The organism is Micrococcus lylae (assembly GCF_900163825.1).
GTDB classification, from domain to species: domain Bacteria; phylum Actinomycetota; class Actinomycetes; order Actinomycetales; family Micrococcaceae; genus Micrococcus; species Micrococcus lylae.
In genome coordinates, this window is sequence record NZ_FUKP01000012.1 from 1 (window position 1) to 97,590 (window position 97,590).

General features: G+C 72.2%; 74 protein-coding genes, 5 tRNA genes, 1 pseudogene and 1 riboswitch. Of the genes and pseudogenes, 18 read left to right on the plus strand and 62 right to left on the minus strand.

Annotated elements, in window-relative coordinates; translation table 11 throughout:
• Nucleotides 1-21: 21 nt before the first annotated feature.
• Nucleotides 22-1,515, plus strand: coding sequence for an alpha/beta fold hydrolase (locus tag FM125_RS12055; RefSeq protein WP_219337010.1), 1,494 nt, complete (start codon nt 22-24; stop codon nt 1,513-1,515).
• 89 nt (nt 1,516-1,604) lie between these two features.
• On the opposite strand, the gene FM125_RS01570 is transcribed toward FM125_RS12055, so the two are convergent.
• The 8 genes from FM125_RS01570 to coaE (FM125_RS01605) form a co-directional block, all read right to left on the minus strand.
• The gene (locus FM125_RS01570; protein WP_087133430.1) at nt 1,605-2,858 is read right to left on the minus strand and encodes a TerC family protein; all 1,254 of its coding nucleotides are present in this window, start codon (nt 2,856-2,858) and stop codon (nt 1,605-1,607) included.
• Nucleotides 2,859-3,099: 241 nt separating this feature from the next.
• Nucleotides 3,100-3,924: a putative hydro-lyase gene (locus FM125_RS01575; protein WP_087133431.1), complete on the minus strand. Its 825-nt coding sequence runs from the start codon at nt 3,922-3,924 to the stop codon at nt 3,100-3,102.
• The gene (locus FM125_RS01580) at nt 3,921-4,814 is read right to left on the minus strand and encodes a hypothetical protein (RefSeq protein ID WP_087133432.1); all 894 of its coding nucleotides are present in this window, start codon (nt 4,812-4,814) and stop codon (nt 3,921-3,923) included. The genes FM125_RS01575 and FM125_RS01580 overlap by 4 nt, the downstream gene beginning before the upstream one ends.
• Nucleotides 4,811-5,590, minus strand: a complete 780-nt coding sequence (locus tag FM125_RS01585) for a SatD family protein (protein ID WP_087133433.1) — start codon at nt 5,588-5,590, stop codon at nt 4,811-4,813. The genes FM125_RS01580 and FM125_RS01585 overlap by 4 nt, the downstream gene beginning before the upstream one ends.
• Nucleotides 5,587-6,954 (minus strand): MFS transporter, encoded by a 1,368-nt coding sequence (locus FM125_RS01590; RefSeq protein WP_087133434.1) that lies wholly within the window; start codon nt 6,952-6,954, stop codon nt 5,587-5,589. The genes FM125_RS01585 and FM125_RS01590 overlap by 4 nt, the downstream gene beginning before the upstream one ends.
• A gap of 2 nt (nt 6,955-6,956) precedes the next feature.
• A complete protein-coding gene (gene uvrB / locus FM125_RS01595) occupies nt 6,957-9,095 on the minus strand; it encodes an excinuclease ABC subunit UvrB (RefSeq protein ID WP_087133435.1) in 2,139 nt (712 codons plus the stop codon).
• A gap of 61 nt (nt 9,096-9,156) precedes the next feature.
• Entirely contained in the window at nt 9,157-9,903 is a 747-nt protein-coding gene (gene coaE / locus FM125_RS01600; RefSeq protein ID WP_087133436.1) for a dephospho-CoA kinase, read from the minus strand.
• A 187-nt stretch (nt 9,904-10,090) separates the two neighbouring features.
• On the minus strand, nt 10,091-12,469 hold the full coding sequence (coaE, locus tag FM125_RS01605) for a dephospho-CoA kinase (RefSeq protein ID WP_087133437.1): 2,379 nt from the start codon (nt 12,467-12,469) through the stop codon (nt 10,091-10,093).
• 177 nt (nt 12,470-12,646) lie between these two features.
• Here coaE (FM125_RS01605) and FM125_RS01610 point away from each other — a divergent pair, with 177 nt between their 5' ends.
• Nucleotides 12,647-13,396, plus strand: a complete 750-nt coding sequence (locus FM125_RS01610; RefSeq protein WP_087133438.1) for an IMPACT family protein — start codon at nt 12,647-12,649, stop codon at nt 13,394-13,396.
• 62 nt (nt 13,397-13,458) lie between these two features.
• Here FM125_RS01610 and FM125_RS01615 read toward each other — a convergent pair whose 3' ends face one another.
• Nucleotides 13,459-15,225, minus strand: coding sequence for a BCCT family transporter (locus FM125_RS01615; protein WP_087133439.1), 1,767 nt, complete (start codon nt 15,223-15,225; stop codon nt 13,459-13,461).
• A 144-nt stretch (nt 15,226-15,369) separates the two neighbouring features.
• On the opposite strand from FM125_RS01615, the gene FM125_RS01620 reads away from it, so the two are divergent.
• Nucleotides 15,370-16,728 carry a class I SAM-dependent methyltransferase gene (locus FM125_RS01620; RefSeq protein WP_087133440.1) on the plus strand — a complete coding sequence of 453 codons (1,359 nt, stop codon included), beginning with the start codon at nt 15,370-15,372 and terminating at the stop codon, nt 16,726-16,728.
• 106 nt (nt 16,729-16,834) lie between these two features.
• Here FM125_RS01620 and rpsA read toward each other — a convergent pair whose 3' ends face one another.
• From rpsA to polA, 3 genes are all read right to left on the minus strand, one after another.
• Complete coding sequence (rpsA, locus tag FM125_RS01625; protein ID WP_070638248.1) at nt 16,835-18,286, minus strand: 30S ribosomal protein S1; 1,452 nt, start codon at nt 18,284-18,286, stop codon at nt 16,835-16,837.
• A gap of 124 nt (nt 18,287-18,410) precedes the next feature.
• A complete protein-coding gene (locus FM125_RS01630; RefSeq protein WP_087133441.1) occupies nt 18,411-19,838 on the minus strand; it encodes a GNAT family N-acetyltransferase in 1,428 nt (475 codons plus the stop codon).
• Nucleotides 19,822-22,617, minus strand: coding sequence for a DNA polymerase I (gene polA / locus FM125_RS01635; RefSeq protein ID WP_087133442.1), 2,796 nt, complete (start codon nt 22,615-22,617; stop codon nt 19,822-19,824). Before polA ends, FM125_RS01630 begins: the two co-directional genes overlap by 17 nt.
• A 40-nt stretch (nt 22,618-22,657) precedes the next feature.
• On the opposite strand from polA, the gene FM125_RS01640 reads away from it, so the two are divergent.
• Nucleotides 22,658-23,188, plus strand: a complete 531-nt coding sequence (locus tag FM125_RS01640) for a hotdog fold thioesterase (protein WP_087133470.1) — start codon at nt 22,658-22,660, stop codon at nt 23,186-23,188.
• Nucleotides 23,189-23,284: 96 nt separating this feature from the next.
• Here FM125_RS01640 and FM125_RS01645 read toward each other — a convergent pair.
• A tRNA-Leu gene (locus FM125_RS01645) sits at nt 23,285-23,366 on the minus strand.
• Nucleotides 23,367-23,568: 202 nt separating this feature from the next.
• Between FM125_RS01645 and FM125_RS01650 the strand changes: the two genes are divergently transcribed.
• Nucleotides 23,569-24,237 carry an ANTAR domain-containing response regulator gene (locus tag FM125_RS01650; protein ID WP_087133443.1) on the plus strand — a complete coding sequence of 223 codons (669 nt, stop codon included), beginning with the start codon at nt 23,569-23,571 and terminating at the stop codon, nt 24,235-24,237.
• 91 nt (nt 24,238-24,328) lie between these two features.
• Here FM125_RS01650 and pyk read toward each other — a convergent pair whose 3' ends face one another.
• From pyk to hisI, 11 genes are all read right to left on the minus strand, one after another.
• A complete protein-coding gene (gene pyk, locus FM125_RS01655; RefSeq protein WP_067188911.1) occupies nt 24,329-25,813 on the minus strand; it encodes a pyruvate kinase in 1,485 nt (494 codons plus the stop codon).
• 182 nt (nt 25,814-25,995) lie between these two features.
• Nucleotides 25,996-27,456, minus strand: coding sequence for a glutamate synthase subunit beta (locus FM125_RS01660; RefSeq protein WP_087133444.1), 1,461 nt, complete (start codon nt 27,454-27,456; stop codon nt 25,996-25,998).
• Nucleotides 27,449-32,059 carry a glutamate synthase large subunit gene (gltB, locus tag FM125_RS01665; RefSeq protein ID WP_087133445.1) on the minus strand — a complete coding sequence of 1,537 codons (4,611 nt, stop codon included), beginning with the start codon at nt 32,057-32,059 and terminating at the stop codon, nt 27,449-27,451. The genes FM125_RS01660 and gltB overlap by 8 nt, the downstream gene beginning before the upstream one ends.
• A gap of 250 nt (nt 32,060-32,309) precedes the next feature.
• On the minus strand, nt 32,310-33,353 hold the full coding sequence (gene lgt, locus FM125_RS01670; RefSeq protein WP_087133471.1) for a prolipoprotein diacylglyceryl transferase: 1,044 nt from the start codon (nt 33,351-33,353) through the stop codon (nt 32,310-32,312).
• A 5-nt stretch (nt 33,354-33,358) separates the two neighbouring features.
• Nucleotides 33,359-34,219: a tryptophan synthase subunit alpha gene (gene trpA / locus FM125_RS01675; RefSeq protein WP_227718797.1), complete on the minus strand. Its 861-nt coding sequence runs from the start codon at nt 34,217-34,219 to the stop codon at nt 33,359-33,361.
• Nucleotides 34,216-35,535: a tryptophan synthase subunit beta gene (gene trpB / locus FM125_RS01680; RefSeq protein ID WP_087133473.1), complete on the minus strand. Its 1,320-nt coding sequence runs from the start codon at nt 35,533-35,535 to the stop codon at nt 34,216-34,218. The genes trpA and trpB overlap by 4 nt, the downstream gene beginning before the upstream one ends.
• A 148-nt stretch (nt 35,536-35,683) precedes the next feature.
• Nucleotides 35,684-36,490 (minus strand): indole-3-glycerol phosphate synthase TrpC, encoded by an 807-nt coding sequence (gene trpC / locus FM125_RS01685; protein ID WP_070638233.1) that lies wholly within the window; start codon nt 36,488-36,490, stop codon nt 35,684-35,686.
• Between the two features lie 11 nt (nt 36,491-36,501).
• Nucleotides 36,502-36,783: an HGxxPAAW family protein gene (locus FM125_RS01690; protein WP_070638231.1), complete on the minus strand. Its 282-nt coding sequence runs from the start codon at nt 36,781-36,783 to the stop codon at nt 36,502-36,504.
• Between the two features lie 131 nt (nt 36,784-36,914).
• Nucleotides 36,915-37,565, minus strand: a complete 651-nt coding sequence (locus tag FM125_RS01695) for a Trp biosynthesis-associated membrane protein (RefSeq protein WP_227718795.1) — start codon at nt 37,563-37,565, stop codon at nt 36,915-36,917.
• On the minus strand, nt 37,562-39,118 hold the full coding sequence (locus FM125_RS01700; protein WP_180525293.1) for a chorismate-binding protein: 1,557 nt from the start codon (nt 39,116-39,118) through the stop codon (nt 37,562-37,564). The genes FM125_RS01695 and FM125_RS01700 overlap by 4 nt, the downstream gene beginning before the upstream one ends.
• 62 nt (nt 39,119-39,180) lie before the next feature.
• Nucleotides 39,181-39,621: a phosphoribosyl-AMP cyclohydrolase gene (gene hisI / locus FM125_RS01705; protein ID WP_087133446.1), complete on the minus strand. Its 441-nt coding sequence runs from the start codon at nt 39,619-39,621 to the stop codon at nt 39,181-39,183.
• A gap of 65 nt (nt 39,622-39,686) precedes the next feature.
• Between hisI and FM125_RS01710 the strand changes: the two genes are divergently transcribed.
• Nucleotides 39,687-40,517, plus strand: coding sequence for a maleylpyruvate isomerase family mycothiol-dependent enzyme (locus FM125_RS01710; RefSeq protein WP_143745180.1), 831 nt, complete (start codon nt 39,687-39,689; stop codon nt 40,515-40,517).
• Nucleotides 40,518-40,580: 63 nt separating this feature from the next.
• Here the strand turns inward: FM125_RS01710 and hisF are convergent, their stop codons facing one another.
• From hisF to FM125_RS01770, 12 genes and pseudogenes are all read right to left on the minus strand, one after another.
• The gene (gene hisF, locus FM125_RS01715) at nt 40,581-41,351 is read right to left on the minus strand and encodes an imidazole glycerol phosphate synthase subunit HisF (RefSeq protein WP_087133447.1); all 771 of its coding nucleotides are present in this window, start codon (nt 41,349-41,351) and stop codon (nt 40,581-40,583) included.
• A 25-nt stretch (nt 41,352-41,376) separates the two neighbouring features.
• Nucleotides 41,377-42,225, minus strand: coding sequence for an ATP phosphoribosyltransferase (gene hisG / locus FM125_RS01720; RefSeq protein ID WP_087133448.1), 849 nt, complete (start codon nt 42,223-42,225; stop codon nt 41,377-41,379).
• Between the two features lie 20 nt (nt 42,226-42,245).
• Nucleotides 42,246-42,509, minus strand: a complete 264-nt coding sequence (locus tag FM125_RS01725) for a phosphoribosyl-ATP diphosphatase (protein WP_087133477.1) — start codon at nt 42,507-42,509, stop codon at nt 42,246-42,248.
• A gap of 80 nt (nt 42,510-42,589) precedes the next feature.
• Nucleotides 42,590-43,300: a nicotinamide riboside transporter PnuC gene (gene pnuC, locus FM125_RS01730; RefSeq protein WP_087133449.1), complete on the minus strand. Its 711-nt coding sequence runs from the start codon at nt 43,298-43,300 to the stop codon at nt 42,590-42,592.
• A gap of 122 nt (nt 43,301-43,422) precedes the next feature.
• A pseudogene (ribH, locus tag FM125_RS01735) lies at nt 43,423-43,884 on the minus strand (6,7-dimethyl-8-ribityllumazine synthase); the annotation flags it as partial.
• Nucleotides 43,881-45,230 (minus strand): 3,4-dihydroxy-2-butanone-4-phosphate synthase, encoded by a 1,350-nt coding sequence (gene ribB / locus FM125_RS01740; protein WP_083315213.1) that lies wholly within the window; start codon nt 45,228-45,230, stop codon nt 43,881-43,883. The gene ribB and the pseudogene ribH, both read right to left, overlap by 4 nt.
• Entirely contained in the window at nt 45,227-45,946 is a 720-nt protein-coding gene (locus FM125_RS01745) for a riboflavin synthase (RefSeq protein ID WP_067188890.1), read from the minus strand. Before FM125_RS01745 ends, ribB begins: the two co-directional genes overlap by 4 nt.
• Nucleotides 45,947-45,950: 4 nt before the next feature.
• Nucleotides 45,951-47,066 carry a bifunctional diaminohydroxyphosphoribosylaminopyrimidine deaminase/5-amino-6-(5-phosphoribosylamino)uracil reductase RibD gene (gene ribD, locus FM125_RS01750; RefSeq protein WP_087133451.1) on the minus strand — a complete coding sequence of 372 codons (1,116 nt, stop codon included), beginning with the start codon at nt 47,064-47,066 and terminating at the stop codon, nt 45,951-45,953.
• Nucleotides 47,067-47,183: 117 nt separating this feature from the next.
• Nucleotides 47,184-47,333, minus strand: a riboswitch (FMN riboswitch).
• 22 nt (nt 47,334-47,355) lie between these two features.
• Entirely contained in the window at nt 47,356-48,045 is a 690-nt protein-coding gene (gene rpe / locus FM125_RS01755; protein WP_070638222.1) for a ribulose-phosphate 3-epimerase, read from the minus strand.
• 52 nt (nt 48,046-48,097) lie between these two features.
• Complete coding sequence (locus tag FM125_RS01760) at nt 48,098-49,672, minus strand: RsmB/NOP family class I SAM-dependent RNA methyltransferase (protein WP_087133452.1); 1,575 nt, start codon at nt 49,670-49,672, stop codon at nt 48,098-48,100.
• Nucleotides 49,669-50,727 carry a methionyl-tRNA formyltransferase gene (locus tag FM125_RS01765; RefSeq protein WP_070638352.1) on the minus strand — a complete coding sequence of 353 codons (1,059 nt, stop codon included), beginning with the start codon at nt 50,725-50,727 and terminating at the stop codon, nt 49,669-49,671. The genes FM125_RS01760 and FM125_RS01765 overlap by 4 nt, the downstream gene beginning before the upstream one ends.
• Nucleotides 50,728-51,120: 393 nt before the next feature.
• Nucleotides 51,121-52,098, minus strand: a complete 978-nt coding sequence (locus FM125_RS01770) for a cytochrome (RefSeq protein ID WP_070638216.1) — start codon at nt 52,096-52,098, stop codon at nt 51,121-51,123.
• A gap of 191 nt (nt 52,099-52,289) precedes the next feature.
• Here FM125_RS01770 and FM125_RS01775 point away from each other — a divergent pair.
• The 4 genes from FM125_RS01775 to FM125_RS01790 all read left to right on the plus strand — a co-directional run bounded on the left by FM125_RS01775 (nt 52,290) and on the right by FM125_RS01790 (nt 52,688).
• Nucleotides 52,290-52,363 (plus strand) — tRNA-Gly (locus FM125_RS01775).
• Between the two features lie 19 nt (nt 52,364-52,382).
• Nucleotides 52,383-52,453 (plus strand) — tRNA-Cys (locus FM125_RS01780).
• A gap of 54 nt (nt 52,454-52,507) precedes the next feature.
• Nucleotides 52,508-52,579 (plus strand) — tRNA-Val (locus FM125_RS01785).
• A 32-nt stretch (nt 52,580-52,611) separates the two neighbouring features.
• A tRNA-Gly gene (locus FM125_RS01790) sits at nt 52,612-52,688 on the plus strand.
• A gap of 116 nt (nt 52,689-52,804) precedes the next feature.
• On the opposite strand, the gene FM125_RS11910 is transcribed toward FM125_RS01790, so the two are convergent.
• On the minus strand, nt 52,805-53,776 hold the full coding sequence (locus FM125_RS11910) for a hypothetical protein (RefSeq protein ID WP_070638214.1): 972 nt from the start codon (nt 53,774-53,776) through the stop codon (nt 52,805-52,807).
• A gap of 30 nt (nt 53,777-53,806) precedes the next feature.
• Entirely contained in the window at nt 53,807-54,874 is a 1,068-nt protein-coding gene (zapE, locus tag FM125_RS01800) for a cell division protein ZapE (protein WP_087133454.1), read from the minus strand.
• Nucleotides 54,875-55,107: 233 nt separating this feature from the next.
• Here zapE and FM125_RS01805 point away from each other — a divergent pair, with 233 nt between their 5' ends.
• From FM125_RS01805 to ybaK, 3 genes are all read left to right on the plus strand, one after another.
• Nucleotides 55,108-56,001 (plus strand): sulfurtransferase, encoded by an 894-nt coding sequence (locus FM125_RS01805; RefSeq protein ID WP_087133455.1) that lies wholly within the window; start codon nt 55,108-55,110, stop codon nt 55,999-56,001.
• A gap of 223 nt (nt 56,002-56,224) precedes the next feature.
• Nucleotides 56,225-56,686: a SufE family protein gene (locus FM125_RS01810; protein WP_067188875.1), complete on the plus strand. Its 462-nt coding sequence runs from the start codon at nt 56,225-56,227 to the stop codon at nt 56,684-56,686.
• A gap of 2 nt (nt 56,687-56,688) precedes the next feature.
• Nucleotides 56,689-57,207: a Cys-tRNA(Pro) deacylase gene (gene ybaK / locus FM125_RS01815; protein ID WP_087133456.1), complete on the plus strand. Its 519-nt coding sequence runs from the start codon at nt 56,689-56,691 to the stop codon at nt 57,205-57,207.
• 67 nt (nt 57,208-57,274) lie between these two features.
• On the opposite strand, the gene FM125_RS01820 is transcribed toward ybaK, so the two are convergent.
• From FM125_RS01820 to FM125_RS01850, 7 genes are all read right to left on the minus strand, one after another.
• Nucleotides 57,275-59,602 carry an acyltransferase family protein gene (locus FM125_RS01820; RefSeq protein ID WP_143745183.1) on the minus strand — a complete coding sequence of 776 codons (2,328 nt, stop codon included), beginning with the start codon at nt 59,600-59,602 and terminating at the stop codon, nt 57,275-57,277.
• Nucleotides 59,603-60,091: 489 nt separating this feature from the next.
• Complete coding sequence (pgsA, locus tag FM125_RS01825; protein ID WP_067192342.1) at nt 60,092-60,709, minus strand: phosphatidylinositol phosphate synthase; 618 nt, start codon at nt 60,707-60,709, stop codon at nt 60,092-60,094.
• Complete coding sequence (locus tag FM125_RS01830) at nt 60,709-61,254, minus strand: HIT family protein (protein WP_245829722.1); 546 nt, start codon at nt 61,252-61,254, stop codon at nt 60,709-60,711. Before FM125_RS01830 ends, pgsA begins: the two co-directional genes overlap by 1 nt.
• Nucleotides 61,255-61,379: 125 nt before the next feature.
• Nucleotides 61,380-63,401: a threonine--tRNA ligase gene (thrS, locus tag FM125_RS01835; RefSeq protein WP_087133458.1), complete on the minus strand. Its 2,022-nt coding sequence runs from the start codon at nt 63,399-63,401 to the stop codon at nt 61,380-61,382.
• A gap of 180 nt (nt 63,402-63,581) precedes the next feature.
• Entirely contained in the window at nt 63,582-65,291 is a 1,710-nt protein-coding gene (locus tag FM125_RS12060) for an HNH endonuclease signature motif containing protein (protein ID WP_245829716.1), read from the minus strand.
• Between the two features lie 133 nt (nt 65,292-65,424).
• Nucleotides 65,425-69,396: a DNA polymerase III subunit alpha gene (locus FM125_RS01845; RefSeq protein WP_087133460.1), complete on the minus strand. Its 3,972-nt coding sequence runs from the start codon at nt 69,394-69,396 to the stop codon at nt 65,425-65,427.
• A gap of 193 nt (nt 69,397-69,589) precedes the next feature.
• Nucleotides 69,590-69,919 (minus strand): DUF6504 family protein, encoded by a 330-nt coding sequence (locus FM125_RS01850; protein WP_067190157.1) that lies wholly within the window; start codon nt 69,917-69,919, stop codon nt 69,590-69,592.
• Nucleotides 69,920-70,305: 386 nt separating this feature from the next.
• On the opposite strand from FM125_RS01850, the gene FM125_RS01855 reads away from it, so the two are divergent.
• Complete coding sequence (locus FM125_RS01855; protein ID WP_245829718.1) at nt 70,306-72,462, plus strand: calcineurin-like phosphoesterase C-terminal domain-containing protein; 2,157 nt, start codon at nt 70,306-70,308, stop codon at nt 72,460-72,462.
• A 176-nt stretch (nt 72,463-72,638) separates the two neighbouring features.
• Here the strand turns inward: FM125_RS01855 and FM125_RS01860 are convergent, their stop codons facing one another.
• Together FM125_RS01860 and FM125_RS01865 are read right to left on the minus strand one after the other, a co-directional pair.
• Nucleotides 72,639-73,721 carry an arsenic resistance protein gene (locus tag FM125_RS01860; RefSeq protein ID WP_219337011.1) on the minus strand — a complete coding sequence of 361 codons (1,083 nt, stop codon included), beginning with the start codon at nt 73,719-73,721 and terminating at the stop codon, nt 72,639-72,641.
• 106 nt (nt 73,722-73,827) lie between these two features.
• The gene (locus tag FM125_RS01865; protein ID WP_087133461.1) at nt 73,828-74,664 is read right to left on the minus strand and encodes an SOS response-associated peptidase; all 837 of its coding nucleotides are present in this window, start codon (nt 74,662-74,664) and stop codon (nt 73,828-73,830) included.
• A 334-nt stretch (nt 74,665-74,998) separates the two neighbouring features.
• On the opposite strand from FM125_RS01865, the gene FM125_RS01870 reads away from it, so the two are divergent.
• The 3 genes from FM125_RS01870 (at nt 74,999) to FM125_RS01880 (ending at nt 77,674) form a co-directional block, all read left to right on the plus strand.
• Complete coding sequence (locus FM125_RS01870) at nt 74,999-76,093, plus strand: S-(hydroxymethyl)mycothiol dehydrogenase (protein ID WP_067190150.1); 1,095 nt, start codon at nt 74,999-75,001, stop codon at nt 76,091-76,093.
• Nucleotides 76,093-76,749: an MBL fold metallo-hydrolase gene (locus FM125_RS01875; protein WP_070638968.1), complete on the plus strand. Its 657-nt coding sequence runs from the start codon at nt 76,093-76,095 to the stop codon at nt 76,747-76,749. The genes FM125_RS01870 and FM125_RS01875 overlap by 1 nt, the downstream gene beginning before the upstream one ends.
• Nucleotides 76,750-76,912: 163 nt before the next feature.
• The gene (locus tag FM125_RS01880) at nt 76,913-77,674 is read left to right on the plus strand and encodes a uridine kinase family protein (protein WP_245829720.1); all 762 of its coding nucleotides are present in this window, start codon (nt 76,913-76,915) and stop codon (nt 77,672-77,674) included.
• 80 nt (nt 77,675-77,754) lie between these two features.
• Here the strand turns inward: FM125_RS01880 and FM125_RS01885 are convergent, their stop codons facing one another.
• From FM125_RS01885 to FM125_RS01955, 15 genes are all read right to left on the minus strand, one after another.
• Complete coding sequence (locus FM125_RS01885; protein WP_087133462.1) at nt 77,755-78,498, minus strand: lipoate--protein ligase family protein; 744 nt, start codon at nt 78,496-78,498, stop codon at nt 77,755-77,757.
• The gene (locus FM125_RS01890; RefSeq protein WP_087133463.1) at nt 78,495-79,358 is read right to left on the minus strand and encodes a thioesterase family protein; all 864 of its coding nucleotides are present in this window, start codon (nt 79,356-79,358) and stop codon (nt 78,495-78,497) included. The genes FM125_RS01885 and FM125_RS01890 overlap by 4 nt, the downstream gene beginning before the upstream one ends.
• 86 nt (nt 79,359-79,444) lie before the next feature.
• A complete protein-coding gene (locus FM125_RS01895) occupies nt 79,445-80,122 on the minus strand; it encodes a methionine ABC transporter permease (protein ID WP_087133464.1) in 678 nt (225 codons plus the stop codon).
• Complete coding sequence (locus tag FM125_RS01900) at nt 80,119-81,207, minus strand: methionine ABC transporter ATP-binding protein (protein ID WP_087133481.1); 1,089 nt, start codon at nt 81,205-81,207, stop codon at nt 80,119-80,121. Before FM125_RS01900 ends, FM125_RS01895 begins: the two co-directional genes overlap by 4 nt.
• A 5-nt stretch (nt 81,208-81,212) precedes the next feature.
• Nucleotides 81,213-82,121 carry a MetQ/NlpA family ABC transporter substrate-binding protein gene (locus FM125_RS01905; RefSeq protein ID WP_067190142.1) on the minus strand — a complete coding sequence of 303 codons (909 nt, stop codon included), beginning with the start codon at nt 82,119-82,121 and terminating at the stop codon, nt 81,213-81,215.
• Nucleotides 82,122-82,713: 592 nt separating this feature from the next.
• Nucleotides 82,714-83,682, minus strand: a complete 969-nt coding sequence (gene nrdF, locus FM125_RS01910; RefSeq protein WP_067190140.1) for a class 1b ribonucleoside-diphosphate reductase subunit beta — start codon at nt 83,680-83,682, stop codon at nt 82,714-82,716.
• A 297-nt stretch (nt 83,683-83,979) separates the two neighbouring features.
• Entirely contained in the window at nt 83,980-86,148 is a 2,169-nt protein-coding gene (gene nrdE / locus FM125_RS01915) for a class 1b ribonucleoside-diphosphate reductase subunit alpha (protein ID WP_087133465.1), read from the minus strand.
• A complete protein-coding gene (gene nrdI / locus FM125_RS01920; RefSeq protein WP_087133482.1) occupies nt 86,148-86,612 on the minus strand; it encodes a class Ib ribonucleoside-diphosphate reductase assembly flavoprotein NrdI in 465 nt (154 codons plus the stop codon). The genes nrdE and nrdI overlap by 1 nt, the downstream gene beginning before the upstream one ends.
• Before the next feature lie 17 nt (nt 86,613-86,629).
• Nucleotides 86,630-86,875, minus strand: coding sequence for a glutaredoxin-like protein NrdH (gene nrdH, locus FM125_RS01925; protein WP_067190167.1), 246 nt, complete (start codon nt 86,873-86,875; stop codon nt 86,630-86,632).
• Between the two features lie 632 nt (nt 86,876-87,507).
• Entirely contained in the window at nt 87,508-88,677 is a 1,170-nt protein-coding gene (locus FM125_RS01930) for a hypothetical protein (RefSeq protein WP_087133466.1), read from the minus strand.
• A gap of 169 nt (nt 88,678-88,846) precedes the next feature.
• On the minus strand, nt 88,847-90,637 hold the full coding sequence (locus FM125_RS01935) for an amino acid ABC transporter ATP-binding/permease protein (protein WP_087133467.1): 1,791 nt from the start codon (nt 90,635-90,637) through the stop codon (nt 88,847-88,849).
• Nucleotides 90,634-92,361 carry an ABC transporter ATP-binding protein/permease gene (locus FM125_RS01940; protein ID WP_180525290.1) on the minus strand — a complete coding sequence of 576 codons (1,728 nt, stop codon included), beginning with the start codon at nt 92,359-92,361 and terminating at the stop codon, nt 90,634-90,636. The genes FM125_RS01935 and FM125_RS01940 overlap by 4 nt, the downstream gene beginning before the upstream one ends.
• A gap of 117 nt (nt 92,362-92,478) precedes the next feature.
• Nucleotides 92,479-93,471 carry a DUF305 domain-containing protein gene (locus FM125_RS01945; protein ID WP_067190130.1) on the minus strand — a complete coding sequence of 331 codons (993 nt, stop codon included), beginning with the start codon at nt 93,469-93,471 and terminating at the stop codon, nt 92,479-92,481.
• A 137-nt stretch (nt 93,472-93,608) separates the two neighbouring features.
• Nucleotides 93,609-94,565 (minus strand): class F sortase, encoded by a 957-nt coding sequence (locus FM125_RS01950; RefSeq protein ID WP_087133469.1) that lies wholly within the window; start codon nt 94,563-94,565, stop codon nt 93,609-93,611.
• Nucleotides 94,566-94,713: 148 nt separating this feature from the next.
• Entirely contained in the window at nt 94,714-95,622 is a 909-nt protein-coding gene (locus FM125_RS01955) for a LysR family transcriptional regulator (RefSeq protein ID WP_245232072.1), read from the minus strand.
• 194 nt (nt 95,623-95,816) lie between these two features.
• Between FM125_RS01955 and gabT the strand changes: the two genes are divergently transcribed.
• Nucleotides 95,817-97,148: a 4-aminobutyrate--2-oxoglutarate transaminase gene (gabT, locus tag FM125_RS01960; protein WP_067190127.1), complete on the plus strand. Its 1,332-nt coding sequence runs from the start codon at nt 95,817-95,819 to the stop codon at nt 97,146-97,148.
• Nucleotides 97,149-97,590: the final 442 nt, after the last annotated feature.

Here is a 97,590-nt window from a genome sequence, read left to right on the forward strand (position 1 = left end):
CGAGGCGACAGAAGGAGCACCATGACCGAGCAGACCTTCGTCCCCGGCGATCCGCGCGGCTTCGCCGCGCTCGAGCCCGCCGCCCACGAGCAGGGCGACACGATCGCACTGCTGGACGGCACTGTGACCGTGGAGCACCGCTTCACGGTGCCGGTGGACCACTCCCAGACCCTGGCCGAGGCCCGGGAGCACACCGCGGACGGCACGGGCCCGGGCCCCGGCGGCGCCGGAACCCTCACCGTGTTCGCCCGCGAGTTCCGTGCCTCGGACTCGGCCGAGGACGCCGAGAAGCCGTGGCTGCTCTACCTGCAGGGAGGTCCGGGCTCCGGCGGCACCCGTCCGGCACGCCTGGGCGGATGGATGAAGGAGGCGTGCCGCACCCACCGGGTGCTCATGCTGGACCAGCGTGGCACCGGCGCCTCCACCCCGGCCACCGTGGCCTCCCTGTCCGCCCTGTCCCCGCAGGCCCAGGCCGACTACCTGGTCCACCTGCGTGCCCCCGGAATCGTCCGGGATGCGGAGATGATGCGCCTGGCCCTGGGGGTCGAGCGCTGGACCACGCTCGGCCAGTCCTTCGGCGGGTTCTGCACGCTGTCCTACCTGTCCTGGTACCCGGAGTCCCTCGAGCGTTCGCTGGTCACCGGCGGACTCGCCCCCGTGACCGGTCACGCGGACCGGGTCTACCGCGCCACCTACGCCCGGATGCGCGCCCGTGCCGAGGAGTTCTTCGGCCGAGTGCCGCAGGCCGAGGACGGCTGGAAGCGCATCGTGGCCCACCTGCGTTCCCGGGCCGCCGCAGGAGAGCCGGAGATGCTCCCGGACGGCAGCGAGCTGACCGTGGCCCGCGCCCAGATGCTCGGCATGTACCTCGGTGGCAACACCCGCCTGGACACGCTCGTGTACCTGCTCACCGAGGGGCTGGACACCACCGGCGGCACCCCTCGCCTGTCCGAGGCGTTCCGCGCGGCGGTGGCCGGCATAGTCGAGCGCCGCACCCATCCGCTCTACACCGTGCTGCACGAGGCGATCTATGCACAGCCCGACGCCGTCACCGAGGCCACCGGCTCCGCCGCCACGGGCTGGGCCGCCGCGCGCGTGCTCGCCGAGCACCCTGACTTCGACCCCGAGGCCACCGCCGCCGAGAACGCCGCCCCGGTGCCCACCGGCGAGCACGTGTTCGCCTGGCAGGTCGCCGCGGACTCCGACCTCGCCCCACTGGCCGAGGCCACGCAGATCCTCGCCGCCAAGCAGGACTGGGGCCCGCTCTACGACGTCGAAGCCCTGGCGGAGAACACCGTGCCGGTGGCCGCCGCCGTGTACACCGACGACGTGTACGTGGACCGCGACCTCTCCCTGGAGACCGCCGAGGCCGTGCAGGGGCTGAAGGTCAAGGAGTACGGCGAGTTCCACCACGACGGCATCGGCGACGAGGGCGCACGGATCCTCCGTGAGCTCCTCGAACTCGCCGGCGGCAGCCCTGCCCTGAACGACGACCCCACCGACTCGACGACCTGACCCCCGCGACTCACCCGTGACGCAAGCGGCCGCCCACCTCGAACAGGTGGGCGGCCGTCGTCGTGCAGCCGGCGGAGCCGGTGCGGGCCTCAGACGTCCGGGCCGTCCTGGGCCACGATCTTCCGGGACACGCCGCGCGAGTCCGTGGTCGAGGCGTCCTGCAGCCGGGCCTCGTGGGCGGAGCGGATGATCGAGGAGAACGTGTCCTTGTGGTCCAGCAGCTCGTCCTTCCACTTCTGGTCCACGTTCTCGGCCCGCTCGGTCCACTCGTCCATCTTCTCCTCCGCCCTGCGGCGCTCCTCCGCGGGGGCGTCCGCCGGCAGCTTGGAGTACCGGTGCGCGAACTTCTCGGCGTTCTGCAGCGCGATGAGCGCCTTGCCCTTCGGGGAGTACAGGGACACGACCACGGTCAGTGCGAGGACGCCGACGAGGACGAGCAGGGACACGGTGGTCGGGATCTCGGCGACCGGCACGTTCTCGCCGCCGTTGATGAACGGCAGGTTGTTCTCATGCAGGGCATGGAGGATGAGCTTCACGCCGATGAAGCCGAGGATCGCCGACAGGCCGTAGGCGAGGTACACGAGACGGTCCAGCAGGCCGTCGATGAGGAAGTACAGCTGGCGCAGGCCCATGAGAGAGAACGCGGTGGCGCTGAAGACGATGTACGCCTCCTGCGTCACGCCGAAGATCGCCGGGATGGAGTCGAAGGCGAAGAGGATGTCGGTCGCACCGATGGCCACCATGACCAGCAGCATCGGGGTCATGACCTTCTTGCCGTCGACCATGCTGAAGAGCCTGTCGCCGTCGTAGTTCTCGGACGCCGGGAGGAAGCGCTTGGCCAGGCGGACCATGATGTTGTCCGCCTCGTCCTCGGCCTCGTCGCCGGCGAGCTCCCCCTTCAGCTGGGAGCCGGCCACGAGGAGAAGGAAGATGCCGAAGATGTAGAAGACGTCCGACCAGGCGTTGATGATCGCCGCACCGAGCAGGATGAACACCGTGCGCGAGATCAGGGCGAAGGTGATGCCGAACAGGAGCACCTTCTGCTGGTAGTCGCGGGGCACCTTGAAGGACGCCATGATCACCAGGAACACGAAGAGGTTGTCGACGCTGAGCGCCTTCTCCAGGATGTAGCCGGTGTAGTACTCGACCGCGTGCTGTGTGTCGCCGAAGGCGAAGAACACGAGGCCGAACACGAGGGCCGCTCCGATGTAGATGGCGGACCAGACCGCGGCCTCGCGGATGGTGGGGGTGTGCGCCTTGCGCACGTGGGCGAAGTAGTCGAACGCGAGCAGGCCGACGATCAGTGCGATCGTCAGCCCCCACGTCAATCCGTTGATCTCCATGATCGTCGGTGCCTTTCAGCTCCAGGACAGGTGGAAACGACCGCAAGTCTCTCCGCCCGGCGCTCCATGGCGCTCTCAGGCCGCTGCGTCCGGCTCCCGGCGACAGGTGACCGACCATGGTCACGCGTTCCGGTCGCGTGCTGACGTCCGCAGTGTTCGGGATACTCCCCTACGACGCCGACCAGTGTAGCGAAGCGGTCCGCGTGCGGTGGTCAGGTCGGCGCAGGGTCATGGTGACCGCTCAGGCGGGGCGCCGCCCGTCCGGCTGGTCCGTGACGAACATGTGCCCCGGGGCGTGCGTGATCGCCCACGGAGGGCGTGACAGCTCGAGCGCGCGCTGCGGGGTGACGCCGCAGGGCCAGAACACGGGGACGTCACCCGGGTGCATCTCGGTGGGGTCGCCATAGTCCGGGGCATCCAGGTCTGCGATGCCGAGGGCCGCCGGATCGCCGACATGCACCGGCTCACCGTGGGCCAGCGGCACACCGGCGGACACGACGGCCGCCCGCGCCACCAGCCGCGGCGGCACCGGCCTCATGGACACCACCAGCTCCCCCCTCATGCGGCCGGCCGGGCGCAGCGGCACGTCGGTCCGGTACATGGCGACGTTGCGGCCCTGGTCGATGTTGCGCACCGGCACGCCGGCCGCCTGCAACGCCGACTCGAACCCGAAGCTGCAGCCGATGAGGAAGGCCACGGCGTCCCCGGTCCAGTGGGAGGTGGCGTCCGCCACCTCGCCCACGAGCTCGCCGTCCCGCCAGAGCCGGTACAGCGGCAGGTCCGTGCGCAGGTCCGCGCCCGGTGCCCACGGCGTGGTGGGATCGCCCGCGTCGGTGACGTCCAGCAGCGGCATGGGGGCTGGGTTGCGCTGGGCGAACAGGAGCATCTCGTAGGCCCAGTCCGCGGGCAGGACGATCATGTTCGCCTGCGTGAAGCCCGGTGCCAGGCCCGAGGTGGGCCGGACGAGGCCGCCCCGGAAGCGAGCGCGATGGGCGGCGGGAGCCTCGGAGGCGGCCTGCGGCTCCTGTGCGAGGGCGTCGGCGGCGGACGTGTACGGGTCGGTCATGGGGAGGGCACCTCCAGAAGCGGGCCGTGGGCGGCCGCGAAGATCAGCAGTGCGGAGACGAAGGCCAGGCCCCAGCTGGTCAGGGACCCGACGAGGAACTCCTCGGCGCGGGAGCCCTTGCCCGCGTCCGCGGAGATCTCCGGGAAGCGGACGATTCCCTTGGCAGCCATGAGTGCCGCCACCACCTGATAGGCGCCGGCCAGACCCAGACCTGCCAGGAGCAGACGCTCGACCGGGCCGATCCAGCGGCCGCCGCGCAGGCCGGAGTCCGGGGCGCCGGACTCTTCTGTGGTGCCGGTGGACGCGTCGGCCCCGGCTGTGGGAGCGTCCGGGGGCACCTCGACGGCGGCCTCGCCGGTGGTCTTGGATGCGGCGTCATCGCGAGGGTCGTCTGCAGGCACCTGGGCGGGGGCTGGCGGCCCGTCCTGGGTGGACGGACGGCCGGCGAGGACGAGGACGTCACGGGTGATCCGGTTGCCCGGCTCGATGAGGAACGCCAGGGCACCGAGCACCACAGGCCATCCGGACCCCAGCGCCATGTGGAGGCCGCCGTAGGCCACCAGCTCGAGGCCGGCCAGCAGGACGAGCACCGCAACGAGGACGGGCGAGGCCCAGGCGCGTGTCCCGGCGGCTGTCCAGGCCGAGCCCGCCCCCAGGGCCAGGGCGCCGGAGAGGAGGACGGGGGCGGCGTCGAGTCCTCCGGAGCCGCCGTGCCCGCCGAGGGACGCGGTGAGGGCCACGAACACCAGGGTCAGCAGGACGACCACCGCGCCGACGCCGAGACCGATGAGCCGGTGGCGTGCGGTGGGGACCGCCCCCGGCCCGCGACCGGCCAGCAGGGCCACGGTGAACTCGGCGGCGGCCAGGCACAGCAGGACGACGCCGATCATCGGTGCTCCTGCCCCGTCCGGGTCGGCCGTCCGGCGGCCTGCGCCAGCAGATGGTCCACGTCCACGAGCATCCGCCCGCCGGAGCGGGTCAGCGACTGCGACACGGCGGACTGGCTGATGCCCTCGGCCTCGGCCACGTCCTTCTGGTAGACGCCGTCCAAGGTGGCGCGGACGATCCGCCGCTCCCGCGGCTTCATCGCTCCGATGAGGTGCTCCAGCAGGCGGGCCGCCGCCGCCTCCAGTCCGGGCACCGCCTCCCCGTCCTCCGCAGCGTCCCCGGCGGCGGAGCGCACCTCGAGCGTGGCCGCCTTCGCATCCCGTTCGTGCCCGGCCTCGATCGCGGCGCGCGCGGACCACCAGGCGTCGCCGTCCTGGATCGGTCCGCCCTGGCCGTCGGCCAGCGCGGTCACATGTCCGAGCCCGATGCCGAAGCGCAGGCGCACCGGCTCCCGAAGGGCCAGCATCACCCGGAGCAGGGCGCGCAGTGCGGTGGGCAGGTCCGGGTAGACGGCCTGGAACTCGTCGCCGACGGTCGCCCACGGCGGGACCTGCCCCGCGCCCGGGGCCGGGGGCTGGTCCCCGGCTGTACCGGCACTCGTCTCGTCCGTCCCCGCCTGCCCGTCCGCATGCGACGAAGCCGATCCGCAGACCTGCCCATGGGCCTCGGCCCAGGCGTGCAGCACCTGCTCCTGCGCGGATGCACGGTCCGGGAGCAGTCGCGACCCGACCAGATCCGCGATCACCGCCACGGCCGGCACGGCCCCCTGCTCGGTCATGACATCACTTCCTGACTGATACTGACATTAGTATAAGCGTGACGATCATGGCGCAGGGTGGCGAGCACTCCCGCGAGGCCCGCCAGGCAGATCACACCGCCCACCACGGCGAGCCCGTGGAATCCGATGACGGCCATGATCAGCCCGGACAGCGCTGCCGCCACCGCGGCACCGGCACCCATCCCGGCATCCGTGACGCCCTGGACCAGCACCCTGCGCGGGCCGGCCGCATGCTCGGACACGTAGGCGGAGCCTGCCACCGTCACCAGGGACCACCCCAGACCCAGGAGGATGAGCGCGACCGTCACGGCCCCCCGGCTGCCCGGCCAGGCGAAGGCCGTCACGCAGGAGCCCAGCAGCACGCCCTCGCCCAGCGCCATGGTCCTGAGCCGCCCCCAACGGTCGGCGAGCAGGCCCACGAGCGGGGACAGCGCGTACATGCCGGCGATGTGCAGCGAGATGACCAGCCCGATCACCACGAGGGTGTCCGCGTCCGTGTGATGGTGTCCGGCCGCCGCCTGACCGGCATGCCCCGCGTGCTCGGCGGCGGCCAGCTGGGACAGGTGCACCGAGGTCATGGCCATGATGCCGACCATCACGGTGTGCGCGGCGACCACGGAGCCCACGCCGAGCAGGAGCCTGCGGCTCGCCACGGTCACCTTGAGGCCGTCGCGGAGCCGGGGTGCGGCGACCTTCTCGGCGGCCTCCTGGCCCACCTCCACGTCCGGGCGCAGGTGCAGGGGGTCCGGCCGCAGCCCGATCTGCAGGACGGTCACCGCAAGGACCATGCCGACCAGGGAGAACAGGAAGGGTCCGGAGGTCTCCGGCAGCCCGAGCGCCTCGGCGACAGCCGAGCCGGGTCCGATGAGATTCGGCCCGGAGACGGCGCCGACGGTGATGGACCAGACCACGATGCCCAGGTCCCGCCCGCGGGTGCGGTCCTCGGCCAGGTCGGTGGCCGCGAAGCGCGCCTGCAGGTTGCCGGCACCCCCGAGGCCGATGAGCAGCGCCGCGAGCACCAGCACCGGGTAGCCGATCCCCGGCAACGGCCCCTCGAGCATGGGGGCCACGATCATGCCCAGCGCGCCGAACGCCGCGATGCCGTAGGCCGTGGACAGCGTGATGCGCCGCCCCTTGGCCAGGGCCAGCCGGGCCAGCGGCAGCGCCGACAGCGCACCGGCGAGGGACAGCGCCATGGTGGTCGTGCCCGCCAGCGCGTCGCTGCCCGAGAGCTCGGCCGCCATGAGGGAGCCGACGGCCAGGGCGGCGCCGTTGCCGATGCCGGAGAAGACCTGGCTCAGGGACAGGGTGGTGACGACCCTGCGCTGATGACGTGCCCGGGCGACCCCGTGGTCCCGGCCCATGCTCAGCCCTCCCGCTTCATCTGACGCAGCTCCTTCTTCAGCTCTGCGACCTCGTCGCGCAGGCGCGCGGCCAGCTCGAACTGCAGCTCGGCGGCGGCCTGGTGCATCTGCCGGGACATCTGGGTGATGAGGTCCTCGAGGTCCTTCGCCGGCAGCGTGGCGGCGTCCACGGCAGGGCTCGCTCCGTCCTCGCCCTCGCCCTGCTCGGCGGCGTCGGCGCGCGCGGAGGTGATGCCGCGGCGGCCCATGCCGAAGTCGAAGCCGGACTTCACGCCGCCCATGCCGGAGAGGAAGTCCGCGGTGTCCGCGTCCTCGCGGGCCAGCTGGTCCGTGATGTCCGCGATGCGCTTGCGCAGCGGCTGCGGGTCGATCCCGTGCTCCCGGTTGTACGCGATCTGCACGGTCCGGCGGCGCTCGGTCTCGTCGATGGCCCGGCGCATGGAGTCCGTGACGTTGTCCGCGTACATGTGGACTTCGCCGGAGACGTTGCGGGCGGCGCGGCCGATGGTCTGGATGAGCGAGGTGGTGGAGCGCAGGAAGCCCTCCTTGTCCGCGTCGAGGATGGACACCAGGGACACCTCGGGCAGGTCGAGGCCCTCGCGGAGCAGGTTGATGCCCACGAGCACGTCGAAGGTGCCCTTGCGCAGCTCACGCAGCAGCTCCACACGCCGGAGGGTGTCCACGTCCGAGTGCAGGTACTCGACCTTCACGCCGTGCTCGAGCAGGTACTCGGTGAGGTCCTCGGCCATGCGCTTGGTCAGCGTGGTGACGAGGACGCGCTCGTCCTTGGCCGTGCGGATGCGGATCTGCTCGAGCAGGTCGTCGATCTGCCCCTGCACGGGCTTGACCACCACCTTGGGGTCCACCAGGCCGGTGGGGCGGATGATCTGCTCCACGTAGCCGTCGGCCTGCGAGAGCTCGTAGGGTCCGGGGGTCGCGGACAGGTACACGGTCTGGCCGATGCGCTCGAGGTACTCGTCCCACTTCAGCGGCCGGTTGTCCATGGCCGACGGCAGCCGGAACCCGTGCTCCACCAGGGTCCGCTTGCGTGACATGTCCCCCTCGTACATCGCGCCGATCTGCGGGATGGTCACGTGGGACTCGTCGACCACCAGGAGGAAGTCGTCCGGGAAGTAGTCCAGCAGGCAGTGCGGGGCGGAGCCGGCGGGTCGGCCGTCGATGTGCCGGGAGTAGTTCTCGATGCCGTTGCAGTAGCCCATCTGCTGCATCATCTCGAGGTCGTAGGTGGTGCGCATCCGCAGCCGCTGGGCCTCGAGGAGCTTGTCCTGGGACTCCAGCTCCTGCAGGCGCTCGCGCAGCTCGTCCTCGATGGACGTGATGGCCTTCGCCATGCGCTCGTCGCCGGCCACGTAGTGGGAGGCCGGGAAGATGTACATCTCGTCCTCCTCCCGGATCACCTGGCCGGTGAGCGGGTGGAGTGTCTGGATGGACTCGATCTCATCGCCGAAGAACTCGATGCGCACGGCCAGCTCCTCGTACATGGGGATGATCTCGACCACGTCGCCGCGCACGCGGAAGGTGCCGCGGTGGAAGTCGGTGTCGTTGCGGACGTACTGCATGGCCACGAACTGGCGCAGCAGCGCGTCCCGGTCCATCTCCTGCCCCTGCCGGAGGGTGACCATCTGCTCGATGTACTCCTCCGGCGTGCCGAGGCCGTAGATGCAGGAGACGGTGGCGACCACGACCACATCACGGCGGGTCAGCAGCGCGTTGGTGGCCGAGTGGCGCAGACGCTCGACCTCCTCGTTGATGGAGGAGTCCTTCTCGATGAAGGTGTCCGTCTGCGGGACGTACGCCTCCGGCTGGTAGTAGTCGTAGTAGGAGACGAAGTACTCGACCGCGTTGTGCGGCAGCAGCTCGCGGAACTCGTTGGCCAGCTGCGCGGCGAGCGTCTTGTTCTGGACCATCACCAGGGTGGGCCGCTGCAGGGACTCGATCAGCCACGCGGTGGTGGCGGACTTGCCGGTGCCGGTGGCGCCCATGAGGACGACGTCCTTCTCGCCGGCCTGGATCCTCTCGGTCAGCTCGGCGATCGCCGTCGGCTGGTCCCCCGAGGGCTGGTAGGGGCTGACGACCTCGAAGGGTGCGACGACGCGGTTGATCTGCTGGGCCAGGCTCATGCCAGCCAGCCTACGCGGGTCGGCGGACGCGGTGCGGTCCTCGCCCGCCGTCCCGACGACGTCACCGGCCTTGGGCGCGCCCCTCGCCGCGGTCCTCGGCGGGCTCGGCGGCGTCGGCAGCCGGTGCCTCGCCGGCCGGCTCGTCCCGGCCCTGGGTGGAGTCCGGGTCGAAGCCGTCCCCGTCGACGGCGATGAAGCGGTCCCAGACCTTGTTCGCCGCGCGCTTCAGCGCATCCAGGTCGGCGTCGTTGACCAGGAGCACGTCGGCGGCCTTGCGGCGCTCCTCGTCGCTCGCCTGGGCGGCGATGCGGTGCTGGGCGTCCTCCACGGTCATGCCGCGGTCCTCCACCATGCGGCGGATGCGCTCCTGCACCGGCGACTCGACGACGACGACCAGGTCGTAGGCGGAGGCCTGGCCGGACTCGACGAGCAACGGCACGTCCTGGACCACCACGGCGTCCGGGCCGGCCTCCGCCACGAGCCGGCGGCCGAAGGCGCGGATGCGCGGGTGGACGATCCGGTTGAGGCGCTCGCGGGCGGCCGGGTCGGTGAAGACGATCTCGGCCATGGCGGCACGGTCCAGGTCCCCTTCGGCGGTGATGACACGGTCGCCGAACTCGTCCTGGACGGCGGCGAGGCCCTCGGTGCCTCGGGCGAGCACGTCACGGGCGATCTTGTCCGCGTCCACCAGGATGGCGCCGCGCTCGGCGAACACCCGGGCCACCGTCGACTTGCCGGCGGCGATGCCGCCGGTCAGGCCCACGTGCAGACGGGGACGGGAGGGGTGGGGTGCGACGGTCTCGGTCACGGAAGTCTCTCCTCGGTGGGTCGGAAGGCGGAGGCGAGGGGGCCGTCGTCGTCAAGGGCGCCGTCCCCGAGAGGCCGCGCGCGAGGCGGGCCGCTGTGCTCCGGCCCACAGCACGCTACCGGCCGGGGCCGCCCGAGGGCGACACCGGCCGGCGGCGTTTCGTCCCGGTGTCCGGGACGGTGGCGGATCAGGCGTCGGTGGACGCCGCCTTCACCTGGTCCAGCGCGGGCTGGACATGTTCGGCCCAGTAGGCGTCCACCGCCGCGGAGAGCTCCTCACGGGTGCCGGAGTTCTCGATCGTGGTCCAGCCGGGAGCGTCGCTGGGGTCCCCGTCCTGGGCGTCCGCGTCGATCTCGGCCCAGGCCTGCTCGCGGGTGAGGCCGCGTTCAGCCATGAGCCGCTCCACGCGGGACTCCACCGAGGACTCGACCACGATCACGCGGTCGAAGTCGCGGGCCGAGGAGGACTCGTCCAGCAGGGCCAGGTCCACCACGAGGACCGCGTCGTCGCCGATCGCGGCGGCCCGGCGGTTCGCCTCGGCCTTCACGTGTGGGTCGACGACCTCGTAGAGGCGGGTGCGGGCGGCGGTGGACTCCGTGGTGAGGGCGTCCACGGCGGTCCAGTCCACGGAGCCGTCCGCGCGGACCATGTCCTCGCCGAACACGCCGCCGAGTTCCCGGACGGCGGGGTGGCCGGCCACGAGCAGTTCGTGCATGAGGTCGTCGTAGTCCACGACGACGGCACCGTGGCGCGCGAACTCAGAGGCCACGAGGGACTTGCCGGACGCCACGGCACCGGACATGCCGATGGTGACGGCGGCGCGTTCGGCGACCGTCTTCTGCTGGTGCCAGGTGTTCGGGGTGTGCGTGTCGTACTCCGGCTCGGTGCCGACCTCGAACTGCGGGCGGATGGAGTAGTCGGTGATGTCCACGCCGCCCTCCTGGGCACGGCGGTGGTACTCCTCCGCGGGGAGCACGGGCTTCCACTGACGGGTGCGCATCGGCTTGAGGGAGCCGGCGTCCTCGCGCAGGGCGCGCAGCAGCAGGGCGGCCTGCATGAGGGTCAGGACCATCACCGGGAAGCCGATGACGATGATGACCTCCTGCAGGGCGTCCAGGCCGTCCTCGCCGGCGGTGGTGATGATGGCCGTGCAGACCAGGCCGATGGACAGGCCCCAGAACACACGCTGGCGCCGGGTGGTCTCCTCCTCGTGCCCGGAGGCCATGGCGTCCATGACGAGGGCGCCGGAGTCGATGGAGGTGACGAAGAAGATGACGATGATCAGCAGGGCGAACGTGGCGACCGGCAGGTACAGCGGCATGTGCTGCAGGTACTGGAACAGCGCGGCCTGGACGTTGCCGTCCACCACGATGGTCTGGGTCATCTCACCCGGGGCGCCGGGCGCCGACGCGGTGGACCGGTCCAGCTGGTAGGAGGAGAAGCCGTAGACCCCCATCCAGATGATCACGAAGGCGGTCGGGATGCCGATGCCGGCGAAGACGAACTCGCGGATGGTGCGGCCGCGGGAGATCTTCGCGACGAACAGGCCGACGAACGGTGCCCAGGACACGGTCCACGCCCAGTAGAAGACGGTCCAGTCACCGGACCAGGCGCCGCCGCCCAGGGTGTCGCTGAAGGTGGTGAGCATGGGCAGCGCCTGCACGTAGCGGCCGACGGACTCGACCATGCCGCGCAGGACGTTGAGCGAGGACTCCGCCCACATCAGGCAGTAGAGCATGAAGGCCACAGCCATGCAGATGTTGATGTAGGACAGGCGCTTGACGCCCTTGTCCATGCCGGCCAGCACGGAGGTGAGCGCGGCGGCGGTGATCACGGCCATGATCAGCGCCTGGACCCAGCCGGCGATCGGGGTGCCGAACACGTAGTTCATGCCCGCGTTGATCTGCAGGGCGCCCAGGCCGGTGGACACGCCGATGCCGAACACCGTGGAGACGATGGTGACGACGTCGATGGTCTTGCCGATGGGTCCGTGGATGCCGTCGCCGAGGATCGGCTGGAAGGCGGAGGACACGCGCGGGGGAAGCTTGCGCTTGTACGTGAAGTACCCGAAGCACAGGCCCGGCACCAGGAGGATGCCCCACATGTGGATGCCGAAGTGCAGGTTGGCGAAGTTGATCGCCTGCATCAGGGCCTGGTCCGTGTAGGGATCGGTGCCCTCCAGCGGGGGGTTGGCGTAGTGGTTCATCGGCTCGGCGATGCCCCAGAACATGAGCACGGCGCCGACGCCTGCGGCGAAGAGCATGCCGAACCAGGCGATGCCGGAGTGTTCCGGGGTGGCGTCGTCGTCGCCGAGCTTGACGCGGCCGAAGCGGGAGAACGCGAGACCGAAGGCGAAGACCACCAGGCAGGTCGCCGAGGCGGTGTAGAACCAGCCGATGTCATAGCGCAGCCACTGGGCGGCCACGCCGAAGACCTGCTGGACCGGGCCCGGGAACGCTCCCATGGCGACGGTGAAGACGATGATGACCAGGGCCGAGGCGAAGAAGATCGCGGGCGAGGTGCGCAGCCCCAGGCGGTCGTGAAGGCGCGTCAGGAATGAGTTCATTCGAGTGGGGTGGTGTCGTCGAAACCCGGGGCGGCCGGTCCAAAGGGCCCGCGGCCGGGTGCGGTGCCGGAAGAGCACTGCCGACGATCCTAGGCAGAAGCTCGGCACAGGTCGAGACCGGCTGTGTCAGGCCGGGGTGTCACGGGCCTAGAGTGGAGCCGCCCTAGAGTGGAGCCCATGTCCGCCTCAGACCCAGCCGTCTCCCCTGCCGCATCCGACGCCGCCGCCGGCGTGGTGCGCTGCACGGTGCCCGCCGCGCGGACCCGCCCGGAGGACGGGTGGACCCATGTGGAGCTGGAGATCAGGCGTTCCCGGTTCCTGGGCTTCGTGGCCCGCGTGGACTCCGAGGACGACGCACGCGAGATGATCTCCGCCCTGCGCCGGCGCTTCCACGACTCCCGGCACGTGTGCAGCGCGTTCGTGCTCGGGCCGGACCGTCGCCAGGCCCGCTCCAACGACGACGGCGAACCGGCCGGCACCGCCGGTGTCCCCATGCTCGAGTCCCTGATGCAGCGCCAGACCGGTCCGGACGGCGCTCGCGACCTCACCGACGTCTGCGCCGTGGTGGTCCGCTACTTCGGGGGCGTCAAGCTCGGCGCCGGCGGGCTGGTGCGCGCCTACTCGGACACGGTGAGCGCGACCCTCGACGCCGCCCCCCTGGTCACCCGCTCCCGCATGGCCCTGTTCGAGGTGGACGCCCCCCACGCCGAGGCCGGCCGCTGGCAGCACGAGCTGGACTCCGCCGGGCATCACGTCCACGACGTGCGCTACGAGGTGGACGCCGCCGTGCTGTGCGTCGCCGTGCCGGACTCACCCACCCGCATCGAGTCCCTTCAGGCCTCGCTCGCCTCGGTCACCTCCGGCGCCGGCACGGCCGTGCCGGTCGGCCACGACTGGGTGGACGTGGACGGAGCGGACCCGACCTGACACGCCCCGACGGCCCCGCACCGTGACGATGCGGGGCCGTCGTCGTCCGACTGCCGCTGCGCTCAGCCGCTGGTCTTGTCCGCGGCGTCGCTGCCGGTCGGGTGCTCGCTGCGGCCCCGGTCGGCAGGGCCGGCGGTCGGCACGCCTCTGGGCTCCCAGCGGTCGAACTCGGGCTCGGTGCCCTCCTCGTAGGCCGGTCGCATGGAGTAGTCGCTGATGTCGTGCTCGTCCTCCCCGGCACGGCGGTGATACTCCTCGATCGGGATCACCGGCTTCCACTGGCGGGTGCGGATCGGGGCGAGTCCGCCGTAGTCCTCGCGGACCGCGCGCACCAGGCAGAGCGCCTGCAGGAACATCATCATCGTCACGGGCAGGCCGATCACCTTGATGACCTCCTGCAGCGCGGAGAGCGACTCTTCGCCGGTGGTGGTCAGCAGCACGGTGCAGACCAGGCCGATGGAGATGGCCCAGAACACGCGCTGGCGGGTCGGCCCGACGTCGTCGTAGCCGGAGGACATCGAATCGATCACCAGGGCGGCCGAGTCGATGGAGGTGATGAAGAAGACGGTGATGCAGATCAGCGCCACCACCGAGGTGACCTCGAGCAGCGGGAAGTGGCCGAGGAACTGGAACAGGGAGCCGGGGATGTCCCCCTCCTCCACGATGGTCTCCACGAAGTTCGCCTCGCCGGCCAGCTCGAGCTTGAAGGCGTTCACGCCCATGACCCCGAGCCAGATGAAGGTGAAGGCGGTCGGCAGCAGCAGCACGCCGAGCACGAACTGGCGGATGGTGCGGCCGCGGGAGATGCGGGCGATGAACATGCCCACGAACGGCGCCCAGGTGGCGGTCCAGGCGAAGTAGAACACGGCCCAGTCTCCGGTCCAGTCGGACTCGCCCCAGGTGGTGTTGAAGAACGCCAGCGCCGGGATCATCGCCAGGTACTGGCCGATGGACTCCACGGTCCCCTGCACGGCCTGCGTGGTCGCACCGAACATGAGGATGTAGATCAGCAGGGCGATGGCGATGCTGATGTTGATGTAGGACAGGCGCTTGACGCCCTTGTCCAGGCCGGCGATCACGGACATGAGGGCGACGGCGGTGATGATCGCGAGGATCGCCGCCTGCACCCAGCCGGCGATCGGGACGCCGAACATGATGTTGGCGCCGCTGTTGATCTGCAGGGCGCCCTGGCCCACGGACACGGAGATGCCGAAGATGGTGGCGACGACGGCGAGGATGTCGATGGCCTTGCCGATCGGTCCGTGGATCTTCTCGCCGATCAGCGGCTGGAAGGCCGAGGACATGCGCGGCGGGAGCTTGCGCTTGTACGTGAAGTACGCGAAGGCCAGCGCGGGGACGATGAAGATGCCCCACATGTGCAGTCCGAGGTGGAAGTTCGCGATGCCCATGGCCTCGGAGGCGGCCTGGACGGTCTCCGGCTCGGTGCCGTACATGGGCGGGTCGGCGAAGTGGCTGACCGGCTCGGCCACGCCCCAGAACATGAGGGTCGCGCCCATGCCCGCGGCGAAGAGCATGCCGAACCAGGCGAGGCCGGAGTACTCCGGGGTGGCGTCGTCGTCGCCGAGCTTCAGCCGGCCGTAGCGGCTGAAGGCGATGCCGAACGCGAAGAGGATCATGCCGGTGATGGCCAGGACGTAGAACCAGCCGAGATTGCCGGCGATCCACGCGGCGACCGCGCCGAATCCGGCCTGCATGGCGCCGGGGACGAGCACCATGAGCGCGGAGAAGACGACCACGATGGTCGCCGAGACGAAGAAGATCTGCGGGTTGGTCCGCAGTCCGAGGCTGTTGTGCAGTCTCGTGAGCATTCAGCTGCCTTCCAGAAGGTGGAGTTGACGTGCGATTCTGTGAAAACCTCTGCCCCACCGTAGGGGGACGTTGTGACGTCCACACCCCTCGTGGGCCCGTCAGCGGGGCACAGCGCACACCTGCCGGTTCCTAGGATGGAGGACATGCCCGAGACCTCCGCCGCCCCCTCCGGCCCTGCCTCGCACGGCGCCGCGCCCCGCGCCGCCTCCCGCCCCGACGACGGCCGCCTCCGCACCCCGGACGTCGTCCTGGGTGCCCTCCCGGACGCCTTCACCGCGGACTTCGACTTCGGCCGGCTCAGCCGCGAGCCGCTGCACGGCTCCCGCCAGCGGCAGGCCCACGACGCGGCCGACCTGCTTCTGCTGGACACCCTGGCCGGCTGGGAGGCGACCGGCCGGGACTCCGGCCGCATCGTGGTGCTCCACGACCAGCATGGGGCGCTCGCACTGCCGCTGCTCGCCGCCGGCCGTGACGTGCGGCTCGGTGTGGACGAGGCCTCGGCCGCTGCGTCCTCGGCGGGGAACCTGGAGCGTCTGCGCACCGAGGGCTGGGGACGGCTGACGATCGGCGGCGTGGACCGGCAGACCCTGTCCGGCGCCGACACGGTGGTGATGGCACTGCCCCGCTCCCTGGACGCGCTGCGCCTGACGGCGGCGCGGATCTCCCGCTGGGCCGCGGCCGACGTGCTCGTGCTGGCCGGAGGCCGCGACAAGCACATGAGCCCGTCCATGAACGAGGTGCTCGCCGACTGCTTCACCACGGTGGTGCCCGGCCGCGGCCGGTCCAAGTCCCGGGTGCTCACGGCGGCCGGGCCCCGGCGGGAGCTGGCGGTCCCGGGGCCGGCCACCGGCGTCCATCGGGTGAAGGGACTCGGCCCGCTCACGCTCGTCGGCGGGCCGGCCACCTTCGGCGGCGCCGCACTGGACCCGGGCAGCAGGCTGCTCGCCGAGACACTGGCCGAGCGCCGCCCGCCGGTGCCCGAACCGCACAGCCGCGTGGTGAGAACCGACTCCGGCCTGAGCGTGCAGGTGCCGTGGACCGCCTCGGTGGACCGCACCGGTGTTCCGGCACCGGACGTCCTGGACGCGGGCTGCGGCAACGGCGCCCTGGCCGCGGTGGCGGCGCTGCTCTGGCCGGAGGCGACCGTGCTGGCCTCGGACCAGTCGGCCGATGCCGTGGCCTCGACGTCGGCGACGACGGCGGCGAACGGCCTGCAGGACCGCATCAGGGTGGAGCAGGACGACGCCCTGTCCACCGTGCCGGACGCCTCGGTGCGCCTGGTGCTGCTCAATCCCCCGTTCCACGACGGCACGGCGGTCGACCCGACGGTCGCCCACCGGATGATCGCCGCCGCCGGACGCGTGCTGGCACCGGGCGGCCAGCTGTGGTGCGTGTGGAACTCGCACCTGCGCCACCGCCCGGTGCTCGAGTCCACCGTGGGCCCGACGCGGCAGGTGGCCCGCGACCGCACCTTCACGGTCACCGTCTCCACCCGGGCCTGATCGTCTCCGGCGGCACACGACGACGGCGCCCCGTCCCTCACAAGGAGGGACGGGGCGCCGTCTGTCCGGTCAGGACCTCAGCGAGGACCTGTCGAACCGATGCGGATCAGTTGCCGGTGAGCTTCTCGCGCAGGGCGGCGAGGGCCTCGTCGGAGGCCAGGGTGCCGCCGTCGGAGGCCGGAGCCTCGGAGACGTAGGAGGAGGCGCCGGTGTCGTGCGAGGCGCCGGCGTTGGCGTCCTCCTCGAGGGCGCGGCGCACCTGCTCCTTGTGGGCCTCCCAGCGGGCCTGGGCGTCGGCGTACTGCTGCTCCCAGGCGGCACGCTCGGCCTCGTAGCCCTCCATCCACTCGTTGGTCTCGACGTCGAAGCCCTCGGGGTACTTGTAGTTGCCCTCGTCGTCGTACTCGGCGGCCATGCCGTACAGGGCCGGGTCGAACTCGGTGCCGTCCGGGTCCACGCCGTCGTTGGCCTGCTTGAGGGACAGGGAGATGCGGCGACGCTCGAGGTCGATGTCGATGACCTTCACGAACAGCTCGTCGTTGACCGACACGACCTGCTCGGCGGTGTCGATGTGGCGCGAGGCCAGCTCGGAGATGTGCACCAGGCCCTCGATGCCGTCCTCGACGCGCACGAACGCGCCGAACGGGACGAGCTTGGTGACCTTGCCCGGCACGACCTGGCCGAGGGCGTGGGTGCGGGCGAACAGCTGCCACGGGTCCTCCTGGGTCGCCTTCAGCGACAGGGAGACGCGCTCGCGGTCCATGTCCACCTCGAGGACCTCGACGGTGACCTCCTGGCCCACCTCGACGACCTCGGACGGGTGGTCGATGTGCTTCCAGGACAGCTCGGAGACGTGCACGAGCCCGTCCACGCCGCCCAGGTCGACGAAGGCGCCGAAGTTGACGATGGACGACACGGTGCCCTGGCGGACCTGGCCCTTCTCCAGCTTGTGGAGGAAGTTGGAGCGGACCTCGGACTGGGTCTGCTCGAGCCAGGCGCGGCGGGACAGCACCACGTTGTTGCGGTTCTTGTCCAGCTCGATGATCTTGGCCTCGAGCTTCTGGCCGATGTACGGGGCCAGGTCGCGGACGCGGCGCATCTCGACCAGGGAGGCCGGCAGGAAGCCGCGCAGGCCGATGTCCAGGATGAGGCCGCCCTTGACGACCTCGATGACGGTGCCCTCGACGACGCCGTCCTCGTCCTTGATCTTCTCGATGTCGCCCCAGGCGCGCTCGTACTGGGCACGCTTCTTGGACAGGATCAGGCGTCCCTCCTTGTCCTCCTTGGTGAGGACCAGGGCTTCGACGGAGTCACCGACGGCGACGACCTCGTCCGGGTCGACGTCGTGCTTGATGGACAGCTCGCGGGACGGGATGACGCCCTCGGTCTTGTACCCGATGTCGAGCAGGACCTCGTCGCGGTCGACCTTGACGACGGTGCCCTCGACGAGATCGCCATCGTTGAAGTACTTGATGGTCGCGTCGATGGCGGCGAGCAGCTCCTCGGAGGTGCCGATGTCGTTGATGGCGACCTGCGGGGCGTGGGAGGTGGTGGTCATGTAGGAGGGACTCCGATGGGTTGTGGATCATGCCGAGGCGGCTGGACACACAGCGGCGCCTGCGACCCGGCATGGGTTGAAAACGGACAAAACTGTGAGCGCACGAAAGTGCTCGTCCAGCTTATCAGAATCCCGTGAGCAGGTGAACGGGTGCCGCGGACGACAGCAGCGTGTCCAGCAGGACCGCCGCGCCGGGGGTCCGTTCCCGGACCGTGCCGGCGCGGACGCCGGTGACGGCACTGACCCCGCCCAGCCACAGGCCGGACAGCTCCGCGACGTCGAGGGCGAGATCGGCCTGTTCCTGCGCACCGTCGGCCAGGCGCTCCACCCGGCCGCGGCCCTCCGCCACCGTGAGCCGCCACGTGCCGTCGGCGAACCCGTGCCGGTCGGACACGGCCAGGGTGAGACCGCCGGCGACACCGGAGACGTAGGCCCGCCCCTCGAGGCAGGCCGGCACGTCGAGGATGCGCAGGTAGAGGTCGTCCCAGTGCTCGGTGACCGTCACCAGGCGCGCGTTCTCCAGCACGGCCTCCAGGGCCCCGTCGTCCGGAAGGCGGGCGAACTCGACGCGTTCGATCAGGTCGAGGTCCAGCAGGTAGCGGACAAGGCCGCGCCAGGCCTCCGGGTCGGCGGCCATGAACGCCTGCACCCGGACGGTGGCGGGCTCAGTCTCCCAGCCCTTGAACCGGTAGACCACGGCTCCGCGCGCCCGGCCCTCGGCGTCCCGGTACAGGCCGACGAAGGAGCCCTCGCCCTTGCCGTCGTTCTCCGAGGCCAGCGCGTCCTTCCACATCACGCGATGCGTCTGGGGCCGGCGCGGGCTGCCGGGCGTGAGCAGCTGCAGCTCGCGCTGCAGCGCGTCGACCTGATCGATCACCTCGCGCGGGTCCTCACGGGTGACGGTGCCGGTCGCGGCCGGGCCGCGCATCTGCACCTGCCCGGTGGTGCGGACCTGCGCCCGGCGGGCGTGGCAGCAGACGCCGAAGCCGAAGCGGCCGTAGATGGCGGACTCGGAGACCGTCAGCGCGGCCACGGGCATGCCGGCCGCGACGGCGTCGGTCAGGGAGCGCCCCATCATCGCCCTGAGGATCCCGCGGCGGCGGTGTCCTGGCGACACGGTGACGTTGCTGATCAGCCACGCCGGCAGCTCGATGCCCGGGGAGACGGTGAGCGTCGAGGCCCAGTCCACGAAGGTGCCGACCGGCTCGCGGGCGGCCGGGTCGTCTCCGTCCGCGTAGACGCCGAGGCTGCGCTTGGCGTCGTCCGCGTCCATGCCCAGCGACTGGTCCATGGCCCTGCCGTCCGGGACCTTCTCGTAGAAGCCCTTCTCCACGGCGCGGGTGAACAGGGCCTGGGCCGGGACGTCGGCGGCCTTCGGGTCGGACCCGTCGGCCGGACGCACGGGGCTGGGCAGGACCTCCAGCCGCAGCCCGTGGGCGGCGAGGGCCGCCTGGGGCGAGCCCGCGGCCGAGGCTCCGGACGCACCCGGGCGCGCGGCCGTCGTCGTGGTGTCCGCGGTGGCGCCGCCGACCGTGTCAGTGTGCTGCGGCATGCCAGCTCTCCCCCTGTCCGACGTGGACGTCCAGCGGCACGGACAGCTCGGCGGCCCGGCCCATGCGCTCCTTCAGCAGTGCGGTGGCGGCCTCCAGCTCGTCGGCGGGGACCTCCAGGATGAGCTCGTCGTGCACCTGCAGCAGCAGGCGGGATCGCAGCCGCTCCTCGGCCAGGCCGGCGGCGACGTCCAGCATGGCGCGCTTGATGATGTCGGCCGCCGAGCCCTGGATGGGAGCGTTGAGGGCTGCGCGCTCGGCCATGTCCCGCAGCTGGCGGTTGTCCGAGTTCAGGTCCGGCAGGTAGCGCCGGCGGCCCTCGATGGTGGCGGTGAAGCCGTCCCGGCGGGCCTGTGCCACGACGTGGCGGAGGTAGTCGCGGACGCCGCCGAAGCGGTCGAAGTAGCCCTTCATCAGCGTGCGGGCCTCGTCCACGCCGATGTTCAGCTGCTTGGACAGGCCGAACGAGGACAGGCCGTAGGCCAGGCCGTAGCTCATGGCCTTGACCTTGGAGCGCTGCTCGGCGGTCACCTCGGACGGCTCGCAGCCGAACACCTGGGCGCCCACGAAGTCGTGGAGGTCCTCGCCGGTGCGGAACGCCTCGATCAGGCCGGCGTCCTCGGACAGGTGCGCCATGATCCGCATCTCGATCTGCGAGTAGTCCGCCGAGAGCAGCACGTTGCCCTCGCCGGCCACGAAGGTCTCGCGGATGCGGCGGCCCTCCGTGGTGCGGACCGGGATGTTCTGCAGGTTCGGGTGCAGAGAGGACAGCCGGCCGGTGGTGGCCACGGTCTGCGAGTAGGTGGTGTGGATGCGGCCGTCCTCCGCCACGGTCTCCAGCAGGCCGTCCACGGTCTGGCGCAGCTTGGTGGCGTCGCGGTGGGCCATGAGGTTCTCCAGGAACGGGTGGCCGGTCTGCTCCAGCAGCGAGTTCAGGGAGTCCACGTCCGTGGAGTAGCCCGTCTTCGTCTTGCGGGTCTTCGGCATGTCCAGGTGCTCGAACAGCACGGTCTGGAGCTGCTTGGGCGAGCCGAGGTTGACCTGCATTCCGCCGGTCTCCTCCGCCACGGACGCCCAGGCGGACTCCTTGGCGGCGTCGGCGGCCGCGGTGAAGTCGGCGCGCAGCGCCTCGAGGTGCTCGCGGTCCACGGCGATGCCCTCGAGCTCCATGTCCGCCAGCAGTCGGGACAGCGGGATCTCGATCTCGCGCAGCAGCGCCTGGGCGCCGCGGTCCACCAGGCGCGGGGTGTAGTCCTCGGACAGGCGGCGGACGATCCAGGCGGCGCGCACGGCGTTGCGGGCGCGGGCCGCGGCCTCGGCGGCGCCGGCGGCGCCGTCCAGGTCGAGCTCGCCCTGGGCCGGGCCCTCGTCGTCGTCGGCCGGCGCCTCGAGCGGGGTGTGCAGGTCCTCGCCTGCCAGGGAGTCCAGGCCGATGTCCCGGCGGTCCGGCTGGATCAGGTAGGCGCCGAGGAAGACGTCGTCCTCCACGCCGAGCACGTCGCAGGGCTGCCCGCCCACGCCGGCGGTGCGCAGGGCCTTGAGGGCGCGCTTGAGGTCGTGGACGGCCTTGGTGACGGCGGCGTCTTCGAGCAGCTCGCGGACGGCGGCGGCGAGATCCTCGCCGACGGCCGTGAGGTCCACCGCGACGGCGTCGTCGTCGACGGCCAGGCCGAGGGTCACGGGCACGCCGTACTCCCCCGGCTCCGGGACCTTGCGCCTGGGCAGCAACGCGGGACCGTCCACCTGAACGTGGACGCCGAGCAGGGAGCCGGCGTGGCGGGAGACGAACTCCTCGAGCCCGGCCCGGTCCGTGACCACCACGGCCGCGGGGGCCTCCTCGACGTGATCGGCGGGTGCGTCAGCCCCGAGGCGCTCGGAGAACACCTCGAAGACGCGCTCGCGGATGCGGTTGAACTGCAGGGCGTCGAAGAGCTCGGCCACCGATGCGCGGTCCGGCATGGACAGCTGCATGGCCTCGTCGGTCACCGGCAGGTCCAGGTCCCGCACGAGCGCGTTGAGGCGGCGGTTGCGGCGCACGTCGTCCAGGTGCTCCCGCAGGGCCTGGCCCTTCTTGCCGGTGATCTCGTCCGCGTGGGCGATCACGCCGTCCAGGTCCCCGTACTTCTCGAGCCACTTGGCGGCGAAGCCGGCACCCACGCCGGGGACGCCGGGCAGGTTGTCCGCCTTCTCGCCCACCAGCGCCGCGAGGTCCGGGTAGAGCTCCGGCCGCACGCCGTACTTGGCCTCCACGTCCGCGGCCTTCATCGGAGGGATGTCGGAGACGCCCTTCTTCGGGTAGAGCACGGTGGTGGTGTCGGAGATGAGCTGGAACGCGTCCCGGTCGCCGGAGACCACGCAGGTCTGCCAGCCGGCGGCGTCGGCGCGGGCGGCCAGGGTCGCCACGATGTCGTCGGCCTCGTAGCCCTCCATGGTGACGGTGGGGATGCCGAGGGCCTCCATGACCTTGCCGATCAGGTCGATCTGGCCGTGGAACTCCTCCGGAGTCTCCGAGCGGCCGGCCTTGTACTCCGTGTACTCCTCGGAGCGGAACGTCGGGCCGGACAGGTCGAAGGCGACCGCCACGTGGGTGGGCCGCTGCTGGCGGATCATGGTCAGCAGCATCGAGGTGAAGCCGTAGACCGCATTGGTGTGCTGGCCGGTGTCCGTGGCGAAGTTCTCGGCGGGCAGGGCGTAGAAGGCACGGAAGGCCATGGAGTGGCCGTCCAGCACCAGCAGGCGGTGCGGTCCTGCGGCGGGCGCGGCGGTCTCGTCGCTGGGCATGATGCTCCTCTCGAGGGCTGACTGTGCAAGCCTAGTGGCCATGACCGACAACACGCGCGCCACGGCCGACGCCGCCCATCCGCTGTCCGGCTTCTGCTTCCACCCCGGCGTCACCCCCGAGTTCTCCCCCGAGCAGGTCGAGCGCCTCGCCGAGGCCGCCGGCATCCCCGAAGGCATGAGGAAGGCCCTCGGCAGTGCGGGCATCAGCCCGCTGGCCGTGAAGATGGGCATCGTGTTCGATGAGGTCTCGGCCGAGCGGATCGTCGCCACCATGCCCGTGGCCGGCAACGAGCAGCCGGTCGGCCTGCTGCACGGCGGCGCCCACCTGGTCCTCGGCGAGACCCTCGGGTCCGTGGCCGCGAAGGTCCACGCCGGCCCGGACCTGAACGTGGTCGGCATCGAGATCGGTGCCACGCACCACCGTGCCGTGACCTCCGGCACCGTCCGCGCCGTCTGCACCGCGATCTCCCTGGGCCGCACGCTGACCAGCCACGAGATCGTGGTCTCGGACGAGCAGGGGCGGCGCCTGTCCACCGTCCGCATGACCAACATGGTCCTGCAGCCGCGCTGACGCCGGGCTGCGCCCGCCGGTCTCACGACGACGGCCGCCCACCCTGCCGGATGGGCGGCCGCGGCCATGGCTCCCCTTGAGGACGGGGACGGTCCGTGCCCGAAGTGGGACTCGAACCCACACATCTCTCGATACCGCATTTTGAGTGCGGCGTGTCTACCGATTCCACCATTCGGGCGCGGCCACGCGGCGGCGTGGAGGACTCCACAGTACCAGCGCGTGCGCGGCCGCCGGACCGTCGCGAACAGGCGCGGTGGCAGCGCGACTAGAGTGGGACGAAAGACCCCAGCGCACCGTCACGCGTCGGCGTGCCCGCCGCCCGTGTGCGCCGACGCCGTAGGGCGCACCAGGACCGTGCGCCGAGAAGGAGCCGTCACCCGATGACCGCCGCGAACACCGCGAACACCCCGGAATCCGCAGACCGCCCCCAGGACTCCCCCGCCGCCGAGGCCTCCGCCGCGCCGGGTGACGCCGGCCGGCCCGGGGTCCGCGCCGTCGTCGCCGAGGACGAGGCCCTCATCCGCTTGGACATCGTCGAGTCGCTCACCGCCGCCGGCTACGAGGTCGTCGCCGAGGCCGGGGACGGCCGCGCCGCCGTCGACGCCGTCCGCGAGCACCGTCCGGACGTGGTGGTCATGGACGTGAAGATGCCCGTCATGGACGGCCTGTCCGCCGCCGAGGAGATCGCCTCCGAGCGCCTGGCCCCCGTGGTGATGCTGACCGCGTTCTCCCAGCGCGAGCTCGTGGAGCGCGCCCGCACCGCCGGCGCCATGGCCTACGTGGTCAAGCCGTTCACCGAGGCGGACCTGGTGCCTGCCATCGAGCTGGCCGTCGCCCGCTTCGACGAGCTGCGCAGCCTCGAGGAGGAGGTCAAGGACCTGACCGAGCGGTTCGAGACCCGCAAGCTCGTCGAGCGCGCCAAGGCCCTGCTGCAGTCGCACATGGACCTCAGCGAGCCCGAGGCCTTCCGGTGGATCCAGAAGACCTCCATGGACCGCCGGCTGACCATGCGTGAGGTCGCCCAGACCGTGGTGGACCAGCTGGGCTGAGACCTCCGCGCCTACGCGCGAGGAACGCCGTCGCCTGCACGCCAGGGCCCCGACCGGATCGATCCGGTCGGGGCCCGGTGCTGTCAGCCGGTCAGCCCTGAGGGTCCAGCTCCCACTTGCCCACGGGTTCGCGGTCCGAGTCGTCGAGGGTGCCGCCGGCGTCGTGCGGGTCGCCCACCTTGTGCACCTTGAGGGTGTTGGTGGTGCCGGCCTGGCCCGGGGGCGAGCCGGCCGCGATGATGACGAACTGCCCCTCCTTCGCGATGCCCTCGGAGAGCAGGGAGCGGTCCACCTGGCCCGTCATCTCGTCCGTCGTCTCCGCGAACGGCACCATCTTGGGGAACACGCCCCAGGCGAGGCAGAGGATGTTGTGGGTGTGCTCCACGTGCGTGTACGCGTACACCGGCTGCTTCGGACGCAGGCGGGAGATGCGGCGGGCCGAGTCACCGGTGCGGGTGAAGGTCGCCAGGAACGGGATGTCCAGCTGGTGGGCGATGTCCACCGCGGCGCGGGTGATGGCACCGCCGCGGGTGCGCGGCTGGGCGGTCAGCGGGTCGATGCGGTCCAGGCCGTTCGTCTCGGTCGACTCGATGATGCGGGCCATGGTCTGGACCGTCTCCACCGGGTAGGCGCCCACGGAGGTCTCGCCGGAGAGCATGACGGCGTCCGCCCCGTCCAGGACCGCGTTGGCGCAGTCGGAGGCCTCGGCGCGGGTCGGGCGCGGATTCTCGATCATGGACTCGAGGACCTGGGTGGCCACGATGGTCGGCTTGGCCCAGCGGCGGGCCAGCTCGATGGCCCGCTTCTGCACCACGGGCACGTCCTCGAGCGGAAGCTCCACACCGAGGTCTCCGCGGGCGATCATGACGGCATCGAAGGCGTCCACGATCGATTCCAGGTTCTCCACCGCCTGCGGCTTCTCGATCTTCGCGATCACCGGGATGCGGCGGTTCTCCTCGTCCATGATCTCGTGCACGCGCTCGATGTCTGCGGCGTCGCGCACGAAGGACAGGGCGATCATGTCCACCCCCGTGCGCAGCGCCCAACGCAGGTCGGTCTCGTCCTTCTCGGAGAGGGCCGGCACGTTGACGGCCACCCCCGGCAGATTGATGCCCTTGTTGTTGCTGACGGGGCCGGCCACCTCCACCTCGGTGACCACGTCGGTGTCGGTGACCTCGACGGCGCGCAGGCGCACCCTGCCGTCGTCCACGAGCAGCACGTCCCCCGGGTCCACATCGCCGGGCAGGCCCTTGTGGGTGGTGCCGCAGATCTCGGCGGTGCCCTCCACGTCCCGGGTGGTGATGGTGAAGCGGTCCCCCTGCTCGAGCTGGTGCGGCCCGTCGGCGAAGCGGCCGAGGCGGATCTTCGGCCCCTGGAGGTCCGCGAAGATCGCCACCGGGTGCTTCACCTCGACGGAGAGGCGGCGGACCCGCTCGTAGGTCGTCTCGTGCATGGCATGGTCGCCGTGGCTCATGTTCAGTCGGGCGACGTCGATGCCGGACTCGATGAGTCGTCGGGTCACGTCGTCGGAGTCGGTCGCGGGGCCGAAGGTGGCGATGATCTTCGCGTGTCGCATGGGCACCAGCCTATGAGTCGAGGGACGCAGGGGACACCGTCCGCGCGCGGGCGATTTCCGCCGCGGGCGAAGACGGCGACGACGGCCCCGCGCCGGGGGTGCGCGGCCGTCGTCGGGACGGGGCCGGCCTGCGGGCGGACCGGGACGGAAGGGCCCAGGTCAGCCCGACGGCCGGGCTCGGCTCAGCCGAGGACGAGGCCGCGGTCGCGCGGCTTCACGGGGGCCGGCAGGTCCGAGGGCTCGCCGGTGAGGAACTCGTCCACGGCTGTGGCGGTGGCACGGCCCTCGGCGATGGCCCAGACCACCAGCGAGGCACCGCGGCCGGCGTCGCCGCAGACGAAGACGCCCGGCTCCGCGGTCTGGAAGGCGTCGTCGCGGCCGAGCACGCCGCGCATGACCTGCACCCCGGTCTGCTCCGTGATGGCCTCCTGCTCCACGCCGGTGAAGCCGAGGGCGAGCAGGACCAGGTCCGCCGGGATCTCGTGCTCGGTGCCGACCTTCGGGGAGCGGGAGCCGTCCGACAGGTACTCGGTCTCGGCGACCTTCAGTGCGCGCACGCGGCCCCGCTCGTCCCCGAGGAACCCGACGGTGCTGGCCAGGTAGGTCCGCTCGCCGCCCTCGGCGTGGGCCGAGGCGACCTCGAACAGGGTCGGGACGGTCGGCCACGGCTGGTGGGACGGGCGCTGCGACGGCGGCTGCCTGCCGATCGCCAGGGTGGTGACCGAGGCGGCGCCCTGGCGGTGGGCGGTGCCGATGCAGTCGGCGCCGGTGTCGCCGCCGCCGAGGATGACGACGTTCCGGCCCTCGGCGCTGATCTGCTCCTGCTCGCCGCCGGCCACCCGCCGGTTGACGGGGACCAGGTAGTCCATGGCCAGGTGGATGCCCTCGAGGCCCCGGCCCGGGATGGGCAGGTCGCGGCCGACCGGGGCGCCGGTGGCCACCACGACGGCGTCGAAGGAGTCCTTCAGCTCGTCCCAGGCGATGTCCGTGCCGATCTCCACACCGGTGCGGAAGCGGGTGCCCTCGGCCTCCATCTGGGCGATGCGGCGGTCGATGACGTCCTTCTCCAGCTTGAAGTCCGGGATGCCGTAGCGCAGCAGGCCGCCGAGGCGGTCGTCGCGCTCGTACACGGCGACCGTGTAGCCGGCGCGGGTGAGCTGCTGGGCGGCGGCCAGGCCGGCCGGGCCCGAGCCGACGACGGCCACCGTGTGCCCGTTCTGGCGGTGCGGCCGGTGCGGGGGCAGCCAGTCGTTCTCGAAGATCTGCTCGGCGATGGAGAGCTCGACCTGCTTGATGGTCACGGCCGGCTGATTGATGCCGAGCACGCACGAGGACTCGCAGGGCGCCGGGCAGATGCGCCCGGTGATCTCCGGGAAGTTGTTCGTCGCATGCAGGCGCGCGGCCGCCTCCTCCCAGCGGCCGCGGCGCACCAGGTCGTTCCAGTCCGGGATGAGGTTGCCCAGGGGGCAGCCGGCGTGGCAGAACGGGACGCCGCAGTCCATGCAGCGTGTGGCCTGCGTGCGCACGATCGCCTCGTCCTGGCGGACGTAGACGTCCTTGTAGTCCATGATGCGCACCGGCACCGGCCGGGTCGGGCGCTCCTGGCGCTCGCGATGGTTCAGGAATCCGCGCGGGTCAGCCACGGGTCACCTCCAGGATCCGAGCCCAGGCGGCGTCGCCGTCCGGGTCCATGCCGTTGTCTTCGCACTCGGCGCGCAGGGCCTGCACGGCCGCGTACTGCCGGGGCAGCACCGTGGTGAAGCGCTGCCACAGCGCCTCGACCGCGTCGGCGTCGCCGCCGTCGATCGTCTCGAGCATCCCGGCCGCCACGGCGGAGTCGGTGAGCTCGTGGTGCCGGCGCAGCAGCTGCGTGATCTGCTCCCGGTCCGCCTCCTCGGGGACGCCGAGCAGTAGCGCGGACTCCTTGACGGCCAGCGGGTTGATCCGCGTCTCGTCCAGGTCCAGGATCCAGGCCACGCCGCCGGACATGCCCGCGGCCACGTTGCGGCCGGTCGGGCCGAGCACGAGGGCTCGGCCGCCGGTCATGTACTCCAGCCCGTGGTCGCCGATGCCCTCGGCCACCGCCGTGGCGCCGGAGTTGCGGACCAGGAAGCGCTCGCCCACGCGGCCGCGCAGGAACATCTCGCCGCTGGTGGCGCCGTAGCCGACCACATTGCCGGCGATGATGTTGTCCTCCGCCACCAGCGGGGCGCGGCGGTCCGGGCGGAGCACGATGCGCCCGCCGGACAGGCCCTTGCCCACGTAGTCATTGGCGTCGCCCTCCAGGCACAGGGTGACGCCGGACGGGATGAAGGCGCCGAAGGACTGGCCGGCCTCGCCGGTCAGGGACACCGTGATGGTGTCCTCGGCCAGCTCGTCCTGCAGCCGGGCACTCGTCACGTGGTAGCCGAGCAGGGTGCCGACGGAGCGGTCCGTGTTCGTCACCGTGTCCTCCACGGACACCGCCTCGCCGGAGGAGATCGCCGGGGCGACGGCCTCCAGCCAGCGGTTGTCCAGCTGCTCGGCGAGTCCGTGGACCTGGCCGCCGGTGCGGCGGTGGGCCACGGACTCGTCGAAGGAGTCGGCGGCGCCGGAGCCCAGCACCCCGGACAGGTCGAGGCCGCGGTTCTTGAAGTGGCGCAGTGCGTCGTCCACCTCGAGCAGCTCGCGGTGGCCGATGGCCTCGTCCAGGGTGCGGAAGCCCAGCTCGGCGAGCAGCTCGCGCACCTCCTGGGCGATGTACTCGAAGAAGTTGACCACGAACTCGGGCCTGCCGGTGAAGCGCCTGCGCAGTTCCGGGTTCTGGGTGGCCACGCCCACCGGACAGGTGTCCAGGTGGCAGACGCGCATCATGATGCAGCCGGAGACCACCAGCGGAGCGGTGGCGAAGCCGAACTCCTCGGCGCCGAGCAGGGCGGCCACCACCACGTCGCGGCCGGTCTTGAGCTGGCCGTCCACCTGCACGGTGACGCGGTCGCGCAGCCCGTTGAGCATGAGGGTCTGCTGCGCCTCGGCCAGGCCGAGCTCCCAGGGGGTGCCGGCGTGCTTGAGGGAGTTCAGCGGGGAGGCGCCGGTGCCGCCGTCGTGGCCGGAGATGAGCACGACGTCGGCCTTCGCCTTGGTCACGCCCGCGGCCACGGTGCCCACGCCGGACTCGGAGACGAGCTTCACGTGGACGCGCGCCTTCGGGTTGGAGCGCTTCAGGTCGTGGATCAGCTGCGCCAGGTCCTCGATGGAGTAGATGTCGTGGTGCGGCGGCGGGGAGACCAGGGAGACGCCCGGGGTGGAGTGACGGGTGGTCGCCACCCACGGATAGACCTTGGAGCCCATGAGCTGGCCGCCCTCGCCGGGCTTGGCGCCCTGGGCCATCTTGATCTGCAGGTCCGAGGCGGTGGCCAGGTAGAGGCTGGTGACGCCGAAGCGGCCGGAGGCGATCTGCTTGATGGCCGAGCGGCGCTCGGGGTCCAGCAGGCGCTCCGGGTCCTCGCCGCCCTCGCCCGAGTTGGAGCGGGCGCCGAGGCGGTTCATGGCGATCGCCAGGGTCTCGTGGGCCTCCTTCGAGATGGAGCCGTAGGACATGGCGCCGGTGGAGAAGCGCGTGACGATCGACTCGACCGGCTCGACCTCGGCGACCGGCACGGGCGGGCGCTGTCCGGTCTTCAGCCGCATCAGGCCGCGCAGGGTCATGAGCTCTGCGGATTGGTCGTCCACCCGGCGGGTGTAGTCCTTGAACACGTCGTAGCGGCGCTCGCGCGTGGAGTGCTGCAGCCGGAAGACGGTCTCCGGGTCGAACAGGTGCGGCGGGCCCTCGCGGCGCCACTGGTACTCGCCGCCGCCGTCCAGCGGGGCGTCCGGCCGCGGGTCGTTGCCGTCGGCCGGGAACGCGTCCGCGTGGCGGGCCTCGACTTCCGAGGCGATGTACGCCAGGCCCACGCCGTCCATCGGTGAGCTGGTCCCGGTGAAGTAGCGGTCCACGAAGCGGCGGGACAGGCCGACGGCCTCGAAGGTCTGGGCGCCGCAGTAGGAGGCCACGGTGGAGATGCCCATCTTGGACATGATCTTCTGCACGCCCTTGCCGAGGCCCGTGATGAGGTTGGCCACGGCCTGCTGAGCGGTGACGCCCGGCAGGGACCCGTCCCGCACGAGCTCCTCGGCGGACTCCATCGCCAGATAGGGGTTGACGGCGGAGGCGCCGTAGCCGATGAGCACGGCCACGTGGTGGACCTCGCGGACGTCGCCGGCCTCGACCAGCAGCGAGGTGCGGGTGCGGGAGGCGGAGGCGAGCAGGTGGTGGTGCACGGCGGAGGTCAGCAGCAGGGACGGGATGGGCGCCCACTGTGCGTTGGCGTCCCGGTCGGAGAGGATCACGTACGCGATGCCGCGCTGGACGGCTGCGGAGACCTGCTCGCAGATCTGCTTGATGCGGGTGCGCATCTCCTCGGCGCCGCCGGCCACGCGGTACAGGCCCTTGACCTTCAGGGCGCGGCGGGTGCCGTCGGAGGAGCGCACATGGGCGATGCGGGCCAGCTGATCGTTGTCGATCACGGGGAACGGCAGGTCGATCGCGGTGGTGCGGGACTGGCCCTGCGCCAGCAGGTTCGCCTGCGGGCCGATGCAGGTGCGCATGGAGGTGACCTGTTCCTCCCGGATCGCGTCCAACGGCGGGTTGGTCACCTGCGCGAAGGACTGCGTGAAGTAGTCGAAGAGCAGGCGGGGGCGCTCGGCGATCGCGGCGATCGGGGTGTCGGTGCCCATGGCGCCCAGCGGCTCGGCGCCGGTGGTGGCCATCGGCTTGATGAGCAGGCGCAGGTCCTCGAGCGTGTAGCCGAAGATGCGCTGGCGCAGGCGGACGGAGTCGGCGCCGTGGCTGACGCGCTCGCGGGCCGGCAGGGAGTCCAGGTCCAGGAGCGACTCCTGCACCCACTGTGCCCACGGCTGTGACGCGGCGATCTCGGCCTTGAGCTCGGTGTCCGGGACGATGCGGCCCTGGGCGGTGTCCAGCAGGAACATGCGGCCGGGCTTCACGCGGCCCTTGCGGACCACGGTGGCCGGGTCGATCGGCAGCACGCCGACCTCGGAGGCGAGCACCACGAGGCCGTCCTCGGTCTGCCAGTAGCGGGCGGGTCGCAGGCCGTTGCGGTCCAGGACGGAGCCGACCTGGACACCGTCGGTGAAGGCGATGGCCGCCGGACCGTCCCACGGCTCCATGAGCATCGAGTGGTACTGGTAGAACGCCTTGCGGGCCGGGTCCATGGTGGGATGGTTCTCCCACGCCTCCGGCACCATCATCATGATCGCGTGGGAGAGGGGGCGCCCGGCGAGCATGAGCAGCTCGGCGACCTCGTCGAAGGACGCGGAGTCGGAGCCGTGTCCGGTGACCAGCGGGAACATCTCCTCCGGCACCTCCCCGAGCAGCGGGTGGCGCAGCTCGCCCTGCCGGGCGCGCATCCAGTTGCGGTTGCCCTTCACGGTGTTGATCTCGCCGTTGTGCGCGATCGTGCGGAACGGCTGGGCCAGCGGCCAGGAGGGGAACGTGTTCGTGGAGAAGCGCGAGTGCACGATGCCGAGCGTGGTGGTGTACCGGTCATCGGACAGGTCCGGGTAGAACGGCTCGAGCTGCGCGGTGGAGAGCATGCCCTTGTAGACGATCGTCTTCGAGGACAGGGAGGGGAAGTACACGCCGGCGGTCTGCGCGCGACGGCGCAGGCGCCAGGCGCGGGCGTCGAGGGACTGCCCCGACTCGTCGAGCTCGCCGTCGTCCAGGCGGCAGACGAAGAGCTGTTCGAAGGCGGGCATGACGCTGCGGGCGCCGTCACCGATCACAGAGTCGTCCGTGGGGACAGTGCGCCAGCCCAGGACCTGGAGGCCCTCGCGTTCGGCGAGCAGGCCGATCTCCGCTTTCGCCGCCGCGCAGCGCTCCTCGTCCGTCGGCAGGAAGGCGGTGCCGGCGGCGTACTCACCCGCGGCCGGCAGCTCGATGCCGGAGACCTCCCGGAAGAAGGCGTCGGGGATCTGGGTGATCAGGCCTGCGCCGTCGCCGGTGCCCTCGTCGGCACCGACGGCGCCGCGGTGCTCCAGGGCGCGCAGGGCGGTGAGGGCGTGCTCGACGATGTCGTGGCCCGGGGTGCAGCGCAGGGTGGCCACGACGGCGAGTCCGCAGGCGTCCTTCTCGTTCGCGGGGTCGTACAGACCCTGCGCCGGGGGCAGAGCCGAGTACCGGAGAAACGGGTCGAGCACGTCGTGCATGACGCTTCCTTCCTGACGGCCACGGTGTGCGTGGCGGTGGAAGGGGACGACGCTGGCCCCTCAGAGGCGGTGGTGGTCCAGACGGCGAAGTCCGTCCGCGATGTGAGTGACGTTACTCCCCTCAGGCCGCGAGACCGCGCGGTGACGGCACCGGTCCCAGAATGTGGACCGGGTCGGCCCGCCCCGCCAGAGGACGGACCGACCCGGTCCAGGTGTGCGTCGCCGTCGGCGCTGCTGCGGCGTCCGGTCCTCAGCCGCGGTCGGCCGCGTGGGAGCCGCCCGTCGCGGATCCGTCGTCCGCATCCCCGTCGTTCCGCTCGTCGGTGCTCTTCCCGACGACGGCACGCGGCTCGTCCTGGTCTGCCGCCTCCGCCTCGGCGCGGCGGCCCGGCAGCCACACGTCGTCCGCCTCGGCCTGGGTGAGACGGCGGGCCCGGACCCGGCAGACGGCGAACATGACCAGGGCGATCGCGAGCAGCAGCAGTGACGTCCACACGTTGAGACGCTGGGTGGTGCCGAACAGGGTGATCATCTGGGCGTCGTCGATGCGCATCATCTCGATCCACACGCGGCCCAGGGTGTACCAGGCGACGTAGGCCCAGATCATCGCTCCACGGCGCAGGCGCAGGCGGCGGTCCAGCAGGAGCAACACCCCGACGCCGATCACGTTCCACAGGCTCTCGTACAGGAAGGTCGGGTGGAACAGGGTGTCCTCGGCGTAGCCGGAGGGGATGTGCTCGGGATCGACCTGCAGGCCCCAGGGCTGGTCGGTGGGTCCGCCGAAGAGCTCCTGGTTGAACCAGTTGCCCCACCGGCCGATCGCCTGGGCGAGCAGGATGCCCGGGGCGACGGCGTCGCCGAAGGCCGTGAGCCGATACCCGTAGCGGCGCGTCCCGATCCACGCGCCGACCGCGCCGAGGGCGATCGCGCCCCAGATGCCGAGACCGCCGTTCCAGACGTAGAGGATCTGGATCGGGTCGCCCGTGCCGTCATAGTTCGGCCCGAAGTACCGGTCCGGCGAGGAGAACACGTGGTAGAGGCGTCCGCCCACGAAGCCGAACGGGATCGCCCAGATGGCGACGTCCAGCACACGGCCGGCCGGGCCGCCGCGGCGGCGCCACCGGATCGAGCCCAGCCAGAGCGCGGCGATGACGCCGGCGATGATGCACAGTGCGTAGGCGTGGATCGTCAGCGGCCCGATCTCGAAGCCGGACCAGCCGGGGGACGGGATGGCGAGCAACGGCGAGGCGAGGGTGTCGGCCCGGGAGGCGGCCGTCGTCGGGACTCCGGTCATGGAGGTCACTCTCCTGCCTTCGGATCGGCGGCGGTGCCGGCGGCGTCCCGGACGCAGCCGGCGGCGAGCTCGGCGGCCAGACGGCCCACGGCCTCGGGGCCGCCCTCCCCGAGGGCCTTGACCAGGGCGGTGCCGACGATCGCACCGTCGGCGTACTCGCCGATCTGGGCGATGTGCTCCGGGCGGGAGATGCCCAGGCCCACACAGACGTTCTCCGCGCCGGCGGCCTTGGCGTGCGTGACCACCTCGGCGGCGGCGTCCGAGATGTCCTTGCGGGCGCCGGTGACGCCCATGACGGAGACGGCGTAGACGAAGCCGCGGGAGTCGGCCACCGTGCGCTCCACCCGGGACTGCGGGGAGGACGGGGCGGTGAGGAAGACGCGGTCCAGTCCGTGGCGGTCGGAGGCGGCCAGCCACTCGGCGGCCTCCTCCGGCACGAGGTCCGGGGTGATCAGCCCGGCGCCGCCGGCGGCGGCCAGGCGGCGGGCGAACTCGTCGGCGCCCATGCGGTCCACGAGGTTCCAGTAGGTCATGACCAGCACGGCCGCGTCGGTGCGCTCGGTGATCCGGCGGACGATGTCGAACACCTGGGACACCCGGAAGCCGGCAGCCAGGGACGCCTGCGTGGCGGCCTGGATGACCGGGCCGTCCATGACCGGGTCGGTGTAGGGCAGGCCGATCTCGACGACGTCGGCGCCGTTCTCGACCAGGGCCACGGCGGCCTCGACGCACTCGTCCACGGACGGGTAGCCGGCCGGAAGATAGCCGATGAAGGCGGTGCGGCCGGCGGCGCGCGCCCGCTCGATCGCGGCCGCGGTCTTGGATTCGCCGGCTGCCGCGGTGCCGGACATGGTCTCGGTGCTCATCGCTGGACCTCCTCGTCGGCGTCGGTGCGGGCGTCGTCCTGGTCTCCGGCGGGATCCTCGCCCGGCGCGAGCCCGGCCTCGGTGCGGATGGTCTCATCCGCGTCGCCGTCGTCCTCGCCGTCGGAGGCCGGGGCAGCGGAGGCCGTGCCGAGGCCGAACCAGGCGGCGGCGGTGGAGACGTCCTTGTCGCCGCGGCCGGAGAGGTTCACGACGATGATGCGCTCCTCGCCGGCCGGGGTGTGCTCTCCCACCTCGCCGGCGTCGATCCAGCGCTGGCCCAGGGACAGGGCGCCGGCCAGCGCATGGGCGGACTCGATCGCCGGCATGATGCCCTCGGTGCGGGTCAGGCGCAGCATGGCGTCCATGCAGGCGGTGTCCGTCACGGGCTCGTAGCAGGCCCGGCCGGTGTCGTTGAGCCAGGCGTGCTCGGGGCCGACCGCCGGGTAGTCCAGGCCGGCCGAGATCGAGTGCGAGTCGATCGTCTGGCCGTCTTCGTCCTGCATCAGGTAGGTGCGGGCGCCGTGGAGGACGCCGGTGCGGCCCAGGGTGATGGAGGCGGCGTGGCGGCCGGTCTCGACGCCGTCGCCGCCGGCCTCGAAGCCGTACAGCTCCACCTCGGGGTCGTCCAGGAAGCCGGCGAACAGGCCCATGGCGTTGGAGCCGCCGCCGACGCAGGCGGCCACCGCGTGCGGCAGTCGGCCGGTCTGCTCGAGCACCTGTGCGCGGGCCTCCTCGCCGATCACCGAGTGGAACCAGCGGACCATCGCGGGGAACGGATGCGGGCCGGTCACGGTGCCGAGAAGGTAGTGGGTGGTGTCCACCGAGGCCACCCAGTCTCGGAGCGCCTCGTTGATGGCGTCCTTGAGGGTGCGGGCACCGATGGTCACGGGGACCACCTCCGCGCCGAGCATCTGCATGCGGGCCACGTTGAGGGCCTGGCGACGCGTGTCCTGTTCGCCCATGTAGACGGTGCACTCCATGCCGAACAGGGCCGCCGCGGTGGCGGTGGCCACGCCGTGCTGGCCGGCGCCGGTCTCCGCGATGAGACGGGTCTTGCCCATGCGACGGGCCAGCAGCGCCTGGCCGATGACGTTGTTGATCTTGTGCGAGCCGGTGTGGTTGAGGTCTTCGCGCTTGAGGAAGATCCGCACGCCCGGCAGGTCCGCGCCGAAGCGCGGCACCTCGGTGAGCAGGGACGGGCGGCCGATGTAGTCCCGGTAGAGGTCCTTCAGCTCGGCCCGGAACTCCGGGTCCCTGCGGGCGGCCTCGTAGGTCTCGGTGACCTGGGCGAGGGCGGCCATGAGCGACTCGGGCATCCACGTGCCGCCGTACCGGCCGAAGTAGGGGCCCGGCTGGTCGCCGAGGCTCTCGGGGCTCTCGGGGCGCTCGGGACTCTCGGGGCGCTCGGGGGTGCCGGCGGGGTCGGTGGACAAGGCGGGTCCTCCTGCGTGGGTGGTGTCTGGGTCAGCGGGCGCGCACCGAGGCGGCGCGGAACTGCTGCAGGGCCTGCTCGGGGGCGCCGTGCCTGACGAGGGCCTCGCCGACGAGGATCGCGTCGGCGCCTGCGGCGGCGTACTGCTCCACCTGGGCAGCGGACTCGACGCCGGACTCGGCGACGCGCACGACGTGCTCGGGCAGGTCTGCGGCGAGTCGGGCATAGCGGTCCGGGTCGACGTCGAGGGTCTTCAGGTTGCGCACGTTGACGCCGAGGATGCGGGCGTCCACGTCCACGGCACGGGCGATCTCCTCGTGGGTGTGGGCCTCGACGAGGGCGTTCATGCCGAGCTCGTGGGTGAGCTGGAGGAAGTCGCGCAGCTGTGCGTCGTCCAGGGCGGCCACGATGAGCAGCACGAGGTCGGCGCCATGGGCGCGGGCCTCGTGGATCTGGTACTCCGCGACGGTGAAGTCCTTGCGGAGCATGGGCAGGTCGATCGCGGCGCGAACGGCGTCGAAGTCGGCGAGGCTGCCGTTGAAGCGCCGCCGCTCGGTGAGCACGGACACCGCTGACGCGCCGCCGCGCTCGTAGGCGCGGCCCAGCTCGGCGGGCTCGGCGATGTCGGCCAGCGCGCCCTTGGAGGGGCTGGACCGCTTCACCTCGGAGATGACCCGGATGCCCTCCGGGTCGGCGCGGCCGCCGACGAGGGCGGCCACGGCGTCGCGCGCCGGGGCCACCTGCGCCGCGCGGCGGATCATCTCCGGCAGCGGCACGGCTGCTTCACGCGCGGCGAGGTCCTCGCGGACTCCTGCGATGATGTCGTCGAGTACGGTCACGACGGCCGAGCTCAGTGGCGCGAGCCGGAGCCGGCGCTGCCGGACACCACGCCCACCACGACGCCGACCAGGGCGACGGCGATCCCGATCCAGACGATCATCATCTGGTCGATGAACAGGCCGATGGCCCCGGCGGCGAAGCCGACCACCACGAGGGCGCACATGGCCCAGGCGCCCGGGGAGTTGCCGTGGCCCGGCACCTCGGCGTGGGTCGGGTCGTTCAGCACGCGGCCGTCCTCGGTGACGGTCACCTGGGTGGTGGCGGTCTGGGCGGACTGGGCGGGGTGGCTCATCGGGCACTCTCCCTGTGGATCGATGTCGGCGACGGATGACTGTCTCTCATTGTGCCACGCCGGGCACGGCGGGGCGCGAATGCGCGTCGGCCGGTGTCAGGGCGCACGGCCTCCCGCGCAGGCGGACGCGATCAGCCGGTGGGGTCGTTGCCGGCCGAGAGCTCGTCCCAGGCGTCCATGGGATCGAGCTCCTCCTCGTCGCCGTCCGCTCCCCCGCTGCCTTCCCCGGCACCCCGACGCCGGCCCTCGCCCGCCGCCCGGGCCTCGCCGTCGCCGGTCGGCAGGGCACCGCCGCCCTCCGCGGCGGGCGCCTCGAAGCGGCGGCTGTGGGACCAGCGGCCCCCGGCCACCAGGGAGGCCAGGCCGGCGAGGACGGCGAGGATGCCGCCGGCGACGGCGATCCACGGCCAGAAGGTCACGGTGTAGGCGGCGGCGGCCTCGGTGGTGCCGGTGGCCGCGGAGACGGCGGGCGCGGCGGCCGCGGCGGGGTCGAGGACCGCCTGCCCGGCCGTGACGGCGAGAGCGGCCCCGGCGAGGACGAGCAGCATGCCCACGACCCAGCGGCCGATGCGGCGGGCGATGGTCAGGGCGAGTCCGGCGGCGAGGACGACGAAGGCCATGGCACTGATGACACCCGAGGCGTCGGATCCGTCCGCGGTGACCTCGGCGACGGCGCCGGAACCCAGGCGCGTGGCGTGGACCCAGGTCTGCCCGGCGGCGAGCAACACGAGTCCTCCGGCGGCCAGGGCGGCGAGGACGACGGTGCGGCGGCCCAGGCTCATGCGAGCTCCTCCATCTCGGACGCGGTCAGCACGGCACGCAGCGGCGCCGTGGCCTTGGTGACGGTCTCGTCGGCCTCGGACTGGGGCACGGAGTCGGCCACGATGCCGGCTCCGGCCTGCACATGGGCCTGCCCGCGGTGCAGGGTCACGGAACGGATGTTGATGGCCATGTCCATGCTCCCGGCGAGGTCGAAGTATCCGACCACACCGCCGTAGGGGCCGCGCCGGGTGGGCTCCCACCGATCCAGCAGCCGCAGCGCACGCGGCTTCGGCGCCCCGGAGAGGGTCCCGGCCGGGAAGGCGGACTTCAGCACATCCAGGGAGCTGCGGCCGGCGGCCACATCACCCTCGACGTGGGAGACGAGGTGGAGGATGTGGCTGAATGCCTCGACCTGCATGAACTGGGAGACGTTCACCGTGCCCGGCGTGCAGACCCGGGAGAGGTCGTTGCGGGACAGGTCCACCAGCATGACGTGCTCGGCCCGCTCCTTCTCGTCCTCGGCCAGCTCCTTGGACAGCAGCGCATCGTCCTCGGCGGTGCGGCCGCGGCGCCGGGAGCCGGCGATCGGGTGGGTGACCACGTGCCGGTCCTGCACGGTCACGAGGGCCTCCGGAGAGGATCCGACGATCTGATAGGGCTCGCCCTCGGGGGTCTCGAAGGTGAACAGGTACATGTAGGGGCTCGGGTTCACCATGCGCAGCACGCGGTAGACCGCCAGCCCGTCGGCCTGCGTGTCCACGCTGAAGCGGCGGGAGACGACGGCCTGGAAGACCTCGCCGTCCACGATGGCCTCCTTGGCCTTCGCGACGGCGTCCGTGAAGCCGTCGTCGCCCCAGCGGTCCTCGGCCTCGGCCGCGACCTGCTCGGCGGTGGCCGTCAGCCAGCGGCCCGGGACGGCGGTGACCGGGTCGTCCACGCCGGCGGAGAGCTTCGCGGACATGGCCTCCAGGCGGGCGACGGCGTCGTCGTAGGCGGCGTCCGCGCCGGTGGCCAGGCCGTTCACGTTGATCGCGTTGGCCACGAGCGTGATGGTGCCCTCGGCGGCGTCGTGGACCGCGAGGTCGGTGACGAGGTTCATCGCCAGCTCGGGCAGGCCCAGGTGGTCCTCCGGGCCGTCCGGCAGGTGCTCGAGGTGGCGGATGACGTCCCAGCCGAGGAAGCCGGTGAGGCCGGAGAGGAAGTGGGGCAGCCCGTCGCCCACACGAGAGCGCACCCCGGTGCCCAGGGCGGCCAGGGTCTGCTCGAGGACCTCCAGGGCGTCGCCCTCGGCGGGCAGGCCGGCCGGCGGGGTGCCCTGCCAGTGGGCCTGCTGTCCGACGGCGGTGAGGGTGGCGACGGAGCCGGCGCCGATGAAGCTGTAGCGCGACCAGACCCCGCCGGGTGCGGCGGACTCCATGAGGAAGGTGCCGGGCCGGTCGTCCGCAAGGCGGCGGTACAGGGCCAACGGGGTGAGGCCGTCGGCCAGGACGGTGCGGATCACGGGGATGACGCGGGCCTCACCGGCGAGGGCGAGGAACCGTTCGCGGGACGGGTGCACGGCCCCGGTGGGCACGCGGGCGGCGGCGAGGGCCTCCTGTGAGACGGTCGCGTCGGTGCGGGTGTCGGTGTGCTGGCTCACGCGGTCTCTCCTCGGTTCTCGTCGGCGGCGGATCGGTCGGACCGCGGGTCGGCCGGCTCGGCGACGACGCGGCCGGTGAAGCAGGACGCGGTCCCCGTGTGGCAGGCGGGCCCGGTCTGGTCCACCTGCAGCAGCAGGGTGTCCCGGTCGCAGTCGGCGGCCACGGAGAGCACGCGCTGCAGGTGTCCGGAGGTCGCGCCCTTGCGCCAGAGCTCTGCGCGGGAGCGGGACCAGTAGGTGGCCCAGCCGGTCTCCAGGGTGAGCCGCAGGGACTCGGCGTCCATCCACGCCATCATGAGGACCTCACCGGTGTCATGCTGCTGCGCGATGGCCGGCACCAGCCCGTCGGCGGTGAAGGACAGGCTCTCGACCAGGGCGGCGACGTCGTCGCCGGACGGGGGCGTGGAGGCGGTGGACGACGTGGAGGCGGTGGTCATCCCGCCATTCTACGGGCGTCGACGGGCCCTGCCGGGGCCCGGAGACACCGTGCTACGTTGAGGCGGTGACTGCCTCCGACCACCCCCAGCAGGGTCCCGGCGACGCCGTGACCGAGACCGACTACGCCGCCGCCTCGCGCGCCGCCCTGGTCGAGGCGCTGACGCATGCCGGACCGGGGCAGCCGACGCTCTGCGAGGGCTGGCGGACCGAACACCTGGCCGCACACATCGTGCTGCGCGAGACCTCCCCGCTGGCCGTCGGACTGCTGCTCCCACCGGCGGCGAAGCGACTGCAGGAGAAGACGATCGCCCTCGGCGACGCCCACGCGGACGAGGCCGGCTATGCCCGGCTGGTGGAGCGTGTGGCCGCCGGTCCGCTGGAGGGTTCCCTCGGGCAGCGGGCCCAGGACGACGGCCCCGTCGACTCCGGCGCCCACGGCACCGCCGACGCCTCACCGGAGGCGGGCGGCCGTCGTCGCAGTCGAGGGCGCGTCGCCGGCCTGGTCAGCCGTGCCGCGGCACTGCTGCGCCGCACCCCGATGGGTACGACCGTGGCCGACGAGGTGCAGCTGCTGGAGTTCTTCGTGCACACCGAGGACGTGCGCCGTGCGAAGGACCGCTGGGCCCCGCGCATCCTCGCCGACGACTACGCGGACACGCTCTACACGCATCTGAAGCGCCGCGCGAAGCTGCTCTACCGGTCCGAGGAGACCGGGATCGAGCTGGAGCGTCGGGCGCGTCCGGCCTCGCGCGTGGACAACTCCCCCGTCATAGTGAAGGCCCCCGGCGACGACGGCCGGTCCGTGCACGTGGCCGGCCCCGCCGGCGAGCTCGTCATGCACGCCTTCGGCCGCCGCACGGCCGCCCTGGTCCTCGAGGACGTCGTCGACGCCTGAGCCGAGGGCACTCGGCGTGGACGCGGCGACCGCCGGGGTCCGTCCACGCAGGCCGCGACGCGCTCAGCGCACCACGTGCCCGGCCTTGCGCAGGGCGTCCTTGACGGAGCCCATCATGTGGTCCGGGCCGAAGTGGAAGATGGAGGCGGCCAGGACCGCGTCGGCGCCCGCGGCGACGGCCGGCGGGAAGTGCTCCGGACGGCCGGCGCCGCCGGAGGCGATGAGCGGCACCCGGGTCACCGCGCGCACGTCGCGGATCATCTCGAGGTCGAAGCCGTCCCGGGTGCCGTCGGCGTCGATCGAGTTCAGGAGGATCTCCCCCACGCCACGCTCGGCGGCCTCGCGGCACCAGGCGACGGCGTCCAGGCCGGTGCCGGTGCGGCCGCCGTGGGTGGTGACCTCGTAGCCGGAGGGGCAGCCCGGGTCCGCGGTGCGGCGGGCGTCCAGGGACAGGACAAGCACCTGGGCGCCGAAGCGGCGGGTGATCTGCGTGATGACCTCCGGCCGGGCGACGGCCGCGGTGTTGATGGAGGCCTTGTCTGCGCCGAGGCGCAGCAGCCGTGCCACGTCCTGCTCCGTGCGCACTCCGCCGCCGACGGTGAGCGGGATGAAGACCTCCTCGGCGGTGCGGGTCACCACGTCGGCGGTGGTCTGCCGGTCCGCGGTGGAGGCGGTGACGTCCAGGAAGGTCAGCTCGTCTGCGCCGGCGGCGTTGTAGCGGCGGGCCAGCTCCACCGGGTCGCCGGCGTCCCGCAGGTTCTCGAAGTTGACGCCCTTGACGACGCGGCCGGCGTCCACGTCCAGGCAGGGGATGACTCGGACGGCGACGGTCATGGTGGGGCTCCTGTGGGTCGACGGCTCAGAGACGGATGGCGTGGATCTCGGACACGAGGATGGCGCGGGCGCCGAGAACGTACAGCTCGTCCATGACGCGGTGGACGTCGTCCTTCTGGACCATGGAGCGGACGGCGACCATGGACTCGTCCTGCAGCGGCGAGATGGTCGGGGACTCCAGCCCGGGGGTGACGGCGGTGGCCTGCTCGAGCAGGGACTTGTCCACGTCGTAGTCGATCATCAGCCAGCGACGGGCGACCAGGACGCCCTGCAGGCGGCGCAGGAGGACGTCGAGGCCCTCGGGGTGCTTGCCGTTCTGGCCGATCATGATGGCCTCGGAGGCGAGGATCGGCTCGCCGAAGACCTCCATGCCGGCGGCACGCAGGGTGTTGCCGGTCTCCACCACGTCGGCGATCGCGTCGGCGACGCCGAGGGAGACGGCTGATTCGACGGCGCCGTCCAGGTGGACGATCTCGGCGTCGAGGCCGATCTTCTCCAGGTAGGCGGCGAGCAGGCCGTCGTAGCTGGTGGCGATCCGTTTCCCGGCCAGCTCCGCGGTGGCGGTGAAGGTGCCGGCCGGGGCGGCCAGACGGAAGGTGGAGGCGCCGAAGCCGAGGGCCATGATCTCCTCGGCCGTGTCCTTCACACGCGCGTCGGCGAACAGGTCGCGGCCGGTCAGGCCGACGTCGAGGGACCCCTGGCCGACGTACACGGCGATGTCGCGGGGACGCAGGTAGAAGAACTCGACCTGGTTCTCCGGGTCCACGAGGACGAGCTCGCGGGACGAGCGGCGCTGGTGGTAGCCGGCCTCGGTGAGGATCTCGATGGCCAGTTCGGACAGGGCGCCCTTGTTGGGGACGGCGATGCGGAGCATGGGGGGTGTCCTTCCTGGACTCAGAGGTGGCGGTAGACGTCCTCGAGGGTGAGGCCCTTGGCGATCATCATCACCTGCAGGTGGTAGAGCAGCTGCGAGATCTCCTCGGCGGCGGCCTCGTCGGTCTCGTGTTCGCAGGCCATCCAGACCTCGGCGGCCTCCTCCACGACCTTCTTGCCGATCTGATGGATGCCGGCTTCCAGCTCGGCCACGGTCTGTGAGCCGGCGGGACGTTCCCGGGCCTTGCAGGTCAGTTCGTCGAAGAGGGTGTCGAAGGTCTTCACGGGGGCCAGCGTAGCGAGGCCGGGCACCGCGGGTGCGGTGCCCGGTCTCTATGTGACGCGCAGCGGAGCGAGAACGCCGGTCAGCGGGCGGCGTGCTCCTCCTCCGGGCCGTCCGGCAGGAGCGTCTCCACGTGGGGCTTCTCGTGGGCCTTGGCGCGCACCCAGACGAAGAACCCGATGAGGGTGAACACCCCGTAGAAGAGGTACATGAAGGCGGAGGCGTAGTAGCCGGAGGACCACAGCAGCGGCACACCCACGACGTCCACGGCCACCCAGATGAGCCAGAACTCGACCCAGCCCTTGGCCATGCCGTAGGTGGCCAGCAGCGAGCCGACGAAGGTCCAGGCGTCCGCCCACACCGGCTCCCAGGAGCCGAGGGCCCGGAACACCGGGGTCAGGGCGATCGTGCCCACGACCATGCCGAGCGCCAGGAAGGTGCGGCCGCCCCAGCCGGCCCACTCCGGGGTGATGGCGCCGCCGTCCTGACCGCCGCCGTGCGCCTGGGACCGGCGCCAGCGGACCCAGCCGTAGACCGAGACGGCAATGAACATGACCTGACGGCCGGCCTGCCCGAGCAGCGTGGCATGGTCGGCGCCGCCGAACAGGGAGGACAGGAACACGGTCAGCAGGATCAGGTTGCCGATGATGCCCACCGGCCACGCCCAGACCTTGCGACGCATGCCGCCGAGGGCCGAGGCGAGCCCGAAGACGTTGCCGACGACCTCGCGGACGAGCAGGCCGCCTCCGCCGACGGGGATGTACCAGTTGAACAGGTCCACGAGCCACTGCATCAGGCGGTCGCCTCCTCGGCGTCGGCGGTGGCGTCGGCCGTCGGCCCGGGGGCGGTGGCGTCGGCCGTCGGCCCGGGGGCGGTCTCGCCGGCATGCGGGGCCGGGGCCGCGCCGGAGACCGCTCGCAGGGCGAGCTCGGTGAGCACGGCGGCCTCGAGGGCCTCACGGCCCTTGTCCTCGCGGGAGCCGGGCAGGCCCGCCCGGTCGATCGCCTGCTGCTCGGTGTCCACGGTGAGGACGCCGAAACCGACCGGCACGCCGGTGCGGACGGAGACCTCGGTGACGCCCTGGGTCACGGCGGAGCAGACGTAGTCGAAGTGGGGGGTGTCCCCTCGGACGACGACCCCCAGGACCACGACGACGTCGTGGGTGCGGGTCAGGCGGGCGGCGGCCACGGTGAGCTCGACGGTGCCGGGGACGCGGACGAGGTCCGCCTCGAGGCCGAAGTCCGCGGCAGCGGCCTGTGCGCCGGAGACGAGGCCGTCCATGATCTGCTCGTGCCACTGGGCGGCGACGATGGCGACCCGCAGGCCGGCGGCGGCCTCGCGGTCGTGGGTGAAGGTCGGGGCTCCTGCTCCGCTCATGCGTGGTGCTCCTCGGTCTCGGAGGGACGGGTGATGGCGCCGGCGGCGTCCGCGGGGGACGGCGTCAGCGGGTCTGCGGGGCGGCCGGGGATCTCCGGGGCGCTCTCGCCGAGGGCCGGCAGGTGGCCCATGCGCTCGCGCTTGGCGGCGAGGTAGGCGCGGTTGTGCTCGTTCTCCGGTGCCGGGGCGGGGACGCGCTCAACGACGTCGATGCCCGCCCGGCGCAGCGCCGTGAGCTTCACCGGGTTGTTGGTCACCAGCCGGACGCAGGTGATCCCGGCGTCGGCGAGGATCCGGGCCGCGGCGCGGAAGTCGCGGCCCTCGGCGGGCAACCCGAGGGCGAGGTTGGCGTCCACGGTGTCGAGTCCCTGCTCCTGCAGACGGTAGGCGCGGACCTTGTTGGCCAGGCCGATGCCGCGCCCCTCGTGGCCGCGCAGGTAGAGGACGGCGCCGCCGTGCCGGGCGGTGGCCTCCAGCGACCGCTGCAGCTGGGGGCCGCAGTCGCAGCGCAGGGAGCCGAGGACGTCGCCGGTGAGGCACTCGGAGTGCACGCGGACGGTCACGGGGCCGGCGGACGGATCGAGGTCCGGGGAGGTGAGCAGCACGTGCTCGGCGCCGGTGGCGGGGTCCGGGTGCACGGCGATCCGCAGGGGCCCGCGGGCCGTGGGCAGGCAGGCCTCGGCGGGCACGTCGTCGATCCGGGTGAGGAAGTCGGCCAGGTCCTCGATGGAGACAAGGACGAGGCCGTGCTCGTCCGCGAACTCGCGGAGGGCGGGCAGTCGCATCATGGTGCCGTCGTCGTGGGTGAGTTCGGCGATGGCCGCCACCGGGGCGAGGCCCGCCAGGCGGCAGAGCTCCACGCCGGCCTCGGTGTGGCCCGCCCGCTCGCGGACGCCGCCGTCCACCGCGCGCAGCGGGAAGACGTGGCCGGGGCGGGTGAGGTCGCCGGCCGCGGAGCCGGGGTGGGCCAGCACGCGGAGGGTGCGGGCGCGGTCGGCGGCGCTGATGCCGGTGGTGACGCCTGCCGCCGCGTCCACGGACACGGTGTAGGCGGTGCCCTTGGGGTCCTCGTTGGTGTCGGTCATCGGCGGCAGCGCGAGCCGCTCGGCCCAGGCCGCCGGCATCGGGGTGCACAGCACGCCGGAGGTGTGACGGATCGTGAAGGCGGTCAGCTCGGCGGTGGCCCGGGAGGCGGCGAAGATCAGGTCGCCCTCGTTCTCCCGGTCCTCGTCGTCCACCACGACGACGGCCCGTCCCGCGGCGATCGCGGCGATCGCCTCCTCGACGGGGTCGAGGCGGACGGGGTCGACACCGACGGTCTGCTGCAGGTCCTGTCCGTGGCTCATGCGCGCTCCTCCTCGTGTGCCGGCTTCGCCTGTTCTGCCGGCTGCGCCTGGTCTGGCGGCTCCTCCTGGTCTGCCGGTGCCGTGGCGTCCCGCGGTGCGGGGATCTGGGCGAGGCGCTCGGCATAGCGGGCCATCACGTCGGTCTCGACGTTGAGCCGGCGGCCGGCCTCGAGCCCGTCGAAGGTCGTGGCGGCGAGGGTGGCCGGGATGAGACCGACCTCGAACCAGTGCTCGGCGGCGTCCGGGGAGGACACCGCGGTGATCGTCAGGGACGCGCCCTGGAGGGCGACGGCCCCCTGGGCGGGCAGGTATCGGGCGAGACGGGCGGGGACGCCGACGCGCACCCGATGCCAGGCGCCCTCGTCCGCGACCTCGAGCACCGTGCCGACGCCGTCCACGTGGCCCTGGACCAGGTGGCCGTCCAGGTGCTGGTGGGGCAGCAGGCACCGCTCCAGGTTGACGCGGGAGCCGGGCGCGAGGTCGCCGAGGGCGGTCATGCGCAGGGTCTGGCCCATCAGGTCGGCGCGGAAGACGCCGGGCTCGGCGTCGGCGTCGTGGAGCGCGGTGAGGCAGACGCCGTCGACGGCCAGCGAGCCGCCCTCGGGCAGGCCGTCGAGCACGCCGGGGGCGTCCACGACGATCGTCGCGACGTCCGCCTCCGGACGGTGCACCAGCTCCCGGACGGTGCCGATGTGCGTGATGATCCCGGTGAACACGGTGTCACTCCTTCCCTGCGGCCGTCGCCGGCCGCAGATGGGTCCAGGTGTCGGGGCCGAGCGGGCGGACCGGGCCGCCCTCGGCGGAGTCCGGGGTCCAGCGCACGGCGTGGGCGAGGGTGTCCACGGCCAGGCCGGACACGGCGGGCAGGCCGGCGCCGAGGAACGTCGGCGCGGTGTAGACGTGCAGCTCGTCGACGAGGTCGGCGGCGATCCAGGCGGCCAGCACGGTGGGACCGCCCTCGATCAGCAGGTGCTCGCATCCGCCGCGGCCGTGCGGCCAGGGGCCGGGGTGGGCGGCGATCGCCGCGAGCACCTCGGCGGGGTCGTGGGAGCGCAGGTGCAGAGGCTCCTCCCCCGCCGCCAGGGCGGGGTGGCCGCGCAGGGCGGCCCCCGCGGGGATCCGACGGTGCCCCATGACCACGGGGACCGGCTGGACGGAGGCGAGGGAGCCGTCGTCGTCCCGGGCGGTGAGCCGGGGGTCGTCCGCGAGCACGGTGCCGGTGCCCACGACGATCGCGTCCACCCGACCGCGCACGGCGTGGGCGTGGGCGCGGGAGGCGGGCGAGGTGATCCACTGGCTGGTGCCGTCCGCGGCGGCGGCGCAGCCGTCGAGGGACTGCGCCAGGTGCGCGGTGACGAAGGGACGGCCCGTGGCGCGGGCGCGACGCCAGCGGTCGGTGAGGGCGAGGGATCCGGCGTGTCCGGTCGGGCCCGACACGTCGAGGCCGGCGGCCCGGAGGGTCTGTGCTCCCCCGCCGGAGGTGCCGGTCGGATCGGCGACGGCGTAGACGAGGCGGCCGATGCCGGCGGCGCGGACGGCGCCGGTGCAGGGTCCGGTCCGCCCGGTGTGGTCGCAGGGTTCGAGGGTGACGTGGAGGGTGCAGGCGGCCGGGTCGACCGCAGCGGCCTGCGGGTCGGTCTCGCGCAGGGCGGCCCAGGCGGCGAGGGCGTCGGCCTCGGCGTGCAGGGTGCCGGCGCCGCGGTGGCGGCCGACGGCGAGGAGCTGTCCGTCGGGAGCGGTCAGGACGGCGCCGACGAGCGGATTGGCGCCCCGGACGCTCTCGAGGGCGGCGGCGACGGCGAGGTCCATGGCGGCCTCGTCCGTGAGGTGCTCCATCTGCGTCCTCCCGTGCGCTCGGCGCTCCGGGTGGCCCTCACCCGGAGGCGCGCTCCGGGGGCATGTGGGGACGGACAGGGCAGGGTGCTGCGAAGAGACCTCTGCCGAGGCGTCGGCTGCGTGCTTCTCCCATCCAGACTCTTACTGTCGGTGCCGGAATTCCACCGGCTCAACCGTCCGCGTGGGCCGGGGCTCTCGCCTGGCTCACGCTCGCGGGTCGCGGACTGTCACCGCCGGTTCGGACTTTCACCGACCCCGGAGCACGTTAGCTGGGATCAAGTATGCCACGTCACGCCCTGCCGTGGGCGCAGGCGTGGGCCGCCGTCTCACGCAGCAAGCGGATGGCCGCGTCCGGGTCGTCCGCGCCGTAGACAGCGGAGCCCGCCACGAAGACGTCGGCGCCGGCCTCGGCGGCGCGGTGGATGGTGTCCGCGTTGACGCCGCCGTCCACCTGGAGGGCGAGCTGACCGCCCAGGTCGTCGACGGCCTTCCGGGCGGCACGGATCTTCGGCAGCACGAGGTCCAGGAACGGCTGGCCGCCGAAGCCGGGCTCGACGGTCATGAGCAGGAGCATGTCCAGCTCCCCCAGCATGCCCAGGTGGGGTTCGAGGGCGGTGCCGGGGTTGAGCGCCATGGCGGCCTTTGCGCCGCGGGCGCGCAGCTCGCGGGCCAGGCGCACCGGGGCCTTGGCGGCCTCGGCGTGGAAGGTCACGGAGGCGGCGCCGGCGTCCACGTAGTCCGGGGCCCAGCGGTCCGGGTCCTCGATCATCAGGTGCAGGTCCAGCGGCAGGTCGGTCGCCTTGCCGATCGCCTCGACCACCGGCAGGCCCAGGGTCAGGTTCGGCACGAAGTGGCCGTCCATGACGTCCACGTGGACGGCGTCGGCGGCGCCGATCCGGCCCAGCTCGTCCGCCAGCCGGGCGAAGTCGGCCGAGAGGATCGACGGGTGCAGGTGGACGGTCGGGGACGTCGCGGTCATGGCGGGCTCCTGTGGTGGGGACGGGCGGAGTATCCGGGTGGGTCCGGCCGGCTCAGGCCGGCTTCCGCACCAGGGCGAGGAACATGGCGTCGGTGCCGTGGCGGTGGGGCCACAGCTGGGCGGTCTTCGTCGCGGGCAGGCCGAGGTCACCCACGGCCACGGACTGCAGCGCCTGTGCCGCGTCGAGCTGCTCGAGCTCCGGGTGGCGGCGCAGCAGGTCCTCGGTCTGGACCACGGTCTCGGCCGGGTGCGGCGAGCAGGTGACGTAGGCGAGGACTCCGCCGGGGACCAGCGCGCCGACGGCGGCGTCCAGCAGCTCGGCCTGCAGGTCCGTGAGGACGGCGAGGTCGGCCGGGGTGCGGCGCCAGCGCGACTCGGGGCGGCGGCGCAGGGCGCCGAGCCCGGTGCACGGGGCGTCGACGAGGATGCGGTCGAAGCCGGGCGCGGCCTCGGGCGCCTCGGAGATCCGGCGGCCGTCGCCGGCGCGGACGGTCCAGGCCCGCTGCGGCACGGCGGTGAGCGCCCCACGGACGAGGTCGGCGCGGTGGTCGGCGACCTCGTTGGCGAGCAGGTGGGCGCCCCGCTCGGCGGCCAGCGCGGCGAGCAGGGCGGCCTTGCCGCCGGGGCCGGCGCAGAGGTCGAGCCAGTGCTCGGTGCCAGACGCGCCCGAGGCGACGGGGCCGTCGTCGTGCGCCTGTCCCCCGAGCGGGACGGAGGCCAGAGCACGGGCGGTGAGCTGGGAGCCGACGTCCTGGACGCGGACGACGCCGTCGCGGACGCCGGGCAGGCGGGCCGCGTCGCCGCCGGCGTGGAGGGCGGCGTCGGGGGCGATGGGGCTGGGCTCGGCGCCGGCCTCCAGGACCGGTCCGATGTCTCCGAGACCGGGCAGCGCGACCACGTTGACCACGGGGGCGGCGTTGTCCGCCTCGAGCAGGTCGGTGAGCTCGGCGGCGTCGGCGCCGTGGCTGACGAGGGCCTGGCGCAGGCCGCGCACGATCCAGGCCGGATGCGAATGGCGGATGCCGAGGGACTTCTCGGAGCCGTCGTCCGGGGCGACGCGCTCGATCCAGTCCTCGCGAGGCGTCTCGGAGATGCGGCGCAGCACGGCGTTGACGAAGCCGGAGGGGCCGGCACCGATCTTCTCGCGGACGAGGGCGACGGTGGCGTCGAGCGCCGCGTGGGCGGGCACCCGCATGCCGAGCAGCTGGTGTGCGCCCAGAAGCAGGGCGTCGAGCACGGGGGCGTCGAGGTCGGCCAGCGGGCGGTCCACGCACTCGGCGAGGATCGCGTCGTACAGGCCGATGCCGCGCAGGGTGCCGTAGGTCAGCTCGGTGGCGAAGCCGGCGTCGCGGCGGTCCAGGCGGCGGGCGTGGATGCGCTGCGGCAGCACGAGGTTGGCGTAGGAGTCGTCCTGGTGGACGGCGCGCACCACGTCGAAGGCGACGGCGCGGGCCGGATCGGCCTGGCGCGAGCGCTGCGACGGCGCGACCGCCGAGTAGTGCCTCCCGGCACCGGAGCGGCCGCGGTTACGGGTGCGGCCCCGGGCGTCGCGGCGGTCCTGACGCCCTCGCCCGCCGCCGCGCCGGTCGTCCCGGCCGGATCCCTGTCCCTGTCGACGATCGCTCATGCGCGGGTCTTCCCTTCGGCGGTGGTGCGGGCGGCGAGGCGGGCCGCGTGGGCGGCCTGCAACTCGGCGGTGTGGTCGGCGAGCTCGGTCCCGGCCAGCAGGCGGGGCGAGCCGGTGGCGCCGCGGGCCCAGTCGGCGGCGGCCATGAGCTTCTTGCCAGACGGCTGGACGCGGGTGAGCTCGAGCGCGCCGGAGCCGGCGCGCAGCCAGGCCCTCTTCGCGGCCACGAGCAGGTCTCCGACGGAGGCGGCGGCCACCTCGGCGGGCAGGTCCTCCTCGGCGTGCGGCAGGACGGCGTCGAGCTTGAAGCGGGTGGGGGCGTCGGCCTGGTCGGCGAGCATCCAGCCCCAGGCGCCGGGCTCCGGGGTGACGCCGTTGACCAGAGCGCCCACGGCTGCGGCGTCTCCGGCGGCGTCGACGAGCCCGTCGGCGTGCGAGAGCTTCTCGGCGTGGGTCGGTTCGCCCTGCTGCGGCGTGGCGACGGCGGTGCCGGCAGAGAGTCCGTCCAGCACCTCGACCACCAGCGGTCCCCCGTCCGCGGCCAGCCCGGCCAGCAGGTCACCGGAGGTCTGGCCTGGTGCGACGTCCCGGTGCATCCTGGCGAAGACCGGGCCGGTGTCCAGGCCCTCCTCGAGCTGGAACACGTCGGCGCCGATGCGGGTCTCGCCGGCCATCATGGCGCGCTGCACGGGGGCGGCGCCGCGCCAGGCAGGCAGCGTGGAGAAATGCAGGTTGAGCCAGCCGTGCTTCGGCACGCCCAGCAGCTCGGCCGGCACGAGCGCACCGTAGGCCACGACGACGGCCACGTCCGCTCCCAGCGCACGGATCGCCTCGGCGGCCTCGGCGCCGGCCTCCCCGCGGAGGCGGTCGGCCTTGACGGTGGGGATGCCGTGGGCCTCGGCGGCCGCGGCCACCGGGGACGGGGTGAGCACCCGCTTGCGGCCCAGCGGGGCGTCCGGCCGGGTCAGCACGCCGACGACCCGGTGGCGGGAGGCCACGAGCGCCTCGAGCACGGGCACCGCGGTCTCGGGCGTGCCTGCGTAGAGGACACGCAGCGGTGCGCCCGCGTCCTGGGCGGACGCCGGCTCGGCCGGCTGGGCGGTGGTCTGCGCAGTCGCCTGCGCGGCGGGCGGGGCGGCGGGGTCAGTCATGGTCTCCTGGGGTGTCTGGCCGGTGGCGCACCGACGGGCGGTGCGGACACGGATGCTGCGGTGGCCGTGGGACGTCGGCGCCTTCCGAGGACGGAGGCGACGAGACGGCCCACGGACAGCATGCCATCCAGGTGGTCCACCGCGCGGTGGAGGCACCGGGCCGGCAGTCAGTCGCCCGGCTCGGGGTCCGGCAGGCCGTCGCCCGGCATAGGGCCCGGCAGGCCGTCGCCCGGCTCGGGCACCTCCTCGTCCTCGGCCCCGGGGCGGGGTCCGACCCGGTGCGGACCGGCAGGCTGGTCATCGGGCTGACGGTCCCTCGGCTCCCGCCGGAGCTGCCGTGGCGGCGTGGGATCCGGCCCGGGACGGCGCCCCGCCGGCCGGTGCGCCGCTGCCGGGGGCTGCGGAATCGGCACCGTTGCCGGCACCGGCACGCTGCACCGGCGGCGGGCCGATCTCACGCAGGGCGGGGCCGGCCTCGGCTGCGGCCTCCTGGTGGGTCCAGAGCTGGCGGAGCGCCCAGAACTTGTGCCAGTGCTGCCTGAGCACGGCGGGGTTGGCCTGGTGCACGGCCACCTCGGTCTCGCCGATGGCCACGCCGAGCAGCATCTCGGCGCCCCCATGGGCCCAGGGCTCCCAGGTGCCGGCCACGGGGTCGACCAGGGACTCCTCGGCCTGCAGGCCGGCCACGAGCTGCATGACCACCTTGGCGTCGAGCGGCTTGACCCGGCCGTCACGGCCGGTGGTCTTGGTCTTGAAGTCGATCAGGCACAGGCGCCCACCGATGCGCGCCACGAGGTCGAGGGTGCCGGCGTAGCCGACGGAGTCGTTCCACACGGTCACCTCCGCCGCCACGGGCTGCACACCGTAGAGGTCCCACCACTCGTCGAAGCGGTCGGCGTAGGCGCCCTCGCCGTGCTGGATCAGCCGCTGACGGCACTCGGCCATGCGGTGCGGCCTGCCGAGGGCGCGGAGGGAGACCTGCTCGGCGTAGTCGTGGACCCGGTCGCCGCGCTCGGCGGCGGCGTCACGGTACTTGGCGGCGGCGTCCGCGTTCTGCCGAGCGATCTGGCGCAGCCGTGCCGAGGAGCCCAGCGCCTGTTCGAGCCGGGCGTCCTTCGTGGCGGCGTCAGCGGCCATCCAACCGACCCAGCCGTCCAGGTCCGCCTTCTCCAGGCCGATGACGGTGGTGATCGACGGCACCTCCGGCAGGCCGCCGAGCTTGCGCGAGTACATGCGCCCGCGCTCTGTGGCGTGGGCGAGGCGTGGCTGGGTCATGGTCCACCATTCTGGCAGGCGGTCCGGACGGGGCGTCGGGTCTCCACAGGTGAGACGGCTGACACCTCCTGCCCTGCAGGGCGCGCCCGCCCCCGATTTGGCATCCGCCGACGACATGGTCTAGAGTTCTTTCTCGTTGGAAAACGCGGCGAGCGGTTCCGATGAGGAAGACGATCGCCGCGTCGATCCATGCGGATGTAGCTCAGTTGGCTAGAGCGCCACCTTGCCAAGGTGGAGGTCGCGGGTTCGAATCCCGTCATCCGCTCGCATGACCTTTCAACCCTGGTCGGGTGGCCGAGAGGCGAGGCAGCGGCCTGCAAAGCCGTATACGCGGGTTCGAATCCCGTCCCGACCTCGCGGCTCCTCCAGAGATGGAAGGAACTGTACTCAGCAGTCGTGAGACTGATGAGCGCGATTGGCGCAGTGGTAGCGCGCTTCCTTGACACGGAAGAGGTCACTGGTTCGAACCCAGTATCGCGCACGGACGGTGGTCTTCAGTGGCCGACCGGTTCTGCGGATGTAGCTCAGTTGGCTAGAGCGCCACCTTGCCAAGGTGGAGGTCGCGGGTTCGAATCCCGTCATCCGCTCCATTCATGTCTGAGGCCCCGTCGGCACCACCGGCTGGGCCTCAGTCGTCCTCGGATCCCATCGCCTCGGCGGTCGTCCCGGCCCCGCGTCTCGGCCGGGCTCTCGATCCGGTCCGCTGTCAGCCGGCGCCCAGCGCCCGCCGCAGCGCCTCCACATCGTCCATCACCTTGTCCGGCGTGTAGTCGAGTCCCTCGGCCAGCTCGTGGTTGAGGATGCGCCCCTGGGCCTGGAGCGCGGAGAAGGCCGCTCCCCCGGCGCCGATCGCGCCGAGCACCGGCACGGCGCGCAGGACCCCGCGGCGCAGCACCACGGAGTGCATGCGGGAGGCGAACCGGGCGAGTACCCGTCGGCAGATCGGTCCGATGACGCTGCGGCGCAGCAGGTCGGCCGGCAGCCCAGCGCCCGCGGCACCTGCCCTGGCACCAGCCCCCGTCCGGGCACCGAAGCCGGCGTCAGCACCGATGCCGGCATCGGCGTCGAGCCCTCCGCCGGTCGACTCGCCTCCGCTGCGTCGACCCCAGTCGCCGTCGCCGTAGCCGACGGGACGTCCGTCGCGCTCGAGGCGCGGACCGGTGAGCCGGACGGCGGCCGCGGCGCCCTCCACCTCCAGCAGGCCGCCGAAGAGCAGGAGAAGCTGCTCGAGCTCCGCGTCGGTCGGCGGGGCGCCCTCGTGGTCGGTGCCGGAGAGCCGGTGCCCGTAGAGATAGGCGAGCTCCTGGGACAGGCGCAGGCCGAAGACGAGCTGCTGCATCACATCGGCGCCGGCGCCGGCGGTCATCGCCACCGGCCCTGCAGGCAGGGCGGACACCACGGCGGCCGACGAGGACCAGGCGGTCAGCTGCAGGACCCGCCGCAGGCCCAGGGCGCGCATCTCGGGCTCGGTGAGCACGGCGGCCAGGCCCTCGGTCAGGACCCGGCGGCGTGCGCCGTCGTCGGGAAGCAGGCCCCGGGCCTGCCTGAGGAGGAATCGCTCCCGGTCCACGCGGACGCCGGGGACGCGGAGGGCACGGCGGACGGCGGCCTCGACGGCCGACAGGGCCTGCCTGCCGTCCGGGTCGGTGCCGCCGGGCGAGGGCACGGAGCCGCTCATCGGCGGTCCCCCGCGCCGGTCACCGCGGCGTCACTTCTCCTCGGCGATGCCGAGCTGGCCCTCGCGGACGAGCGCGGTCATGCGGGAGACGGTGCGGAAGTACTTCTTCATGTATCCGCCGTGCATCATCTCGTGCGTGAACAGCTCGTCGAAGGCGGTGCCGGAGGCGACCACTGGGACGTCCTTGTCATAGAGCCGGTCCGCGAACACCACGAAGCGCAGCGCGGTGGCCTGCTCGGTGATGGTCTCCACGTTGTGGAGGGCGATGACGTCCACGTCCTTGACGAGCTCCCGGTAGCGCGAGGGGTGCACGCGGGAGAGCATCGCGGTGAGGTCGGCGAAGTCGTCCTCGGCCACCACACCGACGTGCGGGAAGTTCTTCGCCACGGTGTCCATGACCTCGGCGTCGTCGAGCGGGGCGGGGGCCTCGGAGAGGCCGCGGTGGCGGTAGTCCTCGCCGTCCACGCGGATCACCTCGAACTGCTCGGCGAGCACCTGGATCTCGCGCTTGAAGTCCTGTGCGGCGAACCGGCCTTCGCCGAGGGCGCCGGGCAGGGTGTTGGAGGTCGCCACGAGGCGGACGCCGGCGTCGGCCAGCTCGCGCATGAGGCGGGACATGAGGACGGTGTCGCCCGGGTCGTCCAGCTCGAACTCGTCGATGCAGACCAGGGTGTACTCCTTGAGCACGTCCACGGCCTTGCGGAAGGACAGGGCGCCGACCAGGTTGGTGTACTCCACGAAGGTGCCGAAGGCCTTCGGGCCCGGGGCGGCGTGCCAGGTGGAGGCGAGCAGGTGGGTCTTGCCGACGCCGAAGCCGCCGTCCAGGTAGATGCCGGCCGGCCCCGCCGCCCGCTTCTTCCCGCCGAACAGGCCGCCGAACAAGCCTCCGGAGCCGCCATGCCCGCCGCGCCCGCCACCGATCGAGGCCGCGAAGTCCTTCAGCCGGTTCACGGCCTCCGCCTGCGACGGATGGGCCGGGTCCGGGATGTAGGTGTCGAAGGACACCTCACCGAAGCGGTAGGACGGCTGGAAGCCGGCGAGCAGTTCGTCTGCCGAGACCTGCGGGGAGCGCTCGGACAGATGGACGGTCTGGGCCACGGCGGACTCCCTTTCCTTCGGCGTGCGTTGTCCCGGTTCACTGTACCGTCCGCCGCCTGCACCGACGATGACGGTTTAGGACAGCCTGCCTATTAGGACCCGCCGCCCTCGCGTAATCTGACGGCCGAGGGCCCGGCCCGGACGCCGGCCGCCGAACGCGGCGTCTCCGCACGGAGGACGGCACCGGAGAGGGCCCGCAGGCCAGACCCCATCGACAGGAAGAGGTGCCCCTGATGGCCGAGACCTCCACCGAGTTCGCCGAGTACGCCCACCCTGAGAAGCTCGTCTCCACCGCCTGGGTCGCCGAGCACATCGGCGACGAGGACGTCGTGGTCCTCGAGTCCAACGAGGACACCCTGCTCTACTCCACCGGTCACATCCCCGGTGCCGTGAAGATCGACTGGCACACCGAGCTCAACGACCCGGTGACCCGCGACTTCGTCGGCCCGGAGGCCTTCGCGGAGCTGCTCGGCTCCAAGGGCATCGGCCCGGACACCACCGTGGTGTTCTACGGCGACAAGTCCAACTGGTGGGCCGCCTACGCCCTCTGGGTCTTCACCCTCTACGGCCACAGGGACACCCGCCTGATGAACGGCGGCCGCGACAAGTGGATCGCCGAGGGCCGCGAGACCACCCGCGAGGTCCCGTCCGTCACCCCGGTCGACTACCCGGTGACCGACCGCGACGACACCACCGATCGCGCCGCCCGCGAGGACGTGTTGGCCGCCCTCGGCTCCACCCCGCTGATCGACGTGCGCTCCCCCCAGGAGTACACCGGCGAGACCACCCACATGGACGGCTACCCGCAGGAGGGCACCCTCCGCGGCGGCCACATCCCGACCGCCGCCTCCGTGCCGTGGGCGAAGGCCGCCAACGAGGACGGCACCTTCAAGTCCCGCGCCGAGCTCGAGGCGATCTACCGCGACGAGGCCGGACTCGGTGAGACCGACAAGGTGATCGCCTACTGCCGCATCGGCGAGCGTTCCTCCCACACCTGGTTCGTGCTCAAGCACCTGCTCGGCTACGAGGACGTCCGCAACTATGACGGCTCCTGGACCGAATGGGGCAACGCCGTGCGCGTGCCGATCGTCATGGGCGACGAGCCCGGCCGGGCCCCGCAGCGCTGACCTGCGCCCGGCGGACTCGCCCGGAGCGGCGTCCGCCTGCCCCGCCTCACTGCCTGGGATCTCAGGGACTTCCCGACGGCGGCCGGTCGCCTTCCGCACGAAGGTGACCGGCCGTCGTCGTCCGTCTGCGGCCCGGAGAACCGGTGGCCCAGGGCTGAAGGACGCCTCCGCTGACGTTCTCTGGGCCTGCCGGCGGCGGCATGGGGTCCTAGGATGGTGAGCCATGACCGAGAACACCGCGCTGCCCACCGCCCTGGCCGAGATCGTCGACGACTTCACCGCGGTCCCGGACCCGGAGAAGCTGGAGCTGCTGCTCGAGTTCTCCGACGAGCTGCCGGAACTGCCGGCCCGCTACGACGGGCATGAGGAGGAGATGGAGCAGGTCGTGGAGTGCCAGTCCCCGCTCTTCCTGGCCGTGGAGATCGAGGGCGAGCCCGCCGGCGGACAGTCCGTGATGCGCCTGTTCATCACCGCACCCCCGGAGGCGCCGACCACGCGGGGCTTCGCCTCCGTGCTCTCGCAGGGACTCGATGGGCTGACCGCCGCCGAGATCCTCGGCGTACCGGACGACATCCCGAATCGCCTCGGCCTGGCCCAGGCGCTGACGCCGCTTCGCCTGCGCGGCATGTCCGCGATGCTCGGCCGCATCAAGCGCAACGTGAGGGACCTGACGGCCGAAGGCTGACGATGGCGCGCAGGAAGGACGCCGGGGATGCGCCGACGCCGGCCGTCGCCGCACTGACCCGGGCGGATGCCGTTCACACCCTGCACCGCGTGGAGATCGACGACGGACACACCGCCGCGGACGCCGTGGGCGTGGGCGAGCGGATGGCCACGGCGCTGGGCGTGGAGCCGGCCCGCGTGTTCAAGACTCTGATGGTGCAGGTGCCGGATGGTTCGCTGGCGGCCTGCGTGGTCCCGGTGTCCGGGCGGCTTGATTTGCGGGCCGCGGCGAAGGCCCTCGGGGCGAAGAAGGCCGTGATGGCGGGCCGCGAGGAGGCCGAGCGCAGGACCGGATACGTCCGCGGCGGGATCTCACCGTTCGGCCAGCGGCAGCGGTGCCCGGTGCTGGTGGACGAGAGCGTCCTGAACTGGGCCACGGTGTTCGTGTCCGGCGGGCAGCGGGGGCTGGACATCGAGATCGCGCCCGCTGACCTCGTGCGGGTTGCGGACGCGACGGTGGCGCCGATCGAACGAGGACCCTAGCGAAGAAGCGTTCTACTGATACAGATCCATTTATCAGTGGAGCGCTTCTTCTCTTTGCTGAGGGGTGTCAGTCGGCGATGACGCGGTCGAGCCGTTCCCACAACGCGTCGTCGAGCGAATGGGAGAAGGTCGCCGTCATGTGATGGGAGTCCATGTAGACCAGGGCATTGCCAACCACGGGCGCGCAGACCGGGCCCGGGCAGATGAAGTCGTTGAGGTCGATCACCTCGACTTCGGGCACCTGCTCGGCAGCGGCGAGGATGTCTGGGGTGCCGGAGTCCGCCAGGCCCTCCTCGCGGTCCCAGGAGCAGGCCGCGATGTCGTCGCTGTGGCGTTCGACGCACTCCGGCACGGGCCGGCTCGCATGCGGCGGGTCCGCCAGCACCACGGTGTGGTCCGCGTGGGCGACGAGCTTCTTCCATCCCTCCGCCATGCCGTCGGCGGCGGAGGAACCGTCCGCGTCACGGTAGAAGCTCGCCGAGGTGATGATGACGTCCGCCTGCTCGGCCTCGACCTCCTTGATCACCTTCTCGTTCCAGGAGGTGCATTCGGTGAACGGGCGCGGTCCGCCGTTCTCCTCGGACAGTTCCACGGTGTGCGTGGTGATCGGGCAGGCGCCCTTGACGTAGGAGACCACGTTCCATCCCCGTTCGAGGGCCTCGTCCACGATCGCCTCAGACCAGTGGTGGACGTGGGAGTCACCGACCAGCAGGACAGTGGTGTCAGCGTCCGGGTCGCCGTCCTCGCAGCGCTTGGCGGTGTCGTCCGCGGCCTCGACCTGGCAGTCCCGATACAGCAGCGGCGAGCCGTCCCGGGAGCCCGAGGACGGTGCGGGGACGATCTGATCGACGCTGAGCCCGGCGAGCTCGTCCATCGGGTCCCAGCCCTCCGGCGGGGAGGCAGGCTCCTCGGCCTCGGCGTCCTCGGCGGAGGCGAGGGCTTCCGCCCGATTCGAGCCGGCGGCCGTCGTCCCGTCGGCAGGTCCGGGCTCCGGGTCCTCGTCGGTCGCGATGCCCGCGCCGGCGGCCCCGGCGCCGGCGACCGCCCCTTCGGTATCCGGCAGGGCGGTGCGCTGGGAGGCGGTGAACGCGAGCGCCAGGGCGAGCGCGCAGACGCCGGCGGTGGCGAGGCCACCGGCCAGCAGCGGGCGGAGGGTGCCTCGGCGTCGACGACGGCGTGCCTTGGCCCGGGTCTGGGCGGCGGTGGGCGACGCTGCGGCCGAATGCGACCCCATGAAGGGCTTCTCGACGGCGATGCGCAGCAGCCAGGCCACGGGCACCGACGCAGCCGCCAGCACCAGGCCCAGCCACAGGGGAAGGCCCTCGGCGAACCGCCAGGAGGCGATCGCGATCACCGGCCAGTGGACGAGATACAGCGAGTAGGAGAGGTCGCCGACCCACCGTGCCGGCCGCGAGGACAGCAGGGTGCCGACGCCGGCGCCGTGGCGATCGCCCTCCGCATGGGTGCCGGCCAGGATCATCAGGGCCGAGCCGACGACCGGGACCGCGGCCTTGTAGCCCGGGAACACGGTCTCTTCCGTGAAGACGACGACGGCGGCCAGGACCATGGCCAGACCCGTCCAGCCGAGCACGACACGGAGCCGGGCGGGCAGTGCGGGCAGGAGCACGACGAGCGCGGCCAGTGCCGCGCCGACGCCGAGCTCCCAGGCGCGCGTGGTGGTGATGAAGTAGGCCGCCCCCGGGTTCTGCGGGGTGTAGAGCACCGAGTGCACGAGGGACACGACGCTCACGACGGCGGCGACCAGGAGGACCCGGATGGCGACGGCGCGGGGATCGAGGGCCGGTTCGCCGGCAGTGGGGGCGGCCTGTCGAGCGGCGCGTCGGCGGGGCCGGCCGTCGGTGCCGGTGGGGGCAGCGGCGCGGCGACGCAACGCGAACGCGACGAAGGCGACCAGCAGGAGCGGCCAGACGAGGTAGTACTGCTCCTCCACGCCCAGGGACCAGTAGTGCTGGAGCGGGCTGGGCGCGGCGTCGGCGTTGAAGTAGTCGGTGCTGTCGGCGGCCAGGGACCAGTTGGCGACGCTCAGTGCCGCCCAGAGGCCCGTCCAGCCGAGCGACTCCCACCGGGACAGCGGCAGGAACGCCCACCCGGCGGCCAGGGTCAGGGCGATCACGACGAGGGCTGCCGGCAGGATGCGCCGGACACGCCGCACGTAGAAGTCGGTCAGGCAGACACCGCCGGTGCGGCTGATCTCCTTGATCAGAAGCCCTGTGATGAGAAAGCCGGAGATGACGAAGAAGACGTCGACGCCGACGTAGCCTCCGGGCAGCCAGGGAAGGCCGGCGTGGAACAGCAGGACGCTGAGCACGGCGAGGGCGCGGATGCCCTGGATGTCGGCGCGGAAGCGATGGGCAGCGAGGCCGGTGGGAGGCACCGTGGTCCTCGCCCGCCTCCCGGGGCATCGACGGGGGCGGAACTGATGTGGGGCATGAAGCACGCAGACGGGGTCGGGGACGGAAGGACAGCCGGCCGGCACGGAGGGATGGTGTGACCGCGTCGGGGCGGCGGCGTCAGCGTGGCCCCGGCGGCCTGACGACGAGGCCCCGCGCACCGGGTGGCCACACGAGGCCGTGGTCTGCGCGTCCAGACAGCTCGGCCAGGAGACGGCTAGCCGAGACTACTCAGCGGTCAGCAGAACACGCTGTGTAGACCTGTCATATCCCTGTGCGCTCAGAGCGCGGCGATTGGCTCGACTCCCGTGAGACGGGGCCGGCCTGGCCCGACGCCGGCGGCCGGCGAGGCGCTCTACGGTGCCGGCCTGGCCCGACGGAGATGCTCTGCAGGCTGTCCTGGCCCAACAACCGCGGCCGGCGAGGCGCTCTACGGGGCAGGCCAGGCGCGTGGCGTCCCATGCAGGGGGGGCTCACGTCTCGTGTGAGGTCAGCCACTGACGACGCACGGTGATCATGCGTTGGACCACAGTCACGAAGGAGGCGGCCGCCAGAAGGCAGAGAACGACGGTGAGAACGACCGCCGGCACGCCGATGCCCACGAGCCCTGCGGCCACGAGGGTGACGATGAGACGCTCGGCCCGTTCTGCGATGCCGGTGTCTGCGGTGAACCCGAGTGCCTCAGCCTTGGCACGGACATAGGAGACGAGCATGCCCGACGCCAGGCAGAGGGAGGCGGCGACGCCGAGGACGGTCTGCTCCCCCACCCCGAAGGCCCACCACATCAGCCCCAGGAAGACCGCTGCGTCCTGCACCCTGTCCAGGGTCGAGTCCAGGAAGGACCCCCAGCGGCCGGTGGTGCCGGAGAGCCGGGCCATGACGCCGTCGAGGACGTCGGAGAACACGAAGAGCGTGATCACCATGACGCCCCAGAAGAGGTGTCCGACGGGGAAGAGCGCCAGTGCACCGACGACCACGCCCAGCGTTCCGGCCACCGTGACCGCGTCCGGGGTCACACCCCAGCGCAGCAGCAGCCGCGCCGGAGGCGTGAAGATGCGGTTCGTGGCCCCGCGGGCATGGCGGTCCAGCATCAGCAGGCGTCCCCGTCCTGCCGCTCGGCGAACTCCGCGGCGGCCTCGTCCCAGGCGGTGTGGAGCAGCTCCCAGGTCTGGCCGAGGGTCTGTGCCATGTTCTTGGTCTGGGCGATGATCGGCAGGAAGTTCCCGTCACCGGACCAGCGCGGCACCACGTGCTGGTGCAGGTGTGCCGCGATGCCGGCCCCGCCGACCGCGCCCTGGTTCATGCCGAGGTTGTAGCCGGCGGGGTTCGCGACCTTCTCCAGGGCGACCATGGCCGTCTGGGTCAGGCGCGCCATCTCCGCGGCCTCCTCCGCCGTGATGTCCGTGTACAGGGGCACGTGGCGGTAGGGGCAGATCAGCAGGTGGCCCGGGTTGTACGGGTAGAGGTTGAGCAGCACGAAGCAGGTCTCGCCTCGGTGCAGGATCAGGCTGTCCTCGTCCGAGCGGGACGGGCCGGCGCAGAACGGGCAGGTGTGCTCGTCCTTGACCTGCTCCTGACCCTTGGACACGTACGCCATCCGATGGGCGTTCCAGAGGCGCGAGAAGGCATCGGGCACCCCGGCGAGGGTGTGCTGGTCGGTGGCCCGGCCGTCGTCGGGAAGGCCGTGGCCCGCCGCGGGCGCGTCCGCTGCGCCGGTCGGCGACTGCCGTCCGGCGTCGGGGGCGTCGTGGTGAGGCCGGATCACGGGGTCACCTCGCGGTCGCGCACCGCCTTCACGATGCGGGCGACGGCCTCGTCCACCGGCACGCCGTTGTCCTGCGAGCCGTCACGGAAGCGGAAGGACACGGCGCCGGCCTCGGCGTCCTCGCCGCCGGCGATGAGCACGAACGGCACCTTCTCCTTCGAGGCGGTGCGGATCTTCTTCGGGAAGCGGTCGGAGGAGTCGTCCAGGCGGGCGCGGATGCCCTCGGCCCTGAGCTTGTCCACGACCTCGGCGAGGTAGTCGTTGAACGCCTCGGCCACCGGGACGGCGACGACCTGCTCCGGGGCGAGCCAGGCCGGGAAGGCGCCGGCGTAGTGTTCGGTGAGCACGCCCAAGAAGCGCTCGATCGACCCGAACTTCGCGGCATGGATCATGACCGGCTCCTGGCGGGAGCCGTCCGCGGCCTGGTACTCGAGGCCGAAGCGGGCCGGCTGGTTGAAGTCGTACTGGACGGTCGACATCTGCCAGGTGCGGCCGATGGCGTCGCGGGCCTGCACCGAGATCTTCGGTCCGTAGTAGGCGGCTCCACCCGGATCCGGGACGAGCTCCAGGCCGGTCTCGCGGGCCACGGTCTCGAGCACGGAGGTCGCCTCGGCCCACTGCTCGTCGGTGCCGATGAACTTGTCCGACTCCGGGTCGCGGGTGGACAGCTCCAGGTAGAAGTCGTCCAGGCCGAAGTCCTTGAGCAGCCCGAGGATGAAGTCCAGCAGGTGCTTGACCTCGGCCGGCGCCTGCTCGCGGGTCACGTACGAGTGCGAGTCGTCCTGCGCGAAGCCCCGCACACGGGTCAGCCCGTGGACCACACCGGACTTCTCATGGCGGTACACATGGCCGAACTCGAAGAGGCGCAGCGGCAGCTCGCGGTAGGAGCGGCCCCGGGAGCGGAAGATGAGGTTGTGCATGGGGCAGTTCATCGCCTTGAGGCGGTACTCCTGCCCCTGACGGGTGATGTTGCCGTCCTCGTCGCGCTCCTCGTCCACCTTCAGCGGCGGGAACATGGTGTCCGCGTAGTACGGCAGGTGACCCGAGGTGTGGAACAGGCCGTCCTTCGAGATGTGCGGGGTCCCGACGTACTGGAAGCCCTCCTCGATGTGCCGCTGACGGACGTAGTCCTCCATCTCGCGCTTGATGACGCCGCCGCGCGGATGGAAGACCGGCAGGCCGGAGCCCAGCTCGTCCGGGAAGGAGAACAGGTCCAGCTCGGCGCCGAGCTTGCGGTGGTCGCGGCGCTCGGCCTCGGCCAGGCGCTCCTGGTAGGCCTTGAGGTCCGCCTTGGTGGGCCAGGCGGTGCCGTAGATGCGCTGCAGCTGCCTGTTGTTCTCGTTGCCGAGCCAGTAGGCGGCGGCCGAGCGGGTGAGCGCGAAGGCGTTGGAGATCAGCTTCGTGTTCGGCAGGTGCGGGCCGCGGCAGAGGTCGCACCAGACGGCGTCGCCGGACCTGCGGTCCACGTTGTCGTAGATGGTGATCTCGCCGACGCCGACCTCGACGGAGGCACCCTCGCCGGCGTTCTCGGCATTGTCCTTCTTGCCGAGCAGCTCGAGCTTGTACGGCTCAGCCGCCATGGCCTCACGGGCCTCGTCCTCGGTGACGACGCGGCGGGCGAACATCTGGTTCTGGTTGACGATCTTCAGCATGAGCTTCTCGATCGCCTTCAGGTCCTCCGGGGTGAAGGGCTCGGCGACGTCGAAGTCGAAGTAGAAGCCGTCCGTGATGTACGGACCGATGCCGAGCTTGGCGTCCGGGCGCAGCTGCTGCACGGCCTGGGCCATGACGTGGGCGGTCGAGTGACGCAGGACGTTGAGCCCGTCCGGCTCCGAGATGTCCACGGCCTCGACGGAGGCGCCCACCGGGACCTCACGCGACAGGTCCCAGAGATGGCCGTCGACGCGCATGACGACGGTGGTCTTCTGGTCCTTGTAGAGCTCCAGACCGGTGGTGCCCTCAGTCACCTCCCGCATCTCTCCGTCGAGGGTGATGAGGATCTTCTTCGGGTCGGACAATGGGTGCTCCTTGTTCACATCAGGCTTCAGGGCTGGTGGCATACGGGGGCCACCGCCAGCCGGGACAAGTCTAGACCCGGGCAGGCAGGCATGCGTACGGGCCGGCGGGCATGCGTACGGGCAGACGGGCACAGGAAGGCCCACGACGCCACGACCCGCCCGCGGTCCCTGCCTCCTGCGCTACTCGTGCCGCGGATGTCCCCGCGTCCGGTGGTACTGGTTCCGTCTCGGCGTCCGATCCGGGTCGAGGTGCCGGGCCGGGGTGAACCAGGGAACACCGTCCTCGACGTCGATCTCCCACCACCCGGAGTGGACCGCATGGTGATGGTGTGAGCAGAGGAGCACCCCGTTGTCCACGTCGGTCGGACCCCCGTGCTCCCAGTGGTCGATGTGGTGGACCTCGCACCAGGCCGCCGGGATGGTGCAGCCGGGGGCGGCGCATCCGCCGTCGCGGGCGGTGATGGCCTTGCGCTGGGCGCGGGTGAAGAGTCGGCGGGCTCGGCCGAGGTCGAGGATCTCGCCTTCGCCGCCGAGCACGGCGGGGATGATGTCTGCGTCGCAGGCGATGCGGCGGATCTGCCGCGGATCGACCGGACCGGTGAAGTCCATGCAGGACAGGGCCCGGCCGTGTGCGGCTCCGAACGCCACGCCGGCGGCCCCCGCTCCGAACGCCACGCCGGCGGCCCCCATTCCGCCCGTCCTCCCGGGGGCGGTGCCGTTCGTCCACGCGGGGTCGGTGCCGGTGCCGTCGGCCCCCAGGACGGCACCGCTGACCTGGCGCAGCAGCGTCTCGTAGTCGATGGTGACGAGCAGCTGCGGACGGTGGCCGCCGCTGCTCGGAAGCACGTCGGAGCCGGCGTGCGCGAGGGCCGACTGCAGGGCGCTGATCACGGTGTCGGCCTGCTTCTGGCCGCGGCTCCGCGGATCGGTGTGCAGATCGGTGTGCGGTGCGGCGGCCGCTCGGCTGCCGGACCGGCCACCGCCGGCCTCCCGGTCGGCCCGGGGGTTGGTGGCCGCTGACGCGAGGGTCTGCAGCACCTCGTTCTGGACGTCGGTGACGAGCAGCTCCCACCGGTGGAGCCCCCGTCGTCGGCCCCGGTAGAACATGCCCTGCGCAGCGTTGAGCTCTGCCTCTGTGGGCGCACCGTGGTCCGGCATCACGACGGCGTCCACGTTCTGGCGCCAGCGCTGGCAGAGGCGGCGGATCGAGTCGGCGTCGAGGCGGGTGAGCTGCTCGGACAGGAGCCGGTCGGCGCCGGCGATCATGGCGTCCGCCTCGGTGTCCGGCACTCCGGCGAGACGGGCGTCTGTGCGCGCCTCGGTGAGGGTCTTGACCACCACGTCGCCGGCAACGGGGTCCACGTGCCCGCGGCTCATCGTCGCGGCGACGGCCGGCAGCTGCGGCGGGGTCACCGGCGCGGTGACGAAGGCCTGCTGCTCACGGGTCGCGGCCGCCCTCGCGATGCGCCGCTTCGCCTCGCGTCGATCCACGCGCAGGGTGCTGCGGAGGTAGTCGGCGGCATCCCGGTGGGCGCTCTTGCCCCGGGGCACGCCGAGGATCTCCTCGCGGTCGGCCTCGTTCTCGTGCGCCTTCGCGACGTGTCCGGCCAGCATCGCCTGGGCCGCCGCCACGGTCCGAGCCAGCCGTTCGACGTCTGAGATCAGCTCGGGCAGGTCCTCCTGCTCTCCGGTGGCCCACCAGTCCGGCCCTTCGAGCCGGCGCACCACGTGGTCGGCCAGTCGCTGTGCGACGGCGACCTCGTGGGCCATGGGCATGTTCGGGAAGTGGCGGGCGCGGGGATCACGCCGGTCCCGGAGACTTCCGGGGCGCACGGTGCCGGGTGGCCGCTCGTCCGCGGTCTTGTTCATCGTCTCTGTTGCGAGTGCCATGCACCCCACCTCCCTTCGTCCATACATTCGAACATCCGGGCCGGACACGATAAGCGCCACCGGCGACCGGGGCCGCACTGTCCTGGCCTCTCCTGCGGACAAGACCCTGCGTCCCGGCCGGCACGCACCCCGGTCAGCCGTCCGGCGTCGGAAGCAGCTCCCAGGTGTCCGGGTGGGGCACCGGGACGGCACGGTCATCGGACCTGCGGACCGGCCAGGGCAGCTGGCCGCCGGCCTGGACACCGGCCTGGGCGCCGGAGAGGGCGACGTCGAGGTCGCGGGCGACCCGGCCGACGTCGGCCTTGACGGGCCAGTGGCCCGTCGCATGGTGGGGCACCTCCGGCAGGCGGCCGGGATGGGCCCGTGCGCCGACCAGCACACCGTCCCTCTCCGCCGCCCGCCGCCGAGCAGCCTCCCGGTCTGCCCGGAGCCAGCGGGCCCAGGCATCGCGGGTGGAGTCGAGGTAGTCGGGGTCGGGCAGGGTCTCGGGCCGGTGGAGGTCCCAGGCGCGCACGGCCTGCACGGACACGGCCTTCGCTCCGGTGCGGCGCACGGTCCCCTCGATCAGCAGCAGCCGGGAGGAGAACAGCATCTCCCCCGAGGCGTGCTGGGCCTCGGTGAAGAAGGAGGTGTCCACACAGCCGGTGCCGTCGTCCACGGAGACGAACACGACGCGCCGGCCACTGCGCATCGGCGGTGTCTGGGTGGCCACGCGCACCCCTGCGACCAGCACCCGCGACTGGGACCGCAGCGAGAGCAGCCGCTCCGCCTTCGTCACCCCGAGCGCCTCCAGGTAGGGGGCGTGGGAGTCCATGAGGTGTGCGGTGACGTCGAGGGCGGTGAGGTCGAGCTCGGTGCGCACCCGGTCCGCGTTCCGCGGGGACGGGAACATCGGCGTCAGCGACTGCAGCTCCACATCCGGCAGGTCCAGGGACAGCTGCCCGTCCACCTGCCGCGGCCGCGCCTTCCGGGACGTCGTGGCGAGCCGCCCCGGACCCGAGCCGTAGCCGGCGGAGTGCTGCATCTCCAGATGGTGCACGAGGTCCGTGCGCGAGGCCCCGCCCGGCGGCAGCAGGCAGTCCAGCGCCCCGAGCTGCGCGAGCCGTTCGAGATTGCGGGCGGTCGGCCGGGCACGGTCGCGCACGTCGGCCAGGCTCATGTAGGGCCTCCCGTCCACGAGCCGCCGCACCTCGGCCTCGCTCAGCCCGGACAGCGCGCTCATCGGCAGACGGATCCCCCAGCGTCCCGGCCCGCGGGAGGCCCCCTGCGCAGACGCCCCCTGCCCAGATGCCCCCTGTGCAGACGCCCCCTGTGCAGACGCCTCCTGCGCAGACGGTCCCGGCACAGGCGGTTCCCCGACGACGGCCGCCTCACCCCCTCCTGCCGGCCCACCGGCGGAGGCGGGTGCCGTCGTCGGGAAGAGGGTCTCGGGCGTTCCCCCGTGGCCTCCATCGCGGGGCGGCAGTCCGAGCTCGGGATGGTCCGGCACCCATTCGACGCGGACGTGGTCGGAGGAGCGGTTCACGTCCACGGGGAGCACGGGGATGCCCATGCGGCGGGCCTCGGCGATCATGAGACGGGCGGGGTACATGCCGGGGTCGTGCTCGAGGATCGCGGCCATGAACGCCTCCGGGTGGTGCGTCTTCAGCCAGGCCGAGTGGTAGGTGGGCACTGCGAACGCCGCCCCGTGCGCCTTGCAGAACCCGAAGGAGCCGAAGGCGTGGAGGGTGGCCCAGACCTCGTCGATGACGTCGAGGCTGTAGCCGCGGGACAGGGCCCGGGAGCGGAAGAACTCCTCCACACGGGTCTCGGCGTCGGAGCCGATGAGACGGCGGAGCTCGTCGGCCTTGGCAAGGCCGCAGCCGGTCATGACGTCGAAGGTGCGCAGCACCTGCTCGTGGAACACGGTGACCCCGTGGGTCTCGGCGAGCACGGGAACGAGGTCCGGGTGCGGGTAGTGGGCCGGCGCCCACCCGTGCCGCTGTTCCAGGAAGGGGCGCACCATGTCCGACTGCATGGGGCCGGGGCGGAACAGGGAGATGTCCACGATGAGATCCTCGAACCGCTCCGGGGCGAGCTTGCCGATCAGCTCCCGCTGGCCCGGGGACTCGATCTGGAAGCAGCCGAGCGTGTGGGTGGTGCGGATCATCTCGTAGGTGGCGGGGTCGTCCAAGGGAACCTGCTCGAGGTCCACCTGCTCGCCGGTGGTGCGGGCGACCTCCTGGAGGGCGTAGGCGATGGCGGACTGCATGCGGACGCCGAGGACGTCGAGCTTGAGCATGCCCATGGGGTCCATGTCGTGCTTGTCGAACTGGCTCATGGGCAGGCCGAGGCCGGAGGGCTGCACGGGGGTGCGCTTCAGCAGGGAGGCGTCCCCGAGGATCACGCCGCACGGGTGCATGGAGATGTGCCGCGGCAGCCGGTCCAGGCGCTCGGTGAGGTCCACGAGCAGGTCCAGCTGCCGGCTGCCCTCGCGGCGCCCGGACTCGAGGCGCTCGGCGAAGCCGCGCAGCTCCGGCATGCGCTCGAGGGCGTCGCGGAAGTGGGAGGCGGAGAACCGCCACAGCTGCTTGGCCACCGCGTCCACCTCCGGGTCCGGCATGCCCAGGGCGAGCCCGGCGTCCCGCACGGCGCCGCGGGCCCGGTAGGCGTTCTGCATGCTCATCAGGGTGGTGCGCTGCTGTCCGAACCGTTCGAACAGCGCCCGGTAGACCTCGTGGCGGCGGGCGGACTCCACGTCGATGTCGATGTCCGGCAGGGTCGAGCGGTCGTCCGAGAGGAACCGCTCCATGAGCAGCCCCTGCGCCATGGGGTCCACGTGCGAGATCCGCAGGGCGTGGTTGACCAGCGAGGACGCTCCCGAGCCCCGAGCCGCCACGCGCACGCCGCGGCCCTCGATCATCCGCACCACCTCGGCCACCGTGAGGAAGTACCCGGAGAACCCGAGCCGGGAGATGATCCCGAGCTCGTGCTCCACACGCTCCTCGAGCTCCCGGCCGGCCGCCGTGGCGGCGAAGGCCGTGCCCGTGAACAGGTCCGGGTAGCGGTCGGCCACCCCCGCCAGGGTCCGCTCCCGCAGCACCCGTGCCGGGTTCCCCTCGATCCCGACGACGGCCGCCTCCGGAACGCGCGGCCGCCCCCATCCGAGGTCCTCGGCAGGGTCCACGGCACAGGCCTCGGCCAAGGCCTGGGTGGCCGCGAGCAGGGCTGCAGGGCGGATGTCCGCGGCGTCCGCGACCTCGGCGGCGATCTGCCGCATGGCCGCGGTGGGCTTGAGCCATCCCTGGCCGTTGGGCTGCAGGTCGTGCGCCCCGTCCAGGGCGCTGAGGGCCCGGACGGCGTCCAGGACGTCGGCGGTGGCGGCCCCGTCCGGGGCGGCGTAGCGGACGGCGTTGGTGAGCACGGCGGGCAGCCGGACCTGCGCGGCGGCGCGGACCATCTTCACGGCGTGCCCGGTGTCGCACCGCCGCCCGGGTGCGGAGAGGTGGCTGACCGCGTTGACGTGCAGGCTGCGGGCGGGCAGAGCGGCCTTCCAGCGGCGCAGCCCCTGCAGGCCGGCGTTCCAGCGGCGGCGGGCCAGGTGCCGGCCGACGTCCGAGTCCGGGCCGAGCAGGACGAACAGCTCGGGCGTCGGCGGGTTCTTCGGGTCCGCCGCGGTGGGCACCGGTCCGGCGGCGGCCGCGGCCAGCTCGGCGACCGTGAGCACCGGGGCACCGCCGCCGGCGCCGCCCGTGGTGCGGGCGTGCGCCGCCGAGACCACCCGGCACAGCGCAGCGTACCCGGAGCCCCCGCAGCCGCCGCGGGCCAGGATCACCACGCGGCCGGCTTCGGCCCCCGGCTCCTGCGTCCCCGGCCGCTCCCCCGGCGGCAGGTCTGCCCAGGTGACGGCGAGGTCCACGCCGACGATCGGGGCGATCCCGTGCTCCCTGCACGCGGAGACGTGCTTGGCCATGCCGTAGAGGCCGTCGCGGTCGGTGCAGGCGAGCAGGCGCTGCCCGTCGGCAGCCGCGGCGGCGACGAGTTCGGCGGGCCAGGACGCTCCGTAGTGCGCGCTGAAGGCGCTGGCGACCTGCAGGTGGGCGAAGGGCTCGGCGGTCTCGGTCATGCTGACACTCCTGTTCGACGGAACCGGCACCGCCCGATGACGGCGGACGGACCGGGCGGCGGGAAGCACGGACAGAGCGCGACGGGAAGCGCGGACAGGCGTGGGTGAGGCGGACGACGGAGGGAAGGGGCCGGCGTCGGGAAGGACGGGCGGGCGAAGGCCCGCACCTCACGGTGCGGCGGACAGGTGCGGGCTAGGCGGTGGCCACGAGGGGCAGGCAGACCCCGCCGTGGATGCGGATCAGACGCCAGCGGCCGGAGTCCAGGTGATGGGCGACGTCCACGGTCTGCAGCGGGGCGTTGCCGGCACGGGCGAGCCGGACCTGGAGGCGCCAGATCTCGTGGTCCACGAGGCCGGCGCCACGGCCCTTCTCGGCCCGGTGCTCCTCGGCCCACCAGCGGCGGCGCTCGTACCAGCGCACCGGACGCTCGGCGAGCGCGTAGTCCCGACCGTTCCAGCGGAGCCGGTGCGGCGTGCCGTCCTGCGCGCACTCCACGGCGACGGACTGCGTGAAGATTCCCATGGTCTTCTCCCTGATTCCCTGCTCGGTTCTGCCGGCGGACCGGCCTGTGCGGACCCGACGGCGGGATGCCGTCGGGCGGTGGGAGCGGCAGGCCCCGAGGGGCCCTGGACGGGAAGCGCTGGGAAGGCCGCACCCACCACGCTACTCGAACATGTGTTCGAATCGCTTCCCCGAAGCTACGGAGGCGGCCGGACACGATAAGCGTCACTGGGGCGTCGGGGTCCGGTGCGGTGCCCTTCATCCGGCCGTCACCGGCACGTCACACCGTGCTGTCAGGCTCGATGCCGCGCCGGGGCGTGCGGGGGCACGCCGGAGGGAACGGCGCGCTTCACGGCGCATGCCCCGGGGCTGTCCCCGACGACAGAACCGCAGAACAGAGGTACATCGTGAAGACCACCGCCTGCGTCCGCCGCCTCGGCGCCGGAGCCCTCGCCCTGACCCTGACCGGCGGCCTGCTCTCCGCAGCCGTCATCGCCCCGTCCGCCGGCGCCGAGAGCGAGTCCGCCGGCGCTGCGGCCGCTCCGGCCTCCTCCCCGCAGCACCGCCCGCACCCGGTCCACCCGGAGCACCCCGGCAAGGGGCCGAAGCACCCGCACCCGGTCCACCCGGAGCACCCGGGCAAGGGGCCGAAGCACCCGCACCCGGTCCACCCGGAGCACCCGGGCAAGGGGCCGAAGCACCCGCACCCGGTCCACCCGGAGCACCCCGGCAAGGGGCCGAAGCACCCGCACCCGGTCCACCCGGAGCACCCGGGCAAGGGGCCGAAGCACCCGCACCCGGTCCACCCGGAGCACCCGGGCAAGGGGCCGAAGCACCCGCACCACCCCGGCACCCCGGAGGAGTTCGACTGGGACCGTGACGCCTACCGCGGTCAGGTGGACGTGCGCCGCACCCCGCACGACTCCCGCCCGAAGGACCCGAACGTGCTCACCGGCCGCGTCTTCGTGGACGCGGACCGCGACTCCCGCCGCCACCCCTCGGAGAAGGGCCTGGCCGGTGTGCGCGTCTCCAACGGCGAGGACGTCGTCCTCACGGACAAGCACGGCCGCTACGAGCTGCCCGTCCGGGACAACATGACGGTCTTCGTCACCCAGCCGACCGGCTACCGCGTTCCGGTGGACGCGGACAACGTCCCGCAGTTCCACTACCACCACCTGCCGGACGGCTCCCCGGAGCTGGAGCACGGCGGCATCGCCCCGACCGGCGAGCTCCCGGCCGCCGTGAACTTCCCGGTGGTGGCGGACGAGCGCATGGCCGAGGAGGACCAGCGCTGCCTGATCGGCGGCGACGTCCAGACCTACACCGAGCAGGAGGTGGAGTACGCCCGCTCCGGCGCGTTCGCGGACCTGGCCGAGCGCACCGACTACACGGACTGCGGCATCCTGTTCATCGGCGACATCGTGGGAGACCGCCCGGACCTGTACCCGCAGACACGCGAGCTGTCCTCCATGCTCAACGGCCCGGCCTGGTTCCTGCCCGGCAACCACGACCTGGACTTCGACACCCCGGACTCCGAGCACGCCTTCGACAGCTTCCGCGCCGCCCTCGGGCCCGAGTACTACTCCTACGACGTCGGGGACGCCCACGTGATCGCCCTGTCCTCCGTGGAGTACCCGCTCGCAGACTCCAGCGGCTACAACGGCTCGATCGACGAGCGCCAGATGGAGTGGCTGCGCCAGGACATCGCCGTGACCCCGAAGGACAAGAAGATCGTGCTGGGCACCCACGTGCCGCTGATGTCCTTCGCGGACAGCACCTCGGCCACCCACTCGATCGACCAGGTGCCCGAGATCTACGAGCTGCTCGAGGGCCGTGAGGTCATCACGGTCGGCGGCCACACCCACTCCACCGAGAACCTGCGCGCCGGCGACCTCGTGGCCGGGTGGAAGGACCTGTTCGGCATCGACGGGCTGCCGTTCGACCACCTGGTGGCCGGCGCGATCTCCGGCGACTGGTACTCCGGACGCCTCGTGGACGGGGACCGGTACCCGCTGGCCGCCCAGCGCGACGGCGCCCTGCCCGGCGTGGTCACCCTGGACCTGACCGCCGAGGGCATCGCCTCCCGCTTCACCGTCCGCGGTGACGACGGCTCCGACCAGATGAGCCTCGGCCTGAACACCCCGGCCTACCGCGAGTGGTTCGAGGCCAACCAGGACCACGCCAAGAAGGGCGGCGCCAAGCCGCTGGCGGACCCGCACACCGTGGCCGCCGAGGACCTGGCCGGAACCTGGCTGACCGCCAACGTGTTCATGGGCGCCACCGGCACCCGGGTCGAGGTCAGCGTGGACGGAGCTGAACCGGTCCCCGCGACCCGCACCCAGGAGATGGACGGCGAGGAGGTCCGCGTGGGCGCCGAGTACTCGGACCCGACTGCGGCCCAGGAGCAGCTGGTGCACGGCGGCTCCCTCGCCGACCGCACCATGCACCTGTGGCGCCTGCCGCTGCCGTCGGACCTGGCCGCCGGCGAGCACACCGCCGAGGTCACCGTGACGGACCTCAACGGCGAGCGCCACACCGAGTCGATCGACTTCACCGTGCGCTGATCCTCGCCGCGCGCTGACGCGCGTCCCGCCACGACGACGGCCCCCGTCCCCTCCTCGCGGGGACGGGGGCCGCGCCCTGCCGACCGGGACCGAGCCGCGCCCAGCCGACCGGGACCGAGCCGCGCCCAGCCGACCGGGACCGAGCCGCGCCCAGCCGACCGGGACCGAGCCGTTGCTCACAGCGCCGGCGCCGCCTCCTCTCCCCGCACCGCGCGGGCCGCCATCCAGCGGCTGACCAGACCCATGCCGAGCAGCTCGACGAGCGACTGCGTCACGATCGCCGCACCGGCCAGTTCCCAGCCGGCCGGCAGCGCCACGGCGATCGGCAGCACCACGAACGAGTTCCTCGTGCCGAGCGTGCACACGAGGGTGCGGCGCTGTGGGCGCGGCAGTCCGGCGATGTCCCCGGCCACGGTCCCGGCCAGCACCGCGCCGCCGAGGTAGACCACGCACACCAGCGCGCCGACCCAGAGCACGCCGGACGCCTCGGCCACCGCCGGCGCACTGCCGGCGGCCACGAGGAAGACCACGGCGGTCAGCAGCGGGATCGGCCAGCGGGCCAGCCGCGCGCGCCGCGCCTCGCCCACCGGCGAGCGCTGCAGCGACCGCTCGAAGAACGCGGCGGCTCCGAGCGGCACCAGCACCACCAGCACGGCCCCGGCGGTCACGCCCGGGCTCAGCAGCGCCGCCCCGAGGCCCGGCAGTCCCCCTCCGGCGCCTCCGACGCCCGCGCCGATGCCTCCCCACAGCACCGTGAACAGCCACACCCACACGGGCAGGCTCACCAGCTGCAGCACCAGGTTCACGGGGGTGATGACCACGGCCGCGGCCCGGTCTCCCCAGGACAGGTAGGAGAAGGTCAGGAACCAGTCCGTGCACGGCACCGCGAGCACCAGCAGCAGTCCCAGCGCCAGGGCGGTCACCTGGGCCTCGGAGCCCACGAGCACTCTGCCGAACACCTCCACCCCGGCCACCAGGCACAGGGCGAACACCGGCATCACCAGCCCGTTGGCCACCAGCACGGTGCCGAGCCAGGGGCCGTCCCAGCCGGCCTCACGCAGCCGCTGCAGCGGGGTCTGGACGAAGGTCGCGAACAGCAGCGCCGCCAGCAGCGGCCACAGCAGCACACCGGTCACCGCTGACACACCCGGCAGCGCCAGGCCCAGGGCTCCGCCGAGCACGGCCGCGCCCAGGTACAGCCACACCTGGTGCTGCTCCAGGCCCGACGGCGGCGCCGTCGCCTCGGTCTGCGCCGTCACGTCCCCGGACGGCCTCGCTCCGGCAGGGCGGGGCACGGCGACATCGTCCGCGGGCCCCGTCTCCTCGTGCCCGGCCTGCCCCCGGGCCGGCTCCTGCGCGTGCCGCTCAGACAAGGGGTTCCTGCACCCCGCCCTGCGGCCGGATCAGCTCCGGCCCGTTGTTCCGCACGTTGCCCACGGCGGTGCCGACGGGGCGCAGCCGCCAGCCGCGCGCCACGGACTCGGCGTGCTCCACCACGCGCCCGACGAGGTCCTCCGCCTCCTCGGCGGAGCCGAGCTTCACCGGCTCGAGCCAGTCAGCCATCAGGGACTCGTCCAGGGGGACGGGCAGACGGTCGTGCAGGCGCCCCAGGGAGGCGAGGGTGCCGTCGTCGTCCTCCGGGTCCGGGGAGGCGCAGGTGAGGATGGAGCAGGAGAGCACCCACGGGTCCTCGCCGCGGGCCTGGGCCTCCGGGTCCTTCCACCACTCGTAGAGGCCGGCGAACCAGATGACGGGCCCCTCGCCGTCACCGGCTCCGGCGGGGTGCACGTAGAACGGCTGCTTCTTCGCCGCCTTCCCGTCGGCGCCCTTCTGCCCGGGGTCGGGGGCCTTCCACTCGTAGTAGCCTTCCACGGGCACGGCGCAGCGGCGGGCACGCACGGCCGCCCGGAACGTCGGCTTCTGCGCCACCGTCTCGGAGCGGGCGTTGAACGCACGCGAGCCCACGGACAGCTCCTTCGCCCACGGCGGCACCAGGCCCCAGCGGGCCACATGGATCCGCCGCGTCACCGCGGCGTCGCCGTCACCCGCCCCGGCGTTCCCCGCATGCGCCACCAGGATCGGCACCTCGGCCGTCGGGGCGACGTTCCAGTTCTCCCGGAGCACCAGCTCCTCATCCGGCTCGGCACCGCCCCGGGCCACCAGGTCCCCGGTCGCACGGGCCATCACGTAGCGGCCACACATCTCAACGGTCCTTCCCCTCGTCTGCTCGGCCTCCGGTCACAGCGCACTCGTCTGCTCGGCCTCCGGTCACAGCGCACTCGTCTGCCGCATCAAGTCTTCCCCGTCCCGGGCGACGGCGCCACACGCCACGCGTGCTGCGCGCCGGCCCCACCGGACCTGTGACCCGTGCATCCGCCGCCGACCCTGTGATGGGATGGAGGGACCGACGCGGGAGGACGCCCCACCGGCGTGGCGCCGCTCCGACCACACTGCGGGCCCGAAGGCCCGCGGGCCCCGGACCGGCACACACGCACCGCAACTGTCCGCCCGTGCACCCCACAGGAGAGGAGCCCACGTGCCCCAGAAGGTGAAGGCCGTCATCGCACGGTCGAAGGACGCCCCCGTCGAGCTGACCACCATCGTGGTCCCGGACCCGGGTCCGGGCGAGGCCGTCGTGGACATCAAGACCTGCGGCGTCTGCCACACGGACCTGCACTACGTCGAGGGCGGCATCGGAGACGACTACCCCTATCTGCTCGGCCACGAGGCCACCGGCGTGGTCTCCGCCGTCGGCGAGGGCGTGACGAACGTCGAGGTCGGGGACACCGTCATCCTGAACTGGCGTGCCGTCTGCGGCGAGTGCCGCGCCTGCAAGAAGGGGGACCTGAAGTACTGCTTCTCCACCTTCAACGCCGAGCAGAAGATGACCCTGGAGGACGGCACCGAGCTGGAGCCTGCCCTGGGCATCGGCGCCTTCGCCGAGAAGACCCTGGTCCACTCCGGCCAGTGCACCAGGGTGGACGGCGTGGACTCGGTGGACGAGCAGGCCGCCGTCGGGCTGCTGGGCTGCGGCGTCATGGCCGGCATCGGCGCCGCCGTGAACACCGGCGAGGTCAAGCGCGGCGAGTCCGTGGCCGTCATCGGCTGCGGCGGCGTCGGCGTGGCCGCGGTGGCCGGCGCGAAGCTGGCCGGCGCCACCACGATCGTGGCCGTGGACATCGACCCGAAGAAGCTGGCGAAGGCCGAGGAGCTCGGGGCCACCGTCACCGTGAACTCGAAGGAGCAGGACGCCGTCGAGGCGATCCGTGAGGCCACCGGCGGCGTCGGCGCGGACGTGGTCATCGAGGCCGTGGGCCGCCCGGAGACCTACGAGCAGGCCTTCTACGCCCGCGACCTCGCCGGCCGCGTGGTGCTCGTGGGCGTGCCGACCCCGGAGATGAAGATCGAGCTGCCCCTGCTCGAGGTCTTCGGCCGCGGCGGCGCCCTGAAGTCCTCCTGGTACGGCGACTGCCTGCCCGAGCGCGACTTCCCGATGCTCGTGGACCAGTACCGCCTGGGCCGTCTGCCGCTGGAGGCGTTCGTCACCGAGAAGATCGGCATCGACGAGGTGAACGAGGCCTTCGACACCATGAAGTCCGGCGACGTCCTGCGTTCGGTGGTGGTGCTCTGATGGCACGCATCGACCACATCGTCACCTCCGGCACCTTCTCCCTGGACGGGGAGACCCATGAGGTGGACAACAACGTCTGGATCGTCGGCGGCGCCGAGGAGTGCGTGGTCATCGACCCGGCCCATGACGCGCACGCCGTGTGGAAGGCCGTCAACGGCCGTCAGGTCCTGGCGATCCTGCTCACCCACGGCCACGACGACCACATCCGCCAGGTCATGGAGTTCCGCCGGATGGTGGACGCCCCCGTGCTGATCCACCCGGACGACCGCATGCTCTGGGACGCCGTGTTCCCGGACGAGGCCCCCGACGGCGCCCTGCAGGACGGCGACACCTTCCGCGTGGCCGGTGTGGAGCTCGAGGTCCGCCACACCCCGGGCCACTCCCCCGGCTCGGTGTGCTTCCACGCCCCGGCCCTGGGAGAGAAGGACGAGGACGGCACCCCCACCGGCGTCGTGTTCTCCGGCGACACCCTGTTCGCCGGCGGCCCCGGCGCCACCGGCCGCAGCTACTCGGACTTCGACACGATCATCGAGTCCATCTCCACGCGCCTGCTGCCGATGTCCGACCGCACCGTGGTCCACACCGGCCACGGCGACTCCACCACCATCGGCGCGGAGGCACCGCACCTGGACGAGTGGATCGCCCGCGGCCACTGACCGCCCTGCACCAGGGTGCGGGCCTTCGGCCCCGTCCCGACGACGGACCCGGCGACTTCCGCGGAAGGCGCCGGGTCCGTCGTCGTCTGCCCTCGGAGCCCTGGCGCGGTGGCCCTTCCGCAGGCGCACAGCATCTGAGGAGGGTCTGTCAGAATGGGTGACCGTGAACGACACCGCCCAGCCCGAGCCCGTCCAGCCCGAGCCCGCCGCGTCCGGGACCACCGGCTCCGCCGAGGCAACCCCCCGGCCACGCGTGGTGCTGATCGGCGGGGCATCCGGCTCCGGCAAGTCGTTCCTCGCCCGCCGCTACGGCCGTCCGCACCTGCCGCTGGACTCCTTCTACCGGCCGCAGTCCGAGGACGCCGCCGAGGGCGGGGACGGCCCGGCCTTCCCGCGCACCCCCTACGGGGAGATCGACTGGGACGACCCGGGCACCTGGAACGGCCCGGCCGCCGTCGAGGCGATCGTGCAGCTGCGTCAGACCGGGACCGCGCAGATCCCGGACTACGACATCTCCACGTCCTCGATCGTGGGCACGGTGCCGTTGCACCTGGAGTACGGGAACGGCTCCGAGGCCGACGCCTCGGGTGCCGGCGCCTCGGGTGCCGCCGGCGTGGGCGGGCCGATCGTGGCCGAGGGCATCTTCGCCACGCAGATGCCGGCCCTGCTCGAGGCGGCAGGGGTGCCCTTCGACGCCTGGTACATCGACCAGTCGCCGGTGACCACCGCCGTGCGCCGCTTCGCCCGGGACGTGGCCGAGCGCCGCAAGCCGATCCCCTTCCTGCTCCAGCGCGGCTGGGCCCTGTTCCGCACGGACGGCGCCCGGAAGCAGGCCGCGGTGGACGCCGGATTCGTGGCCCGCTCCACGGCGGACATGCAGCACGACCTGTTCGCCATGGCCGGTGCGCCCGCCGAGGACGCCTGAGCCCGCGCCGCAGGTCACGGGCGTGGGCGACCGGCCCGGGTCCTGCCGCCGGCGGCCGTCCGGACGTGCCCGCAGCCGGGTCAGACCGCCAGGTCACCCAGGGACATGCCGCGCTCGGCCGCCCAGTCCGCGTACTCGGCGCGCAGCGCCGCCACGAACTGCTCCACACTCGCGCCGGGGTGCACATCCTCGGCCCCGCCCACGGTGCGCGGGTCCATCGGCATGCCGAGCTCCCGGTAGACGTCCGTGAGCACCGCACGCAGCGGCACGGCGTCCGCAACCACCACGTGGGTGGAGAACAGCCAGGCGCCCTTGACCACACGCTGGGCGGAGCCGGCCAGCTTCACCGGGTGCTCGGGGGCCGGGCCCTGCACGGAGAACTCGCCGGGGCAGTACTCCCCGGGGATCTCTCCCAGCGAGGCCGGCACGTCCATGCGGGCGAAGGCGCGCACGAACAGGTCGGCGAACTCGGAGAAGCGTGCCCGCTGCGTCACGGCCGCGTCCTCCTGCAGGCACAGGTGGTCCACCACCACACAGCCGTGGTGGTAGGCCGCCGCCCGTCCGCCGGCCCGGCGGGTCAGGGGTGCGAAGCCGTGGGCCCGGGCCGCCGCTGCCGCCGCCTCGAAGCCGGGCAGCCGCGCATCGCGCTGGCCGAACGCGACCGTCGGCTCGGGCACGTAGACACGGATCAGATCGTCCAGGTCCTTCCCCTCCGCCGCGGCAGTGCGGAAGACGGACAGCTCGCCCATGGCCCAGTCGAGATCCTCGGCGGCCCCCAGGGTCCGCTCCTGCACCGCCCAGCGCAGCCGGCGGACTGCGCTCACAGGCCGCCCTCGGCCGGCCAGGAGCGCAGGGTGAGGGTCTGTTCGACGTGGGCGAAGGGGCCGTCGTCGTCATGGAGGACGGTGCTCGTCAGGCCCACGCCGTCCGGGCCCACGGTGACCTGGCCTGCGAGGCCGAGCCAGTGGCCGCTGGGCTCGCGGTACAGATGGATCTGCAGGTCCACGTTGGGGAAGAACCAGCCCCCGGGCTTCGGCGGCAGGGCTGGGGCGATCCCGTTGGCCGTGTCCGTGAGTCCGATCAGGCGCACCAGATCGCTCGTGGGCTCCCCCGCCACCATCTCACGGTCCGTGGTGATCCACACCCGGCCGTGGCCCGGCGCGTGACCGGGGACGGTGACGCCCTCGAGGGAGGCGATGTACCCGCCGGCCCACCCCTGGAGCGCGTTCTGCCCCTGCGCTTCAGAGCGCGGCGGGAGGGACTCGTCCGGCAGCTGGGCGACAGCGGAGGTGTCCGAAGTGGACAGCAGCCAGGCACGCAGGGTCAGCACGGTGCGGCCCCGGGCCTGGAGCACGGATTCGACCAGCTCGATGGTGCGGCCCGGACGCAGGGTGCGTGTGGTCACCTCCAGCTCCCCGGCCCAGAGTGTGCCCAGGATGTCGTAGGAGAGCCGTCCCACCCGCAGCCCGGGCGTGGTCTCATGCGCGCTCACCTCATGCAGCAGCAGGCCCGAGACCGCGGCCATGTGCATCTCCTCGGCCCGCCACGCGCCCTGGGCGTGCACGGTGGAGCGCACGCGGGATGTGCGGACGCCGTCGGCATCCACGGTGGGCTCGCCAAGGCGGACGTAGAAGGCCGCCGGGTCGCCGGCGGAGGACTCGGGGGTGGGCGCGTTGTCGGTCATGGGCCTCAGTCTGCCAGAACGACGACGGCCGGTGACGTCCCCGCAGGGACGTCACCGGCCGTCGTGGCGCGGGGCCGAGCCGGCGCTCAGCGGCGCATGACCTTGCGGGCCGCCCAGTTGCCGACCAGCTGCAGGGCCTGGACGAACACGACGACGACGATGACCGCGGTCCAGGTGACCGCAGGACGGAACCGGTTGTAGCCCTCCACGATGGCGAAGTTGCCGATGCCGCCGCCGCCGATGATGCCGGCCAGTGCAGACATGTCCACCAGCGAGATGATCACGAACGTGTATCCGAGGATCAGCGGGCCGAGCGCCTCGGGAAGCATCACGGTGGTGACGATCCGCCACCGTGAGGCGCCCATCGCCCGGGCCGCCTCGATCACCCCGGGATCCAGGGAGACCAGGTTCTGCTCCACGATGCGGGCGATGGCGAACGTGGAGGCCCAGATCATGCAGAACACCACCGCGGTGTTGCCGATGCCGCTGCCGACCACCGCGATGGTCAACGGCTGCAGGGCCGCGATGAGGATGACGAACGGGATGGGCCGGATCAGGTTCACCACGACGTTGATGGCCAGGTTGACCACCCGGTTCGCGAAGATGCCGCCGGGACGCGTGGTGTAGAGGACGAATCCGAGGACCAGGCCGATCGCGCCGCCGAGCAGGAAGGACCACATCACCATGTAGATGGTGTCCCCCATGGCGGTCCACAGCTCCGGGCCGTAGTAGTCCCAGTCGAGGTTGAGGAAGTCCTGGATCACTGCTGCACCTCCTGCACGTCTCCGGCGCGGCCCAGGTCCGCGAGGAAGTCCTCCACCGCCGTCTCCTCCCCGGTCAGTGACACGGTGAGCAGCCCGTACGCGGAGTCCTTGGTGGCGGACACGCCGCCGTGGACGATCTCGAATCCGACGCCCCGCTGACCGGCCGTGCCGAGTACCGCGGACACCGCGGCGGCGTCCCGCAGGGACACCATGACCAACCGCCCGTCGGTGCGCCGGCGGATGCGGGCCACCTCCTCCGCATTGGGCCGGTCCTTGAGCGCCGTGGTGACGAAGGACGCGGCATCCGCGGAGTGGTTCGTGCGGGAGAACAGGTCGAACACTCGACCGGATTCCACGACGCGGCCCGCGTCCATCACGGCCACCCGGTCCGCGATGGAGCGGATGACCTCCATCTCGTGGGTGATGGCCACGATCGTCACACCGAGCTCCTCGTTGACGCGCCGCAGCACGGACAGGACCTCGGAGGTCGTGGACGGGTCCAGCGCGGAGGTGGCCTCGTCCGCGAGCAGGATCTCCGGCTCGGCGGCCAGCGCCCGTGCGATGCCCACGCGCTGCTTCTGCCCGCCGGAGAGCTGCTCCGGGTAGTGCTTGGCCTTCTCAGCCAGGCCCACGAACTCCAGCAGCTCGGCCACGCGCTCCCGGCGCCTGGCCTTCGGCCAGCCGGCGGTTGCCAGGGCGTAGTTCACGTTGCCGGCGACGGTCCGCGAGTGCATGAGGTTGAACTGCTGGAACACCATGCCGATGCGTCGACGCACCGGCCGCAGCTTCGCCTCGGAGAGCGCGGAGACCTCCTCGCCGAGCACCGTGACGGTGCCGGAGGTGGGCTTCTCCAGTCCGTTGATCATGCGGATCAGGGTGGACTTGCCGGCGCCGGAGAAGCCGATGACTCCGAAGACCTCGCCGCGGTGGACGGTCAGGGAGACGTCGTCCACCGCCGTGACCTCGCCGCTGCGCCCGCCGAAGACGCGGCTGACGTGGTCGAAGACGATGACGGGCTCCCCCGCGGCGCCCTCTGCGGTGCGCCCGGGGGCGAGCCGCTTTCGGTCAGGGGTGTGCGCTGCCATGGGCATCAGGAGCCCTGCTCGGCGATCGCGGCCTGGTAGTCCTCGGTGACCCGATCGATCTCGTCCTGCTCCAGCTGCACCGGCACGGAGGTGCCGGAGGAGAGCTCGGCGTCCGAGTCCAGGATCTGCTGGTTGTGGTAGAGCTCGGCGAGCTTCTTGTACGTCTCGTCGTCCTTGTCCTCCTGGCGGACCACGAACCCGTTGACGAACGGCTTGGCGGCGTCTGCGGACGGGTCGTCCTGGAACAGAGCGGTGTTCGTGTCGATCCCGGCGTCGGCGGAGAAGTCGTTGTTGATCACCGCGCCCTGCACGGACTCCAGCGCGTTCACGGTCTGCTGCGCGGCCACCGGCTGCACCTTCACGGTGGAGGCGGACTCGTCGATGTCCTTCGGCTCCGGGCGGATCGTGTCGTTCTTGAGCGTGACCAGGCCGGCCTGCACGAGCACGCCGATGGCGCGGCCCTGGTTGACGGTGTCGTTCGGGATCGCGACGGTGTCCCCCTTCTGGAAGTCCTCCACGTCCTTGTACTTCTTCGAGTACAGCGGCAGGGGGATGATCTCGGTGGAGCCGATCATCACCAGGTCGCTGCCCGAGGCCTCGTTGTAGTCGGCCAGGTAGGCGATGTGCTGGAACCAGTTCATCTGGATGTCGCCGTTCTCCAGCGCCGGGTTCGGCTGGGTGTACTCCGTGAAGTTGCGGATCTCCACGTCGAGGTCCAGCTCCTTCTTGGCAAGCTCCACGAACAGCTTGTTGGTCTCGTTCTCGCCCACGATGCCGATGACGATCTTGCCCTTGCCGCCGTTGGCGGAGTCGTCCTGCGCCTGCGAGTTGCAGGCCGAGAGGGCCAGGGAGCCGACGGCGGCGAGGGAGAGGGCGCCGAACGAACGGCGGGACAGTGCGGGGTGCTGGGACATGGGGATCTCCTCTGGGACAGGGGGAAACGACGCCTGCCCGTCCTCGGCTCGTCCGGGACGGGGTCGGGTGCGGTGCTGAACGGCGTGCCCGGCCGGGGCGGGGACGGAGAGTGCCGACGCCGGTGGGGCCGCGCCTGCGCGGCCAGGGCGGAGACGCCCGTGCCGCGCCGGTGTACTTCCTTTCGAGGGTCTGCTCTTGCCCGCCTCCAGCCACCGCGCGCGTCCCCGTCGTCGGGGTCCTCCGCGCGGCGGAAGTGGGCCGCTTCTCGGTCCGATACCACCCGTGAACATGGGGTTGGTGAGCGGCTCGTCCTGGGACCACGTGGCCCCGCTTCGCCGGCGGGGCCGTAAGCCGCTTCTCCTGAAGCTGGGCATGATCGTAACGTGTCCACGCGCCGCGCACGGCATTCCGGGCGGCTTCTGGGGGCGCATGTGAGGGATTCCACGCCCGGCACCGGGCTGCATGACGCCGCATGACCTTCCGCAGGGCGGTCGGAGACGACGGCGGCCCGCACCCTCGCGCAGAGGATGCGGGCCGTCGTCGACCGCTCGGTGCCGGGGAGGGCGTGCAGAGCAGGTCAGGCGGGCGGGCTCAGAAGTCCCAGTCGTCGTCTTCGGTGTTCTCGGCCTTGCCGATCACGTAGGAGGAGCCGGAGCCGGAGAAGAAGTCGTGGTTCTCGTCCGAGTTCGGGGACAGGGCGGAGAGGATCGCCGGGTTCACGTTGGTGGTCTCGGCCGGGAACATCGCCTCGTAGCCCAGGTTCATCAGGGCCTTGTTGGCGTTGTAGTGCAGGAACTTCTTGACGTCCTCGGCCAGCCCGACGGAGTCGTAGAGGGCGTGGGTGTACTCGACCTCGTTCTCGTACAGCTCGAAGAGCAGCTCGTAGGTGAAGGCCTTGAGCTCCTCGCGCTTCTCCTCGGGCAGGGTCTCGAGGTTCCGCTGGTACTTGTAGCCGATGTAGTAGCCGTGCACGGCCTCGTCGCGGATGATCAGGCGGATCAGGTCCGCGGTGTTGGTCAGGCGCGCGTGGGAGGACAGGTACATCGGCCAGTAGAAGCCGGAGTAGAAGAGGAAGGACTCCAGCAGGGTGGAGGCGATCTTCTTCTTGTACGGGTCCTCGCCGTCGTAGCGCTCCACGATCAGCGCGGCCTTGCGCTGCAGGTTCGTGTTCTCCCGGGACCAGCGGAAGGCCTCGTCGATCTCCTTGGTGGAGGCGAGGGTGGAGAAGATCGAGGAGTAGGACTTCGCGTGCACCGACTCCATGAACGCGATGTTCGTGTAGACGGCCTCCTCGTGCGGGGTGATGGCGTCCGGGATGAGGGACACGGCGCCGACGGTGCCCTGGATGGTGTCCAGCAGGGTCAGGCCGGTGAACACCCGCATGGAGAGCAGGCGCTCGTCGTCGGTCAGGTTGGACCAGGACTGCGCGTCGTTGGACAGCGGAACCTTCTCCGGCAGCCAGAAGTTGTTCACGAGGCGGTTCCACACCTCGACGTCCTTCTCGTCCTGGATGCGGTTCCAGTTGATCGCTTCGACGAGGTGGTGCTGCTGGTCAGTCACGGAGTGCTCATCCTTCGGCGGTACGTGGGGCCGGCTTCTCACACAGGAGAATCGGCGTGTTCTTGCGGCTTCCAGGGTGATCGGCACGCACGGAAGCCCGGCTGTTCGAGTGGTCAGTCTAGGCCAACGGCCGGACACGTCGGGCGTGCCTCGCCGTGGGCGGAACGGGGTGTCCCCGGGGTGTCCCCCAGGGGTGTGACGGAGGGGCCGGGCGGGTTCTCGCCCGGCCCCTTCCGTGCTTCACGACGACGGCCGCTCGCCGCCTTCCGGTGCGGCGGCGGACGGCGCGTGGCCGGCTCAGAGCATGCAGGACACGCAGCCCTCGACCTCGGTGCCTTCCAGGGCGAGCTGGCGTAGGCGGATGTAGTAGATCGTCTTGATGCCCTTCTTCCAGGCGTAGATCTGCGCACGGTTCAGGTCACGGGTGGTGGCCGTGTCCTTGAAGAACAGCGTCAGGGACAGCCCCTGGTCCACATGCTGGGTGGCAGCGGCGTAGGTGTCGATGATCTTCTCGTAGCCGATCTCGTACGCGTCCTCGTAGTACTCGAGGTTCTCGTTGGTCAGGTACGGGGCCGGGTAGTAGACGCGGCCGAGCTTGCCCTCCTTGCGGATCTCGATCTTCGAGGCCACCGGGTGGATCGAGGAGGTCGAGTTGTTGATGTAGGAGATCGAGCCGGTCGGCGGGACGGCCTGCAGGTTGCGGTTGAAGATGCCGTGCTCCATGACGGAGGCCTTGAGCTCGAGCCAGTCCTCGCGGGTCGGCAGGTGGATGTCCGCGTCCGCGAACAGGGCTGCGACTCGCTCGGTGGCGGGCTTCCACTCCTGCTCGGTGTACTTGTCGAAGAACTCGCCGGAGGCGTACGTCGAGTCCTCGAACCCGCCGAACCTCTGACCGCGCTCGATGGCGATCTTGTTCGAGGCGCGCAGCGCGTGGAACAGCACCGCGTAGAAGTACATGTTCGTGAAGTCGATGCCCTCCTCGGAGCCGTAGTGCACCCGCTCGCGGGCGAGGTAGCCGTGGAGGTTCATCTGCCCCAGGCCGATGGCGTGGGAGCGTTCGTTGCCCTTGGCCACCGAGGGGACCGACTGGATGTCGGACATGGTGGACACGGCGGTCAGCGCGCGGATCGCCGTCTCGATGGACAGGCCGAAGTCCGGCGAGTCCATGGTCTTCGCGATGTTCATGGAGCCGAGGTTGCAGGAGATGTCCTCACCGACCTCGGCGTAGGTCAGGTCCTCGTTGTACTGCGAGGCGGAGGAGACCTGCAGGATCTCGGAGCAGAGGTTGGACATGGTGATGCGGCCGGCGATCGGGTTCGCGCGGTTCACGGTGTCCTCGAAGACGATGTACGGGTAGCCGGACTCGAACTGGATCTCCGCGAGGGTCTGGAAGAACTCGCGCGCGTTGATCTTGGTCTTCTTGATCCGGGCGTCGTCCACCATCTCGTGGTACTTCTCCGTGACGGAGATCTCGGAGAACGGCTTGCCGTAGACACGCTCCACGTCGTACGGGGAGAAGAGGTACATGTCCTCGTTGCGCTTGGCCAGCTCGAAGGTGATGTCCGGGATGACCACGCCGAGGGACAGGGTCTTGATGCGGATCTTCTCGTCCGCGTTCTCACGCTTCGTGTCCAGGAAGCGATGGATGTCCGGGTGGTGCGCGTGCAGGTACACGGCGCCGGCTCCCTGGCGGGCGCCGAGCTGGTTCGCGTAGGAGAAGGAGTCCTCGAGCAGCTTCATCACGGGGATGACGCCGGAGGACTGGTTCTCGATCTGCTTGATGGGGGCACCGTGCTCACGGATGTTGGTGAGCGAGAGGGCCACGCCGCCGCCGCGCTTGGACAGCTGCAGGGCGGAGTTGATGCCGCGGGCGATGGACTCCATGTTGTCCTCGATGCGCAGCAGGAAGCAGGAGACGAGTTCGCCGCGCTGCTTCTTGCCTGCGTTGAGGAAGGTCGGGGTGGCGGGCTGGAAGCGGCCGGCGACCATCTCGTCCACGAGGTGCTCGGCCAGGGCCTGATCGCCCTGGGCGAGGTGGAGGGCCACCACGGAGACCCGGTCCTCGTAGCGCTCGAGATAGCGCTTGCCGTCGAAGGTCTTCAGCGCGTAGGAGGTGTAGAACTTGAAGGCGCCGAGGAAGGTCGGGAAGCGGAACTTCGCCTTGTAGGCACGGTCGAACAGGCCCTTGACGAACTCGAACGGGTACTGCTCGAAGGTCTCGGACTCGTAGTAGTCGTTCTCCTGCAGGTAGGTCAGCTTCTCCTCGAGGTCGTGGAAGAAGACCGTGTTGTTGTTGACGTGCTGCAGGAAGTACTGCCGCGCGGCGGCGTGGTCGGCCTCGAACTGGATCTTGCCGTCGGGGCCATACAGGTTCAGCATGGCGTTGAGCTCGTGGTAGCCCAGACCCTGCCACTCCGGCGGCAGGTGCTTGGCCTGCTGGATGAGGTCCTGCTCGGTGACGGTCATCAGAAGATCCCTTCCAATCCTTCGCGGACGCGGGTCACGTCGTCCGACGTGCCCATGAGTTCGAACTTGTACATCAGGGGCACCTGACACTTGCGGGCGATGATGTATCCCGCGAGGCAGTACCCCTCGTTGAAGTTGGTGTTGCCGCTGGCGATCACGCCCTGCAGCAGCCTCCGGTTCCCCTCGACGTTGAGGAACTTGATCACCTGCTTGGGGACCGCCCCCTTCCCGTCTCCCCCGCCGTAGGTGGGGGTGAGCAGGACGAACGGGGCGGTGGCCTCCAGCGTCGGCTCCTTCGTGATCAGGGGCAGCCGCGCCGTCTGACCCTCGGGCAGGGCGAGCTTCTGGACGAAGCGGTGCGTGTACCCGGACGCCGAGGAGAAGTAGATGAGCCGGGCGTCCGTGGGGACGAGTCCCTGCGCTGCGGAAGATCGGATGTGGTGGGGGTCCTCGACTCGGGTCATCTGCACCACGTTGCCACTCAAGCGACTGAGGTGGCGGCGGCCTGGGCCAGCTCCTCGATCTTGTCCGGGCGGAAGCCGGACCAGGAGTCGGACTCGGTCATGACGACCGGTGCCTGCATGAAGCCGAGGGCACGAACCTGCTCCAGGGCCTCCGGGTCCTGGGACATGTCGACGGTCTTGTAGGCGATGCCCTTCTTGTCCAGCGCACGGTAGGTGGCGTTGCACTGCACGCAGGCCGGCTTGGTGTAGACGGTGACGGTCATCTGTATCCCTTTGCTTCTCATCCGACGGGCCCCGACTGGGGCTCACACCGGTCCCGGAGCGGAATCCGGGGATTCGTGCTTTCGTTCCCGTCGATACTACATGTGGTGATCGGCGGGCGCGAGCATCCCTAGATGTAGTGCTTACACGGATGTCATTCATCGTTCACACTCTCTCCACACCCCATCCACATTCCCGGCCGACCACGATCCGCGCGAACACGCGGATCGGGCCGCTTCGACCCCACGCTGTCCACAGCCGGTGGACGGGCACAGTGCACATCTGCACACGCCTTTCAGCGATGTCCACCACTCGAAACGTCGGCGTGTCTGCATGGTCCGAACACTAGATGTAGGCCCGGACAGGACAAGAACTCCACCGCGGCGCCGATCGACCCTCCGCCCTCAGCCGAGGACTGACCACGCTCCGCCCCTCCCGATCGTCGGCGGGGCCGGACAGGGACGGCCGAGGGCCGCCGCCGCGGCTCCCATCAGCTCACGACGACGGCCCTTCCGTCTTCGACCGGCGGCGAGGGGCACACACCACGCGCTCGACGCGATCTGTCTCATCCCTCTGCCTTCGACGGGCGGCGCGGGGAATCGCCTCTCCCGCCGGATTCGTGACGGCGTGGCCCTCAGGCCATGCCGAACCTGCGGCGCAGCGCCACCAGGCCGGTCGCCCCGCCCAGACCTGCCAGCGCGAGGCCGCCGGCAGCGGAGCCACCGGTCTCCACCTTGTCCGGGACGGTGTGACCGTCGTCCGCCGGCTCGTTCGGGTCCTCGGGCTGCGTGTCCCGCAGGAGAAGCTGCGGCGTCATGTCCTTCTTGTCCTCGGCGCTCATGCCGGCCACCGGGACCGCGCCGTCCAGCGTCGCGTCGTAGGTCTTCTGGGTCATCGGGTCGATCAGGCTGAGCCTCCTGTAGGTCTTGCCGTCCGGGCCGACGCCCTCGGCCTCGATCCAGCTCAGGTCCGACTCTCCGGACAGGGTGCTGACGTTGGTCCCGTAGTGTCTGCCGGATTCGAACCCGTGCAGCGGGAACACGCTCGGCGTGTGCTCGGTCCACTCGACCTCGTCGGCGGGCACATAGTGCGTCCCGGTGGCGGTGGCGTCGTCGCTCTGCCAGCGGAACGGCATCCACTCGCGGACGTCGCTGGTGAAGGCCCAGCCGCCGCCGTCGAGGAAGCCGCGGTCGTTCATGTTCATGGGGACCGCGGTCCAGTGGACGTCGATCCAGAGCGGCCCGGACTCGGTGTTGGTGTTCTCGCACCGGTGGTCCACGGGCGTGCCGCCCTTCGCCATCTCCAGGGTCGCCACCACCTCGGCGGTGCCGTCGACCGTGACGGTGACGTCCACCTCGCCGACGTGGCTGGTGTCCGTGCCCTCCTCGAGCCCGAGCGCGTCGCCGAGGTCACTGGTCCACACGGTGCCGACCGGGCCCTCGAAGCTGAACGGGACCTCCACCGGCTCGGTGTCGGCGCCGCGGGGCACCGCGGTGACCGTCACCTGGTCCGCGGCGACGGCGCCCTCCTGACCGGGACCGCGCTGCAGTGCGAACACGATCTGGTGGGCGCTGCGCAGTCGCCCGGTGGAGTCGGGCTCGCCGACGCCCTTGCCCGTGGTGGAGCCCACGAAGCAGCCCCAGACGGCGGGGTCTCCGATCCCACCCACCGAGCCGGGTTCCGGGTTGCCGCCCTGGGTGCCGGCGGTCTCGGCACCGGCTCCCGGTGCCAGCATTGCTGCGGTCAGGGCCAGCGCCCCCATGCCGAGGGCGGTGCGGTGGCCGATGGTCGTCGCGCGGGTCATGATGCTTCACTCCCATGGATGTGCGTGTGACCGCGGCCGGCCTGGCGCGGCCGAAAGGAACGTGCCCCATGTCACATGTCCCCTCCGCGTCACAGCCTACGAATCCGGTGAGCAGATGCCAGGGGAACACCGACATCGCAACAGCCCTGTCACCCACGACACAGAATGGTCACGCCCGGTCCGTCTCCCGCGCGATGAGCCTCGCCAGCGGTCCGCCGCGCTTCAGGTCCTCGGGCCGCCCACAGGCCACGATCCGGCCGGCGTCCAACACCACCACCTGGTCCGCGGCGTCCAGCCCGGCCGAGGTGTGCGTGGCCTCCACGATCGTCGCCTCCGGCAGCGCCGCGCGCAGGCCGGCGCGCACCGCCGCGGCGGTCTCGGGGTCCAGGTGGGAGGTGTACTCGTCCAGCAGGAGAACCCGCGGGCGGGCCAGCACGGCCCGGGCCACGCCGAGCCGCTGACGCTGCCCGCCGGACAGCCGACGGCCCTGCTCCCCGACCTCGGTGTCCAGTCCCCCGCGCTTCCGCACGGCCTCGGCCAGCTGTGCCGCCTCGAGCGCCTCCCACAGCCGATCGTCGCCGGCCCGGGGCGCAGACAGCCGGAGGTTCTCGGCGATGCTGCCGCGGAACAGCGTGGTCTGCTGGGTCACGTAGTGCGTGGCCGTCCTCAGGTCCTCCAACGCCACGGCGGACACCGGAACCGCGACCCCCTCGGCCCCGGTCAGCGCGACCGTGCCAGCCGTGGCGTCGTCATGTCGGGCAAGCAGGCGCAGGATCGAGGACTTGCCGGAGCCCGAGGCGCCCATCAGCGCCGTGTGACTGCCGGCCGGGACCTCGAGCGTGATGCCCGCGAGTGCCGTCGGACGCGCCTCGGCCTCGGACGGATACGCGTAGTCCACGTCCTCCACGCGCACGCCCAAAGACCCCGCGGGCACCGGCACCGGCGTCGGCGGGTCCGCCACGTCGGGGGCCGTCACGGCGATCTGGTGCACACGGCGCGCCGCGGCCATCGAGGCGTCCAGCGTCCCGGCGAACCCACGCACGCCGGCGGTCGCGTCGAACAGCGCCCACACCATCGCGGTGAAGGCGGCCAGCGGCACCAGATCCGCCCCGGACGACGCACCGGCCGCCACTACGGCCGGCAGCGTGGCCAGGGACACCGCCTGGGCGGCGCCCTCCCGTGCCACGGCCCACCGGCCGCGGACGGCGCCGTCGGACTGCAGCGCCTCGTCCAGCGCCGCCGTCTCCTCCAGCCGACGATCCACATGGCCGTAGCCGGTCACCTCGGACATGCCCTGCACCGAGTCGGTGATGTGCTGAGCGATCTCGCCACGCCGCGCGTTGGCCGCGTCGGCTCCGCGCTGACTCGCCCGCACGCCCAGCGCCGGGACCACGACCACGGACAGGCCCAGCCCGACCCCCGCCGCCAGCGCCGCCGGCCCGCCGACCTGCGGTCCCATCACGGCCAGGACCAGCGCGGGCATCGTCACCGCGGTCACCGCCGGTGCCAGGGTGTGCGCGAAGAACACCTCGATCCGGTCGACGTCCTTGGTCGCCCGCGTCAGCAGGTCACCCGAGGAGGCGTTCCGCGCGGCCTGGTGCGCCAGGGGCACCAGCGCGCGGTACAGGCGCACGCGCAGCAGCTCGAGCGCCTTGAACGCCACCCAGTGGCCCAGGAAGTGCTCGAGGTAGCCGGCCACGGCCTTCACCAGGGTCAGCCCGGCCAGCACGCCGATCAGCGTCCACACCGTCCCGGGCAGCCATGCCGGCGTCGGCCCGTCGACCGCCAGGGACGCGATCGCCCCGGCGCCCACGCCCAACAGCGCCGCCGCCGCGGCGAAGTAGACGTGCCGGAACAGCACCGAGCCGGCCAGCGGCCACAGCACCGGGGCCGTGGCGCGGATCAGCCAGCGGCCCACCTCTACCAGCGGGGCCGTCCGCGACTGCGCCGTCGTCGTCATCGCCGCTCCTGCTCCACCCGTCCGCCGCGCACGCGCACGGCACGGCCCGTCACCAGGGCGGGGCGGTGCGTCGCGAGCACCACGGTGGCCCGCTCCCCCAACCGCTCGATCGCCTGCTCGATCACAGCCTCGGACTCCAGGTCGACCTGGCTCGTCGGCTCGTCGAGGATCACCAGGGGTCGGCCGGCCAGGAACGCGCGGGCCAGGGCGATCCGCTGGCCCTGACCGCCGGAGACGCCCAATCCGCGCTCGCCCACGGGTGTGTCCAGTCCCTGCGGCAGCGTGCGCGCCCAGCCCGCCAGGTCCACCTGCTCGAGGGCGTCCCAGAGCTGTTCGTCCGTGGCCCCCGGTGCGGCGATGCGCAGGTTCTGCGCCAACGACGCCCGGAACAGCCACGTGTGCTGCTGCACCACGGCAGAGGCCGCACGCACCTCGTCCTGGGTCGCCGCGGTCAGCGGGACGCCGTTCACGTGCACGGTGCCCGAGGCCGGCAGCAGGTCCCCGGCGATCAGGCCCAGCAGCGTGGACTTGCCCGAGCCCGAGGTGCCCAGCAGCGCCGTGGTCTCCCGTTCGGCCACGGTCAGGTCCACGTCCGTGAGCACCGGCCTGCCCGGCTCGTAGCAGAAGTCCACGCCCTGCACGACGACGGCCCCCTCCTGCGCAGGATCGCCTCGCCTCGGCGCAGGCTCGGCCGGGGACGACGCGGCAGGAGCCGTCTCGGCCGGGGTGCCGGGCCGTCTGGCATCCGGTCTGCCACCGGGGTGAGCGTGCCCGACGGGCACCACGCCGCGGTCCACGAAGGCGGTCATCATCCGTTGCCCGGCCCGACCGGCCATGCCGATGTAGAAGAACCCGCCGATCTGCTTCATCGGCGCGGTCAGCTGAGTCGACAGGAGCACCAGGGCGAGGGCCCCCGCCACGGTGACGGCGCCGTCGTCGTGCCTGACCCAGGCGAGCAACACGGCGGCGGAGACCATGAACAGGGAGAACACGGACTCGGTGACGAACAGGATGAGCTGGTTCCGCGCCAGCAGGGACATGGTGGCCCGTCGGTTCTGCTCGCCGGCGGCCTGAAGGCGGTCGCCCACACGGCCGGCCGCACGCAGGCCCACGAGCGTCGGCAGGCCCTGGATCGCCTCCAGGAACTGGCCGGCCAGCCGCATGCGCATCTCGCGGGACGCGGCGGACACACCCGCCACGAGGCGGCGGAACCCCGTGATCGCCAGGGGGATCACCGGGACCAGCAGGAGCAGCACCAGGGCGGAGAGCCAGTCCACGAAGACCGCTGCCAGCAGGATGGTCAGCAGCGGCGCCAGCACCGCGCCCACCAGGCGGCCGACGTAGCCCTGGCGATACTCGGTCACGCGCTCCACGGAGTCGGTCATCATCGCCACGAGCCGGCCGGTCTGCGCACCGGTGAAGCGCGCCGGGCCGAGGGCGAAGGCACGGCGCAGCAGCGCCCCGCGCAGGCGGCGGGACTCGGCGGCGATGCTGCGCCCCTGGACGGCATGGGAGCCGGCCTCTGTTGCCGCCGCCACGAGCGCTGCCGCCACGGCGGCGGCCACCACGGGGACGGACACCTGCGCGGAACGGTCGAGGGCGTCGGCGAGCAGCCGGCCCACACAGAGCATCACGGCACCGACCGTCACCGTGCGCAGCGCCTCGCAGGCGACCTGGACACGGACGGCCGGCGCACCGGGGGCGAAAAGCGGGTGAGCGGGCATGGGGTCCATCGTAGGTCGACTGCACACCCGGTCCGCGCGGGCCTCAGCAGAGACGCCGCGGGCCCGCGCCGGGTCGGCACGGGCCCGCGGCGTGTGCAACGCCGTCGCCGCCGAGGCTCAGTCGTCGTCGTCCTCGTCGTCGTTCGACGGGGAGTCGGAGTCGGCCGGGCTCGGAGACGGCGAGGAATCCGCGGACCTGTCCGCCCTGCGTCGGTCGCGGTCGTCGCCGTCCTCGCTCTCGTCGCTCTCCGACGGAGACGGGCTGGGCGGGTCCGGCTTGAAGGTGACCGGGCCGTCGTCGTTGTTGATGGAGGCGGGGGCACTCTTCGGGTTCGGCTCGTGGTCACGGCTGCCGCCGATGATCACGCCCATCTCACCCAGCAGCTGCTGGACGTCGTCGATGACGCGGGTCTGGTCCTCGGAGATCTCCTCGGCGAGGTCCTTGGCGTCCTCGTCCTCGCCCTCCTCCACCTGGGTGTTCGCGATCATCACGGAGCCGAAGTGCAGACGGTGCATCTGCATCAGGTACAGACGGCCGGCGTCCTCGTCCGTGGCGGACTCGAGGGCGCGCTTCTCCTCCGAGGTCAGCAGGCCCGCACGGCGGTCCGCGGCGGCCTGCTGGTTGGCCTCCATCAGCTCCTCCTCGGAGGGACCTGTGGCGAAGCCGCTGGGGGTCGGTGTCGGGTTGGCCTCGGCGACGGCCTCGGCGTCTTCCTCGGTCTCCACGCCCCAGTCCTGGAGCAGACCGTCCAGGCGGTCGATCAGCTCGGGACGGCGGTCGGTGACCGCGCGGGCGAACCGGCGCGCCTCCTCGTCCACGCCGTCGCCCTTGTCCAGCAGCAGCTGCGAGTACTCCACGGCCTGACGCTGGTTCCTCAGCATGGTGGACGCGAAGACGATGTCCTGCCGCCGCTGGGCATCCTGGGTCGGGCTCGGCGAGGGCAGGCCGCCCTCGGACGCCGTGGCGGTGGCCGCGGCGGCACGCTCGCGGGCGGACTGGGCGCTGTCCAGGCAGCCGGTCAGACCGAACGCCAGCGCCACGGAGCCGAGGCCGACCGCGAACGTCCGGAGGGGACGGCGGAAGGCGGGGCGGATGCTCGGCTGCTGCATGGCGGGGTTCCTCTCGGCTGGCGGGGCCGACGCATCGACGTGCGGCCCCGACGGCGGATACGCCGCCGTTCACTGGAAACGGTACGTCGTGACACCCGCCCGGGGAAAACGGCGCGCCCGGTCCGCGACCGTCCGGTTCAGGCGATCCGGGTCGCCTGGACCACCCAGTTGTCCACGGAATGTCCGGTCATGCCGGAGCCCGGGACGAGCTCGCATGTGATGAGCGTGACCTTCCGTCCCGGCTCCTCCAGCTCCCACGCCCAGGCGAACTCCGGGGAGTCGATCAGGTCCCGCTTGCCCATCTGGACCGGGTCCGTGTCCAAGGTGAACTTCGCCTGTGTCCCGTCCTCATAGGTCACCACCACGAGGTCACCCTTGCGGGTCTCCTCCAGGCGGTAGAACACATCCTTCAGCCCAGAGTGGATGACGTGGCCGGTGAGGATGCCCGGATGGGAGGACAGCTCGCCCGGCGTCGTGCTCCACTGGGGCGGCGCGTACCAGCCGACGTTCCGCGGCTCCGGGTTCAGCTCCCCGTCCTCGTCCTGGTGCTCCGGAACGATCGGCGCCCCGATGTACTGCTCCCCTTCGTGGTAGACGTCCACATGCACCGGCGCCGCGGTGATCTCGTCCATCGGCGCGGCCGGCGGACCGGTGGGGGTCGGCGTCGGCGACGGGCTGGGCTCCGGCTCGGCCGAGGCCGATGCCGGGGCTGAGGACTCCGGTGACGCGGCCTCCGAGGAGGTCGGGGCGGCAGGGGTGGAGGCCTCCGAGGACGCAGGGCCGGAGGCCTCCGGTGACGCGGCCTCCGACGACGCCGGGGACTGCGTCGCAGACGGGGCGCCGGCCTCCCGCGTCGGGGTGGCCGACGCCGACGACGGCACGCCGGAGGAGGACGGCGGCGCGCCGGAGGAGGACACGGACGGCGACGCCGTGTCCGAGGCGGGACTGGAGACGGACGGCGACGGCGCCGCCGTCGGGGCCTGGCTGATGGGCACCTCTCCGAAGGCGAAGAGGCCACGGACCGAGAACCAGACCACGGCGAGGCAGGCGAGCAGTGCGACCACCCAGATCGCCCGCTTGACGTTCCTGTGCATCTCGGATCCCCTTCTGCGCTCTGTGGGCTCGCCCGGTCAGGGCCGGCGGTGGTCACGGCGGGCACGGTCGCCGCCGCGGCGGGCCGCCCGCCACGATTCCAGACGATACAGAAGTGTGGCCGCTGCCGAGGGCACGGCCACGGCGGTCTCAGCCGCGGTACCGGTCCCGCAGCCACCCCTGCAGCTGCTGCGCGAGCGCCCGCAGCGTCGCCTCGCCGTAGTGGTCCGGCGCCCAGGCCGCGTGCAGCCCCACGGCGAGGTCGGCACCGCGGGCCGCCAGGTGCAGCGGCACCAGGTCGAAGGCGGGGTCCTCGGTCACCACGGCCACGCCCGCGCCGGTGGCCACGAGCGCCTGCGCCACGCGACCGGAGTTCACCTCCGTCACCTCCGGCACCGTCAGCCCGGCCACCTCGAGCGCCCCGTCCAACACACGGCGGGACTTGAAGGAGCGGGACGGGACCACGAGCCGTTCGCCCGTGAGGTCGTCCACGCTGATCCGTCCCCGCCCGGCCCAGCGGTGATGCGGGGCCACATAGGCCCAGACCGGGGCGTCCACCAATGCCAGGGAGGCCACGGTGTCCGGCGGGGTGGACGGCATCACCACCAGGTCATGGTGCGCCACGGCCTGCGCCAGCGAGTCGTCCAGGTCCGTCTCCACCACCTCCGCGCGCGGCGCGTCCTCGGACAGCGTCGCCACGAACGGGATGACGACGTCCACGAGCGTGGTGCCCGGCGCGGCGAAGCGGACGGACTCGAGCCGCCCGGCCGCCAGCATCTGGACAGCCTGGCCCGCCGCCCGGTGCTCCGCGAGCAGCCGGCGCGCCACCGGGACGAAGGCCTCGCCGGTGTGCGTCAGGCGCAGCCGCGGCCCGCCCCGGGCGAACAGGGACAGCCCCGTCTGCCGTTCGAGGCGCTGCAGCTGGCGGCTCAGCGCCGGCTGCACCACGCCCAGCTGGCGGGCGGCCTCCGAGACCGTCCCGGCCTCCACGGTGCGCAGGAACGCGGACACCAAGGACGGATCCAGCTCGGGCAGGCGCCCCAGGTCTGCATGCTTCATGCCTGCAGAGCATAGGCGCTATGACGGATCATCATTGGACAGCATGGACCGGCGGGCGGAGAATCGCCGCAGGAGAGGACGGCGGCGAGCCTGCGGCGACCGGCCGTCGGCACACTGCACGGCGTGACACCGCCACGCAGCTCCTCCTCCTCGATCAGCACATCCGCACCGACCCCCGTCTGGAGGAACCGCCCGTGAGCACCGCCGAGCGCCCTGCCCTGGAGCAGTCCCGTCACCTGGCCACCGAGATCCCCGGCCCGCGCTCGCGCGAGCTTGCCGCCCGTCAGGCCGCATCCGTCCCGGGCGCCCTCGCCCCGACCATGCCGGTGTACGCGGCCCGCGCGTACGACGGCATCCTCGAGGACGTGGACGGCAACCGCCTCATCGACCTCGGCTCCGGCATCGCCGTGACCTCCGTGGGGGCCGCCGCCCCGGCCGTGGTGGAGAACGTGCAGTCCCAGGTGGCCGAGTTCACCCACACCTGTTTCATGGTCACCCCGTACGAGGGGTACGTGGAGGTGGCCGAGCGCCTCGGTGAGAAGTCCCCGGTCCCGGGCGAGACCCGCACCGCCCTGTTCAACTCCGGCGCCGAGGCCGTGGAGAACGCCGTCAAGGTGGCCCGCGCCTACACCGGCCGCCAGGCCGTCGCCGCGTTCGACCACGCCTACCACGGCCGCACCACCCTGACCATGGCACTGACGGCGAAGCAGATGCCGTACAAGCACTCCTTCGGCCCCTTCGCCCCCGAGGTCTACCGGGTGCCGGGCTCCTACCCGCTGCGCGACGGCGGCCTCGACGGCGTCGCCGCCGCCCAGGCCACCATCTCCGCCCTGGAGAAGCAGATCGGCGCGGACTCCCTGGCCGCCGTGATCATGGAGCCCGTCCAGGGCGAAGGCGGCTTCATCGTCCCGGCCGAGGGCTTCCTCCCGACCGTCGTCGACTGGTGCCGTGAGAACGGCGTCCTGTTCATCGCGGACGAGGTGCAGTCCGGGTTCGCCCGCACCGGCGCCTGGTTCGCCTGCGAGCACGAGGGCATCGAGCCGGACCTGATCACCACCGCCAAGGGCATCGCCGGCGGCATGCCGCTGTCCGCCCTCACCGGCCGCGCCGAGATCATGGACAGCGTCCACGCCGGCGGCCTCGGCGGCACCTATGGCGGCAACCCGGTGGCCTGCGCCGCTGCGCTCGGGGTCTTCGAGACCATCGAGTCGCAGGGTCTGATCGAGGCGGCCCAGAGGATCGAGCAGGTCATCCGCGGCCACTTCGAGCAGAACGCGGACGACCGCATCGGCGAGGTCCGCGGCCGCGGCGCCATGATGGCGATCGAGTTCGTGGACCCGGCCACCGGCGCTCCCGACGCCGAGCTCTGCGGCGCGGTGGCCAAGGCCGTCCGCGAGACCGGCGTCATCCTGCTCACCTGCGGCACCTACGGCAACGTGGTCCGCTTCCTGCCTCCGCTCACCATCTCCGAAGAGCTGCTGCGCGAGGGCCTGCAGGAGGTCACCGACGCCCTCAAGGCCGTCTGAGCCGCCCCTGACCGCCGCCTCCCCTGATGGAGGCTCCCCGACGACGGACTGTCGCCCTCCGACGACGGCGACAGTCCGTCGTCGTCACGGCAGCGCTCGGCGCCCGGCCCCGGCGGACACCGAGCGCCACCGGCGGGCCGGGACGATGTGAGCGGTGCCATGGCCGTCGCCGACGCCCGGAGGCTAGACTTCCCCCTGTTGCGCTGGGGGCCACGGCCGATGCCCGCCGTCCTGCACCTGCGCACCGGTTTTCCCCGACCCACTGGAGCTCCTGCGTGTCCGCACACCGTCCGCCGCACGGCCTGATCGGCCGCCGCACCCTGCTGACCTCCCTCGCCGCCGCCTCGGGCCTCGTCCTGTCCGGCTGCGCCCAGGGCGGACGAGGTTCCACCACCGGTGCAGCCGTGGCCTCCCCGAGTTCCCCCGAGTCCTCGAGCTCCCC

Bases quoted from the DNA above. Each gene is read 5' to 3' on its own strand.
- FM125_RS12055 (WP_219337010.1), top strand. From the start codon at position 22: ATGACCGAGCAGACCTTCGTCCCCGGCGATCCGCGCGGCTTCGCCGCG.
- FM125_RS01570 (WP_087133430.1), bottom strand. From the start codon at position 2,858: ATGGAGATCAACGGATTGACGTGGGGGCTGACGATCGCACTGATCGTC.
- FM125_RS01575 (WP_087133431.1), bottom strand. From the start codon at position 3,924: ATGACCGACCCGTACACGTCCGCCGCCGACGCCCTCGCACAGGAGCCG.
- FM125_RS01580 (WP_087133432.1), bottom strand. From the start codon at position 4,814: ATGATCGGCGTCGTCCTGCTGTGCCTGGCCGCCGCCGAGTTCACCGTG.
- FM125_RS01585 (WP_087133433.1), bottom strand. From the start codon at position 5,590: ATGACCGAGCAGGGGGCCGTGCCGGCCGTGGCGGTGATCGCGGATCTG.
- FM125_RS01590 (WP_087133434.1), bottom strand. From the start codon at position 6,954: ATGGGCCGGGACCACGGGGTCGCCCGGGCACGTCATCAGCGCAGGGTC.
- uvrB (WP_087133435.1), bottom strand. From the start codon at position 9,095: ATGAGCCTGGCCCAGCAGATCAACCGCGTCGTCGCACCCTTCGAGGTC.
- coaE (WP_087133437.1), bottom strand. From the start codon at position 12,469: ATGAACTCATTCCTGACGCGCCTTCACGACCGCCTGGGGCTGCGCACC.
- FM125_RS01610 (WP_087133438.1), top strand. From the start codon at position 12,647: ATGTCCGCCTCAGACCCAGCCGTCTCCCCTGCCGCATCCGACGCCGCC.
- FM125_RS01615 (WP_087133439.1), bottom strand. From the start codon at position 15,225: ATGCTCACGAGACTGCACAACAGCCTCGGACTGCGGACCAACCCGCAG.
- FM125_RS01620 (WP_087133440.1), top strand. From the start codon at position 15,370: ATGCCCGAGACCTCCGCCGCCCCCTCCGGCCCTGCCTCGCACGGCGCC.
- rpsA (WP_070638248.1), bottom strand. From the start codon at position 18,286: ATGACCACCACCTCCCACGCCCCGCAGGTCGCCATCAACGACATCGGC.
- FM125_RS01630 (WP_087133441.1), bottom strand. From the start codon at position 19,838: ATGCCGCAGCACACTGACACGGTCGGCGGCGCCACCGCGGACACCACG.
- polA (WP_087133442.1), bottom strand. From the start codon at position 22,617: ATGCCCAGCGACGAGACCGCCGCGCCCGCCGCAGGACCGCACCGCCTG.
- FM125_RS01640 (WP_087133470.1), top strand. From the start codon at position 22,658: ATGACCGACAACACGCGCGCCACGGCCGACGCCGCCCATCCGCTGTCC.
- FM125_RS01650 (WP_087133443.1), top strand. From the start codon at position 23,569: ATGACCGCCGCGAACACCGCGAACACCCCGGAATCCGCAGACCGCCCC.
- pyk (WP_067188911.1), bottom strand. From the start codon at position 25,813: ATGCGACACGCGAAGATCATCGCCACCTTCGGCCCCGCGACCGACTCC.
- gltB (WP_087133445.1), bottom strand. From the start codon at position 32,059: ATGCACGACGTGCTCGACCCGTTTCTCCGGTACTCGGCTCTGCCCCCG.
- lgt (WP_087133471.1), bottom strand. From the start codon at position 33,353: ATGACCGGAGTCCCGACGACGGCCGCCTCCCGGGCCGACACCCTCGCC.
- trpA (WP_227718797.1), bottom strand. From the start codon at position 34,219: ATGAGCACCGAGACCATGTCCGGCACCGCGGCAGCCGGCGAATCCAAG.
- trpB (WP_087133473.1), bottom strand. From the start codon at position 35,535: ATGCCCGAGTCGCTCATGGCCGCCCTCGCCCAGGTCACCGAGACCTAC.
- FM125_RS01690 (WP_070638231.1), bottom strand. From the start codon at position 36,783: ATGAGCCACCCCGCCCAGTCCGCCCAGACCGCCACCACCCAGGTGACC.
- FM125_RS01695 (WP_227718795.1), bottom strand. From the start codon at position 37,565: ATGAGCCTGGGCCGCCGCACCGTCGTCCTCGCCGCCCTGGCCGCCGGA.
- hisI (WP_087133446.1), bottom strand. From the start codon at position 39,621: ATGACCACCGCCTCCACGTCGTCCACCGCCTCCACGCCCCCGTCCGGC.
- hisF (WP_087133447.1), bottom strand. From the start codon at position 41,351: ATGACCGTCGCCGTCCGAGTCATCCCCTGCCTGGACGTGGACGCCGGC.
- hisG (WP_087133448.1), bottom strand. From the start codon at position 42,225: ATGCTCCGCATCGCCGTCCCCAACAAGGGCGCCCTGTCCGAACTGGCC.
- pnuC (WP_087133449.1), bottom strand. From the start codon at position 43,300: ATGCAGTGGCTCGTGGACCTGTTCAACTGGTACATCCCCGTCGGCGGA.
- ribB (WP_083315213.1), bottom strand. From the start codon at position 45,230: ATGAGCCACGGACAGGACCTGCAGCAGACCGTCGGTGTCGACCCCGTC.
- ribD (WP_087133451.1), bottom strand. From the start codon at position 47,066: ATGGAGCACCTCACGGACGAGGCCGCCATGGACCTCGCCGTCGCCGCC.
- rpe (WP_070638222.1), bottom strand. From the start codon at position 48,045: ATGACCGCGACGTCCCCGACCGTCCACCTGCACCCGTCGATCCTCTCG.
- FM125_RS01760 (WP_087133452.1), bottom strand. From the start codon at position 49,672: ATGAGCGATCGTCGACAGGGACAGGGATCCGGCCGGGACGACCGGCGC.
- FM125_RS01770 (WP_070638216.1), bottom strand. From the start codon at position 52,098: ATGACCCAGCCACGCCTCGCCCACGCCACAGAGCGCGGGCGCATGTAC.
- FM125_RS11910 (WP_070638214.1), bottom strand. From the start codon at position 53,776: ATGAGCGGCTCCGTGCCCTCGCCCGGCGGCACCGACCCGGACGGCAGG.
- FM125_RS01805 (WP_087133455.1), top strand. From the start codon at position 55,108: ATGGCCGAGACCTCCACCGAGTTCGCCGAGTACGCCCACCCTGAGAAG.
- FM125_RS01810 (WP_067188875.1), top strand. From the start codon at position 56,225: ATGACCGAGAACACCGCGCTGCCCACCGCCCTGGCCGAGATCGTCGAC.
- ybaK (WP_087133456.1), top strand. From the start codon at position 56,689: ATGGCGCGCAGGAAGGACGCCGGGGATGCGCCGACGCCGGCCGTCGCC.
- pgsA (WP_067192342.1), bottom strand. From the start codon at position 60,709: ATGCTGGACCGCCATGCCCGCGGGGCCACGAACCGCATCTTCACGCCT.
- FM125_RS12060 (WP_245829716.1), bottom strand. From the start codon at position 65,291: ATGGCACTCGCAACAGAGACGATGAACAAGACCGCGGACGAGCGGCCA.
- FM125_RS01845 (WP_087133460.1), bottom strand. From the start codon at position 69,396: ATGACCGAGACCGCCGAGCCCTTCGCCCACCTGCAGGTCGCCAGCGCC.
- FM125_RS01850 (WP_067190157.1), bottom strand. From the start codon at position 69,919: ATGGGAATCTTCACGCAGTCCGTCGCCGTGGAGTGCGCGCAGGACGGC.
- FM125_RS01865 (WP_087133461.1), bottom strand. From the start codon at position 74,664: ATGTGTGGCCGCTACGTGATGGCCCGTGCGACCGGGGACCTGGTGGCC.
- FM125_RS01875 (WP_070638968.1), top strand. From the start codon at position 76,093: ATGGCACGCATCGACCACATCGTCACCTCCGGCACCTTCTCCCTGGAC.
- FM125_RS01890 (WP_087133463.1), bottom strand. From the start codon at position 79,358: ATGACCGACAACGCGCCCACCCCCGAGTCCTCCGCCGGCGACCCGGCG.
- FM125_RS01900 (WP_087133481.1), bottom strand. From the start codon at position 81,207: ATGGCAGCGCACACCCCTGACCGAAAGCGGCTCGCCCCCGGGCGCACC.
- FM125_RS01905 (WP_067190142.1), bottom strand. From the start codon at position 82,121: ATGTCCCAGCACCCCGCACTGTCCCGCCGTTCGTTCGGCGCCCTCTCC.
- nrdE (WP_087133465.1), bottom strand. From the start codon at position 86,148: ATGACCGTCACCGAGCAGGACCTCATCCAGCAGGCCAAGCACCTGCCG.
- nrdI (WP_087133482.1), bottom strand. From the start codon at position 86,612: ATGACCCGAGTCGAGGACCCCCACCACATCCGATCTTCCGCAGCGCAG.
- nrdH (WP_067190167.1), bottom strand. From the start codon at position 86,875: ATGACCGTCACCGTCTACACCAAGCCGGCCTGCGTGCAGTGCAACGCC.
- FM125_RS01930 (WP_087133466.1), bottom strand. From the start codon at position 88,677: ATGACCCGCGCGACGACCATCGGCCACCGCACCGCCCTCGGCATGGGG.
- FM125_RS01935 (WP_087133467.1), bottom strand. From the start codon at position 90,637: ATGACGACGACGGCGCAGTCGCGGACGGCCCCGCTGGTAGAGGTGGGC.
- FM125_RS01940 (WP_180525290.1), bottom strand. From the start codon at position 92,361: ATGCCCGCTCACCCGCTTTTCGCCCCCGGTGCGCCGGCCGTCCGTGTC.
- FM125_RS01945 (WP_067190130.1), bottom strand. From the start codon at position 93,471: ATGCAGCAGCCGAGCATCCGCCCCGCCTTCCGCCGTCCCCTCCGGACG.
- FM125_RS01950 (WP_087133469.1), bottom strand. From the start codon at position 94,565: ATGCACAGGAACGTCAAGCGGGCGATCTGGGTGGTCGCACTGCTCGCC.
- FM125_RS01955 (WP_245232072.1), bottom strand. From the start codon at position 95,622: ATGAAGCATGCAGACCTGGGGCGCCTGCCCGAGCTGGATCCGTCCTTG.